This window comes from Psychrobacter proteolyticus, from assembly GCF_003350005.1.
GTDB classification, from domain to species: Bacteria; Pseudomonadota; Gammaproteobacteria; order Pseudomonadales; family Moraxellaceae; genus Psychrobacter; species Psychrobacter proteolyticus.
The window spans coordinates 518303-633645 of record NZ_QLKS01000001.1 but is presented as its reverse complement, the minus strand read 5'-3'; the positions used below and the strand labels follow the sequence as shown (position 1 = coordinate 633645).

Below are 115343 nucleotides of genomic sequence, written 5' to 3'. Positions count from 1 at the left end.
CACATTATCCAAACTTCGCCACATAGCATCCACACTATCAGCTGATGTCTCTATACACAATACTATCAAATCCCAATTGCTAGGCTCAACGTTATAAGCAAAATTGGTCATGCCAAGCCCATAATTGTCGCTAAAGCTCAGCATCGTGGTAATCGCTCCACCAAGCGCAATTGGTGAACGGGTTAATGCGCTAAAACTAACAGTCGAATCTATATTGCCATTGAGCTTGTTAGACTCCGCTTCAAGCCATTCAGCCAATAGAAATGGCAACCAAACAAATTCATTGCTACCCAGTACTAGTATTCTTTTTGGTAGCAGAGTGAGATCAAAGATTTCGTTACCATTGGAGCGTGTAAATGCAGCTTGAAAACTCGAAAGATAGTTAGCAAACCCCTCTGTACTGTCTAGCGTTGGAAATCTGCCCCAATTGCCAGTATCGCCAAGCGTTTGACTACCAGCAGCAGTAGTATCAACTGATGGCATCGTGATGGGTTCAGGATTGGGTGCATCTGTCCATTGCCATGCGCCAGACAGTAAATGATGACGATGAAACTCAATACCAGAGAGACGATCCGCCATACGTGCAGGCTTAGCATCTGACTGTGGATGATGTTCTTCTTGATCTAATGACCAATCGACCAATGTCGTCAGATGCACTTGTTCTAACTGGGTCAGTCCTGCTTCACGTAAGGCAGTGACGACATTCACACAGGTATTGCCCGTTGAGGCTTCATCATCGACCATAATCAGCGTTTTGCTAGTCAGTAACTGTTCTTGCGTAACGCTATCTTTGCTTTGATAAATCAAATGGTGGCTGGCATGACTGTGGTCCTCACAAAATGTCGTCAGCAAAGAGTCGGTACCATTTGCATCACTACTTTCATCGTGCTGTGCATGACGAGTAGAATTTAATAGCAGAGCTTGAGGATAGCGCGTTTGTAGCGCTTGATGAACGCCAGCAGATAGACCAACAGCGGTCTCTGCCATGCCAATGACTAGGATAGGTTGAGGCAAGTGATTAGGCACTAAATCAGCCAAATTAGTAAATGCCTCTCGCATGGTGCTTGGCGCAACGGGAATATGACGACCTAGCACTTTTGAGACAAACAAAAACGCACGCTTTGGATTAATGCGCTGTGCAAATCCAAGCAGATCTTCTAGCTGATAGTGATCGCTTTTTCCCGAGTCGTTTTTATTGGTGGCTGAGTTGGTTTGATACGTCAGATCTAGCGTACCACGAGGTAGGGTAATGGTCGTACTGTGTTGCTCATTTAACATTCATATTCCTTGGCGCTTTTGTTTATATGTCGGTATATGTTTTTTAACCCTGATAGCCAATAGGCATAAGACACTGCGACTTTGCTTGCTTAGCTGAGATGTTGTGAGAGGCTTAGCGCTTGTCAAATCAGTCGTGTTCTTCAAACTGACGGCAGCGCTCGCGAGTAAGGCAGATAATAACTGAAATTTCACCGCATAGTTCACGTTTTATAAATATTCATGCATAGAATTAGGTAGGGACCATGCTGGTAGATTGTCCAGTAGTTATCAATAAAATCTGTAGTATGGAACCGTTATTTATCTGGCTTGATTTTGTAACTAGATATATTTAGATTATAAAACAATTAAAGCTAATTCATTAACTATAATTTTCTAGGTTAATATGGGTATTGAAATAGAATGGTCGTCGAAAATGAGATAAGACATTGGGTGGATGCTGTAAAGAAAGTAAGTCTAAAGTAACTAACGTCACTTTAATATTTAGTTCTCGCGCTTTATGGTTTTCTAAATATTTGTTAAATAATAATGCTAATTTTTTAATAAAAAACCTTGTGATATTAATGATTTTAACTTAGAAGGCGTAAGGTAATAAATAATAAATAAACAATTAAGAGCAATTTAATAGAGTGAACTAAAAGTTACATGGTTTAAAACAAAATATACTTCATAAAGTCATCCGATATTATCAATACAATAATAAATTTTTAGTATTCAGCCATTTATCGGGGAATGTAGCCATTTATCGGATGGCATCATATAACTTCTTGCTAGAATATAATATTCCGATGATAATATGTTTAGAATCCATTGCTGTTTAATAATGTTGATGTAAAAAGTGTTAGCAAGCAAATAAGAAGTTAAAAAGATAATTGAAGCTGGTTATTTTACCTCTTTTTTTAATGTGATGATCATTCTTAGCTATTTAAGTGTAGTCGACTAACTATAGAGTAAAAAAATAATTTTTGGCTTCATAGAAAGCTAACTGAAACCTAACTAGGCCTCTTGGTCACTAAAAAATAGTCCATTTCTTACAATATAGAAGGTATCCGAAATGTGCATGCTAAGGTTTTAAGTATCTTTTATACCATGGCAAAGTTAGTGAGCTGAAATTGCAAATTTACTGGCTTCGATCACCTTATATTAGACTACTGGATATAAGAAAGCGTATTATTATTTTAAGAAAAGGAGTGTTTTTTGAAATTCACTTGTACATTAGAAACGTCTTCTGAACGTATCCGCTTGGTTAATGTTATTTCGCCGCTTATCAAAGCAGGTTATCAGCTTGTTTCCCAAAAGCAAGAACCTTCAGAAAATGGTGGTAACATCATTCATGTGATCGCTAGAAGCTTAGGCTCTAAAACTAAGGAAGATTTAATAGATGACTTATCTTCAATTGAAGGGTGCACGCTCTTTAACCTAGAGATAGACGAAGAGGGCGGCTTGTCAGCCGCTCCTGTCAAAAAAGTTTTAGATGAGAAGAGTGTTTTATCAGCTATCGGTGCTTACTACCCTAAAATAGCAGGTATTGTCAGTCAGTATGAAGATAGTTTGCCTAGTGACCAACGCATGACGGCGTTGCACGAGTTAGGCCGTAAGGTTGGTGGCGGCATTTACCAACGTGATTATTCACTTGGTAGTCCATTAAAGATGCCTACTACGATTACTCGTGAACTTGTACCCGCACTCAAAGGACTTTCTAAAGTCAAAGCAAAGAATGATGTAATTTATTTAATCAAATGTCCATTTTGTAAATCGTCAGACCATAATCACTCAGGATGCCATTTTATTGTAGGTTATATAGAAGGTTTTTTAGCAAGTAATCCTGCCGTAGATAACGTTGAAGTCGAAGAGACTAATTGTGGCGCTGGTAGTACCAATATTTGTGAGTTTACCATTAGGTAGAGGATCATCAGGTATAGATAAATTAATGTTTATACAGAAATTAGCGAGCTCCTGACGTACTGTGACCTGCTTAAAATAACGTTATGACGCTCAGTTTTTATTATATTAAAAGGCAAGAAAATGATTGAAATTGAATATAACCTACTTTTGGTGTTGGTCTCATACGCCATTGCAGTGTTTGGTTCTTATGTTGGCCTAAACCTAGCCATCAGAGTGCCTTCTGCCAAGCCAGGAAAGGATCTATATTTTTGGGTGGCGTTATCTTCGATTGCCATCGGTGGTGCGATTTGGTCTATGCACTATATTGGTATGATGGCAGTTGATATGAAAATGCCGGTTACCTACGATCTAGGGCTAACGATTGTCTCAATGCTACTCGCAGTTTGTTTCGTAGCTGTTGGGATCCTTATCGTCGGTCGCGGGGACTCAAGTATTGGAAAATTGATCGGTGGTGGTGTGCTTACTGGACTTGGTGTCGCAGCTATGCATTATACAGGTATGGCCTCTATGCAAATGGAAGCTTCTATGTCATACAATATACCGTTATTAATTGTCTCAATTGTGATTGCTATTGCAGCCGCTATCTCTGCACTGTGGTTGGCATTTAATTTGCGTGGTTCATTACAGCGTTTTGGTAGTGCGTTTATCATGGGTCTTGCCGTTTGCGGTATGCATTACACTGGTATAGCAGCCATGGAGATGACAATGACTGATCATGTGATGCCTATAGACTATACACATGCAGGTGCTATTTCTTCAGCAATTATGATTTTTATCGGTTCAGCCGTTGTATTGAGCTTGCTATGGTTCATTGCTTCTAAAAACGCACCTAAGCAAACAACACTAGCGTTTGGTGAATAATTTTAAACGCTCATTTTTAATTCTCATTAGAAACGAAAACAAAAAAAGGTTTTTAGATTAATATCTAAAAACCTTTTTTTGTGTCTGATAAAAGTTAGTAATATTGTTTGCGAATTAGGTGTGCTCTTATTTAATTATCTACTCAGCAACGTTTTCAATTTTGACACTCATCATAATAGAGCGTACTTGGCATGGTTCAATATGCTGAATATTGGTCTCTAAGTTAGGTTTCTCTGACAAGCCCAACCAATAAGAAAATCCGACTTGCGTCAAGTCGATCCCACTATGAGAGGTATACCCAATACCACCTGATGGGCGGCTATTAATCTCAAGAACACGGTGCTGACCGCCATCATCAGCTTTAGTTTGTACGCTCACGATGCCATCACAGCCAAAAGCCCTAATCAGTGGGATTACGACATCCATGACAGACTGCTCATAACCAACATGTTGTATTTTTCCTGTTTTATGACGAGTGACAGCAGCTAGGACTTCGCCATATTCACAAACTACATCGATAGAGTACTCTTGCCCTGATAGATAAGGCATTAGTAGCATTGGAATAGGGCGCTCGTGTACCATTTGACTGTTGGTATAGGCATTCACAAATTGTGCAGTGTTGATTTTTTTCTCTTCAGTGAAATATAAGTGCTCAAAGCTATCGTATTGCTCGCCATATTCTTTACCAGAGTCTAGTCGCCAAAACCCTTGGGCAAAAATACCGACAACAGGTTTCACACATAGAGGCTGGTCACCATGCTCGGCGAGTAAAGCCTCGAGCTCCGCCGTATTGTCAAAACGCCATGCGTCTGCCACTGGAATATTATAAGTGTGACAATGCTGCATAAAGGCAAATTTATCATCGATTGATTCTAGTGCCGCCACGCTGGTTGCGCCCGTCAATAATCGAATACCCGCAGCGACAAATTTCTCACGATGCGCTTCATAATCAATACCGTTGCGCCCAGTCAATAGTACTTTTACGTTATGCTTTTGAGCTTGCTCCAATACGAACTGCCAGCGTGGTATGGCAGGGTCGCTAGTCGTCTGGGCATCAGTATCTACGATCGAGTCAGATGGCTCGCGATAAATCATATCGGCGAATTCGAAAATCTCAGGCCTATCATGACGGTGTGAGGCAATAACTTGAAAAGGGTTGTTTGAAGGACTGCTTGACTTTCTCTTTAGACTTTGTAAGCTCTCTAACATATCACGCTGGCTAGACTGACCTTCAGCTAACCACGCTGCTACTGGTATTGAAGGGTTACTATTGTCAGCAAGATTATTCATAATTCTCTCAGCGTTATCATTAGGTGTAGGGGAATGGGCAAGTCAATACTGCTACTGCAAATCTAGTAGTAATATTAGCAAAGGTATACGGTTTAATAGGACGTATTATATACAAATGATATGCGTTATAAACGCCTCTAATAAAATAGTCATAGGGATTTGTAAGGATAACTTTATCGCTTATATCGCGATTGTCTGATTCAAAACTTTCATAATATCCATGCTACTATATGATGATAGTCGGCATGACAATGACAACAGCATAATAAATAATCTAAAGGACGTATGATGAGTCAAAACCAACCTCAAAAACTAATTGCAGGTGCCAATGCGCCACTACCAACTGACAATATTAGCATTCGTATTTTAAGCCAAAACGCCATTGATTGTGCCGCTTATCGTCTGACTAATGACGGCAAAGTACGCGGTGATGGTGACATGATATTTTATGGTCAGACACGTAGTGATGATGGTAGCGTTAGCTTTCGCGGTCATGATAGTGATGGGTTTTTTGATGTTAATTTGTCCGCACAGCCTGCGAGCATTGAGAAAATTGCCCTAGCTTTCTCTAGTGCGCAAACATTGTCGCAAGTTGGTGATGTGGACATTCAAGTCTTACAGGGTAGTCAGGTGCTGATGACCTGTCAACTGAGTAGTGCTGGACGTAACGAAAAAGCCATTATATTGGCTGAATGCTATCGCAGACAAGGAAGCTGGAAATTTCGTTTTATCGCCCAAGGTTTTGAGGGAGGGTTAAAACCTTTATCTGAGCATTTTGGTGTGGAAATCTCTGATGAAGCGCCTGCCCAAAATCATAACCCTGCACAAAGCCAACCTCAACCTATCAACACTCAGCGACCAATCAATACGCAAAAAGCAAGCAGCACGTCTCAAGCCAACAACCCGCCACCGATTCCTGCTAACCCTTCGATTAACTTAAGTAAGATAACGTTAACTAAAAACCAATCTAGCATCAATCTTAAAAAACGTGATGATTTTGGAAAAATTTCAGTCAATTTAGATTGGAATCAACACCCCCAAAGTGATAAAGCAGCACCCAAAAAAGGTATATTGGGTGATCTGTTTAAGCAGCATCAATCAAGCGGTATAGATCTGGATGTCGGCGCTATGATTCATCTAAAAAACGGCGAAAAAACCCTGATTCAAGCACTGGGCAATCGCTTTGGTAGCTTGCAATCAGCGCCTTATGTTTGCCTGCGTGCGGATGATAGAACGGGGCAGGTAAGTGGCGGTGAATGGCTAGATATCAATGGTCAGCAATGGTCACAGATTGAAGAGGTGTTTATCTTTGCGTTTATTTACGAAGGCGCACCCAACTGGGAAAAAACCGATGGGGTCGTGACTATTCATGTCCCAGAGCAATCACCGATTGAGACACGTTTGACCGAAGGTGCTGGTAACTTACCGATGTGTGCCATTGCTCGTTTGGTTAATCAACAAGGCAGTATCAATGTTGAGCGTATCAACCAATACTTCAAAGGTCATCAAGAAATGGACAAAGCGTTTAATTGGGGATTTAGCTGGAAGCGTGGACGTAAATAGTGTTTTTTAGTATATAAGTAATAAACATAAAAGAGCAGCCCAGCTATTGATAGACGGGCCGCTCTCTTTTGAAATAAACTACTCAACTAGATTGATAGTAATCCAGTTAAAGTCTCAAGTCCATTATGCATGTGGTGTGATAGCAGGCATTAAGTCGTGGAAGGTGCGGCCAGAAGCTGTCTCGCCAATCGCATGCATTTTCCATTCATTGTTATGACGATAAACTTTTGCCATTACCATCGCTGTATGTCCACCTTGGGCAGACAAGTTATAACGTGCTACTTCGCTATTGTTATTGGCATTAACGATACGGCAAAACGCATTTTCTACGGTCTCAAACGTTTGACCAGTAAAGCTATTGACCGTAAATACCAATGAGACCACATTAGCAGGTACTCTTGAGAGATCGACATTGATGACTTCATCATCGCCATCACCATCGCCAGTACGGTTGTCACCAGTATGCACGATACTGCCGTCTTTCGATTTTAGCTGACTGAACCAAATAGCATCGACTGCTTGCTTGTTAGCGTCGAACATAATGCATGAAGCATCTAAGTCGATAGAGTCGCCGCCAGAACCGCCACCGAATAATTTTCCTAAGAAACCACCTTTTTTATCTTGTGGCCCTTGAGCAACATCCCAGCCTAGGCCTAGTTTAACTTGAGTCAGCTCGCCACCAGCTTCTTTGCTTAGGGAGATTTTTTGACCTTTTTGAAGACTAACTGCCATGTGAGTATCCTTATAATAATTGTGAGTAAAACCGTTTAAAAATAACGCTAAAGAGTGTTATAAATTGCGAAATGCACTATAAGATATTGTCTAAAAAGCCACCACCGCCGCCACGTCCACCTGAGCTACTACCTAGGACGCTTTGTATCCAACCTTGATAACTGTCACGATTGCGCGAGCAAATAATGACTTTGCCACTTCCTGAGAAGTTCAGAACCATCCCTTCGCCACTAGTAACAGAGTTGATAATATTGCTCATGATGCCTTTTTTCTTACTGGTCGAAACTGACAGTTTGTATTCAAGATTTGAGTCCCAGCAGACTACATGACCATTATCAATGATGACGTCTTTGTCTGGTGTGACATCAATTTCAAACAACGAGCCAAAACCAGATACTACGACTTGACCTTGGCCTTGGGTCTGCATCACCATAAAGCCGCCTGTATCACCAAACACTGCACCGCCTAAATTGCGCTGAATATTGGCTCTGATATCGACGCCAGTTTGGGCCGCGACAAAAGCACCATCACTCAATGTATACTGCTGCTTGCCAACTTCTATTATTTGCATATCACCATCAAGCGTGGGCGCAAGCAAACAGTCGCCCTCACCATTAACCGCCTCAATCTGCTGTTGAAACAACGATTCATCGTTTGCAAAGCGGCGCATCAGTGACTGCATCAGGCCACCTTGTAACTTACCTTTCAGTTCAAGATTGGACTCCATCATTACCATCGCGTTGGCTTCACAATAAATTGAATCGCCTTTTTTAAGATTACAATGCAAAAAAGGTTCAATAGTACCGATTAAACTGAATGTTGCGGCCATGGCTTGCAAATCCTTATTCTAATATCTTTGTTAAATACTCTTAATATGTGCGTATGCTTTTATGTGCGATATAGCTTTTAGTGGTAAGCCAATTAAATTTAAAGCCATCAAATGCGTTAAAGGGGCACACTTGATGGCTCATTAGATCATAACCAGACATCTGATTATGATAATTGGCTTCCTAAACGTTTACGTTGGTTTTAACGTTACACATTTACGCCATAAGAGGCTGCTAATGGTCCAAGACCACCGCTGAAGCCTTGACCAACCGCGCGGAATTTCCAATCACCGCTGTGACGATATAATTCACCGAAAATCATCGCTGTTTCAGTGCTGCCGTCTTCTGATAGGTCGTAACGAGCGATTTCAGACTCACCATTGTCGTTTACAACGCGGATATAAGCATCACCAACTTGACCGAAGTTTTGGTTACGTGCTTGGCCTTCATAAATGATGGCACAGATAGCTACTTTGTTGACGTCAGCTGGAATGCTCGCAAGATTGATTTTGATTTTCTCATCATCGCCATCGCCTTCGCCAGTACGGTTATCGCCAGTATGCTCAACAGCGCCGTTGTCTGATTTTAGATTATTGAAAAAGATAAAATCTTGGTCGTTACGGACTTTGCCTGCTTCGTTAATCAAGAAACCGATTGCATCTAAGTCAAACTCTTGGCCGTCAGTGGCACGTGGATCCCAGCCTAGACCGACTGTAATGTTAGTTAAACCTGGCGCTTCTTTTGATAAGTTTACGTTGCCGCCTTTTGTTAAGCTAATAGCCATACAAATATCCTTTGGATTAATAGTTAAGTGGATTGATTGATAAAAAATAAACTAAAAGTTGTGCAGTGACTGATATCTCAGAGCAAATAATAAAAACTTACCTGTATCCTATGCCCTGCATATCATTACGTTTTACTATACTAAGCGTTTGCTCACTAAGCAAGGCGTATTTTGTGCACTTACTATATGCTTACTAAGGGACATAATACTTCTGTATCTTTGATAATTTCTAATCAACTTAGCAATAGTTGTTAAGATATTGTTATGAAAAGTAATGTTTCATACAAAAGGGATTTAGCACAAAGGTAGCTTAGATAAAACAATCGCTTTAAAGAACACCGACTGACTATATGGGCTTAGAATAAACCAACTCATGGCTTAGGTATGCTTCGCAGCTAGTATGAGAGCATGGCATTATATAAAAAACCTATTTAGACAAATATACATGTATCTCTTATTCTGCAAAAACCGACCAGCCAGTTTTTTGTACGAAGCGCTCTAGTGCTTTTAGTCCAAGCTTAGAGTTACCTACATGATCAAGCCCTGGTGACCAGACAGCGATAGAACCTTTACCAGGTGCTATCGTCAAAATACCGCCACCAACACCACTTTTGCCTGGTAAGCCCACGCGGTAAGCAAATTCGCCAGAACCATCATAATGACCACACATCATCATCAATGAGTTAATACGGCGTGCTCGTTTTTCATTGATTACACGTACTCCTGAGTGCTTATCAACTCCGTTAGACACTAAATAAAGACCAGCACTGGCCAACTGTTGGCAGTTCATTGCAATTGAGCACTGATGAAAATACGTACCTAATACATTATCCACATCGTGTCTTAAACGACCAAAGGCTTTCATAAAGTGCGCCAGAGAGGCATTCCGGTCCTTGTGCGCCATCTCAGAAGCCGCTACTTTGTGATCAAAGCGAATTGACTCATCATCTGCAATGAGGTGAACAAACTGCAGGATTTCACCCAGTGTTTCTTTGGGTTTATGCCCCATCATAATAGCATCCACCACGGCAATGGCACCAGCATTGATAAATGGGTTGCGCGGTCGGCCCATCTCATGCTCGAGCATCACAATTGAATTAAATGGATCGCCAGATGGTTCACGCCCGACATGTGTCCAAAGTGTATCGCCTAGCTTGCCAAGACCAATGGTTAAGGTAAATACCTTAGAGATACTTTGGATGGAAAACAGAGTGCTTGCATCACCTGCTGCATACATTTGCCCATCAGGAGTCGCTACAGCTATACCGAACTGATTAGGATCAATATGGGCCAATTGCGGAATATAATCTGCCACTTTGCCGCGGTCAGTTTCACTTGCCATCTCTGCGGCAATATCATCAAGAATCTGTTGTATATCGAGCATATTGTGTTATATCTGTTTTTTATTGATGGGAAGGATTTTAACCGAAGACAAGGAAATAGTAACGAGGTAAGTGTATTTTTAGCTTCGTTTTTAATAATTGGATATTCTTATAACCAAGAATATAACATAACCTCATCACACTACAAAAAAGCAGGCCACACCTAATGATATGACCTGCTCGAATAATAACTAAATACAAAGCGTACTGCGCCTACAAAGGGCTTTAGTTCAGAGTGGCTCTTTCAGCCTTACGATGCTGAAGTGACGCTATCAGCGCCCAACCAATAAAGGCGATACCAATCAGACCAGTAATAACTTCTGGCACATGGAATTTCACTGACAATAACATGATGATGGCCAATGCGCCGATTGCATAATGTGCGCCATGCTCAAGATAGATGAACTCGTCAAGCGTGCCTTTGTCTACCAAGAAGATAGTCATAGAACGTACGAACATCGCACCAATTGCAAGTCCTAACATGATAACAATCACGTCATTGGTAATTGCAAATGCGCCAATCACACCATCGAAACTGAATGAAGCATCTAGGACTTCTAAATATAGGAAGCCAATAATACCACCTTTCATAATGGCACTAGTTGCTGCAGCACCCGAACCACTTTCTTCGTTTTCTAGGTCTTCTTCAAGGTCACCCTCAAGCATACCCGATACAACCTGTACGCCCAGATAAACCAAGATACCCCAAACACCTGCGATTAGGACAGCGCTTGACTGCTCTGCATTGGCCCACGATACCGCAATCATCAAGACGATAAGCGCTACAAATACGCTCATGGCATCGACTTTACCTAGCTTGGCTAAACGGCTCTCAAGCCAGTCAAACCAATGTACTTCTTTGTCATCAAAAATAAAGTTTAAGAATACCAATAGTAAGAAGATACCACCAAATGCTGAGATCTCTGCATGGTGTGCCATCAATCTTGCTGAGTACTCTTCAGGGCTATATAAAGCCAAGTTGATGACTTCCATCATACCAAGGTCGGCAGTAACCGCGACAATGACAATAGGAAAGACCAATCGCATACCGAAGACTGCGATTAAAATACCAACGGTTAAAAATATTTTTTTCCAAAATTCGTCCCAGCCCTTAAGGACTGAAGCATTGACCACCGCATTATCAAACGATAATGAAATCTCCATGACGGCCAAAATAGCGGTAATAGATAGCGTGGTTATCATCCCACCCATACCACCATGTGAATATCCCCACCATGCCGCTATCGCTAAGGCAATAATCGTGAAGATAAAGTCTAAATAAAAATGTCTCATGACACATCCTGTCTGGTTGCGTAAAGCTAAGGTCTACCTAGTATAGGCATGAACCGCAAAAAAGCGATTATTGCTAACCACTTTTTATGCATAATTTTAAACGAAACGTAAAGCATTACTAGTCATTTGGTCATTAAAAATTGTGACTATTTGCAACGATGGCAGTTTGCTATTTTGGACGTGATTACGGTGACTAATAACAGACTAAATACCAGTAAATAATGGTTTTAGATATCAACACCGTATTGCTGACACATCGCTTGCAAGCCGCCAGAATAGCCTTGACCAACAGCGCGGAATTTCCATTCGCCGTTGTGACGATATACTTCGCCAAACACCATCGCTGTCTCAACAGAGTAATCTTCTGCTAGATCAAAACGTACCACTTCAGTGCCTGTTTCTTCATTAACAACACGGATAAAAGCGTTGGCTACCTGACCAAAGTTCTGGCTGCGAGCAGCAGCGTCATGGATAGTCACTGTCACGACTACTTTATCTACGTCTGCAGGTACTTGAGTCAAGTTTACTTTGATAACTTCATCATCACCGTCGCCTTCGCCAGTACGATTGTCACCAGTATGCTCGACAGCGCCATTATCAGACTTTAGCTGATTATAAAAGATGAAGTCGTGATCGCCGCGCACTTTACCTGCGCCATTTAGCAAAAATACGCTAGCATCAAGATCGAACTCAGCACCAGAAGTGGCGCGCTCATCCCAGCCAAGGCCGATAAGTAGCTTGGTTAAATTTGGGTCGGTTTTCGTTAGCGATAAATTACCGCCTTTATTAAGTGATAAAGCCATAGTGTTATCCTTTTTATTAGACGTTAGTAGTTTTATAAGGTCATCGAAAAAAGGCGATGCTTACGCAATAACTGCGCAAATCCATCACCTAGTAACGCTCTATCATAGCAACAAAAAATGACCCAATCAAAGCTGATTGGGTCATTGTTATATTTCATATACATTCGGCAAAAAACAGAAGTTTCAGGTACTTATATTGCCCTTATAAATCTATAGTTTTATTTATCAAAATCCTGTTTACGGACTTTACATTCTAAACTTTAAATTTAAAACTTCGAATTATAGACTTTGGCGATGACGAATCTCAAAGCTTTGATGAATCGGTTTTTTGATATTGAAATCAAAGCCAATGGTTTTTTGCGTGATATCAATGATGTCATAACGCTGAGTCAACTGCTCATCTAGCTCAAAACGCGTAAAGTTGTTAGAGAAGTACAAGACGCCATCAGAGGTTAGACGGTTCATCGCACGATTAATCAGTGCAGCATGGTCACGTTGCACATCAAAAGTACCTTGAAACTTCTTAGAGTTTGAAAAGGTCGGTGGATCAATAAAGATAACATCGAACTGTTCGGTATTGTCTTTAATCCACTCAAAGATATCGGCAGCAACGAACTGGTACTTATTGCGGCTAACGTCCAAACCGTTCAAGACAAAGTTTTGTTTGCCCCAATCTAGATAGTTCTGTGACAAGTCAACGCTAGTGACTTTTTTCGCACCAGCAAGCGCTGCATGCACACTTGCGGTACAAGTATAAGCAAACAGGTTAAGTACTGCTTTACCGCGACTGTTATCTTTGATACGAGCACGCATATTACGGTGATCGATAAACAGACCAGTATCTAAGTAATCTGTAAAGTTGACATACAGATAGGCACCATCTTCGCGCGCAACGTGAAACTTGCCACGTTTTTCTGTGGTGTTCTGCTTGCTGTATTGGTCGTTACCAGACTGACGGGCACGCGTTTTGATAAAGATCTGTTCACGGTTAATATCAAAGACTTCACGGATACCCATCAATGCCAAGTTAAAGCGTTTCTTTGCAGTCTCAGGTGGAATGGTCTTTGGCGGCGCATATTCTTGCACATGCGCATAATCACCGTATAAATCGATTGCGACTTTGAAATCAGGTAAATCAGCATCGTAAACACGAATGTTGCTTACGTTGTCTTTTTTGGCCAGTTTCTTGAGCTTAGCAAGGTTTTTTTGCAGACGGTTAATGAAGTCTTGACCATCTTCTACTTCAATCTCGCGTTTCTCAAAACGACTAACAAGATTGCCCGTTTGCCCAGCAATAAGCGTTCCGTAGCGGAAATAGACGGTGATAGCACCATTATGACAGCGTAAGGTTTTTGGTTCTTTAATCGGTAGAATATCTACTTGTTCGACATGAGAGGCCAATATGCCAAGCATCGGGTCAATGCCACTACCGGCAAAGCTGTCTTGCAATATCAGCCCAATCGCTTGGTACAACGGCTTAATCATTTCTTCATCACCCAAACGCTCACCATAGGGTGGGTTGGTAATGACCAAAGGATTGCTCAATCGACCATCATTGACTAATGGCTTGAGCACGTTACTAAGTTGGTCAAGCGCACGATGCTCGATATCGAGTAACGGTAAAAGGTCTTGTAAACCTGCGGCAATTAAGTTTTTTTCTGTGGCGAGGATCGCACCACTATCAGCATCAAAGCCTAGCATAAGTGGCAACGTATCAGGCTGCTCATTGGCAATCTCTAATGCTTCGCGGAAACGCGTTTGTGCATCATCGATCATGTCTTGCCATAGCGTCTCATCATGATGCTGCCACTGATAAAAGCCAAATTGATTGGCAGCTTTGTCGATACCCACGGCATAGTCGCAATGCATCAATAGCGCTTCAATAAGGAACGTTCCAGAGCCGCACATTGGATCGATTAACGCATTATAGAAAGGTGCGTCGCCAGCTTCGTTTTTCTTGTGCCAACCAGCGCTATAGAGCAGGGCGGCTGCCAAGTTTTCTTTTAGTGGTGCTTCTGTCATGGCCACACGGTAACCGCGGCGATGCAAACTGGTACCAGATAAATCTAGATATAGCTCGGCTTGCTTATCATTGATAGTGGCAAAAACCGAGAAGTCTGGGTTTTTGCTATCGACGTTAGGACGGCTGTCGTAAACTTCGTTAAACGTATCGGCAATTGCATCTTTAATACGTAGCATGGCAAACTGCTGACTGACAGCGACACGCTTATCGACAGACAGACGGATAGCAAAGGTTTGCTCTAGGCTAAACTGCTCAGTCCAATTGACCGATTTTGCCAAACCGTATAGCTGCTCTGCAACGTCGTATTCTGCATTGATATTTTTACGTTTAATCAGCATCAGTACCCGCGAGGCCACGCGTGACCAAAGGCAGATAGTATATAGTTCACGTAAGCCGCCGGTTACGGCTAGACGGCCGGTACTTTTGATTTCGCTATCAATGCCAAAACTGGTTAGCTCAGTCTGCAGTGGTGCCTCAAGCCCATCGGCACAGGTAATAATAAGATCAAGCGACAACTCTGGTGAAGCTGCTGTTAGAGATGCGGGCGCGGTTTGTTCGGTCATACGGGTACCTGTGGGCTAAATTGACAAAAAAGCAAATAATAAGATAATCGGTGTAACCGGCAATTTTACCATAATTCACAGTAGGATGGTTCAAAGTAGCCGTGTTTAAGATTTTAAGATGTGATAGCTAAATACGTGAAAATAAATTCTCTACTCACCTTTCGTTAAGGATAATTCCTCTGGGACGATTTGAGTGGTGGTTGCAAAGGGCTTGGTTGCGATAGGGTAGTCAACATCCTTTGGCATCAGCAATCGCATATGCGGATAGGGCGTAGAGATATTAGCCGCATCAAATGCAATTTTAATCTCTTCTTGTAGCACTTCTTTGATTTTGGGGATGCGGGCAACGGCTGCTGGTTTAACCCAAAAGCGTACGATAAAAAATACGCCATACTCGCCAATTTCTGCCACGGTCGCTGAAGTCTCAGGACGATTAAGCACCGCATCGGTATCGCTGAGTACTTGCAAAATTTCCTTGCGAGCTGTTTCTATATCATCTTCAAACGCGATACGTACGCGAATATCAAAACGGATAAAGTTTTTGGAAGTCAGGTTGATGACTTCTGATGAGGCAACGTTAGAGTTTGGGATAATGACAGTAATATTGTCTCGAGTGAGGATATGAGTGGTGCGTAAAGCAATAAGTACCACACGCCCTTCATTGTCATTGATATGAATCCAATCACCAACTTGAAAAGATTGCTCAAGTAAAATCGTGATACCAGCGATAAAATTAGCAAGGGTAGACTGAGCGGCGAAACCTACTGCCAAACCAACAATACCCAAACCCGCCACTAACGATACAATGTCGAAGCCAAATTGCGCCATGACGCTGGCAAGCCCTAGTACCAATAGTAGTACAGATAAAATATTTTTAAGTAGCTGCTCTATGGAAGCATTGAGACCATAATGCTGTAGGACTCTGTGAATGATTTGTCCTGATGATGCCCAAAGTACGTAATAGATACCAGCCCACGTACTTGCTTTTGCTGTCGCCTTGATGGTTTCTGGTTCAAAATTTATCTGACTCATAATCGCTATCAGACTGGCGACAATCCAAACGTAACGTAGCGTTGAACGGACAATCTTGGTCCGGCGCTCATTTAGTCTAATTTTGGCTCGGCTTTGTCTAAGGATATAATTGGCCAACCAATAAAAAAATCCCAATACCGCAAGCAGTATTAGGATTTTGATGCCAGTGCTCGCCAGTTCTACTGCTTGAGAGGACCAATTAAGTGACTCTTCATCTATAGAGCCGCCGAGAGCAAGATATAGGCTAGTATGTAAGTCGCGAATGATCTCTTGAAAAAAGTCGGTAACACTAGCGATTGGCATTTTTTCGTCCATGCAGGGTATGTTTGTACAAAAATTTATAAACGAATATCTATTTATAAATTACATCAAGTCGACAAAGCAATCAAATAGGAGCAAGGCTTCAAACTCATTAGTGCCAGTTTGAAATTATTACTGACCTGAGGAACTAACCAATTAGTAGATTAAAAATTGTTTTCTTGAGCATCTTGAGATTGAAAAGGTATTTCCATCTTATATTGAACGTCACGTAGCGCTGTACGTAGCCCCTCTAGTATCGTTGGGTGATAAAAAGGGGTATCGAGCATGTCTTTGATACTTAGATCATTGGTAATTGCTGTAGCAAGTATATGACCGATATATTCAGCGTCAGGGCCGACCATACTGGCGCCTAAAATTCTGTCTGTCTTTTTGCAGCCATAGATATGTAGCAATCCGCAATTGACGCCCATCACACGGCTGCGTCCTTGATTATCAAAGCTTACGCTACCGATAACGAATTCGAGTTCTGAATCTTTTTGGATTTCTGGTAAAGACATACCAACATTGACGATTTGCGGTGAGCAAAATACGATAGAAAAAGGTGTCGCAGGTGGGCGAATATAAGCCGCTTCTGTATTTTCGCAGACCATACTGCCTGCACTATAGCCTTCATCGCTAGCCACATGCAGTAACGGAATATTAGCATTGGCATCACCAACGATATAGACGTTTAAGTCGCCAATCTGACCTGTTTTTTTACTCAAGTTTTTTGGGCGGTTCTTATCGTCTAGCTTAACGCCTAAGTTTTCGACACCTAGCTGCTTAATATTATTTCGACGACCAGTAGCAACTAAGACGTACTCACCTTGCCATTGCTGAGACTCACCAGCGCTGTCTTCATATTTGATAAACGCACTTTTATTACCTTCATCTGCTTGTGTACCTACATCGGTAATTTCGCTGCCTAGATGCATGGTCAATTCATGACTTAAGCAATCCATGGCTTTATTATTAATATCATCATCTTTTAGACCAGCCACTTGTTTGGCACGGTTTAGCAGCGTGACTTTTACACCTAAACGTGTAAACGCTTGTGCAAGCTCTAGACCGATGGCACCAGCACCGACGACAGCCATCGTTTTTGGTAAGTCTTCAAGCTCAAAGACACTATCAGAAGTGAGCATGGTATCACCAAGCTTCTCCGCCCATCCATCAGGAATAAACGGCGAGCTACCGGTGGCGACAATGATTTGTTCAGCAGCAATTAGCTCATCATTGACCTCAATTAGTCCTTGCTCATTAATACGAGCACGACCGTCGATTTTCTTATGGTCGGGCCAACTGTCTACTTGTTTTTTAATGTAGCCGGCAAAATGACTACGCTCATCACGTACACGCTCCATGACTCGTTTACCATCTATTTGCGCGGTTGCATGAATACCAAATTCAGCAGAATGGTTGGCATCATGTGCGCGATCAGCAGCTGCAATTAGCAGCTTACTAGGCATACAGCCGACCGCAATACAGGTCGTGGTCCAAAACCCTTCATTAATAATGACCACATCATCTTTGATCTTACTTGCTTGGCGAAAAGCATTTTGACCTGCGGTACCAGCACCAATAATAGCGACAGATACTTTGCGCGTGACTTCTCTCGGCGTATCGTCAGTGGTAGTGCCAGATTGTTTATTCATATTATTCTCTAATAGGGTAAGGATTATATTCAGTAATAAACTAAATTCTCGGCTTATATTTTTTATTTGGTTTTTATGGTTCTTATGATGAATATTGACTTAATTATAGTGCCAATAATACTGATTTGATCACAGAACCAGTAATTATGGCGCCAATATAGTCAGTAAACGACTGGTATAGTCTTTGGCACGTAGGTTACGCTGAGCATGAGTCAGCTCACTGTTTTTATCGAATACAAATGCCGAACGTACAAGGCCTAACGTAACTTTGCCATACATATTCTTCTCTTTGATAACGTCAAAATACTGGCATAGCTTTTCATCAGTATCACTGATGAGTGGAATCTGTAAGTCATATTTATCGATAAATTTTTCATGAGATTCAACACTATCACGAGAGACGCCAATAATGTCGTAGCCCAATTCATCAAAGTCATGAAGGTGCGAGGTAAACTCTGTTGCCTGTGTGGTGCAGCCTGGCGTGTTGTCTTTGGGATAAAAATACAGAATAAGGCCTTTATCGGTATTGGCGACCATTTCTTTTAAATTAATTTCATCATGGATAAAATTACCAGCAAGCTTGCGTACTATGGTTACTGGAAAATCAGGTAGGTGAATGGTTTCTGTCGTTGGCTTGGCCATTGTAAAATCCTTATTAATTTTAGTTATGTGTATTGGCTTAATGATGGTTCTATTTATAGTGTTCTTATTATAGGCAGATTAGTAGAAATAAATAATCAGTTTTACACTTTGCCCATTCATTGGCAACAAAAAAGACTGGCAATGGCCAGTCTTTTGTATATCAAACGATTAGAGGTTACGCAGGTTTTTGCGGCTTCTTCAAATCTAAGCCAACGGTGCACTGCTGCAAATCTTTTTGCATCGCTTTCACATATGGCAGATTAGAAGGGTCTTTCTTATCTTGTGCGTAGCTTTCGATCTCCCACATTTGACCGATAGTCATATTGCTGCGCACGCCAATAGTACAGTTACATAGTTTGGTTGCGTTGCTTTTGTCAGCGACTTTGTATTTGACTGCGCCATTAACACATGAATTAATATTGTCTTGCTTAATGTCAACAGCGTTGGCTTGTGGCATGGCAAACAGAGCCGCTAAGGCTAGGGGTAGTACTGGCAACAACTTCATAAATTTCCTCTTACGGGTAGCGTCAATTTTTTATCTTTTGCTCAATGCAAAGTCAACTCATCAATATATGAGTGACCGATATCGTCATGTACATCTTTCGATAAATATAATCGTTCATACGATAGCAAGTATGTCGATTAAAATACAAGAACGACGTGCTGTGTTAATGCAAGCGAATGTTGCGCGAATGTTGATGGATATCATCATGTCACGCAACATTTAGCGTTAATACATAGTTGGCTTTATATGATTTGGGTACAAGATAGGCGAATAGACGTAATAAAAGTAGTAGACTAAGCTTGCCTGATACCGTATCCAACTTATATAGGACCGACTAAAATTAATTAAGACTGATAATGAGTAGGGTCAGTTACGCCAGCTTGGGCGAAGCCTTGACGACGTAATGCGCAGCTATCACAAACGCCGCAAGCAAGCCCATTGGCATCTGCGCGATAACAAGAAATCGTTTGTCCGTAATCGACACCTAATGACAGACCAAGCTCAATGGTTTGGGCTTTTGACAGTTGCTGCAATGGCGTTTGAATCGATAAGCGATGACCAGTAACGCCCGCTTTTGTCGCAAGGTTGGCCATATGTTCAAAGGCAGCTATATACTCTGGGCGACAATCAGGATAGCCCGAGTAGTCAACTGAGCTGACACCGATGACGATATGATTGGCATCAGCGACTTCGGCGACTGCTAACGCGTATGATAAGAAGATAGTGTTGCGCGCAGGCACGTAGGTGTTTGGGATAGCGTCGTTATCGATTTCATCGCGCTTTTTACTAGGGAATTTGTCTGAATCACCGTCTGGCACGATCATGCTGTGATCTGTTAGTGATGAACCACCCAGTTGTGCGATATCAATATCAATAATTCTATGATTGACGCCTGCTGTCTCAGCGATGGTCTTTGCGGCGACAAGTTCACTATTATGGCGTTGACCATAGTTAAAGCTGACAGCTGTCACTGATGCATAGCGCGCTTTTGCCCAATATAAGCAAGTCACCGAATCGAGACCGCCTGATAAAAGGACAACCGCATTTTGGCTTTTGGTAAGAGCCGCTAGGTCAGCATCGGATGCTTGATTAGAAGTGTTTTGCAAAGTAACGTTAGTCATAGTGATATCTATTATTGGTTTACGAAAACGGCTATTTTAGCAAAAATACGTCTACTACAGAACCACGAAGCGACCAATCACCCGTCACTAAGCTGACAAAGCAAATTTAAACAGCATCGTAATAAAACAAAGTCGGTATTACTGTCATCTTTTCAATCTGTTAGCAATATTTGTTATAATCGCAGCTTTTAAAGTATCAGTCACATGACATCGGTGATAATGCTTTAAAAGCCTTATCGCAAATCGCTTTATAGTAAAATCACCCTTATAAAGATATTGAGTAACTTATGACCGCAGCAACCTTATTTACGCCAAATATTCCTTCTCAAGCTGATGATGTATCTGATGCAATAAGCTTTGATAGTCAGGCTTTAGACACCAATACTGATAGCAGAGAGTACGATGACGTCTCTGAAGATGGCAATGATGAGGACATGATTGACGAGCAGTTTGCCGATGCGCAAGCACCTACCGAGTCAGCGTACTTTCGTAAACTACAAAAGAAGCTGCGTCGCCAAGTCTCTTGGGCAATCCGCGATTTTAATATGATCGAAGATGGCGATGTGGTAATGGTCTGTGTTTCGGGTGGTAAAGACAGCTATACCTTACTCGATATTTTATTGCTGCTAAAACGCATTGCACCGATTCATTTTGATATCGTCGCGGTGAATCTCGACCAGAAGCAGCCAGGCTATCCAGAAGACATTTTACCTGCGTATCTAAACGAGCAGGGCATCGCCCACTATATTTTAGAAAAAGACACCTATAGTATCGTCAAAAGCGTGGTGCCAGAAGGTAAGACTTACTGTTCGGCGTGCTCACGTCTGCGCCGCGGCTCATTATATGGCTTTGCCAAACAAATTGGCGCGACCAAAATTGCCCTTGGCCATCATCGTGATGATATGCTGGCGACCTTCTTTTTGAACTTATTCCATGGTGGTGCGCTCAAATCAATGCCGCCCAAGCTACTGAGTGATGACAAGCAAAATATGCTGATTCGCCCATTGGCCTATGTCGAAGAAAAAGACATCATTGAGTACGCCAAATTAAAGGAATTTCCCATCATCCCTTGTAATTTGTGTGGCAGCCAGACCAACCTACAACGTGCTATTATCAACGATATGTTACGTGAATGGGATGACGCTCACCCGCAGCGTTTGGCTTCAATCTTTAAGGCAATGCAAAACGTCGCGCCATCACAGTTAGCTGATCGTGAGTTATTTGACTTTGAAACACTCAGTCTTGACCGTGATAACGATGAGCGTTTATTTGAAGGCGACAATATTCAAGCCGGGCAGACGGATAGTTTGGCTGAGATTGGTTTACCTATATCGCCAAGGACGCAAACGTTCAATCCTAAGTTTGCTAGTGACAAGCCTTATTCCACAGAGACGGACAAAGCCGCGCAAAACGAGCGTAAAGCACAGAAAATCCCAACGATTAACCCTGTGATTTAGTAGTTATGAATCAGGGTCATATTAAATAGTACCTATTCATTAGTAGAATACTAAATAGCTCAAAAAAAACCAGCCGATCTCTGACGAGTGGCTGGTTTTTTCACGTCTAAGTGCTACTAACAGTATTAACTCTTAGCAAAAACTGGTAGTGGGTCAAAGCTGACCTTTGAACGAGGCAGTTTTGCGACATCTTGCATACGCCAATCATCTTTACCGTCGTTGCTAACCTGTAGGTAATACTTGGCTTTTACAGGATCAATATCGACTTGTGTACTGTATTTATTGCCCTCAACATGCTTAAGGACAACATCGCGGTCTTTTTTGATATCCGTTGCATGAGAAATAGAAAGCTCTAACGTATCAGGATAAGTAAGTGGCGTACCATTTAACAGCTTGCCTGACTGGACGCTTTGTTCAGGGTAGTTAAGATAAAACACAATATCGCCATTTTCTGCAAACTGCATTTGTCCATGCAAGTCTAAATCATACGTGAGCTTGTCACGAGACACATCATGATAGAGCGTTTTGCCATCCATATACCAGTCGTCACGTACCACGCTATCACGGATCTGGTAAGAGTAATAAACAAACCAAATACAAGCGATCACGACCGCAGCAGGCATGCCAATCACAAAGATAACGACCATGTAATTTTTATACCATGGCTGTTTATCTTGATGTTTAAAGTTCGGTGCTGGAGTAGACATAAAATACCTATGCATCAGATACGCAATCAATAGATAGCTGTTCATTAGACATCTACAAATGGTATCAACGGATAATTTGGCGGCTAAGCGCTACCAGTTTAATGGTAAAACATTTATTCGATAGTCTTTAGCTAGAATAGTTATTTAACTACTTGCCCTAACTACAGACGACCGAATGATATACATGAAATTAAACAATAGGTCTGCTAATCATTTACTGACCTTGGGTTGTAAAGATATTTTGCTTACTTACCTTGTACTTACCATTTTCGCTGCTCACGTTTAGAGTCACAGGTGTTTGGCCAAACTCTATCACATCAGGATCGCCATAAATACTGACTGGCATATCAAAGCTTTCGCCCGCTTCTAATGGTACATCATTAAAGCGCAGCTCTAAGCTCAGCCCTTCTTGCGGTGCCAATGTTATCGTGTAGGTATGAGCATCCTGCGTCTTGTTGGTTAGCTTGACGATATAGCTGTTTTCGATCATGCCTTGATTGTTGATAGATGACAACTGATTACGGTCACGGCGGATATCAATTTCCAATGGCACGCGATCAGTCAGCGCATATATAACACCGCCACATAGTACGGCTAACAATGTCAAATAAGCAAATAATCGTGGGCGCAGTACACGGCTTGGCTCTTTTTCTGCCAGCTGACGTTCGGTCGTATAACGAATCAGACCACGCGGATAACCGACCTTATCCATCACCTCATTACAGGCATCAATACAAGCTGCACACTGGATACAGGCAACTTGTAAACCATCACGAATATCGATACCAGTAGGGCAGACCTGCACACACATGGTACATTCAACGCAGTCGCCTAAATGCTCTGGGTTTGTGCCTTTTTTACGGGCACCGCGCGGCTCACCGCGTTCATAATCATAAGATACGATCAATGTGTCTTTATCAAACATCACACTTTGAAAGCGGCCATAAGGACAAATCTGTACACACATTTGCTCACGCATGTAGCCTGCATTGGCATAAGTGGCAAAGGTAAAAATAAACATTGAGACCCATACCCATGTTGGCCAATCAGGGAACGGAATCACTCCTATTGACTGCCAGCTGTGATATAGAGAATCTGTCCCCGCCACATAACTAACAAAGGTCGCCGCTGTAATCACTGAAAGCAAAAACCAAATTGAATAGACAACCGTGCGCTTGAATACTTTACTCGCACTTAATGGTGCTTTATCAAACTTGATACGCTTATTACGATCGCCAATCACCCATTTTTCAACATATTGGTATAGATGCGTCCATATCGTTTGAGGACAGGCGTAGCCACACCAAACGCGTCCTGCATATACCGTCACCATAAACAGCGTAAACGCGGCAATAATGGCAAATGCAGCAATAAAATAAAAATCTTGCGTCAAAAACGTCATGCCAAAAATATAGTAATGCTGCGATGGCACATCAAACCATATTGCTTGTCTATCATTATAGCGCAGCCATGGCAAAAGTAAAAAAGCCGCCAAAAGAGCATACATCGTGATGACACGAATATTTTGATAAAAACCTGTGACAAACCTCGGGTGCACACGATGCTTGGTTGCATCAAGGTCGACTTGTTGTACAGGGATTTTATTGGATTGTTGTGCTGACATAAACGTGCCTCTTTAAAAAAAGAATCAGTCTGCTGGCATGATGAACAAACACCTCTAGCGTCGAGGTATATGAGTGGATGATGTTATCAATGTCAGTAAATAGCGGATAGAAAATTTGATAAAAAACCCTCTAATCTGCTTACCAAATGATCGATTGTAAATATAGTCGGTTCAACATAATTTTGATACAAACAAAGGGGAGTAAAGGTACTACAAGTAGTAGGCTAAACGAGCCTGTATCTAATTATATGAAGTTGACTATCGTGTTATGTGATTGAGTCAGAGCGATATAAAGCCATGACCAATAGACTATTTTAAAAAATAGCTATTCTAACATTCTCCCTACTAATAATGGGGTGATAATCGTAAAAAGCAACGAATATATGAGAACGATTTTTAATGTTTGTAGCCGCTCATCATTGTCACTCCTAAATGAAAATCAATACCGTTATACGCAAAAGGGAGAACTGCAATAACAGTTCTCCCTTCATTAAATTTCGTCCATATATAGTACAGTAACAGCGTCTTAGTTAGCAGTTGCTTCTTCAGTTGCTACAGGTTGAGTAGCTGCAGCAGTAACAGGTGCTGCTGCTTCAGGTGATTTGCCTGTTTTATCTGATAGTGAGTAGATGTAAGCAGCAAGTAGCATGATACGCTCATTACCTAGCTTAGTTTCCCACTGAGGCATAACGCCAGCACGGCCATAACGTAATGTATTACGTACAGTCTCACGCTCACCGCCATATAACCAGATATTGTCAGTCAAGTTTGGTGCACCTGCTGAAATCATACCTTTACCGCTTTCAGAGTGACATAGTGCACACTGCTGCTTAAAGATAGCTTCACCTTGATTAATCAAAGTTTGATCAAGTTCACCGTTACTCTTACTACCGTTGTTTGGAGATAGTGACAATACATACTCAGCAGCTGCACGTACACCGTCTTCACCAATCTGATCGCGCCAAGCAGGCATACCGCCGATACGACCATTGTGTAACGTGGTCAGAATGTTACTAGCTTCGCCGCCATATAACCAATCATTATCAGTTAGGTTAGGGTAACCTGTTGCACCTTTAGCGTTAGAGCCATGACATACAGAACAGTTCTGTAAGAACAAACGGCTACCAACTTTTAATGCATTTGGATTTTCAGACAGTTTTTCGACGTAAGGAGCAAGTTCTGCAACTTTTTCGTCAATTTTAGTCTGTAGATCTGCTGGTGGGTTTTCGCTACGACGCATGGTCGCTTGTAACTCGTTTAGCGTACCAAGTGTCGCAGTCGCGCCTGCAGCGTCTGCTTTTACCAAAATGCTTTTTTCAAAGTTATCAGTAAATACTTTGTTGTTGCTTTCAAGCTCACTGAACAACTCGTTTTTAGAGGTCCACGGTACAGTCTCACCGTCAACTTCTACGGTGGCGATACCTTTCCAATGTGCTGGGAACATAGCTGGAAAGAATACCCAGTACGCCACACCCCAAACGATTGAACCAAAAAATATCACCAACCACCATTTAGGAAGTGCTTTGTCGTATTCTCGGATACCATCGTATTCATGACCAGTGGTACCGTCGTCCTCAACGTCTGGTTTGTATTTTAGTACAAACAGCAGAACGCCAAGAATAAAAAGCCAGCAACCGAAACTGATTAGCGTGATCCAAGAACTCCAAAAAAATGTCATCATTTATCCTTATTGCGCTGCTCTTCAGACAGAGACTTTATATCCTCGTCATCAAGCGCAAGTTGTGCATCTTCTTCGAAGCGTTTTTTGTTTTTTGGCGAATACGCCCACCATGCAACGCCTACGAAGGCAATAAAGGCAGAAACGGTCGCAATTGTTTGTAATTCACCAATACCCATTAGCGCTGTCCTTCCATTGCGGTACCTAACTGCTGTAGATAGGCGACCAAAGCGTCAAGCTCAGTAGCGCCAAGCACTGCATCAGGAGCGCCTTCAATGTCTTCTTCAGTATAAGGAACACCGAAGCGGTCGCGAAATAGACGCATTTTAGCTTGAATATTTTCGCCATCTACTTCGTTAGTCGCTAACCAAGGAAAACCTGGCATAACTGACTCAGGCACGAGCGAACGTGGATTGATCAAATGTTGTTTTTGCCAATCTTCAGAATAACGGCCACCGACACGCGCTAAATCTGGTCCCGTACGTTTAGATCCCCATAAAAATGGATGATCCCACGTCGACTCAGCGGCACGTGAATATGGTCCATAACGTTCAACTTCTGCACGTAGTGGGCGAACCATTTGAGTATGACAAACGTGACATCCTTCACGGATATAAATATCACGACCCTCAAATTCAAGCGCTGTCCAAGGCTCCATAGCAGGAAGGGGAGCATTCACCCCACCATCTTCAGGACCCTTATTGTCATAGATCAATGGCACGATTTCAACTAGCGTTGCAAAACTAATAGCAATCACGATACCAATGACTAACAAGCCTGTATTTTTTTCAATAATTTCATGCGGTGTACCAGCCATGATCGCTCCTTATACGTTAGCTGTCGAAGGTTTTTCGACACTAGGTTCATGATCCGTTGGATCAGCGACATCTACAGGCTTACCTTCTGGCATCTTGAGTGTTTTATAGCAGTTATAAGCCATAACAAACATACCCGATACATATAAGAAGCCACCAAACGCACGGCCAATATATGGGAAATGCGAGAATTCAACAGTATCAACGAAGCTATATACCAAAGTACCGTCTGGGTTAGTAGCAAGCCACATCATGCCTTGGCCAATACCTGAGATCCACATAGACACGATATAAAAAATCGTCCCTGCAGTCGCTAGCCAGAAATGCGTGGTGATTAGGCTGATAGAATACATCTTTGGTTTGTTATAGATACGTGGTAACAGTACATATAGCGAACCAATCGTAATCATGCCAACCCAGCCAAGCGCACCTGAGTGTACATGACCAATTGTCCAATCAGTGTTATGCGACAATGCATTCACTGTTTTAATCGACATCATTGGGCCTTCGAACGTCGACATCGCATAGAACGATAGTGCCACAATCATAAAGCGAATGATCGGATCGGTACGTAACTTATCCCAACTACCTGATAGCGTGAGTACACCGTTAATCATACCACCCCAAGATGGTGCGAATAGGATGATTGAGAAGACCATAGCAAGAGACTGCGTCCAATCAGGAAGCGCTGAATAATGCAAATGGTGACCACCGGCCCACATATATGAAGCAATTAATGCCCAAAAGTGAACGATAGACAAACGATAAGAATAGATAGGACGACCAATCTGTACAGGAACGAAGTAATACATCATTCCAAGGAAAGCGGCCGTTAAGTAAAAACCTACTGCGTTATGACCGTACCACCACTGCACCATTGCATCAGTTGCACCGCCAAATAGCGAATAGGATTTGAACGCACTAACAGGAATTGCCATGCTATTTACGATGTGTAGTAATGCAATCGTAATGATGAAGGCGGCAAAGAACCAGTTAGCCACATAAATATGTGAGGTTTTACGTTTAATGAGCGTACCAAAAAATACGATGGCATAAGAGATCCATACCAAGGCAATTAAGATATCGATAGGCCACTCAAGCTCAGCGTATTCTTTACTGGTGGTCAAACCTAGAGGAAGCGTGATGATGGCAGAAACAATCACTGCCTGCCAACCCCAAAAGGTGAACCAAGCCAAGTATGGCGCAAATAAGCGCGTTTTACAGGTACGCTGAACGATGTAGTAAGACGTTGCGAACAGGGCAGAACCACCGAACGCAAAAATCACTGCATTGGTATGCAGTGGTCTTAAATGACTAAAGGTCAGCCATGGAATGTCAAAGTTGAGTGCTGGCCATGCTAACTGTGAAGCAATGAACACACCAAGACTCATGCCGACGATGCCCCAAACGACAGCCATGATCGTAAAAAATCTTACGACAGTAATTTCATACTCACGGTCAACTGGGGCGACTGCTGTGTTTTGTAAACTCATTGGATGATTCCTTTACAGCCCGAATTATCAACAGAATTAACCAACAATCTATGCTGTCTGCACTATAAATACTTTCAAATTCATATTTATACTAGCGCCAACACATGTTGTTTTTTGACTTATTTTAGCGCAATGATGTCATTAACTATCGATTTAAGCCCTTGCTGTCTATCAGTTAATACTAATAAATAGAAATAGGCACTTCATGCACCTTGCTCAAGGTCAATCGATAGTAGGATTGTTAATAGATCATCAAGGTAAATAAGAAGACGCGCCGTTTTGAGCATCAAACATCTCATAAGGCTAAATATGTATCTTAATTATTACGAAAAAATCTGTACTAATGAAGATAGATACCCATATCTATAGGGCTATTAAAATGCATTGACCATAGATGTATGCTAGCGACGGCTGACAAAAAACATGATTATGTAATGTTTGGTTAAAACTCCCGACTCTGTTTAAGGGTATTGTAACGCAATCCTAATTAAATATCATCAGAACTATGCGCCAAAATACAAACTCTTTGGTATAAATGTTAGCAAGCAACTTATTATTGCTGTGCTACTCCTCTATTTTATACACAATTTTGTCACTATTCTAGATGCTCATTTTGATTGGATAGGGAAAGAAGTCGCTAGACATAAGCGTAGGCCTGCAAAGAAGTTTTGTAACAATAACATTGCTGAGCCGATAAATAGGTTTTACTTCTTATCAAGTCGCCCTTTATAATGAGGCTGAACGTCATTAATGGCTATGTATTGCATAGGTCTATTGATAGCAATCATTTTAATAATTCTAATAGTTAGGCCAACAGCGCCTCAAATGGTATTGGTCTGACAGAATATCAATTAAGGATAATATAATATGGCAGTTTTTTTGACAGATGAATGGTTTGAGCAAGTAGAAAAAATGGGCAACGAAGCAGGTGAGTTAAATTTACCGCCAGTACTTGCCAATATGGTCGTCAATCTAAAAGTGGCTGAAGCTGATAAAACTATCGAAGCCAATTTTGCAAATGGTTTGCTGCATCGCGGTTTGAACGATAATGCAACGACGACACTGCTATTAGATCGCGATATCCTACAGTCTATCATCACTGATTTTGATACCAATCAAATCATGGGTGCGTTTATGAGTGGCAAAATCCGTGTCGAAGGCGATATGTCACAGTTGATGGCAGTACAGACTGCACGTCCAAGTGCAGAGCAAAAGGAACTATATACTCGTATCAAATCAATGACGACGATGGCTTAATCGCATATTTATACGACTTTTACGCTATGTTTTTAACTGTAAAATTTCATAAGACACAAAAAAGCCCCTAATTCATATTAGGGGCTTTTTTATTGCGTAATCAAATAGTCATAAAAAGCTGTGGAAAGCTTCTCAAACAAGTTAGCTAGCTTTTGATTGGTTTTCTTTGTATATCGCTGCTTGTAGCCATACGTTTGCTTGGACGTAGTCATGTACTTTAATGCTATTAGTCTCAGCAGTATTAAGCGCACCGACACGCACTACAAAAGGATCTGCATCCTGCTCACGTAATGTCACCACATCAAACAATATAATAGATTTACCATTAAATACGGTTTCTTGCTTGCCAAGTACTTGACCCTGACACCAAGCTTCGTCTTCTTGTCCTAGCGTATCACCGAACAAGTAAGCGCACATATGACCCAAGTTAATCTCGACGGGTGCCATTTGTTCTTTGGTTTCAGGCTTCCATTCACTGATTTGCTCTTGTAGGTCATCAGGGATTTTTCCGTCATGTGCCGCCACGATATCGTTAAAGGCACGATGATAGCGGATAGACTCTTGGTCTTCGACCATGATGACTTCGTTTTGCTCGCTTAGCTTAATTTCGTGCGCCCAAGCACTAAAGTTCACATAGTAAGAGGTGTCGCGCTGATATAGGTGACGGTTGGTCGTATAGAGTTGATCAAATGCATAAATAATGCTGCCATCAGCAGTACGTAAGCGCAACACTGCATCGTGCGAGTTGTCATTGGCGATGACACGCTCAATTTTACAGTTCAATCCATAAGGACTATCGACACAAGGATAAGCATTGATAAAGCATTCTGGCTTACCATCCTTCATCGCGAGCACTTGATTAATATGGCATGGCTGATCTTCTGATAGAAGCAGGCAGCTGTCTTTTGCACTAACGTTGTTGTTCAGGCCTTTAGGCATCGCTGCGACTTCGATCATTTTTTGTAGCCATTCAGGCACATCATGACTCATATCATCGGTCAGAATACGCCAGTGATCGGCGTGACCTGCAGACTGTTCATCGGTCAACGTGATCTTGGTAGGAGATTGAATGTTTTTGTATTGATAATTTATGGTCATGAAAATACTCAAAATTAAGTCAGCGTGAGGTTGGTATCTAATACTGTGTTTGCCTATGTACCATCCAACATTTTAAATGATTGATTTATGATGGTCAGCGATATTATCAGTAAATAGCGAGTAAACCTCAATGAGGGGTTAATGACAATTGTCTTTAGCCTATAATATATAGGTATTGGTACAGCTAATAGCAAGCCCCCTATAAAAAATAATAACAAAACTCAGTTTTTTGGTAAAAAATACTCTCAGTTGTTGCTAATGACTGGCACATATAAGCTAGTTTGTGTCAAACTAGCTCCCTTTTGACAGCTGTTATTGGCTCGTCTGACACCCTGTTTTTGTGTTTGATTTATATGTGAGTAGTAGCAGCTGTATGATGCATTTACTACTGCTCGTTATGCCACCTATATAAAGTCGCACGTAGATAAGATAAAGAGTTTGAATATGTTTCGTCCTTTAGCGTTATTTATCGGCTTACGATATACCCGAGCAGAACGTAGTAATGGCTTTATCTCCTTTATATCACTCATCTCGATGATTGGTCTGACGCTTGGGGTTGCCGTATTGATTACGGTGCTATCAGTGATGAACGGCTTTGACCGTGAACTGAAAACCCGTATTTTGGGGATGGTACCGCAGGCTACTGTGGTTTCATCAGAAATTATTGGCGACTGGGAACAGCTAGCCGATAAAATCAAAGAAGACCCAGAAGTAGCAGCTGTGGCACCATTCATTCAACTGCAAGGAATGCTGACATCAAACGGTCAGGTCGCAGGTATTATGGTGACAGGCGTCGAGCCTGAATACGAAAAAAACGTCTCCATTATCAATGAGCATATGATTGAAGGTAGTATTGACACCTTGCAAAGCGGTGACTTTAGCATTGTGTTAGGCGAGGAGATGGTACAGTCCTTAGGCTTGCAGATAGGGGACAAAGTGACTTTGGTGTTGCCAGAAGCATCACCATCACCAGCAGGCGTGATACCGCGATTTAAGCGTTTTACTCTGACAGGCATCTTTACGATCAGCCCAGAGGTCGACAGTCTCATGGCTTTTATCCCGATGGGTGATGCGGCAAAATTACTGCGTTTACCAGAAGGCGCGCAAGGCGTACGCATGAAGCTTAACGATATCTTTACGGCGCCGATAGCTGCGGAAAAAGCGGCTGCTATCGCACCTGAGAAGCTATATCCAAATGACTGGACACAGACTCATGGCAATCTGTTTGGAGCAATTCAAATGGAGAAAGCCATGGTCGGCCTATTGCTATTTTTGATTATCTTAGTTGCCGCTTTCAACATTGTCTCAAGTCTGGTCATGCTAGTGACCGATAAAAAAGCAGATATCGCAATCCTAAAAACCTTTGGTGCCTCTCCTCGTTTGATCACCCAAGTCTTTATGGTTCAAGGTGTAGTCATTGGTGTAATTGGTACCGTTGCTGGTACGATACTGGGTGTAATATTTGCACTCACAGTCAGTGACATTTTAGGCTTTATTAATCAAGCCTTTGGTCTGAACTTATTTGATGCGTATTTTGTCAATTACTTGCCATCGCAGTTGCGTTTGTTAGACGTGGTATTAATCACAGGTGCATCGTTTATACTGAGCTTTTTGGCTACGATTTACCCAGCACGCCGAGCAGCTAAGATTCAGCCTGCTCAAACGCTACGCTATGAGTAATTCCAAACGCCTAAATATCGAAATAAATAAAATAAAGGAAGCGCTATGTCTGCCATTTTAGAGGCGACCAATATCAATAAGATATATGATGAAGGTGCGGTCAGTACACAAGTATTGACTGGTCTTGATCTGACTGTTCATGCGGGTGAGCGTATCGCTATTGTTGGAACCAGTGGTTCAGGTAAAAGTACGCTGCTACATTTGCTTGGTGGCCTAGATACGCCAACCAGTGGTGAGGTTTGGTTGCATGGTCAGTTATTAAATAACATGAATGAAACTGAGCGCGGTGCAATGCGCAACAAGCATTTGGGCTTTATTTATCAGTTTCACCACCTGTTGGCAGAATTTACAGCAATTGAAAATGTAGCCATGCCGTTACTGTTGCGTCCAGAAGTATCAACGACCGATGCTCGTAAGCAAGCAGTTGAAATTTTGGAAAATGTTGGTCTTGAGCATCGCTTAATGCATAGACCAGGCGAGCTATCAGGTGGCGAGCGTCAACGTGTAGCGATTGCACGCGCACTGGTTACCAAGCCATCGCTTATTTTGGCGGATGAGCCAACAGGTAACTTGGATTATGACAACGCACAGAGCGTTTTTGGCTTGCTGTCAGAGCTACAAAGCACCATGCAAACGGCGCTACTTATGGTGACGCATGATCGCAACTTGGCAGCGCTTGCTGACCGTCAGTTGTTGCTACGCAATGGACATTGGGAACAGTATTAACGCTTTTTTGTACAAAGAATATAAGGCTGACATAGAGGCTGTTTATTAGCGCTTATGATGTCTTTTCTGATGAAATGTATTGTTGTATGATTAAGCAAATATTCCATAGCAACAGATATAGAGGCGGCTATCAATTAGCCGCCATGTCCATTTTATAGGAACACGTATAATGAATACAGATGACAATCCAATCGCTGCTTTTGGTAGTGCCGAAGAAGGTGACGAGCCGTTAAACCCCTATATCGATCAGACACTGTTCGATAGTATTGATAGCCGGGCACAAAAAGATTTACTAAGGCCAGTATTTGACGCTATTACTTTGGCTGGGGTTGATTACGACCTAAAAGTCCAAGATAGCGCGACAGGTAAACGTTATACGCTCTGCAAAAATGATGAAGTCATTGAGATTGTACCGATGGATAGTAGTTTCACTGACAAAGTCCTAAATGCTATAGAGAACAGTAAAGAAGAATAAACTCTGCTAGCTTACTTAGCTAGGGCGTAAGCATTATAGCCGTGTAATAAAGTTAGATTACTTATCGCTTATCAGATTTATCAGAAGGTTTTTGCTGACGTTTCTGCCAGCTTGAGACTGTTTTATAGCGCCAGATAGCCTTGAATGCTAATCCGCAAACGATGCTAGTCACTACCGCCAAAATTGTTAGTCCTATACAAAACGCCGCGAGCGATACGGTGCCGCGATACGTAATAAATGGATTGGCACCGTTTGATAACGCCCATAAGCTAAAATCAGCAATCATTCTACCGATAAAACGCAAGCTAATCACAGGTGCATCAATAATCTTGGCACCGATATAGTATCCAGCATAAAAGATGGGCAAGCTAGTGACTGGGTTGGTAATCCATGTCAAACCAAGCGCCATAGGAACATTGGCACGAAAAATAAGCGAGCCAATAAGTGCCAGTAACATCTGTCCTGGCAGCGGAAAAAATGCACTTAGTACACCGATATAGACGGCCTTATTTAGGCTGTGTCGATTGAAATGCCATAGCCTTGGATCAGCTAAGTGAGGTGCAAACAGCTTTAAAGTGCGACTCTCTAAGATTTTCTCTGGTGTAGGAAGTAGGTCTTTTAGACGTTTTTGGGGCACAGGATCGCCTTTAATCATTAACTACAGTCTACTCAATGGTATTGAGAAGCTGGTATAAAGTAATATATTGTGAGTAGGGTAAAGATTAGAGCACACAGAATGGTAGTGTCAGATAGCTACCACCTAATACGTTGCCTCAGTATAGGGTAATATAAATATAAATGCTATTGCATCACGTGTCATTTGCTATAGTAAGTAACCATATTTGGCCGAATAATATTTAAGTCATCAAGCAAGGAGTGCTGGTGTACTGGTTGATTGGTAGCCTAATAATTATACTTATGATGGGTGTTTTGGCAGTCGCAGACGATGTGGTGTTGCCAGCTGACTTGTCCTTGCTAGATATAGTTGGCACCTCCAACCTGTCTTTGGCGCTTATTATATTTGCCACGATTCTACTTGTGTCTGCTCAATTCAACATACCTTCGATAGATCGTCACAACGTTAATAAAAATACCTCGAACAGTATATATCGTCATACTAATTTTCCTTTGCGAATTATTAGATACTTAGTCTTAGCTCTGCTAGCGACTGCTTTAGTGATTGGCAGTGCACTGCAAGCTTTGGTTATTCATCAACAAGCAGAAAACACTGAAATAACTGCTCCAATACGAGTACAAGCGCTCGTGCGTATCGAAGGGTTGAGCGACAGTGTTTATAATGTCACTACAGACAGCGGTTATCGCCAAGTAGCAGTGATAACGGATATCACTCCATTAGTCGCTGAGCTGACACCGACAGAATTAGCAGCTAAAACATCCGACTACTTAAATGTTAATAAAAATAGCCTAAGCAATAATTACGATGTTAATTCCAACGAAGTTAATATCAAAGTCAGCGAACACCGCATCTTACTTAACGCTTATCCAAGAAAGTCTGCAAATGATAATCAACTTTCATCCTTAAACGATTTGCAGCCCGGTGATGAAATATTTATGAGCCTAGCACTGGCGCCGTTGGCTACTTCTGAGCAAGCAGTTAATAACCCTACTGGTTTTGACAGTTATCGCTGGTTACGAGGTCGGCATATTGATGGCGTTGCAAATATTTTGGCCGTTAGTCCTACATTGGTAAACAATAACGAAATCAATGATGGAAAATATTCCAAGCAGTCGCTAGATTCTGACTCGTATCTTCAGCGCTTTCGTACCCGTATCGATCAAGGGCGTTGGCGATTACGACAGCATTTCTATCAAGACTGGTCAGCACAAACGACAGCAGAGCAACAAGCAAAAGCCGTCACATTAAGTCTGCTTACGGGTGATCGTAGCTTGATTAATCGTGATACTAAGGACTTATATCAACTGGCGGGCATTTCACATCTGCTTGCTATTTCAGGTACGCACGTACTGTTTTTAGCTATTGTGCTAGCAGGTATAGCCGTACTGCTGTTTGATCGTAATTGTTCGGCTATTTATCGTCGCATACCGCGTTGGCAAGTGCGCTGGTGGGTAATGATTGGTGCTGCTTTTATTTATGCGCTATTTACTGGTTTTGACGTGCCTGCTGCCCGTACGGCTTGGATGTTATTAGCGATTGGATTCGTCAGATTAACATTACTTCCTATCAGTACGATGCACGTGCTATTAGCGCTGGCTGTATTGATGGCCTGGCATGACCCTTACGTATTATGGCAGGCAGGGTATTGGCTGTCTTTTATCGCAGTGGCGTTATTGCTCAAGTATGACGATACGTCGTATGAGCACCAGACTACTGCTACGACTTTATACGATGATAAACAGCGTACTCGTATCAGCAACGCACTATCTAGCCATGTTTGGCAAGTGTTTAAGCATGTATTTAAACTACAGTTTTGGCTGTTTCTTACTTTATTACCCGTGACGTTGCTTTTATTTGGTAAGGCGTCGTTATGGGGTCTTTTTATTAATTTATTTGCCATTGGACTATTTGGTTGGGTAATTGTACCACTCAATCTATTAGCCGGGCTGTGTTACCTTTTAGTGCCGAGTATCGCTGATATTCTTTGGATGGTTATTAGTACGATAGTCGGTCATCTACACGATCTGATGAGTTGGCTCACGTCATTGCCAGCGCTCTCGGATGCGTGGCTCTATACACCAGTTAATATAGCAATACTATCGATGGCTTTGCTAAGCGCATTGCCTTGGCTGTTGCAACGAGGTTTGCTCAGTCGTTGGTTGACGTTGCCACCATTAACGTTACTGATGATGACGGTGTATGCCAATCAGCAGTCATTCATCACGGTACCGACACTATATATTTTACCAACAGGTGATTCGTATATAACGGCAGCATTGCTACAATATCCTACTGTCAATGAAGACAGTACCAATTGGTTGTTCTTAGCTGATCATAGACCAGCCTCTACACGAACGATGCCAAGCAGCCTGACAGCAGATAAATTATCTGAAAATTTAAAGCAGCAATTGGGCAGTTTATCTGTCGATAAGTTAGAGAGTATTGTCGTACAAAGCAGCAGTATTGGCCTGACTGATACGTTAACTCCTGGCAATAAGAATACTGCTAATACTAAAAATTCTGAATTACTACCGATGACCGTTGCGCAATTAAATGACCGTTTACCTATCAGCCAATATTGGCAAGCAGGGCGATCTGATCGCTGGTCTACATTTCAGCAAGCCTATAAAACAATCAGGCAATCTGAAGATACGCCCACTCTTAGTACCCAGCGTTGTGAGCAAGGCAAAATATGGGAGTCGGCCAACGATGAGTTGTCAGTACAAGCCATCACTGGTTGGGCCGAGATAGGTGATACTAGCGTTTGGGATTGTACGATTGCTCTTGATACCAACCTGCCTATACGCGTTCTAAGATACAATGCAGCAGATCCACTCAACTCATTACCTGTTAACTCTCATGCGCAAATAGCTACCAGTCAGTTAACTAGCAAGCAGTCAGCGTCTTCCCAGTCGCGTTTGATTCTAAATGCTGATACCCATCAACGCGCTTGGCAAATGTGGTCATTACTATGTACAGCTGACATGCTTAATGATGACATGCTATTCAAAAATAGAAGGTGGCTTGGTCATAGTGCCTCGCAGATTACAGCTGATGTCATAAATTATCAGAGAATCGATGAAGTTATAACCTATGATAATAAGCCTTTAGACGCGGCATTATCGCTAAACAACTAAATCGCTAAATAACATTGATAGTATTCCCAATGTTGAAACTACTAACCCCCAAAAATAAGGCTTATATTATCAGCGTTACAATATAGTGATATTTCACAGTTATACTATTGAACCATTATCGAAATACCACCATACTTAGCAGCCTATCAATATAGGTGACTGACTATTAACACAGCTCACAGATACTGTGAGACAGTATCAGGTATATACCACTGTTTTAACCGTATTTCTCGACAACCTCATTTCATTGTTTTAGATTGTTTCTAACTTAGGAAGTTATATGCCCAACTGGCCACCAGACCCTAACAAACGTCCTGATAACTCGGCAAATCAGCCAACGCAACTGCAGCAACCAAGCCCGCCAAGTGGACAAGAATGGAAGGTGCTGGAAAACACGTTATTAGCGAGTGTGGTTGAGCAGCGCCGCGCTCGTCGTTGGAGTATCTTTTTTAAACTACTGACCTTTGGTTATATCTTATTGATATTTTTGACTCTTGGTCGTGGTTGCAGCAGTGCGCCAACAGGCATGGACGCAGTCGATACTAGTGATCCACATTTGGCAGTGGTTGAGCTGCAAGGCGTCATCAGTAATGATGATGTGGCGAATGCGTATGATGTCAATGAAGCCTTGAGAGATGCTTTTGCAAACAGTAACGCAAAAGCAGTAGCATTGGATATCAACTCACCTGGCGGTTCACCGGTACAGTCTGATGAAATTTGGCAGACTATGATGGACCTACGCCAAGAGTACCCAGACAAAAAGCTTTATGCGGTGATTGGTGATATTGGTGCTTCAGGTGCTTATTATATTGCGTCTGCCGCCGATGAGATTTATGTCAATCCATCAAGTTTGGTCGGCTCTATCGGTGTCATTATGCCAAGCTACAACGTTAAAGGCTTGATGGATAAGGTTGGCGTAAAAGATCGTACGATTACGGCTGGTGAGTATAAAGATATCTTAAGCTTATCTCGCCCATTGACTGATTACGAAGAAAAACATGTTGAAGGTGTGCTTGCCAATACGCACAAGCATTTCATCAACGCTGTCAAAGAAGGTCGCGGCGATCGTCTGAAGAATCCTGAACAAAACAAACTGTTCTCAGGGTTATTTTGGACAGGTGAGCAGTCTATTGAGTTAGGTTTGGCAGACAAAACAGGTAGTATCACAAGTCTAAGTAAACAACTAGATCTTGATACTATCATTAGCTACAGCCCAACCGATCCGTTCCAAATGTTTATGGACCGTTTTGCAGTAAAATTAGGTGCAGGTATCGGCTCTAGCGTTAGTCTTGATGTATTACCACAAGAAAGCAATACTGGGCAGATGCGTTAAGCGTTTTATGTTTTAGATATAATGTGTATGATTGTTGAGGCTGAGCATATAATTGTGCTCAGCCTTAAAATTGTATGTAGTACCAAATAAAATACCTTGGTCTGAGTGATAGCCTGATTAGAATAGCTATACAACCATAACCATCAAATACAGGCGTCAAACTTTCTATATCAACATTGTTGGTTTTGATGGAGCTAGTTTTGATGCTGTTTTTTTAATAATGGTACAAGGTTCAATCATTAAAAATAATATATAACATAAACGATCCCACGAGATTCTGTCATGAGTGATGAAATAAATTTGCTGTCCTTTGCTGCATTACCTGTCTCTAAAATAACCAATAAACCTGTGCTGCATTTTGCTCATGCTAATGGAATGCCAAGCGCTGTATATGAGCCGTTTTTTGAAGGTTTATCAGAATTTTTTACGATTGAGTATATTGCGATGTTGGGTGATACGCCCGATTATCCAGTAGATGATCATTGGCGCAGTCTGACGCAGCAAATTATTGATAGTGTAAACAGTGCCTGTGAAAAGCATGGCGTTGCACAGGTAGTAGGAGTGGGGCATTCGCTTGGGGCCATGTGTACGTTGCAGGCCACGTATCGTCAGCCTGAACTGTTTGCACAAGCAGTACTTATGGATCCGCCTTGGATTTATGGCAAGGTCAGCTTGTTGTGGCATTTGGCAAAGACAGCAGACAGATTACCGTTTATGAATAACCGTCTGATGGACAAACTATCACCAGCTGGCGTGTCCAAACATCGCCGTGATGTGTGGGATAGCCGAGACGACGCGTATGAGAAAATGCGACATAAAGGCTTTTTTAAGAATTTTGATGAGCGTAGCTTTCAAGGATATATCGATCATGGCTTACATGAGCGTGCGGATGGCAAAGTGACATTGGCTATCCCTAAAGCCAGCGAAGTCGCTGTGTTCCGTACCAATCCATCTTGGTATTGGCTGGCACCGAATCGTGGCCCCAAAGTGCCTGTGACTTTAATCATTGGTCAAGACAGTGTCTTTTTGAAACGTCGCTTTCCGCAGCAGATAAAATCGCGCTTGGGCATTCCTTATGAGACTCACGAAGGAGGGCATATGTTCCCACTTGAGCATCCAGAGTCTGTCTCAACGCAGGTGCTAGGATTGATCAAGCAGCAATTGTCAAAATAAACGCAACATATCATCAGTCATGCTTGTAATAGATACGAGCGACCAGAGTATTCTTAAGTGATACCTTTATGCCAAAGAACCTAACTGTACCATCTAGTACGACTGCCTCACCTAAGTCTCTGCCACTATTTTCGCGCGTGGGTATATTCGTGCTAACAGTGGGAATGGTGCTTGCGTTTTTTATCAGTCAGTTGGTAGGTGTCTATATCGCTGGCAAGCTGGTATTACCTACTGATGAAAAGACATCGATAGGGCGGATATTCTATTTTGGTAGTAATGATGGAACGGTTGTGAGCCTGTCTATACTTATCGGCTGTATATTGCTAGTGGCAATTAGCGTGCTTGTCATTCGTTTAAAAGGTGGTAGTCTGCGTCAATATCTAGCGCTAAAGCCGTTCTCACTGTCGGCAGGTTTAGGCATGCTTGGGTTACTACTGATATTTATGATTGCCAGTCAGGCACTGACGTATGTACTCGATATGGCGCCGTTGGTGTTTGTTGATCCACTCTATCAGTCTGTCATTTCGGTTTGGCTATTGGTCTTTGCTATGGTGGTCGTCGCACCAATTTATGAAGAAGTTATCTTTCGCGGTATATTGTGGTCAGCTATCGCAGAACAGTTTACGGCATCATCATATTCAGCGAATCATGGGGCGATTGTCGCTAGCATTGTAACAAGTTTGATATTTGCTGTGATCCATGTGCAGTATGGTTTCTATGAGATTAGTACCATCGTAGTGTTGGCATTGATATTTTGCTATGCACGGATTAAGTCAGGCTCGCTATTACTACCAATCGTACTACACATTGTCAATAATGGTGCAGCGATGTGGCAGTATATTGCGCAAGCGGCGTAGATCAAGTACTGATCACAACGACGACGGTTGGCATGTAAATTCTATCGAGCCAGTTAGATATTTAAATTTAGCTACGCGTTAGGATTATGCATCAGGATTTAATAGTAGCACTTCATCGGCCGCTCGCTTAATATCATCAATCGTCAGCTGAGGCTTTCCGCTCAAGGCTTGGCGCCATTTACGCGCGCCCATCAGACCTTGGAAGAGTCCTAAATAATGTCGTGTCATCGTTGGCAACGCTTCGCCTTTTGCGAGTTGTTCTTCGAGATATGGATAAAGCTGTTCTAAAATTTCCGAGCGCTTAGGTATTGTCTCAGGAGTTGCCTCGTCCCATAAGCTATTGGCTTCTGCTAATAGATACGGGTTGTGATAAAAAGCCCGACCAATCATCACGCCATCGATATGCTGTAGGTGCGTTCGGATGTCCTCAATTGTATCGATGCCGCCATTGATTTCAATATCCAGCTCAGGAAAATCCTGCTTTAGACGGTACACATCATCGTAACGCAGCGGTGGTATCTCGCGGTTTTGCTTAGGACTGAGCCCCTGCAGCCATGCCGTACGTGCATGTACGATAAAGCGTGTACAACCTGCTGCTGCGACTGTCTGTACAAAGTCCACCATGAACTCATAACTATCAAAGTCATCGATGCCAATACGATGTTTGACCGTCACTGGAATATCGACTGCAGCTTGCATATGCTTGACCAAATCAGCAACGGTCTGAGGTTCTGCCATCAAACAGGCACCTATCTTATTGTGCTGTACGCGATCTGAAGGACAGCCAACATTGATATTGACTTCATCATAGCCATACTGCTGAGCAAATTCTGCGCACTGAGTCATCTCACCGATATCTGCACCGCCGAGCTGCAATACTAGAGGGTGCTCAAGTGTATCGAAGCGCAAGTGGCGTGCTCGATTGCCATGTATCAATGCACCAGTACTGATCATCTCGGTATATAGATAAGTATGCGGATTAAACAGTCGTGCAAAATAACGATAATCTGTCGTAGTCCAGTCGATCATTGGCGCAACTGAGAGGCGTTTGTTGGTCATATCAACCATGGTCATCAAGCCTTAATATTTGTGTCTTAAATAAATGGATAAGGTGCAATGGATGAGACAACCCATTGCACCTTATTTTCAAGAGTTTCCAGAGCTTCAAGCGTCATGCGAAACAGTGATTGACCAATTACTTATAAAATAACATGGTCAATTTTTTTAAATTCAGGCAAATTATAAAAATACAGCCCCATGATAATACCGATAAAGCCAATAAAGGCAATGTATAGTGCTGGTGAAAAGCTTACTAAAGTTGTGGCATAACCAAGACCAAAAGGTATCAGTACACCAACGATACCGTAGGTCACATTATAACAAAAAGAGATACCTGTGAGACGCACGTTGGTTGGAAACAATTGCACCAAGATAGCAGGAACCATACCGACAATACCAGCACAGAATCCCAAAAGCGCGTACATAATTAAAATGTAATCGCCACCTGCTTGTAGATGATAAAAGAAGGCTAGTATTTGAGCAATGAGGAGTATCGAACCAATTACTAGAACCTTACCAAAATTCTCATGATTAGAAATTATCCCATAGAATATACAGCCAAAAATCATAAATACGATGCCCAAGCTATGGGAGAATCCAAACAAATCGCTGTCTAACGTAAAGTTTATCTCTATCAAGTCTGGCAATAGTAGAACAACCACAGAGGTAATGCTAGAAATCACTAACGTCAGCACCATGCCGACAAACACAGAGTGTTTGCAGTGTTTAAAGAGTATGGTAAGCGGCTTGCCTGAGTTTTTGCCGGCATTTAATTTTGTAAGTGCCAGAAAAAAGGGTGTTTCTCCGATGAATCGCCAAAATAAGAGTGGTAAGAAACTAAGAGCCGCCGCTACTAAAAATGGTAAACGCCAACCATAATCAGTTAGCTCAGTCGTCGTCATAAAGCTAGATAACCACATAAAAAAGGCATTTGAAAACAGCACACCTACAAAGAAGCTAGCGGTCGCATAGCTACAGGCAACTGACAGATATTGTCTGGGCACATGCTCTGCTACAAATACCCAAGATAGCGGTACATAAAGACCAAACGCCATACCCTGTATGATTCTTAACAATATAAATAAGGCAGGCGCAGCAGCCCCCCATTGTGCATAAGTCGGCAAGCATGCCATCGCTAATAAGCTACAGGCAGTTACAAGAATACTCATTAGTAAAATAGGTTTTCGACCCTTGATATCACCATAACGCCCAAAGATAATACCACCAAATGGTCGAGCTAAATAACCGATGACAAAAAGCCCAAGCCCTTGCAGTTTAGCAACTTTAGGATCTGTGCCAGTAGGAAAAAATGCAGCTGATACAATGTCTGCAATGTATAAATAAATCAAGAAGTCGAAAAATATTATCGCACTGATAAAGCTAATGAACAGCACTACATTTTTGTCTTTAGTAGACATCAAGGCATATTGGGAACGAGATGGCATAATAAATCACATATCCACGGAGTAAAATGGTCATTAAGACAATCATTATTTTAATGATCGACCATGATAAAAACTGGCAAATCGATATATAAATGACGATTTGCCGAAATAATAAGTTGGTTTTTGAGTAATGGATGGTTTACAAGTTAGCTCAAACAGATTTACAAGACGCCAAAGCCTAACTAACTGCTATTTCTTATAATAGCCAGTCAATGGGCAACCAAGACATAATGGTTAACCAAACATGGTCAGCCATGTCCACTCGTGGCTCTGAGTCATAAATGACTTTTTCGCCGTCTTTCATGGTATGCCATTGTAAGTTACCATTTTCTAGTAGTTTGACTTCATACGCTTGATTTAACAAATCATCGCTCAAAGCGCCATGCAGCTGCCTTGCTAGCTCATCATCATTAATAATCACACCCATTTCGGTATTGATATTGGCAGAGCGTGGGTCAACGTTGTATGAACCGATAAAGACTTGATAGTCATCTACTGCAAACGTTTTTGCATGCAAGCTAGTCGAAGATTGGCTACGCGCCCGCCATAGTTTGTTATCACGTTTTTCTTCAGCAGCGGTTGATTTAAGCTCATATATTTTTACACCTGAACGAAGCAGGCGAGGTCGCCACTGGCTATAACCAGAATGAACAGCAGTCACATCAGTCGCATCGAATGAGTTGGTTAATATTTTGATATCGACACCAGCTTCAGCTAACTTAACCAATGTCTCGACGCCATCTTTGGTCGGTACAAAATAAGAAGAAATAATCGTTAATTTCTTGGTTGGGCTGCCAAGCAAGTTACGCAACTGATGAACTAAGTTGGTATCAGCAGGAACCGTTTTGCTTAGTTTGCCGACATCATCACTCAAGAATTGCATGTCTGTCCAACGAAAAGGCACACGTTTATTGAGTAAATCGCTATCGATCGTAGAGTCTTTGATGGCAGCTTTATAGACTGTCAAGCTGCTGCCTTCGTTGTTTTCTTCATCTAGACCAAGTTTATCTAATGCCTTTGTAAAATCAGGCGTAACGTCATTATCAAATTTCGCTAAGGTCTCGATATCAAATGATAAAGGCGATGACCAATAGTCATAAAAACTATTATCAATATCTGCGACGACTTTACCAATAAGCAAGACATCCAAATCTGCAAATTGGCTACTTTGGTCATTACTAAGATATTCGTTACCGATATTACGCCCACCGATGACGGTAATCTGTTTATCAAAAGTCATGCTCTTATTGTGCATACGGCGATTGATACGTGGTAGCCCAGTTACATAGTTCAATGTCGGGACTTTACGATGCATTAAAGGATTGATAATACGCACCGCAATATTGGGATGACTGGCAAAGCGTAATAAATGCTGATCAAACTTTGCACTGTTATTAAAATCATCTAACAGCAAGCGCACAATAACACCGCGCTCCGCAGCGTCCCACAAGTCTTTTAATAAAAGCTGACCAGCTTGATCATTGTGCCAAATATAGTATTGGGCGTCGATATTGCGCGTCGCCATACCCGTCAATATACTACGCGCCGCGAAAGCATTTGCCCCAGTCACGATTGGATGGTAGCCAGACAAATCAGGGTGAATGTCATTCTGTGCACTAATAGCAGATACTAGATCAATATTATCAGTTTGAATGTTTTTAGCCTGTGGATCTTGCTCTTTTGAATATAAGGCATCTACTCGTGCTGATAGTGCTTGGCTCTCAGGTAAGTGTGGTTGCTTTGGCAAACTCTGGCAAGCACTAAGACCTAAGGTGAGACCAAGTGTTAGACTCAACGATAAGCTGCTCGGTTCTATATTGAACATCGACATAACGAATTTACCTTCATGAACCTAAATGTACTAATAAAGAATTACTTTGAATGTTTACAGTGTTTTTAAATTTTTTAGTCGACAGTTGCCGGATGGTATTAGCCAAAAATTGAATCGACGCTAAGCTTAGCAGCTGTTGTGATGTCTGCCTATTATAAATACGTTATTTTTGTTAGATTTGACTCACGAAATCATTGTTTTTTAACTAGTGTTTAAATATATCTGTGGCAGATTTTAAGCATTAGAATTGATATATCTTTAGTATTCAAAAATAGTATTTAGTCGCCATTTGAAACCAGCTGTGCGGAATAAGTCGACATGATATGATAACGCTGATGAATACGGTCGATAATCAGAAGAATAAGCAGTCATTTTATTTCAATTAAAAGACCAACCAATAAAATACCAACCAAAGTAACGGAACGTTTATGAGTCAGTCGCAAAACCATGATGAGAGCAGTTTGAACAAGTTAGACCCAAACTGGCGCAACGATGCCTTAGATTTAGGGCTTGATTATGGCATGCAGACCATCGCAGTGCGGGCAGGTCAACACCGTACAGACGAAGGCGAGCATTCAGAACCTATTTTTACCACCAGCTCTTATGTTTATCGTTCAGCCGCTGATGCCGCTGCTCATTTTGACGGTACAAAAACAGGCAACGTCTACTCTCGTCATACCAATCCAAGCGTACGTACTTTTGAGCGTCGCTTAGCCGCACTAGAAAACGGTGAACGTGCGGTTGCAACGGCCTCTGGTATGGGCGCTATTTTGACCATGTGCTTGGCATACCTAAAAGCGGGCGACCACTTGCTAGCGGCTAACCAGTTATTTGGCTCATCTATCGGTCTATTTAATAACTATATGGCCAAGTTTGGTGTTGAAGTCAGCTACGTGGATTGCTTCGATAATGAGGCATGGGGCAATGCGGTTCAACCAAATACCAAGGTGATCTATTGCGAAAGCCCAAGTAATCCATTGGCGCAGATTTGCGATATTGGTTATCTGAGTCAGCTATGTAAAGCCAATGACATATTACTCGTCGTTGATAACTGCTTCGCAACGCCAGCATTGCAGCGCCCGTTAGATTTGGGTGCGGATGTGGTTATTCACTCTGCGACCAAATATTTGGATGGTCAGGGTCGCGTATTAGGCGGTGCATTAGTCGGTAGTGATAAACTGATGCAAGAAGCGTTTACCGTAGTGCGCTCAGGCGGTATTAGCATGAGTCCTTTCAATGCTTGGGTATTTACCAAGGGGCTCGAAACGCTAAAATTACGTATGCAAGCGCATTGCCAAAATGCCAATCAAGTGGCAGAATTTTTGGTCAATCATCCTAATGTCAGTACCGTACATTTCTCAGGCTTGAGTGACCATCCTGCGCACGAGCTTGCTACACGTCAGCATCATATGAAAGATGGCTACGGTGCTATCATGGGCTTCGAAGTCAAGGCATCTGATAGCCGTGATACAAAAGAAGCGGCATGGCATGTGATTGATTCAACACAAATGGTCTCTATCACCAATAACTTGGGCGATGCCAAAACCACGATTACTCATCCTGCAACCACCACGCATTTCCGTCTAACTGCTGAGGCTCGTGCCGAAGCTGGCGTTAAAGATGGTCTGATTCGTCTATCGGTAGGTCTGGAAGATGTAGAAGATATTATCAAAGACTTGGCACGTGGTTTAGACAGTTTGTAAAGATAACGGTATAATCTGCACTAGCGCATTGCATTAACTTTACGTTGTTAATTATTCATTACTATACGCACTAGCATAAAATACAAACCATAAATAACAAAAGAGGCAACTATGAACATTCAAGCATTGATGCAACAAGCACAAACGATGCAAAAGAAAGTAGAAGCAAACGTTGAAAACGCTAAAAAAGAGCTTGCTAACAAAGAAGTGCAAGCAGAAGCGGGCAGTGGCTTAGTTAAAGTAACAATGACTGGTCGTCATGTGGTTAAGCGTTTGACTATTGATCCAAGTCTGTTAGAAGATGAGCCAGATATGATCGAAGATCTTATCGCTGCGGCTATCAATGATGCGGTTCGTCAAGCAGATGCACTTTACGAAGAAACAATGGCTGGCGCGACTTCAGGCATGGGTCTGCCACCAGGTATGCAAGGCATGTTTTAAGTATTAAATACTTCATACTGAAGACAAAAATGGGGTTGTTATCGACACGATACGACCCCATTTTTATAGCTACGATTTATAAATTCAGTTAGATAAAGTCAATTAAAGGAAGCTACTTTGCTTACAGCCAAATTTGATCAGCTGGTCAAGCAGCTGCGTATATTGCCAGGCGTCGGTCAAAAAAGTGCCCAACGAATGGCGCTACATCTACTTAGTAAAAAACGCCCACAAGGCATGGCACTCGCCCAAGCACTAGATGAAGCCATGCGTGATATTGTTGAATGTCAGCGTTGCCATAGCTTTAGTGATGAGGCTGTATGTCCGCTATGCCAAGATGTTAGACGTGATGACAGTCTGCTATGCGTGGTCGAGACAGCAGCAGATGTGATGGCGATTGAACAGACAGCTGGTTACCGTGGTCGTTATTTTGTGTTGGGCGGGCATCTATCGCCTATTGATGGTGTCAGCGCCGATGACCTAAATATTGATCAGCTCGTATGGCGAGTGAAGCAAGAATCTGTCGAAGAGCTGATACTGGCAACGGGTACGACAGTTGAGGGGCAGACTACTGCGCACTTTATCAGTGAAGCTGTCAGTCGTCATGTCAATAAAGTGACGCGCTTAGCCCAAGGCGTACCGATGGGCGGCGAGCTTGAGTATCTGGATAGTATGACGCTTGGTCAAGCCATGCAAAATCGTTCTTTTTTATAACGTTTTGATTACTTCAAAGTCTTACCCAATTCATTTCGTGAAATTGTTATAATTACTTTATTATTGTTTATCTTTTAATTTTATTAAGGCGCGGTTTAGCGTTTTATTTTCTCCTATTAATGCAGGTATCTGCCCGTGTCCAACAACGTTTCAAACGCCTTATCTCAATCAAATGCTGCTGATATCAATGATAGCTCATTACAGGAAGCCGCTAATACTGAGCCAATGTCAGCAGCCACGTCATCTGAGTCAGCTGCTAATAATCCAGATGTTGAAGTACCTGATATTGAGGTGCTAGATATTGATGCACTGTTGGATATTGCCGATGACGTTGCTATTACTTGGGTACGTAAGCAAGGCGATTTAGATGAAGTTATTGATGCCTTAGCAACTTGTGGACGCGTGGCCTTAGACACTGAGTTTATCAAGCGCGATACTTATTATCCGCGCTTGGCACTTGTACAATTAAATACTGGCAATCATGTTTATTTGCTGGATGCACCGCAGTTACAACTGGCTGATCTTTGGGAAGCGCTACGCAAAGTAGATGTGGCTATCTGGCATGCTTGCGGCGAAGATTTGGGCATTTTTTATCTGTTGTCTGGCTGCCCACCGTTGACCAATATATTTGATACGCAAATAGCGTTGTCTTATCTAACGGGTCAATTGCAAATGGGGTATCAGCAGGCACTGGCCGATCAGCTAGATATGCATATTGATAAAGAACACAGCCAGTCTGATTGGCTCCAGCGTCCGTTGACAGATGAGCAAGAGCAATATGCCATCGATGATGTGCGTTATTTGCCAGCGCTATATCTCAGTATCGAACATGCGCTTAAGGCGCAAGGTTTATATGATTATGTTTGGGCTGACTGTCAGCTTTATGCCAGTGATTTATATGACTCGCAGCACGTCGAAGATGAAGCGATGTATCTAACGATAGCAGATTACCGCTATAACTCACAGCAAATGGCGATACTCAAAGGTGTGGCTACGTGGCGAGAAGAGTTGGCACGCGCGACCAATCAACCGCGTACCTTTGTGATAAAAAAACAAGCAGTACGAGAGATAGTCACTGAAAAGCCAAACAGCATGCGCGAGCTGGCACATAAAACAACCATGCACCGTAGTATGCTACGACTATATGGCGAAGAGCTGCTGAAAGTAATCAGAGATGCCAAGAGTCTACCGCCTACAGAGCATCCAGACTGTCTAGTGCCACCATATCGCTCAAAAAATAAAGTACTCTCAAAAGGAGTGCAGCAAGCGATTGATGAGCATGCGCGCGAAATCGGTATACCTGCCAGTGTATTGATGCGTAAAAAATGGCTAGGACAATTATATGAAGTGGTTGCTCTTGATAAAGATGTGAGCGAACTGCCACAAGGGCTAAAAGGTTGGCGTAACGATTGGGTTGTTAAAACCTTAATTCCAGTCATCAAAAAGCATAAAACCGAACTGCAGCAAGGCATGGGTATTCGTGTTCAATAAAACAGCGTTCGATAATGCGCCGTTTAATAAGGAAGCGTTCGATAAGGCGACGTTCGACAAGACTGTAAACTGATACTCAAGTGCTCATATAATTTCTAGCGTTTAAATTGCCCATGCTCTAAAAAGTATCGAGTCTGCTCGGCGACCTCTGGGTTCACTAGCATGCCAGTATGTGAGACTGGCATGATGATATGATCAGCTGCAGACTCTATTTTCGTCTCTTCTATATATACTGTCCCGTCATGTGCAAGTTGCTCGTTAAGGGGTGGCTTGTCAGATTTGCGCAGTTTGCGATTGTGATATTGCAAAAACAGCTGACCTAGACCATAAGGTCGGTTGCCAGCGATGACGCCTAGCGTCACATGTTTGGGCAATGGTGCGACTGTACCGTCCAGTGCGTCGACATACGAGCGACCTACGACAACAGGAGTCAGTCGCCAGATATAATCTGCACAAACACTTCCTATATGCGGTGTCCCTAGAGTCACGCAACGTCCAATTTTCCATTTTGGATACTGAGCGACAAAATCACGAATGATTAAGCCACCTAAACTATGCCCGACCAAATCTATAGGATGATCTGGGTGATGGTTTGTTTCTAGCCAGCTATTTAGGCGGGCGCTATTGGTTTTGATACCATCACGCATACTACGGTAGCCATACTGATGGGTATCAAATCCTGCTGCTTGCAGGCGCTTGGCTAATGGCCGCATGATCCATGGGGTTTGGTGTAGCCCATGAATTAGAATAACGCGAGTTTTTTGTTTAGGCGCTTTAGGTTGCATAGCAGTGTCCAAATGATTGCTTCAGAAATTTAAGATAAATAGCTTATTATCAATATAAGCTTTTACTGCATTGAGTTCTTATCGTTTATTTTATTGATAATATTACCTGCTAACGTAGTAGATAAAAAGTTAGCAAAATAAAAACCTCCAAGTCAGCAGCTGACTTGGAGGTTTTTTACTACAGAGAATAACTATCGAAAATAATAATTACATATAGTTTTCGATACTTGGGCAAGAGCACATTAGGTTCTTATCACCATAAGCATCATCGACACGCGCGACACTTGGCCAGAACTTGTTTGCACGGATGTACGGCAGTGGGAATGCAGCAGTCTCACGGCTGTATGGATGCGTCCACTCTTCGCTAGTAATCATAGCAGCCGTATGCGGTGCATTGACCAATGGGTTATCTTCTAGCGTCCAGTTATCTTCACCAGCTTTGGCTTTCATGGCTTCAGCTTTGATAGATTTTAGCGCACTGATAAAGCGATCCAACTCTTCTTTTGACTCAGACTCAGTTGGCTCAATCATAAGCGTGCCAGCGACTGGGAAGCTCATCGTTGGCGAATGGAAACCATAATCCATCAAGCGCTTAGCGATATCGCTTTCCGTGATGCCAGTCTCTTCTTTTAACGGACGAATATCGATGATACATTCGTGAGCTACACGGCCGTTTTTGCCTGTATACAAGACAGGGTAGTGACCTTTTAATTCGGCTGCCACATAGTTGGCGTTAAGTAATGCCAACTCCGTTGCTTTTAATAGACCATCACGGCCCATCATAGCAATATACATCCATGAGATAGGCAGAATGCTCGCTGAACCGTAAGGTGCTGCTGATACGGCTGAGCAGTCTTTTTGTGCATTGTGTACAGGGCTTAACGTATGGTTGGCCATAAACGTTGCCAAATGCGCTTTCATACCGATAGGACCCATGCCTGGACCACCGCCGCCATGCGGGATACAGAAGGTTTTGTGCAGGTTCATGTGCAATACATCAGCACCAACGTCTGCAGGCTGCATCATGCCTACCTGAGCATTCATGTTCGCGCCGTCCATATAGACCTGACCACCATGCTTGTGAGTCAAATCACAGATATGACGGATGCCTTCTTCGAACACACCATGCGTCGATGGATAAGTGATCATTAGCGCACCTAGGCGATCGCTATATTCTTCACATTTGGCAGTTAGATCATCGATATCAACATTACCATTTTCATCAGTTTTGACCACGATCACTTGCATACCCATCATCATAGCGGTAGCAGGGTTGGTACCGTGCGCTGACATCGGAATCAAGCAAACATCACGATTGGTTTCACCCAATGACTCATGATAACGGCGAATCGCTAACAGACCAGCATATTCACCAGAGGCACCAGAGTTTGGCTGCATAGAGACATCATCAAAACCAGTAATGGCTTTTAATTGATCTTGCAAGCTATCGATCATCGCGATATAGCCAGTAACTTGATCACGCGGTGCAAAAGGATGCACGTTGGCAAACTCAGGCCAAGTAATCGGTAGCATCTCACTGGTGGCGTTTAGCTTCATGGTACAGCTACCCAGTGAAATCATGCTGCGGTTCATCGCTAGATCTTTATCTTCAAGCGACTTTAGGTAGCGTAGCATTTCATGCTCGGTGTGATGCGAGTTAAATACTGGATGAGTCAAGATGTCATCAGTACGCAGGTGTGCGCTATCTAGAGAGACGCGAGCTGTTTCAGGTAGATCGTGTGACTTATTGACGAACAATTGAGTCAAGGTGTTGAAGTCTTGCTGATCGCTGGTTTCACTAAAGGCAACGCTCAATTTGGTGTCGCTTAGACGCCATAAGTTATAGCCAACGTTGTCTGCATTTTTGAAAATTTGAGTAGCAAGCTTCTCGGAACCACAATCAACCACGACTGTATCGAAGAATTGATCATGTACCACACTCAAGCTGCTGTCGTTAGATTCTGTGATAGCGTCGGCAAACGCAGTGGCAAATGCATGAATACGAGTAGCAATACGCTTCACGCCGCCTGGACCATGATATACTGCGTACATACCAGCGAGGTTGGCCAGCAATACTTGTGAGGTACAGATGTTTGAGTTGGCTTTTTCGCGGCGGATATGCTGCTCACGCGTTTGCAGAGCCATACGTAGAGCTGTGTTGCCTTGTGCGTCTTTTGATACGCCAATGATACGACCAGGCGCTGAACGCTTGGCTTTATCAGAGAACGCAAAGTAAGCGGCATGTGGACCACCGAAGCCCATTGGAATACCAAAACGCTGCGTACTACCTAGCGCTACGTCGGCACCCATATCGGCTGGTGATTTTAATAACACCAAGCTCATGATGTCACTGACGACACTGACGTAAGTCTTGTTTTCTTTTACGGCCGCGATGACGTCTGTTAAGTCTTTAACGTCACCTTCAGCACCGACATACTGGAACAGCGCACCGAAATAGTCGCCAGATTTAGCGGTTTCAAAATCACCAACGACCACTTCCCAACCGAAGTATTTCGCACGAGTATTGATAACATCTAGTGTTTGTGGATAGGCGCGCTCATCGACGAAATACTGCGTTGATTTGCTTTTGCTCACACGCTTTGACATCGCCATCGCTTCTGCCGCTGCTGTTGCTTCATCAAGCAATGATGCACCAGCTAACTCAAGACCAGTCAAATCGATACATACTTGTTGGAAGTTCAGCAATGCTTCTAGACGACCTTGAGCGATTTCCGCTTGGTAAGGCGTATAAGCGGTATACCAGCCTGGATTTTCAAGAACGTTGCGCTGAATGACAGCTGGCATACGAACAGGAGAGTAGCCTTGACCGATATAGCTTTTGTTAACAGTGATGTCGTCTGCCATCGTGCGCAGTTTGGCAAGTGCAGCGTGCTCACTCATCGCCACTGGCAAATCCAACTCTTTGTGCAAACGTACTGGCTCAGGCACGGTGTCATTGATAAAGCTTTGCATATCTTTATAACCAACAGCGCTGAGTAGGTCAGCTTGCTTGGTCTCATTTGAACCTAAGTGGCGATAGACAAATTCAGCTTCGTTGAACAATCCTTGAAAGGTATCAAACGATGGGTTTTGAGAGATAGTCATGACAATCCTTGGTTAAGGGAGTAATAAACAAAATAGCAATTAAGGGAATAATGTGAGCGGTACGTTATACGTAATGCACAAACTGTTTTTGATCAAAACGGAACTGGGTGTTGTAAACGCCATTGTCAGCACGTTCACCTGCGCCAATCATCATAATGATATGCTGATCGTCGCCCAGACCTAGTAATTGCTTCATAGCAGGCTCATCGAAGCCGCCCATAGCACAGCTATCAAACCCGTGAGCACGTAATGCTAGCATGAGGTTTTCGGCGGCAAGTGCGGTGTTATTGGTTGCCCAGTTTTTGGTATCTTCAAACGTATAGTAAGGCGATTTGATCGGGCCCTTTACGCGTCTGACCACTTGCGTAGCACCCCATTTCGCAGCCGAAACTACGTTGGCTGGGCCGCGCAAAAAGTCCATCGTGACGACTTTGTTGTAGTAGTCTTTCACTTTTTTAGGTACTGGTTGATCAGGGTATTCGCGCAATACTTGCTTAGCGTGATCGTGCCAAACATCAGTACGAGCAACGATAGCAATTAAACGGGCCGATGTTTTTGCTGCGTTTTGATTCATGCAGTTTCTGACGGCGCGTTTGCGATTGTCAGCATCATCGATAACATAAAATTCCCACGGCTGTAGGTTGCTAGAGTTTGGCGCTAGCATGGCCAAACGCAGACAGTCTGCCAATACGTCGTCAGGGATAGGTGTGTCAGTAAAACGACGCACGGAACGGCGTGATTCTACGATATCGCGGAAGGCTTGTAGCTGCGGCGTATGATTTGGTGTGGCAATGCGGTCTTTATTATCGGTGTTGGCATTCATATTAGGATCCATGCTGAGAATTGGGTTATCAGTTTGCGTCGTTATTGATAGCACGTATTCATTGGGATTCGAATAGGTGATCAATACGAGTCAATGAGATAACGCTTGGTAGCAATAACATCGGACGATAATGATTGTTGGAGATCTACATATAAAGCTGCTTTCAAATAACAAGCATGGTCAATGAGCCAATACTTTTCATTAGAAAGGTTTTTAAATCGTTTAAATAGAGAGTATAGATACCAGCTGCTGCCAGTATCTATGATGTTTAGTCGGGGCTAGTGCTTTGTATAAGCTAACGTCTTACAAATACTAATGTCTTGTGAGAGCATGCTTAGCTTACGTGCTTAGCTTATAAGTCGCTTTCGTATTCGTCAGCAGTCATTAGTGCTTCGTAATCAGCGATATTGTCAGGCTTCATTCTGAAGAACCAACCTTCGCCGTATGGGTCAGAGTTGATGATTTCAGGATCATCTTCTAGTGCTTCGTTGATAGCGATGACTTCACCTGAAATAGGCGCATAAACGTCAGAAGCCGCTTTTACTGATTCAACAACTGAGATTTCATCATCAACAGCGATGATATCGCCCACATCTGGTAGCTCAACGAATACCACATCACCCAATAGATCTTGAGCATGGTCAGTGATACCAACAGTGATCGTACCGTCGTCTTCTAGGCGTAGCCACTCGTGACTCGCAATATATTTTAGCTCTGCTGGGATGTTGCTCATGGTCTCTCTCCTAAGTGATAGAGGTTAATTAACAAAAATAATGGAGGCTAGGCGTGTCGTCATTTTTATACTCGTGTGCAAAATGACAACGCGCTCTAATGATAGAATTTATAAGACCTAAGAGTCAAACTGTTGCTTGCCGTTACGGACAAAAGGTACCTTCAATACGCGTACATCGACGAACTTACCTTTGCCGCGTAGATCGACTTGTACGCTGTCATCTTCTGATAAGCTGGCAGGCACACGGGCAATCGCGATTGAATTTTTCAGGCTAGGGGAGAATGTGCCACTGGTGATAATGCCAGTTTGCTCGTTATCAGTGCCTTGATTGATAGTCACTGTCATGCTTTCACGCAATACGCCGCGCGTGGTCAATAGCAAGCCCACTTGCTTCATAGCGGTGTTGTCTTCTTTTGACTGCTTACGTTTACTGACCAATGCTTCACGGCCGACAAAGGCACGATCGTCTTTTAGTGCAAGCGTCCAGCCCATGTTGCACTCGTAAGGACTGATGGTTTCGTCCATGTCATGACCATAAAGGTTCATGCCCGCTTCCATACGCAAGGTATCACGTGCGCCAAGACCGGCAGGTTTGATGCCATTTGTTTTTAATTGCTCAAAGAAAGCAGGGGCGTCATCGGCATGCATAATGACTTCGACGCCATCTTCACCAGTATAGCCAGTACGAGCCACAAACCAATCAGTGCCTTCGATATCGGTCAAGTCAGCACCAACGAAAGGTTTTAGTCCTGCTAAGGTATCTGCCCAACTTGGTTTGGCTTGAGCCAGTTTTGCAATAGCATTTGGACCTTGCACGGCGAGCATCGCAAGCTCAGGACGCTCGGTAATCTCAATATTGAAACCTTCGGCGACTTTATTAAACTGCGCTAAGTCCTTGTCACGAGTGGCTGCGTTAGAGACGATACGGTACTCAGTTTCCTCTGCATTCATCAGGTAGACGATCAAATCATCGATGACGCCGCCTTGCTCGTTGAGCATGCCAGAGTACAGCGCTTTACCAGCGGTAGTGAGTTTGTTGACATCGTTTGCGAGCAGCTTTTGTAGCCAAGCTTTAGTATCAGCGCCTTTGATATCAGTCACAACCATATGTGAGACATCAAACATACCGGCATCTGTACGTACCGCTTCGTGCTCTTCGATTTGTGAACCGTAATGAATGGGCAATTCCCAACCAGAAAAATCGACCAGTTTGCCTTCACTGTCAACGTGAGACTGGTAAAAAGGGGTACGCTGAGGGGCTTGGGTGCTGCTAGAGTCTGGAGAATGGGTATCAGTCATAACAAATCCTTATGTGTACATCAGTCAAGCTCAGCAGAGCCGGGCGTGATGCGCAACGTAAAAGTAGCGAGAAGCAATATCGCAAGGTGCAAATATTACATCAAAGGGTGACACAGAAAGCAAAGATGAAGACGTAAGCCAAACAGACGCTATACGTCGGTTTGAGCTAAAGCCCTATCTGTCCTGTGACCTGAGATTTTCAACACGAACCATCATTTTTGGGCAGTTATATGAGCCCTATCATCGATGATAGCGTATTTTCTCCCCTTCGGTGGGTAAGACGTCGTCCGTTCTTACCACTCTCCAGATTTGTTATGCCTTATGTTTGATAAAAAAGTAGTGCGCTATTAGCGTCATACTACTAAATACTATCAAACAACAGTGACATGCGTTTTTCAGTCCTTTTACCTGAGCGATTGGCAGGGTGGATGCGCCTTCGGTGGTTATCTAGCAATTGCGATAGTTGTATAACCAATAGGGTTCAATACAAAATCTATGCTGATAAACTCTCTCCTGAAAAACGCTTTTATTATGAAAGGTTCAAAGCGCTTTTACAAGTCATCAAAGCCATTAAAATAAATAAATTTGGCAAAAATAATGTTTTGATAGGGCAGTCTGTTAAATAGGTTATGTTTTACAACGATATTTTTATCGCTCATATCAGCGTTTTATCTGTGTGTTTTGACAAAAATTACGATAGCAAAACGCAAAGCGACTACTGGTATTTGCCTGAAATATGCTAACCTACGCCCATAGTTTCTGATAGGTGGTTTTTATGCATTGCGATATTTATAAATTTCCCAAACATGACGACATGTATATCTACATTGCGCGTCCTGATTATCCTGACGATACTGATGAAATCAAAGACTGGCTTGGCGTATTACCAAAGGATTTCCGTGCAGGTTTAGGTCGTAGTAAGTTCGTCATGCATTTGGATTTGGCGACTAAGGATAAGCTCGCTCGTGTCGACAAAGAAGAAGTACTGGCAAAACTGCAGTCTCAAGGCTACTTTGTGCAGTTGCCGCCGCAAGACGTGATGCGTCGCCAAGCAGAACTGCGTGCTCGTGAATCGCAGGACAGCATCTATAATTAATGGATTTGTCAGCAAGTAATTGTGGTAGGACATATCAATACGCTACCTTAAAAATAGCGTCGATAAAAACCTACGACACACTTGCTCACATGCATTTGAGTAGAGAGTCGTGATAAACTGACACCCTACGCAATGCAGATATAAGCCTACATAATGCATAAACTCATTATGTAGTTGGCCTCATTCTGGTTCTACAGAACGCACATATACCGCTAGACACAGATTGTGTCACCGGCGATAAACGCAGGTAAATAAACACGCATGGACTGGTTAAAAAATATCTTACATAGCTTACCGCTAGAGTCTATCAGTGACATTCTCGGTGAGATTGCCATTTGGTGGGGCCAAATGGTAAAGGATGTCCCGCCCGCTGATTTGCCGATGTATGCTTATCTGGGCGGTGCTGTTTTGGTACTAGTGCTATGGATACTCGTTGCTCGTGTACTGCCAAAACCATTGGGCGGTATGAGCTGGATGGTTCTGTTTGCAGTATTACTAGCACCAGGTACTGCACTTGGCGATCCGAGCGAGCTTGCACCAGCCAGTATCAGCGTCGTCTATGCTGTGATGATGAAAGATTACGCAGGCGCGGTTGCCAACATGTTGCCAATATTAGTTATACTGGTCGCAGGGTTGTTTGTTGGTTTTGTATGGCAGTTGATACGCAGCGCATTTGCATCAAGCTTGGACAAAGCCCGTAGCCGCAGCGCAGAAGATACACAGGCCACATTGCAAATGACCACAGGCAGCTATTTGCCAGAAGGCGCTACCGTAACCGACCAGCCTGACACTAATGTAAGCTTAAAAAAAGACAGTACATTGGCTAAGAAAACGGATAGCGATACATCTGACAAGTAATAAAAATAAGCTAGGCGTTGAGACAAAATTACTGTCTTAAAAGTTATTTGATACCTGAATAAAAAGACACCGCTGCGTGTCTTTTTTTGTGCTCGACTGTTTATTAGGCATATAAATAATTGCTCACTATACATTGCACATAACAATTGTTAATAAATGCGAACGCATGAGTATTTTGGCAATGCATCAGGCTGTGCTAATCTAATTTATTCTTTACTAACTTATCCTTTATTAGTCATTCATGTTTTAGACCTATCTATTTATAACAACTTATCTATAACAACAATCGAGATCTGATTATGACCACAGCTGACAATACTAAGAAAAACTTTACTGGTACCAGTAGTTATATTGCTACCGACGATTTGCAACTGGCCGTAAATGCCGCTATGACCTTACAAAAGCCATTGCTGATCAAAGGCGAGCCTGGCACAGGTAAGACATTGCTTGCCGAAGAAGTTGCTGAAAGTTTGGGCATGCCATTGATTACTTGGCACGTCAAATCGACGACTAAGGCTGAGCAAGGACTGTACGAGTATGATGCAGTATCGCGCCTGCGCGATTCGCAATTAGGTGATGATAAGGTCTATGACATTGCCAACTATATCAAGCCGGGCAAGCTGTGGGACGCTTTTACCAGTACAGAGCGTAGCGTACTGCTGATTGATGAGATCGATAAAGCCGATATCGAGTTCCCAAATGACTTGCTACATGAGCTTGATAAGATGTCTTTTTATGTTTATGAGACGGGCGAAACTATTACAGCGGCGCAGCGTCCAGTGGTTATTATTACTTCAAACAATGAAAAAGAGCTACCAGATGCGTTTCTGCGTCGTTGTTTCTTCCATTATATCGACTTCCCAGAAGAAGAAACCATGCGCCAAATCATCGAAGTGCATTTTCCAGACATTCAGGAAAAGCTGGTCAATGATGCATTGGATATATTCTATAAGCTGCGTGGTATTCAAGGTCTTAAAAAGCCGCCATCAACGTCTGAGTTGGTCGATTGGTTAACTTTGTTACTTGCTGATGATATGGCTCAGGACGAGCTAGAAGAAAATCTGCGCGGCGAGAAATCTATCCCGCCTCTATACGGTGCGTTGCTCAAAAACGAGGCAGATGTGAGTTTATTACAGCGTTTTGCCAATATGATGCGTCGTTAATGTTTGCCGCTTGCGTTGATTTTAACGTCTTATGTCCGATATCGGATGTCTGATGTGAAAGTCAATGCAAACGCTCAATCTGTAACTGTACCAATTAATGATATCAGCAATATCATCAGATAATAATATCAGCCAATAAGTGATACGACTCTTATGTTTATCAAACTATTCTATACCTTGCGTACTTATGGCGTGCCAGTCAGTACGCGCGAGCTGCTCGATCTCAATGCCGCGTTGGACAAAGGGCTGATGATGCAGTCGCATCCTGAAGATCCAGCACTGACTACTTTTGCCAGCCGCGAAGATATGTATCGGCTGATTCGGCTATGCATGGTCAAAGACGAGCGCCATTTTGATAAGTTCGATCGAGCCATGGCGGATTATTTTGAAGGTGTCGATAGTCTCGATATGGATGAGCTATTAGCCAAGCTAACGGACGTGCCCAAAGAATGGCTGGATCTAAAGCTCGACCCAAAGAATCTGACTGAAGAGCAAAGACGATTACTGAAAAAGTACGGCTCGCTTGAAGAGCTGATGAAGGCGCTAGAGGAACGATTAAAAGAGCAAAAAGAACGTCATCAAGGTGGTAGTAAATGGGTAGGGACGGGCGGCACTTCGCCATTTGGTGCCTATGGCGATCATCCAGAAGGCGTGCGTGTCGGCGGTGAGTCTCGCAAACGCAGTGCGGCAAAAGTCTGGGAGCAGCGTAAATATCGCAATCTCGATGACGATAATCAGCTCGGTACTCGCCAAATTCAAATGGCGCTACGCAATCTGCGTCAGTTTGCGCGGACAGGTAGTGCTGATGAGCTCGATATTCATGAGACGATTAAACGCACGGCAAAAAAGGGTGTGCTCGATATACATATGCAGGCGGAGCGCCGTAACCGTGTCAAAGTGCTGATGTTGTTTGATGTGGGTGGCAGTATGGATATCCATGTCGAAGCGCTCGAAAAACTATTTTCTGCGGCAAAAAATGAATTTAAAACCTTAGAGTTCTTTTATTTTCATAACTGCTTGTATGACTATGTGTGGAAGGACAACAATCGTCGCCATAGTGCACCGATGCCAACGTTTGAGCTGCTCAATAAATATGGCCGTGAGTATCGCGTTATCTTCGTCGGTGATGCATCGATGTCGCCTTATGAGCTCATGACAGTAGGCGGCAGCGTAGAGTATATGAATAATGAAGCGGGCATCGTATGGCTGAAGCGAGTACTTGAGCATTTCGATAAAGTAACTTGGCTCAATCCTGAAAACCCATCGTATTGGCAATATACGCAGACCATCGTTGAGATCAAAAAGCTGTTTGAAAATAAAATGTATCCGATGACGCTACATGGTGTTGAAGAAATGACTCAATATATGGCACGATAATACTATTTAAAAACTTACTTTAAAACTCATGTTAAGGATATAAAAAAACCACTCAAGGAGACGCTATCATATTAAGTGGTTTTTTATTTGAGTGAGCAAAAAATGCAACGAGAAACACGAAAAATAGTCTCTAGGGAAAGACTGTTACTGATTTTGCTTTTCAATTAAGCCAATCATCACACCCATCTCTTTTTTATCTTGTTTATCGATACTGGGCGCATATAATGCTGAGGCAATACCACCATCAAAAAATAGTGCATTTGGACAACCTAGATCATCCTTGAATAGTTCTGCAAACTGATAGAAGGTAACAGGCTTATTGCTATTAATGAATTGTATACTGCCGTCACGGCAAACGCCTGCACCATTACGCAGTTTGATGGAGCTGCTATCAGGATTGAACTGAGAATGTATTTCGTCATTAATGACCAACATAGGGCCTGATTGCGTCGCATACCAAGGCTGCACATCACCATTATGTATCTGTTCATTCAGCACATTACTTTCGGTGATTTGCACGTTGCCAGCTTTGTCCCACCACATAACCCCATTAGGTAGTAGATGAAAATTACCGCCACCTTCTCTTACATTTAGCGATTTCACTTCTTTGCCTTCGATAACGGTATAACCAATCGGCGCATAGTGTGCATTGTACATGCCTGCATTCATTGCAAAGTTAAGTGTCTTGTCTCTTGGTAATGTGGCCAATAACGCATCAAAGGTTAGCAGAGGCTCGTTGTTATCAGAGGATTGCCAAAACAGTTGTAATGAATAACGCTCGCTCGCTAACGCGGTAGCATCGACACGGCAAACACTGTAAGCAAAAGGCGTGTCTTCAGTGTGGCATGACCAGCTAGTCGTATCATCATCGCCAGTAGCCGCTCCCACATCTGTCTGCTGGCAAGCGCTCAGACTCAGCGCAAGCACTATCGTTGATAGGGAAAAGTTAAAAATAGAACTTGGCATCAATCACACGTCTTTTAATGTACAAATTATTTAAGTTTGGTTGCTATCTACTGCTTAATTATACTTACATCCCTACTTTTCAAGTACAACGATTTAGGCGCTGATTCAGTCGCTAGTAGGTGGGAAGTCGCGGATTGTGTTATTCACATTACCAATTAATCGCCCACCATCGGTAAGGTTGGTCAAATGCTCAGAATTATATCCAGCGCTGTGTTCTGTTGGCGCGCCAGTTTCTTTGCCCTTATCACGCGAGTCTTTGTTGTAAGCAATGAGTGCGTCATTATTGGCTAAAAAGCTATCAGGGTTTGCCATGACCCACATCTGGTTAAATACATCGGCACGAGCGCTATGATCGAGCAGTGCGCCTTTATCAGCAAAGTAGAAGAATTTGGATAACAGCTTAATCTGCCCATCGTCTAAGCGGCGTGCGATATGATACGGCTGTAATTGGCTAGGATGCTGTAAACCGACCGCACCTACGATACTGGCAAGCGATTTTAGCGTGTTTTTGTGGAAACTTGCAACACGCTCAGCCTTACTAGGGACGTCGAGCGCCTTTTGACGATAAGGGTCTTGAGTTGCCACACCTGTCGGGCAAGTGTTGGTATGACAAGAGCGCGACTGAATACAGCCGACTGCAAACATAAAGCCACGTGCCGAGTTACACCAATCTGCACCTAGCGCAATCATGCGAGCGATATCAAAGCCTGATACGATTTTTCCACTAACACCAAGCTTAATTTTGTCACGAATACCTGCACCGACCAAGGTATTGTGTACCAGCAAAAACCCTTCGACCATTGGCATGCCGACATTGTCCATAAACTCGACGGGCGCTGCACCTGTGCCGCCTTCAGCACCATCGATAACGATAAAATCAGGATAGTTATCCTTCTCTATCATCGCTTTAACAATCGCCATAAACTGCCATGGCTGACCAATACATAGCTTAAAGCCAACTGGCTTACCGCCTGATAAATCACGTAGCTGTTGCCAAAAGGCGACCAGCTCGCGCGGGGTGCTAAATGCGCTATGCGAAGAGGGCGAAATGCAGTCTTGACCCGTAGGCACTTGGCGCGTGTCGGCAATCTCTTGCGTGATCTTGCTAGAGGGTAGGACGCCACCTTTACCAGGCTTGGCACCTTGTGAAAGCTTAATTTCAATCATCTTAACTTGCGGATCGACGGCTTTTTCAGCAAAAGACTGTGGATCAAAGTTACCATCATTATCGCGGCAACCAAAATAACCCGTACCCAACTCCCAAATCAAATCACCACCGAACTTGCGATGATAAGGGCTGATAGCACCTTCGCCCGTGTCATGAGTAAAGCCGCCGAGTTTTGCGCCTTGATTGAGTGCCATGATAGCGTTGGCTGACAGACTGCCAAAGCTCATCGCGGAGATATTGAATACCGACATATCGTGTGGCTGCTGACAACGCTCACCGCCTACCATAATACGAAAATCTTTGTTCTCTAGTGGTGCACTGATGGTAGATTGCAAAAACCACTCTTTACCATGAGTATATAGATTGTCCAACGTACCAAAGGCATTGGTGTCACTGACGTTCTTAGCACGTTGATAGACTAGTGCGCGCTGCTGACGTGAAAACGGCACTTGTTCTTTATCGTCCTCAAGTAGGTACTGACGAATCTCAGGGCGAAAATCCTCTAATACATAGCGAATATGTCCAGCGACAGGGTAGTTGCTCAGTATCGCATGCTTAGACTGAATCAAGTCATAGATACCAAGTGCCACAGCCAAACCACCGATCACAATCAGCCACCAACTTACCAGTAATAAGCCCGCCAATAGAATTAAAATCGCCGCGCCAAACGTACTATAGCGAAGTAATAATCCGATAAAATACGGCGAGCTGGTTTTGGGTTCAGGGTTCAGATTGGTACGAGATTCAGGCATAGCGAGGCTCAATAGTAATGATTGATATAGATAAGATGCTTACATTTGTCGCGTACATCATACACGCATGACGTCATTACGTCGGTATCAATGGGTAACAGTTTCATAGATGGTGTCTTAATTGATCTAGCCTAAATCTTGATTGTATTAGTTTTAATATGCTTTATGTACCACCACCAATCCGATCCGCCAACGCCTGCAATTTCGGCACTATCATCGCCGCATAGTCGTCCGCTTTCCAGTTGGCACTTGGCACACTGGCATTAAGCGAATACGCGTATTGTCCTGTTGCGACATCATATACACCAACCGCGACTGCCAATATGTCGGTAGAAAACTCCCCATCAGACACGGTATAGCCGTATTTTTCATAATGCTCTGCCGCGCTGGCTAGGGCGGTTTGCGCATGGTTATAATCCTCAGTAGATAAATTTTCTAGTAGATTACTAATGATGACAGCCTGTCTTGCTTGTGTGCTTACTGCATAAAAAGCCCGTCCAATCGCAGTACGTGCCACGGGCACCGCTGAGCCAAACTGTAAGTTGACCGATAGGCGAGCAGGACTACGGCAGCAGGCGTGATAGCGCATTTCTCCTTCGACTTCGGTTGCCAAATTCACCGATACTTCGTTTTCACTAGCGAACTGACGTAATAGTGGTTCAGCTGCTGCCACCATATCGTGACGACTCCATGCGGTCGCACTTAGACGTACAGCGCTACTGCCCAATTGATACTGACCATAATCATTCGTTCGTAAAAAACCGATCATGGTCAAAGTATGGATAAGACGGGTAATGGTTGCTTTCGGTAGTTCGGTCATCTGACATAGCTGTTGATGGGTGAGCCGCTCATGGTGCTCAAAAGCCGCCAGTATGATTAGTCCCCGTCCCAATGCCGTCACAAACTGTCGGTCATGCTCTTCCTTGTTTTGACTCATTGTTGCATGCATGCGTTCGAGTAGCGGAGTAGCTTTTGATAAGGGTTTCGTCATTTTATACTCATATTTTTTTGATAAAGGTTTACAGCGTGGCTAAAGTTTGGTTAAATGGTTTTAAATTATGAAACTAAGTTTCGCACAGCGGAATAAAGAAGTCAATGACTTGTTAGACCAAATGATGTATCAAACACTATTCGTCAGTCAGGATGACTGATACCAAGGAGATCCACATGGCAACATCTACTAGCCCACGTTTTGATTGGGAAGATCCTTTTTTACTACGTGACCAGCTCACTGAAGAAGAACGCATGGTCACCGACAGCGCTCGTCAATTTTTTCAAAAAGAGCTGATGCCTGGCATTATCGAGGCAAATCGTAACGAGAGTTTCGATCGTAATATTATGCGTCAAATGGGTGAGATGGGTCTGCTGGGTGTCACGATTGAAGGTTATGGCTGTGCTGGTTTATCGAGTGTTGCTTATGGTCTGATTGCCAAGGAAGTGGAAGCCGTTGACTCGGGTTATCGTTCAGCGATGAGCGTGCAATCAAGCTTGGTTATGCATCCTATTTGGGCGTATGGCACAGAAGAGCAAAGAGAGCGTTATTTGCCTAAGCTTGCTTCGGGTGAGTATGTTGGCTGCTTTGGTCTGACGGAGCCTGATTCAGGATCTGATCCTTCATCGATGTCGACTCGTGCATGCGCTGTAGATGGCGGTTATGAGCTGACGGGTAATAAAATGTGGATCACCAATAGTCCGATCGCTGACGTGTTTGTCGTGTGGGCAAAAGATGATGCCGGCGAGATTCGTGGTTTTGTTTTAGACAAAGGTATGAAAGGATTATCTGCGCCGAAAATCGAAGGCAAATTCTCATTACGTGCGTCAGTCACAGGTGAGATTGTCATGGACAAAGTATTCGTCCCTGAAGCCAATGCTTTCCCAGATATCCGTGGTCTAAAAGGGCCATTTGGTTGCTTAAATAAAGCCCGTTATGGCATCGCTTGGGGTTCGATGGGAGCAGCTGAATTCTGCTGGAAAGCCGCCCGTCAGTACACGCTCGATCGTAAACAGTTTGGTCGTCCGCTAGCGGCAACGCAGCTGGTACAGCTAAAGCTTGCCAATATGCAGACAGAAATCACCTTAGGTCTACAAGCGGCACTACGTGTCGGTCGTCTCATGGATGAAGACAACGCAGCGCCTGAGATGATTTCACTCATCAAGCGTAACAACTGCGGCAAGGCACTTGATATCGCTCGTATCGCTCGTGATATGCATGGCGGTAACGGTATCTCTGATGAATTCCATATCATTCGTCACGTGATGAACTTGGAAGCCGTCAATACTTACGAGGGTACACATGATATTCATGCGCTTATCCTAGGCCGTGCACAGACAGGCATTCAAGCGTTCTTTTAAGCGTTTTTAGCTAATAATTTTTGATACAACTGTATTTTATGACGTACGTTACTGCTTGGCTTTTTATCAAAAGAGCATTAACAGTAGCGTACGTTTTTCAGTTGTTATTCAGGATGTAATTACTTAGCAATTACATCCTGAATAACAATTTTATGATTAAAAAGTCAAAAAATACGCGACAGAGTAAGGGAATCTCATGACAGATATGATTGATATGGCTAATATGCCAAAGGGCGCATTGCATGGTATCAAGGTGCTCGATTTATCGAGAGTGCTGGCTGGCCCTTCTTGTACACAAGTACTTGCTGATCTTGGTGCCGAAGTCATCAAGGTTGAGCGTCCTCATATCGGTGATGAAACGCGTCATTGGGCACCGCCAACATTCAGCGATGACACCTCCGCTTATTACGCTACGATTAACCGCAATAAAAAATCGCTGACGGTTGATATCACTACACCGACAGGGCAAACCATCATTAAGCAGCTGATCGCTGAGAGTGATATTTTGGTCGAAAACTTCAAAGTCGGTGGTCTGAAAAAATACGGCTTGGATTATGACAGCTTAAAACAAGACAATCCGCGGCTGATTTATGCGTCATTGACAGGCTTTGGGCAGACAGGTCCCGATGCCAAACGCCCCGGCTATGATTATATTATCCAAGGATTGTCAGGGCTGATGAGTATCACGGGTCCAAGCGATGGCGAGCCGCACAAAGTTGGCGTGGCAGTGGTTGATTTGTTTGCAGGTTTACAGTTGACGATTGGTATTCAAGCGGCACTGCTGGCGCGTCAAAATACTGGACTTGGACAACACGTCGATGTGGCATTACTTGATAGCGCGCTCGCCATGCTAGCCAATGTCGGTATGAATCATTTGGCATCCGATAAGATACCGCCAAGGTTGGGCAATCAGCATCCTAATATCGTGCCGTATCAAGTATTTGCTGGCGAGGGTGAGCAGCACTTTATTTTAGCCTGTGGTAACGACAGTCAATTTGCCAAACTGTGTGAGGTGCTTGCAGTTGATTGGCATACCGATGAGCGCTTTGCGACCAATCCACAACGCGTTGCCAACCGCGAACTGCTGTGCGGTGAGCTGACTAAGCAATTTGCCAAGCAGCCACGTACCTATTGGCTAGAGGTTTTAGATCAAGCAGGTATTCCATGCGGCGCGATTCATAATGTGGCTGAAGCCTTGGCTATGCCGCAAGCGCAAGCAAGGAATATGATTGTTAATTTCACCGAGCAAGGCAGTCCAGTACGCGCACTTGGTAACCCTATCAAGTTATCCGCATCACCAATTAGCTATCGTACGCCGCCACCGCAGTTAAGCGAGCATACTGATAGCATACTGGCTGATTTGGGTTATGACAGTGAGATGATTGCTAAGCTAAAAGCCGATGGGATTATTTAAAGTAGCGTCAATAGCCTTATATTTACAGTGATAGAAACTAAACAAAAAAGCTAGGAAATGGAATTTCTTTAATAAAATAATGTAAAACCAAGTAGTGTCAAACAAGGAATGTGATGCATGAAAATATACAGCCATGAAAACCTAAGTCTGCATAGACCATTACCTTATTTTTCTTATGGAAAGATGCATGAGCCGTTAGAAATACCAGAACGTATGGTCGAGTTTTCAAAAGCGCCAGCGGCTTTAGGCTTAGAAGTGACTACTGCCACCGATATCGGCATCGCACCAATATTGGCGGTTCATGACTTCGGTTATGTTGAATTTCTTAAGCATGGCTATGATGAATGGATGGCAGTAGAGGAAGATTTGGGCGCGCAGGTGCAGACAGGAATTTTTATGCCGTATGATAATCCCGGTATAGGCATCATGGCAAAAGCGGCGAAGTATCAAGCGGATGACAGTGCGCCCATCAGCGAACATTCTTGGACATCTATTTATTGGTCGGCGCAAACAGCACTTAACGCAGCCGAAGCACTGCTAAATGATAAGCCAACAGACGCTGAGCGTGCTGACAATCATATTCAGCTTTGCTTTTCACGGCCGCCGGGTCATCATGCGCGCAAGAGTACTGCGGGCGGATTTTGCTATCTTAATAATGCTGCCATCATCGCCGAACATCTACGGCAGAAATACGCAAAAATCGCCATTATAGATACGGACATGCATCACGGACAAGGTATCCAAGAAATATTCTACGACCGTAAAGACGTGCTCTATACCTCGGTACACGGCGATCCTGTTAACTTTTATCCAGCAGTGACTGGTCATGCGTTTGAAAAGGGAATTGGGAAAGGCGAAGGTTACAACATCAATTTCCCGATGCCACATGGTACTGATGAAGCAGGTTTCTTTGACTATGTTGATAAATCTATTGAGGTGGTGGCGTTATTTGATCCTGATGTGATAGTTCACGTACTGGGCTTTGATGTCTACGAAAACGATCCAGAAGCAAGATGTGCCGTCAGTACAGAAGGGTTTAAAATATTGGCACAAAAAATGAAAGCGCTAAACAAGCCATTGATCGTCTTAGTGGAAGGTGGTTATTACATTCAAAAGCTCAATGATAATCTACAAGCATTCCTATTAGGACTGATGGACGAGAACAGCAATAACGGCAGTAGTATTTAAATAAAACTAAAAACATCCAAAATAGGTCACAGAGTTTACCGTCACACTCTGCGACCTATTTTCTACAAACTTCTATCATTTATCAATTCGCAGTAAAGCCTAAATGCTGCTCAATTTGCTCGGCCAATTCAATCAATACCGCACTGACCTCAGCCCGTTTAGACTCATACTCTCCTTGCAAAAAACTCACCGCCATACCAGCGACCGCATTGCCTGATGCATTACGGATATAAGTGCCCAAGCAGTACATCCCATCGCGCAGTTGTCCATCATCGAGCGATACTCGGCTTTCTTGTATCGCTGCAAGCTCAGTTTTCAAATCGGTAAAATTATTGACCCCATGCTGGGTCATAGGCGTCGGAAACGCATCTTTATACAATGATTTGATACTGTCCATCGACAACGTCGATAGCATGGCTTTGCCTGTCGCCGAAAATACTGCAGGTACACGAACGCCTGCTCGAAAAGTAAAGCCAAGCGGCGCAGGGGACTCATGACAAGCCAAAAATACCACTTCTCCCAAGTCCAGTTTTGACAAGGTCACTGTGTGCTGAAGAAGTACCGGATACTGCACAATCAAATCTTTAAACAACTGTACCACGCCTTGCTGCTGCTCGTACTTGCCTGCCCAATACATCAAATATGAACCCAAATAAAAACGGCTTTCAGGGTCTTTATAAATGACATGTTTGGTTAATAGACTTTGCAAAATATTGTGAGTGGAGCTACGCGGTAGCCCCAGTTCCTTGGCGATATGAGCCGCTGTCAAAGGCTGTGAGCTATCGGTAATCAAGTCCAAAATCTGAAACGTTTTGTCTAGCGCAGGCACGGCAGTCGAGCTCATAAGTAACCTATAGAAATGAAGTAAAAATGAAATAAAAGAAAGAAGTACAAGATAATTTTTAAAATAATGAGATTAAGGGTTGCAAATCGCGTCATATCGTTCTTATAATGACGTCTCGTATATAGAATACGTGTTCAGTATATTGAACAAATAATAAATTATCAATAATTATTTACGACTTACTAATGTATCCATTCTTATAAATACATCCTATATGACAAGGAGCGTCAACATGTCACACGCGCTGCAGTTATCAAATCCAGATTTACTCAAACAATCTTGCTTCATCAAAGACGGCTGGCATGCTGCTAGTGATGAAGCTGTGCTTGATGTCAACAACCCTTTTAATGGTGAGCTCATTGGTACTGTACCAAGCCTCACCACAGAAGATGTCAATGAAGCCGTTGCTTATGCTCATGACGTTCAAGCAGACTGGGCAGCAAAAACAGCCAAAGAGCGTGCAGAGTTATTGCAAAAGTGGGCTGATCTAATCGATGCCAATAAAGAAGATTTGGCCATCATTATGACCGCTGAGCAAGGCAAGCCGCTGACTGAATCACGTGGTGAAGTGGGTTATGCCAACAGTTTTATCCGCTGGTTTGCCGAAGAAGGCAAGCGCGTCTATGGTGATGTGATTCCTGCTAATAGCACACAGCTACGTCATGTCGTTCTCAAGCAGCCAGTCGGTGTTTGTGCCGCTATCACGCCTTGGAACTTTCCAGCCGCGATGATCACGCGCAAAGTTGCTCCTGCACTAGCAGCAGGCTGTACGATTATCGTCAAACCTGCTACTGAGACACCTTACTCTGCATTGGCACTTGGTGTGTTGGCAGAGCAAGCGGGCATTCCAGCTGGCGTCATTCAGGTCGTAACCGGTAAGTCTTCTGTCATCGGCGACATCCTAACGGGTGATGCTCGCATTCATAAATTGTCATTCACAGGCTCTACAGAAGTAGGCCGTACGTTGATGGCACAGTGTGCACCGACTATTAAGAAGCTATCGTTAGAGCTGGGTGGCAATGCGCCATTTATCGTCTTTGATGATGCTGATCTAGAAAAAGCCGCTGCTGGTTTAATCGCTTCTAAATATCGTAACGCTGGTCAGACTTGTGTCTGCGCCAACCGCGTATACGTTCAAGACAGCATCAAAGATAAATTCTTAGACGTATTTGTCAAAAAAGTCGCTGAATTAAAAGTAGGTAACGGCCTAGAAGAGGGCGTCGATATTGGTCCTCTTATCAACAAAAAAGCGTTAGATAAAGTCCAAGCCTTGCTAAAAGACGCGCTAGATAAAGGCGCAAAGCTGGTCACTGGCGGTAGTATCAATGATGCTTCAGAACTGACTTATAACCCAACGGTTATCACCGATATTAGTAGCGATATGGACATCGCCTCTGAAGAAATTTTTGGACCAATTGCAACCATCTTTACCTTCAAAGACGAAGCAGAAGTTATCCGTGCTGCTAACGATACTATCTATGGCTTGGCCGCTTACTTCTATAGTAGCGACTATGCCCGCTCATGGCGCGTTACCGAAGGTCTTGAGTACGGCATCATCGGTCATAATACTGGTCTAATTTCTACCGAAGTTGCCCCATTTGGCGGTGTGAAGCAGTCTGGCTTTGGCCGTGAAGGTTCAAAATATGGTATCGAAGACTATATCACGACCAAATACTGGTGCTCTGATATCACCTAATAGCCATAACGTAATGAGTTGGATTAATGGTTAGCAAAGTAACAATTAATAAAGTATCAATTAGCAAGAATTTTTGGATATCTGTGGTGTTTTGGGTCAAATAAACACCATTTGATATCTACTGAGTACAAAGATAAACATCAAATAAACCGCCAATCTCTAGATGGCACTTATGTTACGAACAAAGAAAAGGACATTCCCATGACGACTACCAATCAATCATTACTTGAGCGCCGCAAAGCTGTTTTACCAACAGGACTTGGGGTTGCCTTTCCTATCTTTGCAGAAAAAGCAAAGAACTCAGAAATCTGGGACATCGAAGGCAAGCGTTATATCGACTTTGTCGGTGGTATCTCAGTATTGAACACGGGTCATAGCCATCCAAAAATTACCCAACGTGTCCATGAGCAGCTAGACAAATTTACACACACTGCGGCGCAAATGATTAACTACGAATGCTATGTGGATTTGGCTGAAAAGCTATGCGAAAAAGCGCCTATCAGCGGCGATACTAAAGCATTCTTTTTGACCACTGGCGCAGAAGCCGTTGAAAACTGTATCAAGATTGCTCGTGCTAAAACCCGTCGTCCAGGCGTGATCTCTTTTGTTGGTGGTTGGCATGGTCGTACCATGATGTGTATGAGCCTGACAGGCAAAGTATTGCCATACAAAAAGAACTTTGGCCCGATGCCAGGACCTGTATTCCATGCGTTGTTCCCTGCAGAAGAGTTGAACGTAACAGAAGCGCAAGCATTACACAGCCTTGACATGATCTTCCAAGCAGATATCGATCCTAGTGAGGTGGCTGCAATGATCATTGAGCCAGTCCAAGGCGAGGGTGGTTTCCATCAGGTAACGCCTTCATTCGCCAAAGCATTGCGCGAGATTTGTGATGAGCATGGCATCGTGCTTATTTTTGACGAAGTACAGTGTGGTTTCGCGAGAACCGGTACCTTGTTTGCAGGTGAGCAATTAGGTGTCGAGCCTGATTTGATGACAACTGCTAAGAGCTTAGCTGGCGGCTATCCTATCTCTGCGGTCATTGGCCGTGCTGACATTATGGATGCGCCGCAAGTAGGCGGCTTGGGCGGTACTTATTCTGGTAACCCACTTGCTTGTGTGGCGGCGCTTGCTGTTATGGAAGTTATTGAAGAAGAGAACTTACTTGAGCGTAGTGTGGTGATTGGTGATACCATCGCCGCGTTCTTAAAAGGCTTAAACCTAAGCAGTATCGGTCATATCCGTTATAAAGGCGCTATGCTAGCGTTTGAATTGATTGATAGCGAAGGCAAACCTGATGCCGCCGCCGCAGCCAATCTAAAAGCAAAATCATTTGAGCAAGGTTTGCTACTAGCGTCTTGTGGCATGTATGGCAATGCTATCCGTGTGATGGTGCCATTGACGGTTGAAGATGAAGTGCTACAAGAAGGCCTTGATATTATCAAAGGTATTCTAACGGCATAAGCAATACTGAGTGTTATTTACTTTAGCGATGGATCGCTTTTAACCAAGTACAGCTAGTTCAAGTACCGATATTGGTTAAAAGATTGTATGAAAGATAACGGCAAGGTTGCCCTTATAACACTCGCTTTGAGTGAGTTTTTTAACGGCGCCTTGCAAGTCAAGACGCCGTTTTTGTTTTTGCTGTTTAAATACTATACCGACGGCAAATACAAGTTTTTCGGCGACGCGACAGACACAACAAACATGATGGGTATGATCCCATTAAACAAAAATAGTGTAACTGTAACAGGTTCACACGGATGAAACACAGACAAGGAGTAGGTTATGTCTGAATTAAAAAAGTCGCTAGGGGTGTTCGATATCATTGCACTGGCATTCGGTGCAATGGTCGGTTGGGGCTGGGTTGTACTGGCAGGTAGTTGGATAATCTCGGCAGGTATATGGGGCGCAATTAGCGCCTTTTTGATAGGCGGTCTGGTAGTTGTATTGATTGGTGTGACGTATGCTGAACTTGCGGCCTCTATGCCAATTACTGGCGGTGAGCATACTTATACTCACCGAGCACTAGGGGTGAATGTCTCCTTTATTTGCTCATGGAGTATTTTGTTTGGTTACTTCTCAGTCGTTGCGTTCGAAGCCGTGGCACTGCCCACCGTCGTCGAATACATTATTCCCAATTATAGCCAAGGGTATCTTTGGAATGTTGCTGGCTGGGATGTTTACGCCACTTGGGTAGGCGTCGGGATGCTCGGCTCAGTGATCGTCACATGGCTAAATATACGCGGTATGGAAGTGAGTGCTTGGTTTCAAAAGCTGGCAGTCGTGGGTATTTTCTGTGTAGGTATATTACTGTTCGTGGGTGCATTACTGTTTAGTCCTGAGACCTCTAATACCGTACAAGCGCCTAACTTTATTGGCGGTATGGGTGGCATCATGACGGTGATGGTGATGGTACCGTTCTTGTTCGTTGGCTTCGATGTTATTCCGCAAGCTGCAGAAGAAATCAATCTATCTCGTCCGAACATCGGTAAGTTTTTGATCGTCTCTATTATTATTGCGGTGCTTTGGTATGTAGCAGTCGCTTGGAGTGTAGGTAAGACTTTACCGCTATTACAAGCGCAAGACTCAACATTGGCTACTGCTGATGCGATGACCAATGCTTGGAATGGTAAATGGGCAGGCACCTTGCTAGTTATTGGCGGTGTGCTAGGTATTTTATCGAGCTGGAATGCGTTTCTTATCGGTGGTAGTCGTCTGCTATATGCTATGGGAAAAACGCACATGTTGCCACAGTTTCTATGCAAACTGCATCCGAAATATAATACGCCCGTCAATGCGATTTTATTGATCGGTGGTCTCGCGACACTTGCTCCATTATTTGGTCGCAAAATGCTGGTATGGATTGTGGATGCTGGCGGGTTCGGTATCGTCATTGCTTATACTTGTGTGGCTCTTTCATTCTTAGTGCTGCGCTACCGTGAGCCCGATATGGTACGTCCGTTTAGAGTACCAGCAGGTAAATTGGTTGGTATTATCACTATTATCCTCAGTCTTGGTATGTTGGCGCTATATCTACCAGGTATGCCATCAGCACTGGTCGCTATTGAGTGGTGGATTTTCCTTGGCTGGATCGTACTTGGTGGCGTATTGTACGGTTATGCTACGATGAAAAATCCTGGTAAGAGTAAAGAGATTATGGATCATGAGCTGCATGAGCTTAAAATCGTTAACCAGCAATGGTTAAAAGAAAATCCATATAAAAAGTAGAAGTACTTTAATTAGCTTTCATAAAAAAGCCTAACGTCAAACGTTAAGCTTTTTTCATTCAACTAAGGTTTTAATCTATTAAGACTTATCACGGATAAGTTTATAATTTAAGAACTCGGTGATACCAAGGGTGCCAAGCTCACGGCCAAAGCCTGAACGTTTCACACCGCCAAATGGCGTATTGGCCTCAGAACCAGAAGGCGCATTGATAGTGACCATACCCACTTCTAGTTTGTCTGCGATTTCAGCAGCCAGTGCCGCATCTTGCGTTTGGATAGACGCACCCAAACCGAAAGGCACATCGTTGGCAATCTTGATAGCATGTTCGATATCATTTGCTTTGTAGACGACTGCTACAGGACCAAACAGCTCTTCACGATACACCTTCATTGATTCAGTCACATCTGTCAGTACCGCAGGCTTAAACCAAGCACCAGGCTTGTCTTTGTCCATACCGCCTTCTACCAATACTGTCGCCCCTGCTTGGATAGCGCTGTCTAACTGCGCTTGCAAGTTGACCGCCGCGGCTTTTGATGACATTGGGCCAATGAACGTATCTTCTTTAAGTGGGTCGGCCAAAGTCATGTTGCTGACTGCATTAGTAAAGCCTTCGACAAATTTGTCATAGACTGATTCAATAACGATCAAACGCTTGGCGGCGTTACAGGCTTGTCCAGTATTACCAAAACGACCAGAGATAGCGCCTTGTATCGCTTGCTCGATATCGGCATCGGCTGCGACGATAAAGGCATCTGAACCGCCCAATTCTAAAACGACTTTTTTGAGTGCGCCGCCAGCTTCTTTTGCAACGGCTTGTCCTGCGCGTTCAGAACCTGTTAGCGAGACACCTTGTACGCGTGTGTCATTGATAATGGTCGCTGATTGCTCATTGGTTGCAAAGATATTGTTATAAACGCCTTCAGGCACGCCTGCATCTTTAAAGATATCGACGATAACTTCTGCGGTGTTTGGACACTGCGGTGCGTGCTTTAGAATAATTGTATTACCTGCCATAAAGTTCGGCGCGACAAAACGGGCTACTTGGTAATGCGGATAGTTCCACGGCATGATACCTAATAGCGCGCCTACAGGGTGTTTTTCTACCGACGCTGACCCTGAGTCTACATCAATAGTGTTTGGCGCTAGTAGCTGCTCAGCGTTGTCTGCATAGTAGCGGTAGATATCAGCAACCAGACCGATCTCGCCTTTTGCTTGGGCAACAGGTTTACCCATCTCGTTGGCAACGATACGTGATAGCTCGTCTTGACGCTCAAGATAGATATCAGCGATTTTATGCAGTAGTGCACTGCGCTCATTTAATGGCACTTTACGCCAGTCTTGATAAGCGGTATCTGCTTGCTCAATGACTTGTTGGATGTCTTGTTCAGTGGCGGTAGGGTAAGTGGCTTCTATTTCGCCAGTGGCTGGGTTATTAACTTGATAATCGCTCATATTATGTCCTTTATTTTGAAATATTATTGGGTTCAAAATCCATTTGGGTCTATATTTTTATGCGGGTGCTTTTAATTAAAGCTTTTGATTAATGCTTTTAGTTATTGCTTTTGATCGATGGTTTTGGTTGCTGCTGCGTAATACAGTGAATATTACCGCCACCAAAAACAATCTCTCTTGTTCGTACTCCCACTACCTGATGCTGAGGAAAGACTTTTTCAAGCTGCTCGATGGCGAGTGCATCATTTATATCATCATATTGCGGTACGATGACCGCATCATTACAAATCAAAAAGTTGGCATATGAGGCGATACAAACATCACCCGTTAGGCGAGGTTTGGCGTCATCAGACTGTACAATGTCATAATCATCAGGCAAGGTCACTGGCTGCTGGGTACAGCACAGCTTATGGACTGTTAGACGTCTGCCTTTTGCGTCAATCATATTTGAGAGCTGCTTATAGGCTTTTTGCGTTGCTTCATAGAATGGATTTTCAGGATCATCAGTGAATAAGCAAACCACTTCACCAGGGCGCGCAAAGCAAGCGATATCATCGATATGACCTGTAGTCTCATCAGGATCGATACCATCATCAATCCAAAGCACTTTTTGGACATTGAGATAGGCTTTTAGCTTGTCCTCGATTTGCTGCTCGCTCAGATGAGGATTGCGCCCCGGGCTTAGCAGGCACATACGCGTGGTCAAAACCGTGCCCTCACCATCGACATGAAACGCGCCGCCTTCCATGACAAAATCATCCGTTCGATAACGTGGAATATCTAACTGCTCACACAAGCGTTCTGCGAGCTTATCATCGTCATCCCATGGTGAGTAAAGGCCATCATAGTCTCCGCCCCACGCATTGAATGTCCAATCACAAGCGCGTAGCTCGCCTGCGTCATTGATTAAAAATGTCGGCACGGTATCACGTGCCCACGCATCGTTGCTAGGCATAGAGATAACGTCGATATCATCAAGTAAGCTATCGCGGCACTGCTGATAATCGTCAGGATTAACCAGTACGCCAACTTCACAAAACTTGTTAATTGCCAGTGCAACATCAGCATAAGCCTTCTTGGCAGGGACAGCTTGTTGTCGCCAGTTATCAGCACGGTATGGCCAGACCATCCATACTTTTTGTATTGGCTCAAACTCTGCTGGCATGTAAAAGCCATCTTGCTGCGGGGTTGAGTCTGTCAGTAATATAGACATAAAATTACCTTATCGTACACGAGCGACTATAAAAATAGTGAGAGTAAACTAAAGAGACGGATAGTAGGTTAACCGTGAGTGAGCAGCGTGCCATACATCGATGGACGACGGTCACGGAACACTCCCCATTGCTGGCGATCGATAGCCAGTTGATCTAAATCAAAGGTAGTACTAATCACTTCGCTAGTATCTGCTGACGCTTCTTTTATGATGTCGCCGCGGCCGTCGGTAATGAACGAGCTACCATAAAACTGCATCGTGCTGTCATTGCCATTTTGGCTGATGGTTTCTGTGCCAATGCGATTGGCTGCGATAACTGGCATCAGGCTGGCGGCGGAATGGCCTTGCATACAGCGCTGCCAATGACTTTTTGAGTCGATACCAAGTGTTGGCTCATCACCAATGGCAGTTGGGTAAAACAGCAACTCGGCACCCATCAATGCCATACTACGGGCGCATTCAGGGAACCACTGATCCCAGCAGATACCGACACCAATCTTAGCGTATTTGGTTTGCCAAACCTTAAACCCTGTATCACCAGGGGTAAAGTAGAACTTTTCGGCATAAGGAATGCCATCTGGTATGTGCGTTTTGCGATAAGTGCCCAGTATCTCGCCATCAGCATCGATCACAGTGATGCTATTAAAGAATGTATTGCCTGATTTTTCATAAAAGCTAATCGGCAGTACCACTTCTAACTCTTTTGCCAGTTTTTTGAAGTGATTGATAGCTGCATTATCTTCGACTGAAGTTGCAAGCTTAAAATAATCAAAGTCATGAACTTGGCAGAAGTAGGGTGTCTCAAACAATTCTTGTAGCAAGATAATATTGGCACCATCATTAGCCGCTTTTTTGACCAAGTCAGTCGCGGTCGCAATGTTTTGCTGGATATCCCAACCACATTTCATTTGCGTGGTCGCCACAGTAACGTTTCGCATACTCTAAATCCTCATCATATTTATTAGGAAGTACCCTATACAAGGGTGTTTCGTATTGGCTAACGAATTATTTCTCATCATTCGTTAGTGTATAGCGACAATAGTTTAGCTCATGTTTTATTGGCTTAAGCCATCATATAGCCCAATCCTAAGAAGGTCACGACGGACAGTCCTGCACCTAACATCGCATACGGGAACTGGGTAAAGGCATGCTGCATGGGTGAGCAGCCAGCACCTTGCGCGGCAAGTAATGATGAATCACTAAAGAAACACGCATGACTACCGAATGATGAGGCTGATAACAATGCGCCAATCATAAGTGGTGTGCTCACGCCAAGGGCGAGCGATATTGGGAACACGATAGGCATCGCCAACACGTATAGACCCCAGCTTGATGAAGTAGCAAAGGTTAAGAATGCCATGACCGCGAAGATAACCGCAGGGAAGATAATAATGGTCATATAAGGCGTGATAGCTTCAATCACATACATGGTCATACCAAGCTCATCGTTGATTGCTTTTAAGAAAAAGCCACCAATAACGGTCGAGAGTGGATAGAGCATGACTTTAAAGCCTTTAAAGATAGACTCTACTTGCGTCTCAAAGCTCAAAATACCCTGCATCCAATAGACAACGACAGTCACAAAACAGGTTAATAATGCCCCGCGTAACAGATCGACTTCAAAGTAAATGGTTGAGACAATGAGTAAGATCATTGGGAAGGCAAAGTTGGCGATATTGGCTTTGAACGATAATTTACGTTTGGCTTGGACATTTGAGACCAGCTGCTCTTCTACAAACGCTTCAGGGACAGGTTTGCCAGCCTTAGCGCGTTTCTCGGCTCTTTTCATCGGTCCCCAGTCACCTAATATGCCGTAAGCAACCAAGAATACGATTAGGAGAGCGAACCAAGCATACGCCATATAGGGAATAGCGCTGATATAAAGGCCAAGACCTTCACCTTCTGTGGCCACGCCATTTTCTTCTAATAGGCCTGCAAAGTAGACGGCCCAAGTAGAGATAGGAACGATCACACACATAGGGGCAGCGGTGGAGTCGACGATATAGGCCAGTTTCTCCCGAGAGACGCCATACACATCTGTGAGTTTTTTGACGGAGGTGGATACGGCCAAGCAGTTCAAGTAATCATCGATAAAGACCACGACACCCAAAGCAAAAGTGGCCAATAACGACTGACGACGCGACTTGATGATTTTTTGTAGCCATTCACTAAAACCGTCGAGGCAGCCACTGATTTCAAGGAGCTGAATTAACCCGCCCATCAGACCACAGACGAGGACAATCCAGATAATGGTCTCGTTGCCCAAGACCATCGACATATTGTCTGCAAAGGGGGAAACCAGATCAAAGGGGTTGAGCATCACAAGGCCAGCGACGCAGCCTGCAATCATGGATTCAAATGGTCGCCTAGAGACAATGGCGGTGACTAATACTAATAATGTGGGTAATAAAGATAAAGCACCCCAAGATTCATCTGGACCACGGCTCATGGATAGCCAAGCAAAGGCCAGATAGATGACGACGGCTACTATTACGGTGAGAAAGACTCGCTTGTTATGATAGTGCCCTTCGACAGCATCATTGAGTTTCATGTTCATACTTGCGCTCCCTGTAGAACCTCATTTTTTAAAACAAACTCTATTCGGTGGTTGATGCTCGATAGACAGTAGCGAATCAACTTTCTATCGAGCTTCCTATCACAGCAATCCATTACTGTGATAGGTCAAGGCAACAGTAGTTTTCATGATAAAAGCGTTGTCTATGTCGACCGCTTTTATGCAAGGTTGGTCATGTATTTACATGCCGGTGGTGTCTTTTAGTGCATACCACCACGAACCCATGACAGAGTAAGGCACGCGTAGAGCCCTGCCACCTGGGAATGGAATCCAAGGAATCTGTGCAAAGGTGTCAAACTCTTTGGTTTTTCCATTGATGGCATCAGCCAAGATTTGCCCGAACAGATGAGAGCCTGTTACGCCGTGTCCACTATAGCCATGGGCGAAATATACGCGCTCATGTAGTTTGCCCATTTGTGGTACACGAGAGAAAGACAGGGCAAAGTTACCACTCCACGCGTAGTCGATTTTTACATCACGCAGCTCTGGGAAAATTTTATTCATATTGGGTCTGATTTTGGCGGTGATATCAGCAGGATCTTGACCGCCGTAGACCGTCCCGCCGCCAAACAACATACGTTTGTCTGCTGAGAGACGATAATAATCAAGAATGTAGCGCACGTCTTCGACACAGACATCAGTAGGGAGTAGTTGATCGGCCAAATCACCCAATGGCTCGGTCGCGATAATCTGCGTCGATACTGGCATCACGCGATCAGTCAGTTTAGGAATGACTTTGTTGAGATAAGCGTTACCGCATAGAACGGCTTGCTTACAGGTTACCGTGCCGAACTCAGTAATGACTTTGATAGAGTCGTCAGCGTACTCAATATCTACGACTAAGGTGTTTTCATAAATCGTGCCGCCATTTTTTTCGATAGCCGCCGCTTCACCCAATGAAAGGTTCAATGGATGAAAATGTCCACCCGAATGGTCGATGACGCCTCCCACATAAGCATCTGACTTGATATGCTCTTGAATGCCATTTTTGTCTAGCATTTCTCGGTCGTGCATACCGTGGCTTTCCCACAATGCATGCGTCTCTTGTAAGTCTTTTAGTTGTCCGTTATTCAATGCTGCAAAGATGTTTTTTTCTTTCAGATCGCAGCTGATATCGTAGTCGCTAATAAGACGACGAATGATTTTGCCACCGCGAGTCACTAGCTGACCGACGAAGTCTGCACTTTGTTGACCATAAGATTTTTTAATTTTTTGCAGGCTGGCATTTAGTCCATTGACGATTTGACCGCCGTTACGACCTGATGCGCCCCAACCAATCTGTGCGCCTTCAAGCACGACGACTTCATGATCTGTCTCGATAAGGTGCAGGGCAGTCGATAGGCCGCTATAACCGCCACCGACCACGCAGATTTCTACCTGAATATCATTTTTAAGCGTTGGTCTGTCAGGCTTAGGGTTGCGACTGGCTGCATAATAGCTATCAGGGTATTGACCCTTATCCGAGTAATGCGGGATATTGCGCGTGTTGTTAGAAGGTGGGTTTTGGTTCGTTGCCATATTGCTACTTTGATTGCTATTTGGGCTACTATTTGACATATCAAACATCCTGTAAATAGGTGAGGTATTCAAGGTTGGTCACTTGCTGAGCAAAGCGTTTGGCCTCTTGCTTTTTGACCGCAATCAATAGCTCAATCATCTCGCTTGGAAATAGTGAGTCAACCACATCGCTGCTCTCAAATTGACGAATGGCTGAGAGCCAGTCCAACGGTAGTGTTTTTAGTTCTGCTGCGTCATAAGTAATGCTGTTAATCGGCTCAGGTGCTTCAAGCTTGTTTTCGATACCATACAGCATACCCGCCAGTACTGCGCTACAAACTAGATAAGGATTAGCATCTGCGCCAGACACCCGATGTTCGATACGGCGTGCTCTGGTGTCACCGCCAGGGATACGTACAGCTGCGGTGCGGTTCTCATAACCCCACGACACGTTGTTTGGGGCTAATGTACCAGGGGTAAAGCGGCGGTAAGAATTGACATGCGGTGCAAATAATAAGGTGCAATCTGACATGGTCTTAAGTAGGCCAGCCACTGCATGACGCAACATATCTGACCCATCATCTGACCCATCATCGAATACGTTGTTGCCATCTTTATCTAATAAGCTGCAATGCACATGAAAGCCATTGCCAGACTGTAGGCCAAAAGGTTTTGCCATAAAGGTCGCGGTAAGCTTGCGACGAGCTGCCACGGCTTTGACCACTTGTTTAAACAAAATCGCGTCGTCAGCAGCTTTTAATGGGTCGTCGACGTGTAATAGATTGATTTCAAACTGACCACAACCATTTTCCGCCAGTGCCGCATCAACAGGGATATCGAGCTTTTCACACTGCTCGTAGACTTCATCTAAAAATTCATCGAATTGTAATAGGTCATTGATACTTAAGATGGATGTCTTGTTTAGTCTTAGGCCGCTCTTGGGACGGATAGGTGGCTTGGGTGTTTCCCCCTCGGTATAGTCAACCAAATAAAACTCTAGTTCGGTTGCCATCACTGGTGTCAGTCCCAGTGCTTTGAACTTTTTGCTGATGTAGTCCAAAACATGGCGGGCATCACCGTAGTAAGGCTCATTGTCTTCGGTATATAACCATATAGGTAGTAGTGATGAAGGGGCACTGGTATTGAGAAGTGGATAAGCAGCGCGACCAGTTGGACGGGCAATGGCGTCGATATCGCCATTGCACTGCGAAGACTCGATGACATCAGCGCCCCATATATCGACACCTAAGATTGACAGAGGTAATCGGATTGCGCCGTTTTCTGCTTTTTCCATTTGATCAAAAGGGATGCGCTTACCACGAAGTAAGCCATTGATATCTCCTGCGGCAACATAGACGTACTCTGTGCTGTTTGCAGATTTGACCATTCCATTGGTTGTCATCATGTCTGTTCTTCCTATGAATTTGTAGAATTACTGGGTTTGTTACTGCTACTACGTTTTGGCTGCGGTGTCTAAATTCTCTGCTAGTGGCATTTATAACGAACACTTAATAAATAAGTATTTGATGAATGACGGGTTGAATCTGAGGTGTTTGTACTACGGCTAAATTTTTATCAATGATATTAGTGACTTATAGACTGTGCTCTTAGGCGTTTTTATTCAGTCTAAAAGTTAAACTATGTTGGTTATCGTTGCTGCTGACTTTTAATATATGGATGAAAACTATAATTGTCAATTTTTATTTAAAATTATCTTAAAATAACTCAAATACGGGTTTTTAGTACAAATACCGATATTAATGAAGTTTATAGTTTACATTTCACGAGGCGTTGTGTTAAATTTTAGCTAAATAAGGGATTAGACAACATAGACAGCTTAGGTCTAGTTGTTATAACGAGGGAAAATGATATGAAAAATTCCAGACCTATTATTGCTATTGTGTCTTGTCATAAGATGGTTGACGGACAGCCAGCACAGGCGGTATATCAAAAATATATCGATGCAGTAAACTTTTATGGTGGTAATCCTATACTGCTGCCAAATACAGCTGCTGACAGTGAAAACTTCGATGCGCTGCTCGAAATAGCAGATGGAATTTTATTGACCGGTAGTTATAGCAATGTCGCCCCAACTCGTTATGGCGCAACGCATACCGAAGCCAAACAAGACCTAGGCCGTGATGAGCTGAGCTTCAAGTTATTGGCTTATGCAGACGAAAAAAACATTCCGCTGTTTGCTGTGTGCCGAGGTTTGCAAGAGATGAATGTTCATTTTGGTGGCACGCTATATCCTGACTGGCGTGATATCGATGGGTTTTATGAGCAGCATTTAGAAGACAATACCCAGCCGCTTGAGGTGCAGTATCAGCCAATACATGACGTCATCATTCAACCTCAAGGAAGGCTGGCAGCATTTGGTGAAAAGTGGCACGTCAACTCATTGCACAAACAAGCCATCAGTAAGGTAGGCGAGCGTTTATTCGTAGAAGCGTTAGCGCCTGATGGTCTGGTAGAGGCTATCAGCTTGTTACAACATCCATTTATGATTGGTGTACAATGGCATCCTGAGTTAAATTATGCGCAAGATAGCTTGTCCAAATTTCTATTCACGGAATTTATTCACCATGCCAGAGAACCACAAACCGAATAGCAAGACTAAAAGTAAGGCAGAAACTGCTGTCACTGATAGTGATAACATTGAAAACGATGTTGATATTGAAATAGATGATATCGATGATGATGAATTGAATGCTTCTGAAGCAGCGTCGACTTCTGAGACAGATGAATCGTTGAAAGAAAATATTGGCAAAAAGATTAACCAGCTGCGTCTAGCAAAAGGTTACTCGCAACGTAAATTGGCAAAGCTGTCAGGGTTGACGAACACGTCTATCAGCTCGATTGAGCGCAATAAGGTCAGTCCAGCGGTCAATACGTTAAAGGCGATTTTGACAGTATTGGGTTCTGATCTGACCACGTTTTTTAGTGACGAGTGGAAAGAGCCGAAGGCTAGAGTGATCGTAACGCCAAAGGATCTATTAGAGCTTAATGAACCCAATAGCAAAGTGTCGCTAAAGCAGGTCTATAACTGCAGCAGGACAAGAAACTTAGGGTTCTTGATCGAGACCTATCAGCCAAATAGCTCAACAGAAGAAAAAATCGCTCACGAAGGTGAGGAGATTGGCACGGTCATCGAGGGTAAAATTATTATCCGTATCGAAGACAGCACCTATTTACTAAATCAAGGTGATAGCTATGTGATTGATACCATTCAACCACATACTTTTATTAATCCTACCGATAGCATCACTCGTATTGTAAGTGCCCATACACCGACGACTTATTAAACCTAAGCTAAATTTCGTTAGGTTTAATATTGCCCAGTGATGATTGAACAAAAAAGGCTACTTCCATTTTAGAAGTAGCCTTTTTTTGATTAGAAAATTACCTATCGAATGAAACGCTTAGCTTATGGTTATTGATTGTCTTCAGTTGTTTCTACCGTATCGACATTATCTGCTGTCTTAGATTTTTCTTTAGTCAGCTTTATTTTTGGATTCTTAACAACAGGTTCAATATATTTCACGGCGACATTCAGGGCAGGTTTAGATGCTTTTTTTAGACTGCGTTTGATGCGTCGAACTGCGATAGCATCTGCTTCTGCTTGTTCTTCGGCAAGCGCCGCATCATGTAAGCTTTGATATACTTCAAGCGTCTTTTCAATCATCTCACGCATGGTGAATTTGTTGGTCATTTCAGGGCGCGTCACACTTTCTAGCTGATTTCTAACCGCTTTACAAAGCGCATTGGCATTGTACTTTTTTACCAGTCCTTGCGGGTAGAGTGGTTGTAAAATCTCGCTAAAGGCAGCTTGATCCCAGCCAATGACTGGCGTACCTAGATGTATGGCTTGTAGGGCATTGATACCGATTGACTCGGGCTCATTAGCAAGTGCCATGACAATATTGGCCGCCGATAGCCATTCTCGCATATCATTACGCTTGCTGCCCACATAGGTAATGCGCTCTGCCAGTCCTAAGCTGTTGGTACGTTGGCGAAAATCTTCATGAGCGACATCGCCGTCTTTATAGTCTTCATCCATAATAATGACGTGAATATTGGGGAATTGCTCTTGCAGGTTACCCAAGATATCTATTAGCCACTCTTGCCCATACTCGTTACCGATTACGGTTGGGAATACGAGCCATTTTTTGTGCTCAAGCTCAGGGTATTCAGCGAAGGTATGACGTAACCAATAAACCGAAGGATTATGACGATAAGGGTAGCGCCGAGTGTCGATACCACGATAGATACGCGTGATGACTTTGGGATCTACGTCTTCGATGCGCAGTCCTTTTTTTAAATATTGAGTGACACTATCAGATACGGTGATTATCGTATCAACATTGAGTAGAGCCTGAGAGTATTTATTGATTGGATAAAAACCATACATGGTCGAGACCAGTTTGGGAAAACGCCTGACACGTGCGCGGCGCAGTGCCAAATGCAATATCCATGCAGGGGTACGAGAATGTACATGAATGACATCAGGTTCGTACTTTTCTATCAAATGCCGCAGTGCAGAGACTTGCAATAGCGATAGCCAAGACTTTTTATTCACATGTAGCTGATGGTAAATATTGCCATCACGTTTGAGACGTCTAACCAAGTCGTTGTCTTCATCGGCACTGGAGACAATGATAGAGGTATGCTCATTTTTGACCAATGCTCGTCCAAGATGAAAAATGCCGCGCTCGGATTCATCATGCTTTAGAGACGACAGTAAGCGCATAACTTTCATAATAGCGTTGGTCACCGGTTAGTAATATCAATTTGCTATTGTCAGTTAAAAGCGATTAAAACTCAACCATCAAGATAAAAAGATGAGGTAAGATGTGGATTAATAAATACCAAAAGCCGTTAGCGTCGTTTTTGTAAGTGCTGAGCATTGGGTAGTACTTGTTTTTCACTCAAGTATTTCCAGTAGCGCTGCGGGAGATATTGTTTATGCAGCTTAGGGTTCTCGCGCTCTTTGATATTGACGTTGGTAAAGTAACCTTGCCAGAATTTTTGATAGCGCTGCTCATCAGGACTATGGATGCTGGCAGGATTGCGTAGTACCGCATCATCAAGATCAGTGATGGTTTGTAGCTTTGCTGGACGTGATGGCGTGCTATTACTTTTATCATAATAGATGCCATAGCCCCGAGTCAGATCATAGATCGCCCAGTGCTGATCCTGATAGCGCTGACGAAAGTGCTCTCCGATTAATGGCAATACGTTAAAATCAGGCTCTACACGTGCAAAATAAATATCATCAGTCGTATGCTCAAAACGTACAAATGCCTCCATACGATGTTTTTCACGGCCAACCGATTTGACTGTCTGCACTAGTTCAAGCACGTCCAAATTACCCAAATCTTGCATGATCTGACGACTAGGGTAGTCGATGGCGTATTTGACCACACGAAACAATGTCGTACCGATATCGTCCTTCTCTGATAAAAAACCCCATAAGATATTTCGCATGCCTGAGCGACCTAATAAGGTATTTAATTTGACTAACACCCGCTCGGCTTTATCCTCATCAGTTGCCACGCTAGTCGCCTGAGCGATGAGTGATGGCACATAGCAATCTTGCGCGGTTAGTTTCAGTGACATATCGTTTTGTAGACGATTGGCATAGACATAAAACACCGCACTCAGCCAACCTTCAAAGCTAGGCTCATATAGTACAATGCTAGGCGTCAATTGACCGACAGTGTAAGAGTCATTTTGCATAAGTGCTGACATGTTTTATCCTACATTTCTATCATGAATACACTAGCGAGATAGCAGGTTTTTTAACACATGCTATCTAGAGCCATTCTAAAATAAAGCCAACTGCCCAGTACGTTGATCGTTAAACTTGGTCTGCGTTTGAGCCAATACATACTGACGGAAATTATCGCGCGTTAGATGTGCAAGGTGTTCGTTTTTGCCAGTGGTTGCGATGAAGTATTTAGCACGGTTGACCGCAGCCCCCATCTTTTTTAGATGGTAGAGCGTCAGTTGATTGAACTTACGTGCTTTGACGATTTTTTTAGCAGTTTTTGTACCGATACCTGGGATACGTACAATCATCTCATAAGTCGCTGTCTGAATATTGACTGGGAAATGCTCGCGATGGCGTATTGCCCAAGCAAGCTTAGGGTCGCAGTCTAAATCTAAAAACGGTGACTCCGGCTCCACAATCTCATGCGCGCCAAAACCATAAAAGCGCATTAACCAATCTGCCTGATACAGACGATTCTCTCGTACCATCGGCACAGGCGTTCCAATCGCAGGCAAACGATTGTCAGAGAGCATAGGTACATAACCTGAGTAATAGACCCGCTTGAGATCGTACGTTTTGTAGAAGTGACTCGATAGTTGAATCACCTGCAAGTCAGTCTCGTTACTCGCACCAACGATCATTTGGCTGGTCTGACCTGCTGGCGTGAACTTAGGCGCTTTTTTGTGAGTTTTACGGCTTTCACGAATAGTAATGATTTCTTCTTTTACCGTTTCCATCGGTGCTTTTAATTGGTCATGCGATTTTTCTGGCGCAAGCAAAGCCAATCCTGATTTGGTCGGAATCTCGATATTGACGCTCAAACGATCCGCATATAATCCTGCTTCTAGCAGCAGCTCTTTTGACGCACCTGGGATGGTCTTTAGATGGATGTAACCATTAAAGCGTTCACGCGTACGCAAGAGTTTGGCGACTTCGACCAGTCGCTCCATCGTATAGTCACCACTTTTAAAAATGCCCGAGCTGAGAAATAACCCTTCGATATAGTTACGGCGGTAAAACTGCATGGTCAAGTCGACGACTTCTTCGACACTGAACGCGGCGCGCGGCGTGTCATTGCTTTTACGTGAGGTGCAATAAGCACAGTCGTAAATGCAGTGATTGGTCAAAAGAATCTTTAATAGGCTGACGCAGCGACCATCTTCTGTATAGCTGTGACAGATACCCGTTGCTGAGGCATCGCCTAGACCACCGCCTTGGTTTTTGCGAGTACCAGCGGAGGATGAGCAGGAGACATCATACTTAGCAGCATCAGCTAAAATATTGAGTTTGCCCTGTAACCTCTCATAATTGATGTTTGCCATAAGTCGCGTTTTACCAATTAATTGATGAAGGGCTATTTTACCAAAAATGTTGCTAAGTCATTGTATTTGTAGGTGAAGTTAGAATAATATGCGACAGGTAGTGTCGTGTGTATCAAAGTATGTTGGGCGGGTATGAATGCATTTGGTATAGATGGAAAATAAGAATAACGATGATGAAAATCGAATTGAAAATGCTAATTATGAAAGATTCATGCATTAAAAAAGACCTTTAACATTCAAGGCCTTTTGCAAAGTAAGAATGTTAAAGGCGCATATTTTGTAGGGAGCTGGTTATCTACTGAACTTTAGCTCGTATTACGACGGTTTTGGCCGCATTGGCGTCAAAGTTCACCAAGTTCCATTTCAGACCAGAGTAGTTTTCTTGGACAACCACCGTATTGCCCACTTGTTGAATGGTTTGATAGCTATCGCCACCCGTTGTCGCAAGCGTCGGCAGAGGACTATTCAACGAGACTAACTGGACGCCACTTGGTAATGAGATCATGGCGTTGATGTCATTGACAGGCTGTGCTGAGGTGTTGGTATAAGTGGTGTGATACTCAATCACATCGCCAGGGGCAATATGATTGGCAGGAACAGCAACTTCACGTCCATCAGCATTTTTTAAAATTTTCATGACTTTGGTGTTGGCATTGACCAGGCCAGGCGTACTAAAGGTAGGAGTCAGTTGCAACGTATCCAAAGTCGTCGTTGTCGTTACTTGATTGGTCACTGGCTGCTGCATAATCACTGGCGGGGTGACATTGGTTACGACAGGTAGTACTTGCGTCACGCTGCTGGCAGGCGTGGTAATCACATCTACTTTAGTGACGCTATTAGTCATTCGATTGGTCACTGGTACGCTAGTAACGGTTGTCGTACCTTGGACAACAGGAGACTGACGCACGACGTAGCGTGGCACAGTGGTCACCTGAGTCACCGCGTACGGCATGCCGTCTTGCATGGTGATACCGTTTGGCGTTGCCGTAATAGTAGCAGTTTTGCCATCAGAGTATTGCTCGATCACCGTGGTGCTACCGCTCGCAGATGAGCTAATAGCAATCTCAGGGGCAGCGTTGGCCGATGAAGCGGCCAATACAATACCTGCTAGCAATGCAGACATAGCTGCATTTTGTGCCATAGTCGTTTTAGTAGTTGACGCTTGAAAACCATCGTTCGTAATCATAAAAGACTCCTCAAAAATAATAGTAAGTAATACAACAATAGATAATGCTTAGATAAACAAAACCCCCGCTAAATGACACCGAAAAATATGCCAAATAACGAGGGTAGTAGTGCTGATATTAGCCTATGTGTGCGATCAGACCATCATTATTTTTAGTAAAAGCGCCGCAATACTAACTTGTATAAAAGCTATTCAATCTTAACTATTTCTTATTGAATAAACTTAATATTGAAGCTGTTGTGCACTGAAACTCAAATAATTATGCGCCAAAACAAATCATAGATAAAAGCAGCATTGTGTAACCGAAATGGTATAAATGCTATTTATGTGTAGTACAGCTTTCATCTATGGAATTGCATAACTAAGTAGCCAGTCACAATGATTGTCATAAAAACTATTATCTAAAAGTCATTTCTCAAACTGTCTACAATTGAGAGCATCAAGTTTCTAGATTAGAACGCAGTGTAGCTATTAGTCGTAGATAACTTTCATGACTTCATATTCAACCACGCCCTTTGGCGTTTCGATGCGTACTTCGTCGCCTTCGAACTTACCAATCAAACCACGAGCGATTGGTGAGTTGACTGAGATTTTGCCAGCTTTAAAGTCAGCTTCATCATCGCCAACGATTTTGTATTGTTTTTCTTCTTCGGTATCCATGTTTTCGATCACGACGCTAACACCAAACACGATACGGCCTTCTTTTGGCAGTGTCGAAGGATCGATGACTTGAGCGCCACCAAGTTTGGCTTCGATATCACGAATACGTGCTTCACAAAAACCTTGTTGCTCGCGGGCAGCATGGTATTCAGCATTTTCTTTCAAATCGCCGTGTTCGCGTGCTTCAGCAATTGATGCTGTGATGCGTGGACGGTCGACACTTTTTAGCTGTTTTAATTCGGCTTCTAAAGCCGCGTGTCCTTGCGGAGTCATTGGGTAACGTTGCATGTTTTTTCCTTAAACCAATAACACCACACCACCTCATAATGAGATGGTGTCAGTGTTGTTGCAATGGATATAAAATATAAAAGAGTGATAATTAAGACGATGTAATGAATAAGTTGGCTATCATTTATGAGTGTATCTCACCTCAATTCAAGCATAGGCGCACTTAAGCTTACGTAATAAAAAGCATAGTCGCAATTTAGCCACTATGCTTTTTAGGTCTATCACAGTAAAGGTATCGTTCCTCAAGCATGGTTGGCTATATTTAAAGCAAACAACGATACTTGAGTGAGCTTTTAGGCAAGCCTAACGGTTATGCTTAATCTACTGAAATTATTCAGCCACGTCAATAGACTTTGCTTGCTCATGCAAATCTTGTAACTTATAGACATCAAACGGTAAGTCAATCGCATAAGATTTGCAGACAGCATCAGCAGCACCTAACGTGGTGACGTAGAATACTTTGCCCTGTAGCGCACTACGGCGAATAGAGAACGAATCCTCTTGTGCTTGCTTACCTTCAGTGGTATTGATGATAAGGTCGATTTTGCCGTTTTTCAAGGCATCAACGATATGCGGGCGACCTTCAGTGACCTTGTTGATTTGCTGACTTTCGATACCAGCGTCGCTCAATACTTTTTGCGTACCAGTGGTCGAGACAATCTTAAAGCCAAAGTCGGCAAGGTGACGAGCAATCGGAGCGATTTGAGCTTTGTCGCTGTCACGAACTGAGATAAAGACGGTTTTTGTCTCGCCTTCAGTCGGTAGACCTGGCAGACGCTCGTTACTACCGATAATGGCTTTGTAAAATGCTTCGCCAAAGGTTTTGCCCACGCCCATGACTTCGCCCGTTGATTTCATCTCAGGACTCAAGATTGGGTCAACACCTGGGAATTTAGCGAATGGAAATACCGCTTCTTTGACCGCATAGAATGCTGGGACAATCTCAGTGGTAAAGCCTTGATCTTTAAGCGAAGTACCAGCCATACAGCGAGCAGCAACCTGTGCTAACGAAGTACCGATACACTTAGAAACGAACGGTACTGTACGTGCAGCACGTGGGTTCACTTCTAGGATATATACGGTTTCGCCTTTTACCGCGAACTGTACGTTCATTAGACCGATAACACCTAGCTCTTTTGCCATAGCGACCGTTTGCGCGCGCATCACATCACATAACTCTTTAGACAGTGAGTATGGTGGCAGTGAGCATGCTGAGTCACCTGAGTGGACACCAGCCTGTTCGATATGTTGCATGATACCGCCGATGACGACATCAGTGCCATCGCATACACAGTCTACGTCAACTTCGATAGCATCATCTAAGAAGCGATCTAGTAGGACAGGCGCTTCGTTTGACGCTTGTACCGCAGTACGTAGGTAATGTCTTAGCTCGTCTTCGTTGTAGACGATTTCCATCGCGCGGCCACCTAATACATAAGATGGACGTACAACCAATGGATAGCCTACATCTTTTGCTTTAACCAAGCCGTCTTCTAAGCTGGTCGCTAGAGCGTTTGATGGCTGTACTAGGTTTAGCTGCTGAATCATGTGCTGGAAGCGTTCACGATCTTCGGCACGGTCGATTGCATCTGGGCTAGTACCGATGATTTTAACGCCTGCTGACTCTAGTGCACGAGCAAGTTTCAATGGCGTTTGACCACCGAACTGCACAATCACGCCATCAGGGTTTTCGATACGAACAATCTCTAGCACGTCCTCTAACGTGATTGGCTCGAAGTATAGACGGTCAGAAGTGTCATAATCGGTTGAAACCGTTTCAGGGTTACAGTTGACCATGATGGTCTCGTAACCATCTTCACGCATGGCAAGCGCTGCATGCACACAGCAGTAATCAAACTCAATACCTTGGCCGATACGATTAGGACCGCCACCGATAACCATGATTTTCTTTTTGTCTGTTGGGTTTGCTTCACATTCGCTATCGTATGTCGAGTACATATAGGCCGTGCTAGTAGCAAACTCTGCTGCACAGGTATCGACACGCTTATAGACTGGATAGACGTTTAGATCCCAACGCTTTTTGCGTAGCTGCTTTTGTGAGATACCAAGCAGTTTAGCCAAGCGCAAATCTGATAAACCTTTACGTTTAAAGCTACGTAAGTTTTTCTCGTTCAATCCACCAAAGCCAAGTGATTTTACGGTAGCTTCTGTTTTAACGATATCTTCGATCTGTACCAGGAACCATGGGTCAATCTTGGTAAAGTTAAACACTTCATCGACACTCATACCAACGCGGAATGCATCAGCAACGTAGTAGATACGCTCAGGTGTTGGAATGGTTAGGCGGTTGATGATTTCGCTACGTGCTTTTTCAGCGCTTACTTTTGATAAGTCAATTTGCTCGTCAAAACCATCCGCACCTGTTTCCATCCCGCGCAATGCTTTTTGCATAGACTCTTGGAAGTTACGACCGATTGCCATCACTTCACCGACCGATTTCATCTGAGTCGATAAGATATTGTCTGCTTGTGGGAATTTTTCGAAGTTAAAACGAGGTATCTTGGTCACGACATAATCAAGCGCAGGCTCAAAGCTGGCTGGCGTTTTGCCACCAGTGATGTCATTTTGCAATTCGTCTAGCGTATAACCAATCGCCAGTTTTGCTGCGATTTTAGCAATCGGGAAACCAGTGGCTTTTGAGGCTAGGGCAGACGAGCGTGATACACGTGGGTTCATCTCGATGACGACCATACGACCGGTATCAGGGTTGATACCGAACTGTACGTTTGAGCCACCTGTTTCAACACCGATCTCACGCAGTACTGCTAATGACGCATTACGCATGATTTGGTATTCTTTGTCGGTCAAAGTCTGTGCTGGTGCGACGGTGATTGAGTCACCGGTATGCACGCCCATTGGGTCAAAGTTTTCGATGGCACAGATGATGATGCAGTTGTCGTTTTTGTCACGAACCACTTCCATCTCGTATTCTTTCCAACCAATCAATGACTCATCGATAAGCAATTGATGGTTTGGAGACAAATCAAAACCGCGCTCGCAGATTTCAATGAACTCATCACGGTTATAGGCAATACCGCCACCTGAACCACCCATCGTGAATGATGGACGAATGATACACGGATAGCCCATTTTTTCTTGAGTAGCAAAGGCTTCTTCCATGGTTTCAGCCGTTTCAGCGCGAGGGCACTCAAGGCCGATACGCTTCATGGCTTTATCAAACAAGTTGCGGTCTTCTGCCATCTCAATTGAGTCTTTGGTCGCGCCAATCAATTCACAGTTATACTTGGTCAATACACCGTGCTTGTCTAGCTCTAGCGCACAGTTTAGTGCTGTCTGTCCGCCCATCGTTGGCAAGATTGCATCTGGACGCTCTTTGGCAATTATTTGCTCAACGGTTTGCCAAGTAATCGGCTCGATATAGGTCGCGTCAGCCATGACAGGGTCAGTCATGATGGTCGCAGGGTTTGAGTTGACCAAGATGACGCGGTAGCCTTCTTCTTTTAGTGCTTTACACGCCTGTGCGCCTGAATAGTCAAACTCACATGCTTGGCCGATGACGATAGGGCCTGCGCCAATGATAAGAATGCTTTTTATGTCGGTACGTTTTGGCATAGTTAGAGCTACCTTCGTTTGGGTGATAATTTGAGTAATCTTTATTTTTGATAACGCTCATGGCGTTTTATACTTGCAGTGCTTTATTTAGTGCCGCTTGAACCGCTATGGACGATTCAAGCGTTTACTTATTATGTAGTTATGATCAACCGTTTACGCTTGGGCAGTTTTAGACGCTTCCATCATATCCGCAAACTTATCAAACAATGGTGCGCAGTCATGTGGACCAGGGCTGGCTTCTGGGTGACCTTGAAAGCTAAAGACTGGCTTATTTGTCAGTTCGATACCTTGGTTAGTACCATCAAACAGTGAACGGTGAGTAGATTTAACGTTGTCAGGTAGCGTGTCTTCATCGACTGCAAAACCATGGTTCTGACTGGTAATCATAACCGTGCCAGTCGCCAAATCTTGTACTGGATGGTTGGCACCATGATGGCCAGTTTTCATTTTGATAGTATTTGCACCGCTAGCCAAACCAATCAGCTGATGACCTAAGCAGATGCCAAACGTTGGCACGTCAGTTTGCTCAATGATGTGACGTACCGCATCGATAGCGTAATCACAAGCTGCAGGATCACCAGGGCCGTTTGATAAGAAGATGCCGTCTGGGTTCATTGCTAGCACGTCTGCGATAGGAGTCTGTGCTGGTACAACCGTCACGTGACAACCGCGGTCGACGAGCATGCGTAGGATGTTTGTTTTGCTACCGAAGTCATAAGCGACGACGTTGTATTTAGAATCGATATGAGTGCCGAGTTGCTTGAAGAAGCCGCCAGTACCGCTATCATGACTACCAGGAATATCACGGTTGAGTAGGGTGTCTGACAGATCCCAAGTGCCCGCTGTCCACTCGAAGTTCTCTTTAGTACAGCATTCTTTTGCCAAGTCCATGCCCTTTAGACCTGCAAAGCCTTTCGCTAACTCAATCGCTTTTTGCTCATCGTCGCTGCTGATAGTTTCACCGTTTGAGGCAGTCATGATACAGCCGTTCTGTGCCCCTTTATCACGTAATAGACGTGTTAGCTGACGCGTATCAATTTCAGCGATAGCCACTGTCTCATTACGCTGTAAATAGTCGCTGAGTGACTCTGAGTTACGGAAGTTAGAAGTTGCCATGGTGGCATCACGGATGATAAGACCGTCTGCCCATACTTTATGGCCATTGCCGGATTCTGTATCTTCAGCGTTGGTGCCTGTATTACCGATGTGAGGGTAAGTCAAAGTCACCAGCTGGCGGGCATAACTTGGATCGGTTAGGATTTCTTGATACCCTGTCATGGCTGTGTTAAATACCACTTCACCAATACGATGACCTAGGCTGCCGATACTGACACCGCGAAAGATTGTACCGTCTGCTAGTGCCAAAATTGCTTGTATTTCTGCCGATGAATTCAAGGATTGCCTCCGCTGTTATTGGTGAGTGCCATCATGTTTTGTTGGTCTAAAATTGCTCCGTATCCTTTTATTTACGGCACTTGACTGTTGTCATATAAAAGTAAAAAAAGGGCGATACACAAAAATTTTCCACAAAAAAGCGAGAAGACATTATTGATGAAAACTACAAAACCCACTAGATAGTGAATAGGTAACTTGCATCATGTCCGCTCGCTTAGGCACAGATTTTGCGTATTATATACAAAATAGGTTGGTATGGCTAGTATTAAGGGTAAACCGAGTGATTAAAATTGATAATGGACAGACAGTCCGTAAGAGTCAGGTGCAAGATTGGTTGTGATGATAAGTTGATCGTTATAGCTTTTGGTCAAGTACATGCTGCTGGCAACCCCTAGTGCTGCACCAGCAAGCACATCAGCCATATCATGTTTGTCCGCTTTAACACGGCTATAACCCACAAAAGTTGCGCCAACATAAGCAGGAATACTATGTTCTAGTCCATAGCGTTTATGAATGAAGCTTGCGCCTTGAAATGCCAAAGAAGTATGTCCTGAGGGAAAGGAATCATTATCGCTACCATCAGGGCGATCTTTATTAACGGTTGACTTTACGGCGTAAGTCACAGCAAGATTGGCAGCAAATGATTGATAAAATTGCTGACGACCCTCTCTATCATTCATGTAATAAGTGCTACCGTAGGCAAGGGCAGGTATGGTGAGAGCAACAATATCACCGGCTCTCTCTATACTGGAGGTATTTTCCGCATAACTGGGTGCAGCGATGACCAAGCTACTTGCCAATAATAGGGCTGGAACGTACTTTTTGTGCTGCATTGTTTGATTCCTTGGCATGATTTTGATAATAAGTGTCTGTCACTTTGCCATAGCTCTCAATAAGTACTAGAAGGCAGGTGCTTTAGCTGATTGTACTATAAAGTGTGTACGCGATAAGATATTAAATGGGACTGTGTTGCTATAAAATATATTCCTTATGACAGTTGTCAAAAGTCAGATGGCTCTTTGATATACCAATCAAATAAACATAAAAATGAGTATGGTATAACCAATTATTTAACCCAAAAGCGCATTATCCCTACTAAGGAAAGACGATGATATTTAAATATTTAGACAAAACCCCTGAGTTTGCTGCACCGTTCAATGGCTGGGTAGCAGATTCAGCGCAAGTGATGGGCGATGTATATTTAGGCCATCAAGCCAATGTGTGGTTCGGTGCAGTGATACGCGGTGACAACGATCGTATCCATATCGGTGACTATAGTAATGTGCAAGAAAACAGTGTGATTCATACTGATGCAGGTATTGAGGTGAAAATCGGTAATTACGTGACTATCGGTCATTTGGCTATGTTACATGGCTGTGAAGTCGGTGATAATAGCCTGATTGGTATTGGTGCTGTGGTACTTAATAATGTCAAAATTGGTAAAAACTGCCTGATAGGGGCGAAAGCCTTGATTACTGAAGGTCAGGTTATTCCTGATAACTCGCTAGTGATGGGCGCGCCTGCAAAAGTAGTCAAGACGCTGACAGATGAGCAAGCAGCGATGCTAAAAATGTCAGCGCTACATTATGCTGAGCGTTGCCAGAAATTTAAAACAGGCTTGACAGAAATCGCAATGCCTGATTAAAGGTAAATAGTCTAAGCAGTTCTAAAGGGATAGATTACAAGGTATAAGCTTATTTCATTTACATGCTATTTATGTGACGTGATCATCCTTATTAGATGACTGTACCCAATTTTATTAAACGATTCATATTTTTTCGCAACCAACGATAAGGTCTCACCATGCAGGCAAATCAAGCACACACACAACAAAAACAACTGGCATTATTTGATTTAGATCATACATTACTTGATGTCGATAGCGATTATCTCTGGGGCGAGTATATCGTAAAGCATGACCTTGTCGATGAGGCGCAGTACCGCACTGCCAATCAGAAATTTTATAATGACTATATTGAAGGTACGCTAGACGCGACAGAGTACAATGAATTCGTCGCGCAGTTTTTAAGCAGTCTGCCGCTTGACAGACTTGATGAGCTAAGAGAAGACTATATCAAAAGCGAAATCGAGCCACATATTCGCCCAAAAGCGATGGAAGCGTTGTGCCAGCACATTGAGCAAGGGCACGATGTGGTGATTATTTCTGCGACCAATGATTTTGTAGTATCCGCCATTGCCAAGCGGTTTGGTATTGAAGCTGCCAATGTATTGGCAACGCCATTAGAGATCAAAAACAATCGCTATACAGGTAAGCTAATTGACAGACCAAACTTCCAAGCGGGCAAGATATACCATTTGGATAAATGGCTAAATAAACAGCAAGCCTCTGGCATCACCTTTGAAAAGACGTACGCGTATTCAGATTCCAAAAATGATATTCCGTTACTTGAATGGGCTGATGTGGCCGTTTGTGTGTCACCTGATGACGCGTTACATGCGCATGCTTTGGCACATCGCTGGGCAGTAGAAGATTGGTCGATCTAGTTTATTTAAGCTAGTAATAGTAGCAACATTGGCATCAGCGATAATTAGCGAACCATTTAGTATCAATCTCATTTAAAATAGCGCCACATTCGTTATTTATTTTTATTAGAAAACAGGAATATTTATGGAAATCAATCCGTATCAAGAGCAAATTAAAGACTTATCAGAGCGTGGGCAGGATTTGCGGAGGTATCTTTGACTTCGATGGTAAGCAAGAACGCTTAGAAGAAGTAAATTTAGAGTTAGAAAACCCTGAGTTATGGAACGATCCAGAGCGCGCGACCAAAATTAACAAAGAAAAAAGTCACCTTGACGGTGTCATCGATGTGGTGGTCTCTCTTGAAACCACACTAGAAGACGCGTCTGCCATGCTAGAGTTGGCAGTCGAAGCAGAAGATGAGTCATTGCTAGCCGACGTGCAGAGCGAGCTAGATAGCGCTGAGAAACGTGTTGCTGATTTGGAATTCCGCCGAATGTTTAGCGGTGAGATGGATCCAAATAACTGCTACTTGGATATTCAGTCAGGCAGTGGCGGTACTGAAGCGCAAGATTGGGCTGAAATGCTACTGCGCATGTATACGCGCTGGGCAGAAGCACATGGCTTCAAAGTAGATGTGATTGAAGTGTCATCAGGTAGCGTGGCTGGTATTAAGTCGGCAACGATTGAGATTAAAGGCGATTATGCTTTTGGTTGGCTGCGCACCGAGATTGGTGTCCACCGTTTGGTACGTAAATCTCCATTTGATAGTAATAATGGTCGACATACCTCGTTTGCTGCGGTGTTTGTGTCGCCTGAAATCGATGATAATGTCGAGATTGATATCAATCCAGCGGATTTGCGTATCGATACCTATCGCTCATCTGGCGCGGGTGGTCAGCACGTAAACACGACAGATTCTGCGGTACGTATTACCCATGAGCCGTCGGGCGTGGTAGTGACCTGTCAGAATGAGCGTAGTCAACATGGTAACAAAGCCACCGCGATGAAGATGCTGCGTGCTAAGCTGTATGAGCTTGAAATGCAAAAACGTATGGAATCACAGCAAGCAGTCGAAGATGGCAAGTCTGACGTCGGTTGGGGCAGTCAAATTCGCTCGTATGTGCTCGATGACTCACGTATCAAGGATTTGCGTACGGGTGTTGAAACCTTTAACACTGGTGCCGTGCTAGATGGTGACCTCGATCAGTTCATCGAAGCGAGTCTAAAAGCAGGATTGTAAACAGCCGTTTTAAACAAGCAACCGTTTTAAAATAGTAACTAATTAAAATAGTAACTAATTAAAATAGCAACTAACATTTAATTAAGGAAAATTATGCCAAGCGTTAATAATTATTTTGATGATAAAGTGACTTCTATTGCTTTTCAAACGGCTACCAAGCCTGCGACTGTCGGCGTCATGGAAATTGGTGAGTATGAGTTTGGCACTAGTGAATTCGAAACCATGAGTGTGGTGAGCGGTGCATTGACTGTTAAGCTACCAGAAAGTGACGAGTGGAAAACGTTTAACGCTGGCGAGCAGTTTACCGTTGAAGCCAATCAGAAGTTCCAAGTAAAAGTAGACGTCGAAACCGCTTATCTATGTGTATACGGCAAATAACGACTTCTAAGTTATAGCAGTATCAAAACGAAAAACGCCAAGTATTCTATGCTTGGCGTTTTTTTGTGTCATATTTCAAATGAGTTTTAAGCTACTATCCTGAAAACTATGTTTTACACAGCATTACACTTTGTCTGTGCCAAATAAACAGCAAAAACTACCGTCATTAATTATGCTAAAACCATGAATTCTCAAAGGTATATAGGTTTATGACAAAGGCAAAATTACAGACTAGCCAGCAGATAATGACCAAAGACGTGCGTCATGATTACGAGCATCTCGCACGCCGTGCCAATTTGCGTTATGTGAGTGACGACGAACCAGGCTACGAGCGTAGACGTTGGGGTCGCGGCTTTACTTATCGTGATGCAACAGGCAACACGGTCAAAGACAAAGCATTGCGTCAGCGTTTTGATGCATTGGTGATACCGCCCATGTGGTCAGAGGTATGGATATGCCAAGATGAACGAGGACATCTGCAATCAACAGGGCGAGACGAAAAATCTCGCAAACAGTACCTGTATCATCCGTCATGGAACAATATCCGTGACCAAGCAAAATTTGATGCGATGATAGGGTTTGCAGAGGCACTGCCCAATCTACGCGCGCAGGTGGAGGCAGATTTGGAAGCAGAGTCGTTGTCACGCACCAATGTGCTTGCTGCCGTCGTTAAATTGCTAGAAACAACATTGATTCGTATTGGCAACAGCCGCTACGCCAAGCAAAATAAAAGCTATGGTCTAAGTACGTTACGTAGTAAGCATGTTAGTGAAACTGACAATGGACTGGCGTTTGATTTCGTCGGAAAAAGCGCGAAAGAGCATCATATCGAGCTACAAGATGAGCGATTGATTGATATCGTGCAAGCCTGTTCTGAGCTGCCAGGTTATCAGATATTCAAATATCTAGATGACAATGGTCATAAGCAAGTCGTTGACAGTAGTGATATCAATGACTACTTACGGATGCATACGTGCGGCATGGACTGTGAAAGTAAGCTGTACAGTGCAAAGGATTTTCGTACATGGATGGCTAGTGTACTCGCAGCAAACTATCTTTATGACGAACTACAAACGACTGCAGGCGCCAGCATACTAGCCAGTGCGCCAGAAAGCGCTGAGCGACAGCAATTAGTCACTGATATGGTAAAAAGTGTGGCAGCAGAGCTAGGCAACACGCCGACCGTCTGCCGTGCCTCTTATATTTATCCCATTGTTATTGAGCGTTTTTTGGCAGGACAGTTTTTCGAGACTTACAAACAAGCGCGCCGTGGACGAACCAAAAAATACCAAAGCTGTGAAGAGAAAGCGTTATTAGGCTTTTTAAGGGCTGATGTTTAAGTGTGAGGTCTTAGATAGCAATGGTAGAGTGCTATTTCTTTAATAGAAAATCGAAAACTCGCTATAACGCATTGACCGTTGTAGATGTTCGTATTGGTTTGTAGTGAATTAATGATAATTATTTATAAATTATCTCTATTTCTATAAAATAAAAATGATACGTTATGTATTGAAATAAACGTGAAAATGCGTTACTAATAGAGCATAATAAATACGAACCTATGAAACGGTCTATAGGATATGGCCGTTTTACAATCATAAATACCATTTTACCATTTTACCATTTTACCATTTTACCATTTTACCATTTTACCAGTTACCAGTTACCAGTTACCAGTTACCAGTTACCAGTTACCAGTTACCTGCTATTGCTAAAGGATTAGCTTATGAACACCGCCTCTCAAACCCCGACGAATATTAATACAGACACTACCGTCGCACCAAAAAACTACACCGATTATTATAATAATTTTGATATGGATACACTGCTGTCAGAAATATTTGGCGAGCAGGTGGACGATCGTCTAAATGCTTATATGGCTTGCTGTGGTCGTCATGTACGTGATGGCCGCGCTGATAATGCTGCGCTAGTACATGAAGATACGGCAGGAAATATAACGCGCATGAGCTTTGGTGAGCTTGACAAAGCGAGTGCTCAAATCGCTAACTTGCTACAGTCGTATGGGGTAAAAGCGGGCGACAAGGTAGCGACGATGCTACCGCGTACGCCAGAGCTTCTTACTGTTGTATTGGCAACATGGCGTATCGGAGCCGTATATCAGCCGCTATTTACTGCTTTTGGTTATGACTCAATCAAATACCGCATGGACAAAGCCGATACCAAAGTCGTTTTTACTAATTTAGAAAATCGTGGCAAGTTTGAAGATTTGGCTGAGCAAACTAAAATGGTATTGGTCGGAAGTACTGAGGATGCTCAGACGTGGGATGACGATCACTATATCCAGTCTATGGCAGCACAGTCGCAAACGTTCGAACCCGTGGTGCTCGATACTGATGCGCCATTCTTGCAAATGTTTACCTCAGGTACGGTTGGTAAATCAAAAGGGGTCAGCGTTCCATTGGCTGCGTTACCTGCTTTTTACCTATATATGCGTTATGCCATTGACCTACGCGAAGATGATCAGTACTGGAACATGGCAGATCCAGGCTGGGCGTATGGCTTGTACTATGCCATCACAGGGCCTCTGCTACTGGGCATCACCACTTATTTTAATGAAGCAGGATTTGACGCGACTAATACCCGTGACTTTATGGTGCGTCATAAGATTACCAATTTAGCCTCTTCACCAACCGCATTTCGAATGATGAAATCCAGTGGCGTTTTCGAAGGCGCTCATAACGATATCAATGCCAAGCTGTCTTTACGCTGTGCCAACTCGGCAGGAGAGACACTGAACACCGAAGTGGTAAATTGGGTCGAAACCTATCTGGCGTGCCAAGTCAAAGACCAATATGGGCAAACAGAAACTGGCATGACTTGCTGTGCACATCATGCACTGGCGCATGAATGTCCAGTTGGCTCGATGGGTATGGCGCTACCAGGTCATACGCTAGTCGTATTAGGTGATGATATGAATGTACTGCCGGATGGCGAACAAGGGCAGCTGGCAGTCGTCGTCAGTCAGTCACCTGCGTTTTATTTCCGTGGTTATAGTTGGAATGAAAAACAAGCCTTTGTAGATGATTACTATCTGACAGGCGACGTGGTCGAGCGTCATAGTGACGGCAGCTACTGGTTCTCAGGCCGTGATGATGACATTATTATTACCGCAGGTTACCGTGTAGGGCCTACTGATGTCGAAAACACTGTATTAGAGCATGAAGCAGTAGCAGAATCTGCGGCGGTAGGCGTGCCAGATGAAGTGCGCGGTCATACCATCAAGTCTTATGTGGTGCTAAAAGATGGCATCGAAGGCAGTGAGCAAATCGCCAAAGAAATCCAAGAGCTGGTACGCAAACGCCTATCCACTCATGCTTATCCGCGTGAGGTTGAGTTTGTGACCGAGTTACCGAAAACGCCAAGTGGCAAGATACAACGCTTTTTGCTGCGTAGTCTGTCTGCTGCATAAATGAGTTGGTAACGCGTCTATAAATTCAGTAGAAAAATATCTAATAAGAAGCAAAAATTTAAAGGAATAATCATGCAAGTTAAAGAAAACAGCTTTTTGGTCACAGGCGGTGCATCAGGTTTGGGAGAGTCAGTGGCTCGGGCGATTGTAGGTCAAGGTGGTAACGTCGTCATCGCTGATTTAAATGAATCAGCAGGACAAGCTCTGGTCGCCGAGTTAGGTGATAGTGCGCGCTTTGTACGCTGTGATATCACTAACGGCGATGAAGTGCAATCAGCGGTCGAAATGGCAGAATCAGCTTTCGGTGGCCTACAAGGTTCAATCAACTGCGCTGGTATCGTAGTGGTACAAAAATTGCTAGATCGTGATAACAATCCGGCAGACCTTGAGGCATTTAGCCGCGGAGTCAATATCAATCTGGTCGGTTCATTTAATGTTGCCCGTTTGGTCGCTGCTAGCATTGCCAAGCGCATAGCGAGTGATGGCAGTGCAGGCGACCATGTAGAAAAGAATATAGATCAAGGCATTATCATTAATACAGCGTCTATCGCTGCCTTTGACGGTCAAGTAGGTCAAGCCAGCTATTCCTCGTCTAAAGCAGGCGTGGTTGGTTTGACTTTGCCACTTGCTCGCGAGCTGGCACGTCATGGCATCCGCGTGATGACTATCGCACCGGGTGTCTTTGCTACGCCTATGATGGAGAGTATTCCTGAAAAGGCACGCGAGCAGCTAGAGGCAGGTGTGCCATATCCTAAACGTTTAGGCGCTCCCAGTGAGTTTGCCAAATTGGTGACTCATATCATCGCTAATGCTTACCTCAATGGTGAAGTCATTCGCTTAGATGGTGCGATTCGCATGGTGTAACAGTCTAGTGAGTGATTCATCACTTTTGCACAAAACGTATCTACAGAATCTGGCATAGTGCTTTGATACATATGATTAATGACAAAAAATTAATTATGGGAATCAGAGTCTATGCCATTTTTTTATAAAAAATCTTATCCATCAAATGAGCAGCGTACGCCTTGGCTGCCTATCATCATTGGTCTTAGTCTTACTGCTATTGTCAGCACTAGCGCCATTGCTTATGTCAAAAGCACCTCAAAGTTCAAGAATCCCATTCCTCCTTTTACAGTCATTGATAGAGTCTTTGTCGATAAATCAGATCGTGTCTTAAAACTGATGAGCGATGGTAAAGCCATTAGGTCGTATCGTATTGCGCTAGGGGACAGTCCATCAGGTCATAAGCAGCAAGAAGGCGACCAGCGTACGCCAGTTGGGGTTTATACATTAGACTATAAAAATGAGAACTCTATTGCGCATCGCTCTATTCATATTAGCTATCCCAATGATGAGGACAAGGCACGAGCAAAGTCATTGGGGGTCAATCCAGGTGGCGATATCATGATTCATGGGCAAATGAATGGCTTTGGGTATTTGGCATTGTTTAATCAACGACATGATTGGACAGATGGTTGTATCGCTGTTGCCAATGATGAGATGGATGAAATTATGGCAGCGGTGACACTTGGTACGCCTATCGAAATCGTGGAGTAGCATAGTCGGATTATGATTGGGTCTAGATTAAGTAAGAGTATTACTTATTACCATATTCAATGGAGATTTCTCTTTAACTTATATCAATAAGATGGCGTTTCCTATCTACCAAATTTATTTAACTTCTATTAAAAATCTATTTAAATACTATTAATAATAAATATCATTGCTTTAAGTAAGGTTTTATTTAGTAGTCGTCTTGAAATAGGTGTATATATACCTTATATAAGTGACAGATAACAGTGGGCACTAGACTAAGATAATCCTTAGAGGTGCTACTGAGAATACCAATTATAAAAGGATATAGACATGAGATTTGAGAAGTTTACTCAAAAACTGCAGTCCGCCATTCAAGAAGCTCAGAGCCTAGCATTAGGTCGCGATCATACGGGTATTGATCCTGTGCATTTGCTTGCGGTCTTACTACAAGATGAGTCTAATTTATCTATCTGCCAACAAGCAAGTGCTTCTATTCCAGCGCTAAAAAATGGCGTTGCTAAAGCACTAGATAATCAAGCGACCATTTCGGAGCCGACAGGTGACGTCAATCTAAACCCAAACTCGGTCAAAATCTTGAACTTGGCCGATCGTCAGGCGCAAAAAGAAGGCGATGATTTTATCGCGACGGAATGGGTGATGTTAGCACTCGCTGAGCAGGGTGAAACCAAAAAAATATTTGAAAGTGCAGGCGTAACGGCAAGCAAGCTAAAAGCTGTGATTGAGCAATTGCGCGGTGATGATACAGTGAATAACCAAAATGCAGAAGATCAGCGTGATGCACTTAACAAGTACACGATCAACCTGACTGAACAAGCAGAGCTTGGCAAGCTAGATCCAGTGATTGGCCGTGACGAAGAGATCCGCCGTACCATTCAAGTGCTATCACGCCGTACCAAGAATAACCCTGTACTTATCGGTGAACCGGGCGTTGGTAAAACAGCTATCGTCGAAGGCTTGGCACAAAAAATTATCAATGGTGACGTACCAGAAGGACTACGCCGCAAAGAAGTGCTGTCATTGGATTTAGGTGCGCTCATTGCGGGCGCAAAATTCCGCGGTGAGTTTGAAGAGCGCCTCAAGAGCGTATTGAGCGACTTGGCCAAACAAGAAGGCAACGTCATCTTGTTTATCGATGAGCTGCATACTATGGTTGGTGCGGGTAAATCTGAAGGTGCGATGGATGCAGGCAATATGTTAAAACCCGCACTAGCTCGCGGTGAGCTGCATTGTGTTGGGGCGACAACGCTGGATGAATACCGCAAGTACATCGAAAAAGATGCCGCGCTTGAGCGTCGTTTCCAAAAAGTGTTGGTCGATGAGCCAACGGTCGAAGATACCATTGCGATATTACGGGGTCTAAAAGAGCGTTACGAGCTGCATCACGGCGTCGATATTCAAGACAGTGCCATTATCGCTGCTGCGCGCATGAGTCATCGCTATATTACCGATCGTAAGCTACCAGATAAGGCGATTGATTTAATTGATGAAGCGGCCAGTCGTTTGCGGATGGAGATGGACAGCAAGCCTGAATCATTAGGTAAGCTCGATAGTCGCTTGATTCAGCTAAAAATGCAGCGTGAAGTGCTCAAAAATGAAGAAGATGCTGGAGCGCAAGCAGAACGAAAAGTGCTCGATGCGCAAATAGCAGAATTGGAAAAAGAGTATGCTGATCTCAACGAGGTTTGGCAGGCAGAGAAGGCGCTGGTCAAAGGCAGTCAACAGCTAAAAGATGAGCTAGATAAAGCCCGTATCGCGTATGACAAGGCCAGCCGCGAAGGCGATTATGAGACCATGAGTAAGCTGCAATACGAAACCATTCCGCAGTTAGAACGTCGTATTCATGAGTCTGACTTGGCTGAGCAAAAAGAGCAGACAGGTGAAGGTAGCGGTGTGAAATTGCTACGTAACAAGGTGACAGACAATGAAATCGCCGAAGTGGTGGCGGCCGCGACTGGTATTCCAGTCAGCAAAATGATGCAAGGTGAGCGTGATAAGATGATAGCAATGGAAGAAAAGCTCCATGAGCGTGTCATTGGTCAAAACGAAGCGGTCGAATCGGTGGCCAATGCGGTACGTCGTAGCCGTGCAGGCTTGTCTGATCCCAACCGTCCTTCTGGTTCGTTTTTATTCTTAGGACCTACTGGTGTTGGTAAAACTGAGCTGACCAAATCACTAGCAAACTTTTTGTTTGACTCTGAAGATGCAATTGTACGTATCGACATGAGTGAGTATATGGAAAAGCACAGTGTCAGCCGCTTAGTGGGTGCGCCTCCAGGCTATGTCGGTTATGAAGAAGGCGGTACGTTGACTGAAGCGGTACGCCGTAAGCCATATAGCGTCATATTGTTCGATGAAGTAGAAAAGGCGCACCCTGATGTGTTCAATATCTTACTACAAGTATTGGACGATGGTCGCTTAACCGATTCGCAAGGTCGTGTGGTAGATTTCAAAAATACCGTGATTATCATGACCAGCAACTTGGGTTCGCATAAGATTCAAGAGATGGTTGGTGAGAGCTACGAGGATATCAAAGCGGAAGTAATGGACTCTGTTGGGCAGCATTTCCGTCCAGAGTTCGTCAACCGTATTGACGAAATCGTAGTCTTCCATCCGCTTGGTATGTCGCAGATGGCAGGTATTGCAGATATTCAATTGGATCGATTACGTCAGCGTATCCAAGAGCGTGAGATGGATATTGAGCTGTCAGCAGATGCGATGAATAAATTGGTTGCCGTGGGTTATGACCCTGTTTATGGCGCTCGTCCTTTGAAGCGTGCCATTCAACAAGAGATCGAAAACCCATTGTCATTGAAACTATTAGCAGGTGATTTTGTCGCTGGTGATATTATCAAAGTCGATGTGGGTGCCGATGACAAGCTAACTTTTGATAAGCTTAGAATGAGCTAATCAATTTATCCTTGACGTCTTTATGACTCCACTTTACGCTTAAAACAAACCCCTTATCTACAATCGTAGGTAAGGGGTTTTTATTTATAAGGCGCGTTTTACGTTACTGTTCCTTTACCATTCCAATATCTCTTAAGTATCAGGACTATGATATAACTAAATCAAAGACTAATAGTATAAGTATCAACTGAGTGGAGAAACAGACCGATGACAGCCCATATTGAACGTATAAATATACCTTTAGCCTCGCCGCTAATCATTGCAGCCTTGCTGTTTAGCACTGCCGCGTGCTCCAACCCTTCAGCAGTAAGTCCCAGCAATAACAAAAGCACTGCAACAGAGTATAAAGAAGTTTCCAGTTCAGATAACGATACTCAAACCGCCACACAAACAAAGACTAGCAAGCCTGACTTTACCACCAAAGCAATCGCAACTTTTGATGAGCCTTGGGCTATGACGGCAATACCCAGTACCGATGGCAAAGCTCCCAAACTACTAGTAACGCAAAAAACAGGGGAGCTATTTACCGTAGATACAGCGACGGGTAATAAGACCAAAATCGAAGGCGTTCCTACAGTCGCTTACGGTGGTCAAGGCGGTTTGGGAGACATTATCGTGGCTCCAGATTTTGTGACGTCTAATACCGTCTATCTTAGCTACGCGGAAGCAGGAACAGGAAGTGATAGCAATAAATTTGGTGCTAAAGTTATCAAAGCGACACTTTCAGGATTAGAGACAGCCACACCTACGTTGCAAGATATCACGCCTATCTGGCAACAGTCTCCGAAAGTCACAGGGCAGGGGCATTATAGTCATCGTTTGCTGTTTTCGCCTGATGGGCGCTATCTATATATCAGCTCAGGCGAGCGTCAAGACAAAGACCCAGCACAAGACATGAATGGCAATTTGGGTAAGATAATACGGTTAAGTCCTGATGGTAACACCCCGACAGACAATCCGTTTACTGATAATGAGTTGGCCAAACAGTTTTGGACCATCGGACATCGCAATGTGCTTGGTATGGCATTTGATGATAGTGGACAGCTTTGGGCGCACGAAATGGGACCAAAAGGCGGGGATGAATTTAATATTATTGAAAAGGGTAATAATTATGGCTGGCCAATGGTATCCAATGGACGCAATTATTCAGGTTTAGATATTCCTGACCATGATACAAAGCCAGAGTTTGTGGCACCCAAAATTACTTGGACACCCGTCATATCACCATCTGCTATGAGCATCTATGCGGCTGGTATTCATAATGACTTTCCTAGCTGGCAGGGCAATGCGCTTATCAGTGGCTTATCGTCTAAAGCGCTTATCGTAGTTGGTATAAGCGAAGACAATACCGCGGCTGAGCGTTACCGTTATAACATGGGTGAGCGTGTACGCAGTGTGCTAGCAGTAGACGGGAAAGTGTGGACACTTGAAGACGGTAATGAGGCACAATTACTCAGATTATTGCCCAAATAACATCGAAATAACATCAAATTAACGACGTGTTTACCCACCTGTATATTTAATTATTTTAGTAAAACTATTAAATTCTTTTAGAGTAAATTAACAGTTTTATCAAGTTTTATTTTGTAATAGATTGATAGTTAAGACCTATTTTGTTAAGGTAATGTTCCTTGAATTTTGAGACTTGCACATGGAAGAAGTAAAAGTAGGCAGATTAGGACCTTTTCCACGGGTGAGTAAACCTGTGTTTATTACATCGTCACTGCTGATTATTGGCTTTATTATTTTCGGTGCGCTTTTCACCGAAACGGCAGGGGCTGTTTTTAGTTTTTTACAGAATTTTATTACCGATAAGTTTGGTTGGCTATTCATTATTTTAGTCAATACCGCGCTCGCGCTTTGTATTTACTTAGCCATGAGTCGCTACGGTGACATTCGACTAGGTAATCAAACAGAGCGACCGCAGTACAATCTATTTTCATGGATTGGTATGCTATTCTCTGCAGGTATTGGTATTGGTCTGGTTTATTGGGGTACAGCGGAGCCGCTGTATCACTTTATGGCACCACCAATGGGCGATGCTGAAACAGTAGAAGCCGCCAAACAAGCGATGAACATCTCATTTATGCATTGGGGTCTACATGCTTGGGCGATTTATACAGTCGTGGCGCTGTCATTGGCATATTTTCATTTCCGTCGTGGCCTACCATTATCGATTCGTTCAACCTTGTATCCTTTACTTGGCAAAAGAATCTATGGTCGTTGGGGTCACACAGTCGATATCTTGGCTGTATTCGGTACGATGTTTGGTGTGGTTACCTCGCTTGGGCTTGGGGTTATGCAGATCAACTCTGGACTCGAAAAATTGTTTGGTACGCCTAATAGCCTTACCGTACAGTTTGGGCTGATCGCTTTCATCACGGCCCTAGCAGCCGCTTCGGTTATGATGGGTCTGGATAAAGGTATTAAGCGTCTTAGTGATATCAATATTGGTTTTACGGTCGTCTTATTGGCATTTATGGTTGTTTTAGGACCAACGCTCTTTATCTTTGATAGCTTTATTGAAAACGTAGGCAACTATCTGACGGTGATTGTACCTTTGGGCACATGGGGTGAGGCTTATAGCGGAACGGATTGGCAGAGTGGGTGGACGATATTTTATTGGGCGTGGTGGGTGAGCTGGGCACCATTCGTTGGTATCTTTATCGCTCGTATCTCTCGTGGCCGTACTATTCGTGAGTTTACGCTTGGTGTATTACTGATTCCAATGCTGATTTTGTTCTTCTGGTTTACTACCTTTGGCGGCGTTGCTATTCACATGGAACTTGCTTCTGCTGTGTCAGGTGTTAGCCCGGGATTGGTTGAAGCGGTGCAAGCGGATACTGGTAGTGCCATCTTTAAACTGGTTGAGTACTATCCATTTGCAAAACCAATCACGCTAATGATTGTCGTCATGATTATGCTATGGTTTGTGACTTCGTCAGACTCGGCTAGCTTCGTTATCGATATGCTAACTGCTGGTGGCGACACCAACCCACCGAAAATCCAGCGCTTATTTTGGGCGACGACAGAAGGTGTTATCGCTGCTATCTTGCTAGCGGCTGGTGGTTTGTCTGCCCTACAGGCGGCAGCTATCGTAGCGGGACTACCGTTTGCCTTAGTCGTTTTTGTCATGATGTATGCGTTGTTACGTGGTTTGAGTCGAGATCGTCTGATTCTATACAGAGCGCAGCAAGGCTTTATTACGGATGAATCAGCAGACCATAACTCAGCGAATGAATTCGTCGATGAACATCTGCTAAAAGGACCACCTAAGATTGTTAAAGGTGACTAAAAAGTAGGTAAAATCAAGACAGCTACCTAGGTTTTTGATAGAAGAAGCCCCAATTTGTTTTTAAATTGGGGCTTCTTTATTGGGTAAAGATATTTAAATTTATTCAGGTCAAATTAGGATTGTTGAAAATTATTACTGAAATGTTACTACCATTTCTATACATTTGGCAGTATTTACAAGGTGTTATATTTGATAATTCGTTCATACCTTGGTATGGTTACGCACTTTTTTGGGGATATACCTATGGATCATGTAAAAGTTGGCCGATTGGGCCCTTTTCCGCGGGTAAGTAAACCTGTATTTTTGACTTCAGCAATCTTGATACTGGCGTTCATTATTTTTGGCGCACTATTCAACGAACAAGCAGAAGTCGTGTTCAATCAAGCAAAAGCATTTGTCTCTTTACGCTTTGGCTGGTTTTTTATCGTTGTGGTCAATTTAACATTGGTTATGAGTATTTATATGATATTTAGCCGTTATGGCGATATCAGGCTCGGTCACCAGAATGAAAGGCCAGAGTACAATCTAGTCTCTTGGATTGGTATGCTGTTTTCAGCAGGTATCGGTATTGGGCTGCTTTATTGGGGCACCGCTGAGCCGTTGTATCACTTCATGGCACCACCATTAGGTGAGGCGGAGACAGTCGCCGCTGCTAAGCAAGCGATGAATATATCGTTCCTACATTATGGTCTACATGTATGGGCGCTATATGGCATGGTTGCGCTATCGCTTGCTTATTTTCATTATCGAGTAGGTTTACCACTGGCTATCCGTTCGACACTTTATCCAATATTGGGTAAAAAGATCTACGGCGGTTGGGGACATACGGTAGATACGCTCGCCGTATTTGGCACGATGTTTGGGGTAGTGACCACGTTAGGTCTTGGCGTCTTGCAGATCAACTCAGGCCTTGAGACGTTATTTGGTATACCCAATAATATTACGGTGCAGATTATTTTGATTGGCCTTATCACCATGCTAGCAGGGTTATCTCTGTTTATGGGATTGGATAAAGGCATCAAGCGTCTAAGTGATACCAATATATTGTTCACTGTGATATTGCTAAGTTTTGTGATTATCTTTGGACCTACGCAGTTTATTTTTAATAGCTTTGTAGAAAATATCGGCAACTATTTGCATGAAATCGTGCCATTAGGTCTTTGGACTGAGTCTTATAGAGGCGAAGAAAATTGGCAAGCTTCTTGGACTATTTTTTATTGGGCATGGTGGATTAGTTGGTCACCATTCGTTGGAGTGTTTGTTGCACGTATCTCTCGTGGCCGTACTATTCGTGAGTTCATATTAGGGGTGCTCTTAATTCCTATCACGATCTTGTTTTTATGGTTTACTGCCTTTGGTGGTTCTGCGGTAAATATGGAGCTGATGGCAGCAGCAGACCCTAACATAGTTAGTCCAGGTCTGATCGAAGCCGTCAAAGCAGATACAGGCAGTGCTATCTTTAAGCTCATGGAGTCTTATCCACTGACAGATGCGGTCAACTTACTCATCGTGGTGATGATTGTCCTATGGTTTGTTACCTCGTCAGATTCAGCCAGTTTTGTCATCGATATGCTGACATCAGGTGGTGATACCAATCCACCAAAGATTCAGCGCTTATTTTGGGCAGGTTCTGAAGGTGTTATCGCTGCTGTATTATTGGCAGCAGGTGGTTTAAGTGCATTACAAGCGGCATCGATTGTCTCAGGCTTTCCTTTTGCTATTGTGATCGTCGTGATGATGTATTCTCTACTGCGTGGTCTCAGTCGAGATCGTTTGATACTGTATCGTAATCAGCAATGGTTCACCACAGAAGAGTCAGCAGAGCACAACTCGGCCAATGAATTCCGTGATGAAGAGCTACTAAAAGGCCCGCCAGCACTTGAGAAAGATGCTTAAGCTTTAGAGTTTATTGCTTAGCTACAAAAATACCCAGCTTATATAGGCTGGGTATTTTTATGGATGTTCAATATTTTTAATAAAAAACCTTTTAATACAGCAGCTTTCAGTACAGCAGATCTCGATACAACCGCTTTATAGATTAGCTACATTCGCCTTTTGCATAACCAATTGCGTCAGGAATGTTACAAGCTGAGCAAGCATTACCAGCAGTATGGTAGCTAACAACTGATCCAACTTTTGTTTTTACACAGACAGGGTCATATTGCATGGTACACATGGTGCTCTCAGAGTGAGAGGTTGGACATTGGGTCAGCGTGTTTTCAAGCATTTGGCTATTGCTATTCGTGCTTGATTGAGTATGCACAGTAGTGGACGTAGCTGTATTAAGTGTAGAGCTACAAGCTGTCAATGCAAGTACCAATGATAATATAAGTGATGATGGTTTCAGTACCGAGAGTCGTTTGGATAGATTTTTCTGCATGATTATATTTCCTTATTAATAATATTTGATAGCGTCCTGTTATCGCTGATAAATTTGCCTATTGAGGCTAAATGCTTAGTTATTTATGGTAGCTCATTTATCAGTAGCTATCCACTTAAACACCGTACAAAAACCCCCAAGCTCAATTAAGCTTGGGGGTTTATTTTCTGCCATCAAATAATGATTTTACGACAGTATGTCTAAATCAAAGACATCTAGACTGACGACATTCGATTATTCAGTTGGTTTGTCATCTTGATTTAGCTGTACGTACTTGTCAAAGTTTTGAGCATAATCAGTTAAATTGTCGCTTAGCATTTGGCGATACTGTTTAACATAAAACTCGACGATATCGTCTTTTTCTTTGGCGAAATCATCACCTTTGACGAAACCGATAGAGGCAACTGACGCGCTATAGCGTGCTGCAGCATACAATAAAGAAGCACCTACTTGACCTGAATGCGCCTCAGGGCCTAGCTGACTGTTGGCGATACCAATGATAGCGTCAGCACGTTGATAAAATGCCTGCATTTCAGGGGTGATTTCGATGTTAGCATCAGCGTTTTGGTCTTGAATATTGTCTTGAGACATAAGCAACTCCTAATAATAAGTGTCAGTAGTTTTTAGTATAAAAATGGTTGGTAAACGTTTTAAAGTAGTGACTCTTATAAACCAGCGTCTGCTTTTAAGATATCAGCTTTGTCTGTTTTTTCCCACGTAAAGGCAGTCTCTGAGCCTGGACGACCAAAGTGTCCAAAGGTAGCAGTCTGCTGATACATTGGTTGTAGTAAATTCAACATACGGGTAATGCCGTAAGGACGTAGGTCAAAGTGAGTACGAATCAAGCGAATGATCTCATCGTTACTTATCTTGCTAGTACCAAAAGTATTAACAGAGATAGAAGTAGGCTCAGCGACACCAATTGCATAGCTGACCTGTACTTCGCAGCGCTCAGCAAGACCTGCTGCTACGATGTTTTTGGCAACATAACGTACCGCGTAAGCAGCACTGCGATCCACTTTTGAAGGATCTTTACCACTGAACGCACCGCCACCATGACGTGCCATGCCGCCGTAAGTATCAACGATAATTTTACGACCAGTCAAACCAGCATCACCGACAGGACCACCAATCACAAACTTACCAGTTGGATTGATATGATAGCGTGTGCCAGCGTGCAATAAGTCAGCTGGTAGCACTTGCTTGATGATAGATTCCATCACGGCTTCTTGCAGATCTGACTGCGAGATGCTCGGATCATGCTGTGTTGATAATACAACAGCATCGATGGCGACAGGACGATTGCCGTCATACTTCAAGGTCACCTGCGCTTTGGCATCTGGACGCAACCAAGGTAGCTCACCTGCACGGCGCAGCTCCGACTGACGCTCCATCAAACGATGGGCATACTCGATAGGCGCTGGCATCAATACTTCTGTCTCATTACTGGCATAACCAAACATTAAGCCTTGGTCACCTGCACCTTGCTCTTCAGGGTCGCTACGATCGACACCTTGCGCGATTTCAGGAGATTGCTTACCTAGCATGTTGATGACTGCACAAGTCTCGCCATCAAAGCCTAGGTCTGAATGGTGATAGCCAATGCCATTTACGGTGTCACGAACAAGACGCTCTAAATCGATATTTGCCGTTGTAGTGATTTCACCTGCAAGTATGACTGCGCCTGTTTTTACTAAGGTTTCGCATGCCACACGTGCGTGCAGGTCTTCACGTAAGATAGCGTCAAGGATAGCATCTGAGATTTGGTCAGCCATTTTGTCAGGATGGCCTTCGCTCACAGATTCTGAGGTAAATAAGTTGTATTCACGCATAATGGGATCGCTTAATTGAATCAATAAGGGTAGGAAAAGCAGCACATCTGGGTGCTGCTCTAATTAATTTTGACCACGCATTTACGCGGCAGATAATCGGTATTTCTCAATTTAAAATCGGTTTTGACTAAAATCTTTGCTAATAAATATGACCAAAGGGTGAGCGGACTATCATTTAATCAATATATAAAATGATACTGCCTCGCTCTAATATGGTCTTGGCAGTAACGAGTTGGGTCATTACTTGCCTTAATAGACAACGCTAATGTGCAGATTGCCTTATCAGAAGCAGGGTAATGGCCAAAATCTCTTAACGCAAAATAGGGTTATTCTACCTTGAAACGTTATAAAACTCTAGTGAGCAACACTTGCTCTACTATAAGAAATGCTCAACAAGCAGTTCACTGCAATCAAAGGTGGTTACTGGATAGCGGTTTATCTAGCTAGGTCGCTAGCTAGCAGTATCCTCTGCTTGAAATAAACAATACGTTACAACTCTAAAAATGCAGCTTTATCTTTAAACATACATTCTTCATAGACAGGACAAGCGCCGCATTTGGGTGTACGAGCCTGACAGGTATAGCGGCCGTGTAAGATAAGATAATGATGGGCGTCTACGATGAAGTCTGCTGGGATGCGCTCGACCAGCT

Annotated in this window: 93 protein-coding genes and 2 riboswitches (2 of these 95 running past the window's edge); of the genes, 41 read left to right on the top strand and 52 right to left on the bottom strand. The window is 43.5% G+C overall.

What is annotated here, in order from left to right; all coding sequences use genetic code 11:
• Window positions 1-1278, bottom strand: the 5' portion of a protein-coding gene (locus tag DXK30_RS02500) for a phosphoribosyltransferase domain-containing protein (protein WP_114700315.1). It extends 33 nt beyond the left edge of the window; the window shows 1278 of its 1311 coding nt (coding positions 1-1278); its start codon is at window positions 1276-1278; its stop codon lies off the left edge, out of view.
• A 1194-nt stretch (window positions 1279-2472) separates the two neighbouring features.
• On the opposite strand from DXK30_RS02500, the gene DXK30_RS02495 reads away from it, so the two are divergent.
• The gene (locus DXK30_RS02495; protein WP_114700314.1) at window positions 2473-3180 is read left to right on the top strand and encodes a hypothetical protein; all 708 of its coding nucleotides are present in this window, start codon (window positions 2473-2475) and stop codon (window positions 3178-3180) included.
• 120 nt (window positions 3181-3300) lie between these two features.
• Entirely contained in the window at window positions 3301-4041 is a 741-nt protein-coding gene (locus DXK30_RS02490) for an MHYT domain-containing protein (RefSeq protein WP_114700313.1), read from the top strand.
• A gap of 138 nt (window positions 4042-4179) precedes the next feature.
• Here the strand turns inward: DXK30_RS02490 and DXK30_RS02485 are convergent, their stop codons facing one another.
• A complete protein-coding gene (locus DXK30_RS02485; RefSeq protein ID WP_114700312.1) occupies window positions 4180-5331 on the bottom strand; it encodes an ATP-grasp domain-containing protein in 1152 nt (383 codons plus the stop codon).
• Window positions 5332-5619: 288 nt separating this feature from the next.
• Between DXK30_RS02485 and DXK30_RS02480 the strand changes: the two genes are divergently transcribed.
• A complete protein-coding gene (locus DXK30_RS02480) occupies window positions 5620-6894 on the top strand; it encodes a TerD family protein (RefSeq protein ID WP_114700311.1) in 1275 nt (424 codons plus the stop codon).
• Window positions 6895-7017: 123 nt separating this feature from the next.
• Here DXK30_RS02480 and DXK30_RS02475 read toward each other — a convergent pair whose 3' ends face one another.
• From DXK30_RS02475 to queC, 12 genes are all read right to left on the bottom strand, one after another.
• A complete protein-coding gene (locus tag DXK30_RS02475; RefSeq protein WP_057760836.1) occupies window positions 7018-7626 on the bottom strand; it encodes a TerD family protein in 609 nt (202 codons plus the stop codon).
• A 76-nt stretch (window positions 7627-7702) separates the two neighbouring features.
• Window positions 7703-8455 (bottom strand): TIGR00266 family protein, encoded by a 753-nt coding sequence (locus tag DXK30_RS02470; RefSeq protein WP_057760834.1) that lies wholly within the window; start codon window positions 8453-8455, stop codon window positions 7703-7705.
• 206 nt (window positions 8456-8661) lie between these two features.
• Window positions 8662-9237, bottom strand: a complete 576-nt coding sequence (locus DXK30_RS02465) for a TerD family protein (protein ID WP_057760832.1) — start codon at window positions 9235-9237, stop codon at window positions 8662-8664.
• Between the two features lie 454 nt (window positions 9238-9691).
• Window positions 9692-10621 (bottom strand): glutaminase, encoded by a 930-nt coding sequence (locus tag DXK30_RS02460; RefSeq protein ID WP_240314051.1) that lies wholly within the window; start codon window positions 10619-10621, stop codon window positions 9692-9694.
• Window positions 10622-10844: 223 nt separating this feature from the next.
• Window positions 10845-11912 (bottom strand): DUF475 domain-containing protein, encoded by a 1068-nt coding sequence (locus DXK30_RS02455; protein WP_114700310.1) that lies wholly within the window; start codon window positions 11910-11912, stop codon window positions 10845-10847.
• Window positions 11913-12139: 227 nt separating this feature from the next.
• Window positions 12140-12715: a TerD family protein gene (locus DXK30_RS02450; RefSeq protein ID WP_057760825.1), complete on the bottom strand. Its 576-nt coding sequence runs from the start codon at window positions 12713-12715 to the stop codon at window positions 12140-12142.
• A gap of 279 nt (window positions 12716-12994) precedes the next feature.
• On the bottom strand, window positions 12995-15301 hold the full coding sequence (gene rlmKL / locus DXK30_RS02445) for a bifunctional 23S rRNA (guanine(2069)-N(7))-methyltransferase RlmK/23S rRNA (guanine(2445)-N(2))-methyltransferase RlmL (RefSeq protein WP_114700309.1): 2307 nt from the start codon (window positions 15299-15301) through the stop codon (window positions 12995-12997).
• A gap of 150 nt (window positions 15302-15451) precedes the next feature.
• On the bottom strand, window positions 15452-16636 hold the full coding sequence (locus DXK30_RS02440) for a mechanosensitive ion channel family protein (protein ID WP_227670655.1): 1185 nt from the start codon (window positions 16634-16636) through the stop codon (window positions 15452-15454).
• A 161-nt stretch (window positions 16637-16797) separates the two neighbouring features.
• Window positions 16798-18288, bottom strand: coding sequence for a dihydrolipoyl dehydrogenase (locus tag DXK30_RS02435; protein WP_114700307.1), 1491 nt, complete (start codon window positions 18286-18288; stop codon window positions 16798-16800).
• A 144-nt stretch (window positions 18289-18432) separates the two neighbouring features.
• The gene (locus tag DXK30_RS02430) at window positions 18433-18930 is read right to left on the bottom strand and encodes a peroxiredoxin (RefSeq protein WP_114700306.1); all 498 of its coding nucleotides are present in this window, start codon (window positions 18928-18930) and stop codon (window positions 18433-18435) included.
• A gap of 175 nt (window positions 18931-19105) precedes the next feature.
• The gene (locus DXK30_RS02425) at window positions 19106-19435 is read right to left on the bottom strand and encodes a hypothetical protein (protein ID WP_114700305.1); all 330 of its coding nucleotides are present in this window, start codon (window positions 19433-19435) and stop codon (window positions 19106-19108) included.
• 344 nt (window positions 19436-19779) lie between these two features.
• Window positions 19780-20556 carry a 7-cyano-7-deazaguanine synthase QueC gene (gene queC / locus DXK30_RS02420; protein WP_114700304.1) on the bottom strand — a complete coding sequence of 259 codons (777 nt, stop codon included), beginning with the start codon at window positions 20554-20556 and terminating at the stop codon, window positions 19780-19782.
• 434 nt (window positions 20557-20990) lie between these two features.
• Here queC and ttcA point away from each other — a divergent pair, with 434 nt between their 5' ends.
• Window positions 20991-22013, top strand: coding sequence for a tRNA 2-thiocytidine(32) synthetase TtcA (gene ttcA / locus DXK30_RS02415; RefSeq protein WP_114700668.1), 1023 nt, complete (start codon window positions 20991-20993; stop codon window positions 22011-22013).
• Window positions 22014-22138: 125 nt separating this feature from the next.
• On the opposite strand, the gene DXK30_RS02410 is transcribed toward ttcA, so the two are convergent.
• The 6 genes from DXK30_RS02410 to ccoN all read right to left on the bottom strand — a co-directional run bounded on the left by DXK30_RS02410 (window position 22139) and on the right by ccoN (window position 28330).
• The gene (locus DXK30_RS02410; protein ID WP_114700303.1) at window positions 22139-22720 is read right to left on the bottom strand and encodes a FixH family protein; all 582 of its coding nucleotides are present in this window, start codon (window positions 22718-22720) and stop codon (window positions 22139-22141) included.
• A gap of 214 nt (window positions 22721-22934) precedes the next feature.
• A complete protein-coding gene (gene ccoG / locus DXK30_RS02405; protein ID WP_114700302.1) occupies window positions 22935-24344 on the bottom strand; it encodes a cytochrome c oxidase accessory protein CcoG in 1410 nt (469 codons plus the stop codon).
• A 526-nt stretch (window positions 24345-24870) separates the two neighbouring features.
• Entirely contained in the window at window positions 24871-26022 is a 1152-nt protein-coding gene (gene ccoP / locus DXK30_RS02400; protein WP_114700301.1) for a cytochrome-c oxidase, cbb3-type subunit III, read from the bottom strand.
• On the bottom strand, window positions 26022-26201 hold the full coding sequence (locus DXK30_RS02395) for a CcoQ/FixQ family Cbb3-type cytochrome c oxidase assembly chaperone (RefSeq protein ID WP_057760804.1): 180 nt from the start codon (window positions 26199-26201) through the stop codon (window positions 26022-26024). The genes ccoP and DXK30_RS02395 overlap by 1 nt, the downstream gene beginning before the upstream one ends.
• A complete protein-coding gene (ccoO, locus tag DXK30_RS02390; protein ID WP_114700300.1) occupies window positions 26201-26839 on the bottom strand; it encodes a cytochrome-c oxidase, cbb3-type subunit II in 639 nt (212 codons plus the stop codon). Before ccoO ends, DXK30_RS02395 begins: the two co-directional genes overlap by 1 nt.
• Before the next feature lie 9 nt (window positions 26840-26848).
• The gene (ccoN, locus tag DXK30_RS02385; protein WP_114700299.1) at window positions 26849-28330 is read right to left on the bottom strand and encodes a cytochrome-c oxidase, cbb3-type subunit I; all 1482 of its coding nucleotides are present in this window, start codon (window positions 28328-28330) and stop codon (window positions 26849-26851) included.
• A gap of 867 nt (window positions 28331-29197) precedes the next feature.
• Between ccoN and DXK30_RS02380 the strand changes: the two genes are divergently transcribed.
• The gene (locus DXK30_RS02380) at window positions 29198-29587 is read left to right on the top strand and encodes an SCP2 sterol-binding domain-containing protein (RefSeq protein WP_057760797.1); all 390 of its coding nucleotides are present in this window, start codon (window positions 29198-29200) and stop codon (window positions 29585-29587) included.
• A 141-nt stretch (window positions 29588-29728) separates the two neighbouring features.
• Here the strand turns inward: DXK30_RS02380 and DXK30_RS02375 are convergent, their stop codons facing one another.
• Window positions 29729-30685, bottom strand: coding sequence for a hypothetical protein (locus DXK30_RS02375; RefSeq protein WP_114700298.1), 957 nt, complete (start codon window positions 30683-30685; stop codon window positions 29729-29731).
• 444 nt (window positions 30686-31129) lie between these two features.
• Between DXK30_RS02375 and DXK30_RS02370 the strand changes: the two genes are divergently transcribed.
• The 3 genes from DXK30_RS02370 (at window position 31130) to DXK30_RS02360 (ending at window position 33566) form a co-directional block, all read left to right on the top strand.
• The gene (locus tag DXK30_RS02370) at window positions 31130-32365 is read left to right on the top strand and encodes a lipoprotein-releasing ABC transporter permease subunit (RefSeq protein WP_114700297.1); all 1236 of its coding nucleotides are present in this window, start codon (window positions 31130-31132) and stop codon (window positions 32363-32365) included.
• 45 nt (window positions 32366-32410) lie between these two features.
• Window positions 32411-33091: a lipoprotein-releasing ABC transporter ATP-binding protein LolD gene (gene lolD / locus DXK30_RS02365; protein WP_114700296.1), complete on the top strand. Its 681-nt coding sequence runs from the start codon at window positions 32411-32413 to the stop codon at window positions 33089-33091.
• 169 nt (window positions 33092-33260) lie between these two features.
• A complete protein-coding gene (locus DXK30_RS02360; RefSeq protein ID WP_114700295.1) occupies window positions 33261-33566 on the top strand; it encodes a hypothetical protein in 306 nt (101 codons plus the stop codon).
• Between the two features lie 61 nt (window positions 33567-33627).
• On the opposite strand, the gene DXK30_RS02355 is transcribed toward DXK30_RS02360, so the two are convergent.
• Window positions 33628-34203 (bottom strand): DUF2062 domain-containing protein, encoded by a 576-nt coding sequence (locus DXK30_RS02355; protein WP_227670657.1) that lies wholly within the window; start codon window positions 34201-34203, stop codon window positions 33628-33630.
• A 245-nt stretch (window positions 34204-34448) separates the two neighbouring features.
• On the opposite strand from DXK30_RS02355, the gene DXK30_RS02350 reads away from it, so the two are divergent.
• The 4 genes from DXK30_RS02350 (at window position 34449) to DXK30_RS02335 (ending at window position 40703) form a co-directional block, all read left to right on the top strand.
• Entirely contained in the window at window positions 34449-37340 is a 2892-nt protein-coding gene (locus DXK30_RS02350) for a ComEC/Rec2 family competence protein (protein WP_227670658.1), read from the top strand.
• Between the two features lie 280 nt (window positions 37341-37620).
• Window positions 37621-38673, top strand: a complete 1053-nt coding sequence (sppA, locus tag DXK30_RS02345) for a signal peptide peptidase SppA (protein ID WP_114700293.1) — start codon at window positions 37621-37623, stop codon at window positions 38671-38673.
• Window positions 38674-38955: 282 nt separating this feature from the next.
• Window positions 38956-39846: an alpha/beta fold hydrolase gene (locus DXK30_RS02340; protein WP_114700292.1), complete on the top strand. Its 891-nt coding sequence runs from the start codon at window positions 38956-38958 to the stop codon at window positions 39844-39846.
• 68 nt (window positions 39847-39914) lie between these two features.
• Window positions 39915-40703: a CPBP family intramembrane glutamic endopeptidase gene (locus DXK30_RS02335; RefSeq protein ID WP_227670659.1), complete on the top strand. Its 789-nt coding sequence runs from the start codon at window positions 39915-39917 to the stop codon at window positions 40701-40703.
• 84 nt (window positions 40704-40787) lie between these two features.
• Here DXK30_RS02335 and dusA read toward each other — a convergent pair whose 3' ends face one another.
• The 3 genes from dusA to DXK30_RS02320 all read right to left on the bottom strand — a co-directional run bounded on the left by dusA (window position 40788) and on the right by DXK30_RS02320 (window position 45038).
• Entirely contained in the window at window positions 40788-41771 is a 984-nt protein-coding gene (gene dusA, locus DXK30_RS02330) for a tRNA dihydrouridine(20/20a) synthase DusA (RefSeq protein ID WP_114700291.1), read from the bottom strand.
• A gap of 131 nt (window positions 41772-41902) precedes the next feature.
• Window positions 41903-43207, bottom strand: coding sequence for an MFS transporter (locus DXK30_RS02325; protein ID WP_114700290.1), 1305 nt, complete (start codon window positions 43205-43207; stop codon window positions 41903-41905).
• 196 nt (window positions 43208-43403) lie between these two features.
• The gene (locus DXK30_RS02320) at window positions 43404-45038 is read right to left on the bottom strand and encodes a phospholipase D family protein (protein ID WP_114700289.1); all 1635 of its coding nucleotides are present in this window, start codon (window positions 45036-45038) and stop codon (window positions 43404-43406) included.
• Between the two features lie 428 nt (window positions 45039-45466).
• Between DXK30_RS02320 and DXK30_RS02315 the strand changes: the two genes are divergently transcribed.
• From DXK30_RS02315 to DXK30_RS02300, 4 genes are all read left to right on the top strand, one after another.
• Window positions 45467-46741: an O-succinylhomoserine sulfhydrylase gene (locus tag DXK30_RS02315; RefSeq protein WP_114700288.1), complete on the top strand. Its 1275-nt coding sequence runs from the start codon at window positions 45467-45469 to the stop codon at window positions 46739-46741.
• A gap of 111 nt (window positions 46742-46852) precedes the next feature.
• Complete coding sequence (locus DXK30_RS02310) at window positions 46853-47182, top strand: YbaB/EbfC family nucleoid-associated protein (protein ID WP_045445429.1); 330 nt, start codon at window positions 46853-46855, stop codon at window positions 47180-47182.
• A 117-nt stretch (window positions 47183-47299) separates the two neighbouring features.
• Window positions 47300-47893, top strand: a complete 594-nt coding sequence (recR, locus tag DXK30_RS02305) for a recombination mediator RecR (protein WP_114700287.1) — start codon at window positions 47300-47302, stop codon at window positions 47891-47893.
• Between the two features lie 135 nt (window positions 47894-48028).
• Window positions 48029-49384, top strand: coding sequence for a ribonuclease D (locus tag DXK30_RS02300; protein ID WP_227670662.1), 1356 nt, complete (start codon window positions 48029-48031; stop codon window positions 49382-49384).
• Window positions 49385-49479: 95 nt separating this feature from the next.
• Here the strand turns inward: DXK30_RS02300 and DXK30_RS02295 are convergent, their stop codons facing one another.
• From DXK30_RS02295 to gcvT, 5 genes are all read right to left on the bottom strand, one after another.
• Window positions 49480-50169: an esterase/lipase family protein gene (locus tag DXK30_RS02295; RefSeq protein ID WP_114700286.1), complete on the bottom strand. Its 690-nt coding sequence runs from the start codon at window positions 50167-50169 to the stop codon at window positions 49480-49482.
• A gap of 207 nt (window positions 50170-50376) precedes the next feature.
• Window positions 50377-53274 (bottom strand): aminomethyl-transferring glycine dehydrogenase, encoded by a 2898-nt coding sequence (gcvP, locus tag DXK30_RS02290; RefSeq protein WP_114700285.1) that lies wholly within the window; start codon window positions 53272-53274, stop codon window positions 50377-50379.
• 64 nt (window positions 53275-53338) lie between these two features.
• Window positions 53339-54097, bottom strand: coding sequence for a nitroreductase family protein (locus DXK30_RS02285; RefSeq protein ID WP_114700284.1), 759 nt, complete (start codon window positions 54095-54097; stop codon window positions 53339-53341).
• 352 nt (window positions 54098-54449) lie between these two features.
• Window positions 54450-54830 (bottom strand): glycine cleavage system protein GcvH, encoded by a 381-nt coding sequence (gene gcvH, locus DXK30_RS02280; protein ID WP_057760766.1) that lies wholly within the window; start codon window positions 54828-54830, stop codon window positions 54450-54452.
• Window positions 54831-54947: 117 nt separating this feature from the next.
• Entirely contained in the window at window positions 54948-56129 is a 1182-nt protein-coding gene (gene gcvT / locus DXK30_RS02275; RefSeq protein WP_114700283.1) for a glycine cleavage system aminomethyltransferase GcvT, read from the bottom strand.
• A gap of 168 nt (window positions 56130-56297) precedes the next feature.
• Window positions 56298-56446, bottom strand: a riboswitch (glycine riboswitch).
• Window positions 56447-56515: 69 nt separating this feature from the next.
• Window positions 56516-56655: riboswitch (glycine riboswitch) on the bottom strand.
• Between the two features lie 249 nt (window positions 56656-56904).
• On the opposite strand from gcvT, the gene DXK30_RS02270 reads away from it, so the two are divergent.
• The 4 genes from DXK30_RS02270 to DXK30_RS02255 all read left to right on the top strand — a co-directional run bounded on the left by DXK30_RS02270 (window position 56905) and on the right by DXK30_RS02255 (window position 60623).
• Window positions 56905-57225 carry a YcgL domain-containing protein gene (locus tag DXK30_RS02270; RefSeq protein WP_102092317.1) on the top strand — a complete coding sequence of 107 codons (321 nt, stop codon included), beginning with the start codon at window positions 56905-56907 and terminating at the stop codon, window positions 57223-57225.
• 261 nt (window positions 57226-57486) lie between these two features.
• Complete coding sequence (locus DXK30_RS02265; protein ID WP_102092316.1) at window positions 57487-58083, top strand: hypothetical protein; 597 nt, start codon at window positions 57487-57489, stop codon at window positions 58081-58083.
• Window positions 58084-58382: 299 nt separating this feature from the next.
• Entirely contained in the window at window positions 58383-59246 is an 864-nt protein-coding gene (locus tag DXK30_RS02260) for an AAA family ATPase (protein WP_101205695.1), read from the top strand.
• 153 nt (window positions 59247-59399) lie between these two features.
• The gene (locus DXK30_RS02255; protein WP_101205694.1) at window positions 59400-60623 is read left to right on the top strand and encodes a vWA domain-containing protein; all 1224 of its coding nucleotides are present in this window, start codon (window positions 59400-59402) and stop codon (window positions 60621-60623) included.
• 144 nt (window positions 60624-60767) lie between these two features.
• On the opposite strand, the gene DXK30_RS02250 is transcribed toward DXK30_RS02255, so the two are convergent.
• From DXK30_RS02250 to DXK30_RS02240, 3 genes are all read right to left on the bottom strand, one after another.
• Window positions 60768-61589 carry a phosphodiester glycosidase family protein gene (locus DXK30_RS02250; RefSeq protein WP_114700282.1) on the bottom strand — a complete coding sequence of 274 codons (822 nt, stop codon included), beginning with the start codon at window positions 61587-61589 and terminating at the stop codon, window positions 60768-60770.
• 105 nt (window positions 61590-61694) lie between these two features.
• A complete protein-coding gene (locus DXK30_RS02245) occupies window positions 61695-63509 on the bottom strand; it encodes an FMN-binding glutamate synthase family protein (RefSeq protein WP_114700281.1) in 1815 nt (604 codons plus the stop codon).
• A 163-nt stretch (window positions 63510-63672) separates the two neighbouring features.
• A complete protein-coding gene (locus tag DXK30_RS02240; RefSeq protein ID WP_114700280.1) occupies window positions 63673-64500 on the bottom strand; it encodes an IclR family transcriptional regulator in 828 nt (275 codons plus the stop codon).
• Window positions 64501-64676: 176 nt separating this feature from the next.
• On the opposite strand from DXK30_RS02240, the gene DXK30_RS02235 reads away from it, so the two are divergent.
• The 3 genes from DXK30_RS02235 to DXK30_RS02225 all read left to right on the top strand — a co-directional run bounded on the left by DXK30_RS02235 (window position 64677) and on the right by DXK30_RS02225 (window position 68463).
• The gene (locus DXK30_RS02235) at window positions 64677-65861 is read left to right on the top strand and encodes an acyl-CoA dehydrogenase (RefSeq protein WP_114700279.1); all 1185 of its coding nucleotides are present in this window, start codon (window positions 64677-64679) and stop codon (window positions 65859-65861) included.
• Window positions 65862-66066: 205 nt separating this feature from the next.
• Window positions 66067-67275, top strand: coding sequence for a CaiB/BaiF CoA transferase family protein (locus tag DXK30_RS02230; RefSeq protein ID WP_114700664.1), 1209 nt, complete (start codon window positions 66067-66069; stop codon window positions 67273-67275).
• 117 nt (window positions 67276-67392) lie between these two features.
• Entirely contained in the window at window positions 67393-68463 is a 1071-nt protein-coding gene (locus tag DXK30_RS02225) for a histone deacetylase family protein (protein ID WP_114700278.1), read from the top strand.
• A gap of 82 nt (window positions 68464-68545) precedes the next feature.
• On the opposite strand, the gene DXK30_RS02220 is transcribed toward DXK30_RS02225, so the two are convergent.
• Complete coding sequence (locus DXK30_RS02220) at window positions 68546-69307, bottom strand: IclR family transcriptional regulator (RefSeq protein WP_114700277.1); 762 nt, start codon at window positions 69305-69307, stop codon at window positions 68546-68548.
• Between the two features lie 232 nt (window positions 69308-69539).
• Here DXK30_RS02220 and DXK30_RS02215 point away from each other — a divergent pair, with 232 nt between their 5' ends.
• The 4 genes from DXK30_RS02215 to DXK30_RS02200 all read left to right on the top strand — a co-directional run bounded on the left by DXK30_RS02215 (window position 69540) and on the right by DXK30_RS02200 (window position 74234).
• Complete coding sequence (locus DXK30_RS02215) at window positions 69540-71003, top strand: NAD-dependent succinate-semialdehyde dehydrogenase (RefSeq protein WP_114700276.1); 1464 nt, start codon at window positions 69540-69542, stop codon at window positions 71001-71003.
• Between the two features lie 201 nt (window positions 71004-71204).
• Window positions 71205-72467, top strand: coding sequence for a 4-aminobutyrate--2-oxoglutarate transaminase (gene gabT, locus DXK30_RS02210; protein ID WP_114700275.1), 1263 nt, complete (start codon window positions 71205-71207; stop codon window positions 72465-72467).
• A gap of 87 nt (window positions 72468-72554) precedes the next feature.
• Complete coding sequence (locus DXK30_RS02205) at window positions 72555-72770, top strand: hypothetical protein (protein WP_114700274.1); 216 nt, start codon at window positions 72555-72557, stop codon at window positions 72768-72770.
• A gap of 21 nt (window positions 72771-72791) precedes the next feature.
• A complete protein-coding gene (locus DXK30_RS02200) occupies window positions 72792-74234 on the top strand; it encodes an APC family permease (protein ID WP_114700273.1) in 1443 nt (480 codons plus the stop codon).
• A 78-nt stretch (window positions 74235-74312) separates the two neighbouring features.
• On the opposite strand, the gene DXK30_RS02195 is transcribed toward DXK30_RS02200, so the two are convergent.
• The 6 genes from DXK30_RS02195 to DXK30_RS02170 all read right to left on the bottom strand — a co-directional run bounded on the left by DXK30_RS02195 (window position 74313) and on the right by DXK30_RS02170 (window position 82376).
• Window positions 74313-75686: an NAD-dependent succinate-semialdehyde dehydrogenase gene (locus DXK30_RS02195; RefSeq protein ID WP_114700272.1), complete on the bottom strand. Its 1374-nt coding sequence runs from the start codon at window positions 75684-75686 to the stop codon at window positions 74313-74315.
• Window positions 75687-75783: 97 nt separating this feature from the next.
• A complete protein-coding gene (gene aguA / locus DXK30_RS02190; RefSeq protein ID WP_114700271.1) occupies window positions 75784-76899 on the bottom strand; it encodes an agmatine deiminase in 1116 nt (371 codons plus the stop codon).
• A gap of 68 nt (window positions 76900-76967) precedes the next feature.
• A complete protein-coding gene (aguB, locus tag DXK30_RS02185; protein ID WP_114700270.1) occupies window positions 76968-77837 on the bottom strand; it encodes an N-carbamoylputrescine amidase in 870 nt (289 codons plus the stop codon).
• A 125-nt stretch (window positions 77838-77962) separates the two neighbouring features.
• The gene (locus DXK30_RS02180) at window positions 77963-79456 is read right to left on the bottom strand and encodes a Na+/H+ antiporter NhaC family protein (protein WP_114700269.1); all 1494 of its coding nucleotides are present in this window, start codon (window positions 79454-79456) and stop codon (window positions 77963-77965) included.
• Between the two features lie 198 nt (window positions 79457-79654).
• Window positions 79655-81031, bottom strand: coding sequence for an NAD(P)/FAD-dependent oxidoreductase (locus tag DXK30_RS02175; RefSeq protein ID WP_227670664.1), 1377 nt, complete (start codon window positions 81029-81031; stop codon window positions 79655-79657).
• 1 nt (window position 81032) lies between these two features.
• Entirely contained in the window at window positions 81033-82376 is a 1344-nt protein-coding gene (locus DXK30_RS02170; protein ID WP_114700268.1) for a glutamine synthetase family protein, read from the bottom strand.
• A 465-nt stretch (window positions 82377-82841) separates the two neighbouring features.
• Between DXK30_RS02170 and DXK30_RS02165 the strand changes: the two genes are divergently transcribed.
• Both DXK30_RS02165 and DXK30_RS02160 read left to right on the top strand, forming a co-directional pair.
• Window positions 82842-83582, top strand: coding sequence for a gamma-glutamyl-gamma-aminobutyrate hydrolase family protein (locus DXK30_RS02165; protein WP_114700267.1), 741 nt, complete (start codon window positions 82842-82844; stop codon window positions 83580-83582).
• Window positions 83557-84276 (top strand): cupin domain-containing protein, encoded by a 720-nt coding sequence (locus DXK30_RS02160; protein WP_114700266.1) that lies wholly within the window; start codon window positions 83557-83559, stop codon window positions 84274-84276. Before DXK30_RS02165 ends, DXK30_RS02160 begins: the two co-directional genes overlap by 26 nt.
• Before the next feature lie 128 nt (window positions 84277-84404).
• On the opposite strand, the gene DXK30_RS02155 is transcribed toward DXK30_RS02160, so the two are convergent.
• From DXK30_RS02155 to DXK30_RS02120, 8 genes are all read right to left on the bottom strand, one after another.
• Complete coding sequence (locus DXK30_RS02155) at window positions 84405-85730, bottom strand: glycosyltransferase family 4 protein (protein ID WP_114700265.1); 1326 nt, start codon at window positions 85728-85730, stop codon at window positions 84405-84407.
• 119 nt (window positions 85731-85849) lie between these two features.
• Window positions 85850-86722, bottom strand: coding sequence for a TIGR03915 family putative DNA repair protein (locus DXK30_RS02150; protein WP_114700264.1), 873 nt, complete (start codon window positions 86720-86722; stop codon window positions 85850-85852).
• A gap of 75 nt (window positions 86723-86797) precedes the next feature.
• The gene (locus DXK30_RS02145) at window positions 86798-88066 is read right to left on the bottom strand and encodes a putative DNA modification/repair radical SAM protein (RefSeq protein WP_057760729.1); all 1269 of its coding nucleotides are present in this window, start codon (window positions 88064-88066) and stop codon (window positions 86798-86800) included.
• A 295-nt stretch (window positions 88067-88361) separates the two neighbouring features.
• On the bottom strand, window positions 88362-89252 hold the full coding sequence (locus DXK30_RS02140; protein WP_227670666.1) for a hypothetical protein: 891 nt from the start codon (window positions 89250-89252) through the stop codon (window positions 88362-88364).
• A 471-nt stretch (window positions 89253-89723) separates the two neighbouring features.
• Window positions 89724-90200 (bottom strand): transcription elongation factor GreA, encoded by a 477-nt coding sequence (gene greA / locus DXK30_RS02135; protein ID WP_057760725.1) that lies wholly within the window; start codon window positions 90198-90200, stop codon window positions 89724-89726.
• A 330-nt stretch (window positions 90201-90530) separates the two neighbouring features.
• Window positions 90531-93794, bottom strand: coding sequence for a carbamoyl-phosphate synthase large subunit (gene carB / locus DXK30_RS02130; protein WP_114700263.1), 3264 nt, complete (start codon window positions 93792-93794; stop codon window positions 90531-90533).
• A 153-nt stretch (window positions 93795-93947) separates the two neighbouring features.
• Complete coding sequence (carA, locus tag DXK30_RS02125) at window positions 93948-95189, bottom strand: glutamine-hydrolyzing carbamoyl-phosphate synthase small subunit (RefSeq protein WP_114700262.1); 1242 nt, start codon at window positions 95187-95189, stop codon at window positions 93948-93950.
• A gap of 284 nt (window positions 95190-95473) precedes the next feature.
• Complete coding sequence (locus DXK30_RS02120; protein WP_227670668.1) at window positions 95474-96022, bottom strand: phosphatase PAP2 family protein; 549 nt, start codon at window positions 96020-96022, stop codon at window positions 95474-95476.
• 275 nt (window positions 96023-96297) lie between these two features.
• Between DXK30_RS02120 and DXK30_RS02115 the strand changes: the two genes are divergently transcribed.
• From DXK30_RS02115 to DXK30_RS02060, 12 genes are all read left to right on the top strand, one after another.
• The gene (locus tag DXK30_RS02115; RefSeq protein WP_114700260.1) at window positions 96298-96834 is read left to right on the top strand and encodes a gamma carbonic anhydrase family protein; all 537 of its coding nucleotides are present in this window, start codon (window positions 96298-96300) and stop codon (window positions 96832-96834) included.
• Between the two features lie 158 nt (window positions 96835-96992).
• Window positions 96993-97694, top strand: coding sequence for an HAD family hydrolase (locus tag DXK30_RS02110; protein WP_114700259.1), 702 nt, complete (start codon window positions 96993-96995; stop codon window positions 97692-97694).
• 124 nt (window positions 97695-97818) lie between these two features.
• A protein-coding gene (gene prfB / locus DXK30_RS02105; protein WP_102078362.1) for a peptide chain release factor 2 occupies window positions 97819-98914 on the top strand; the annotation gives its coding sequence in 2 pieces (ribosomal slippage) (window positions 97819-97890 and window positions 97892-98914; 1095 coding nt in all).
• 93 nt (window positions 98915-99007) lie between these two features.
• Window positions 99008-99292, top strand: a complete 285-nt coding sequence (gene ppnP, locus DXK30_RS02100) for a pyrimidine/purine nucleoside phosphorylase (RefSeq protein WP_102091166.1) — start codon at window positions 99008-99010, stop codon at window positions 99290-99292.
• 209 nt (window positions 99293-99501) lie between these two features.
• Window positions 99502-100632, top strand: a complete 1131-nt coding sequence (locus tag DXK30_RS02095; RefSeq protein ID WP_114700257.1) for a DNA topoisomerase IB — start codon at window positions 99502-99504, stop codon at window positions 100630-100632.
• Between the two features lie 386 nt (window positions 100633-101018).
• On the top strand, window positions 101019-102722 hold the full coding sequence (locus tag DXK30_RS02090; RefSeq protein WP_114700256.1) for an AMP-binding protein: 1704 nt from the start codon (window positions 101019-101021) through the stop codon (window positions 102720-102722).
• Window positions 102723-102794: 72 nt separating this feature from the next.
• A complete protein-coding gene (locus DXK30_RS02085) occupies window positions 102795-103586 on the top strand; it encodes an SDR family NAD(P)-dependent oxidoreductase (protein ID WP_114700255.1) in 792 nt (263 codons plus the stop codon).
• Between the two features lie 111 nt (window positions 103587-103697).
• Window positions 103698-104279, top strand: a complete 582-nt coding sequence (locus DXK30_RS02080; protein ID WP_114700254.1) for a L,D-transpeptidase family protein — start codon at window positions 103698-103700, stop codon at window positions 104277-104279.
• Window positions 104280-104588: 309 nt separating this feature from the next.
• Window positions 104589-107186, top strand: coding sequence for an ATP-dependent chaperone ClpB (gene clpB, locus DXK30_RS02075; RefSeq protein WP_114700253.1), 2598 nt, complete (start codon window positions 104589-104591; stop codon window positions 107184-107186).
• A gap of 207 nt (window positions 107187-107393) precedes the next feature.
• Window positions 107394-108659: a PQQ-dependent sugar dehydrogenase gene (locus DXK30_RS02070; protein ID WP_114700252.1), complete on the top strand. Its 1266-nt coding sequence runs from the start codon at window positions 107394-107396 to the stop codon at window positions 108657-108659.
• A gap of 178 nt (window positions 108660-108837) precedes the next feature.
• Window positions 108838-110481: a BCCT family transporter gene (locus tag DXK30_RS02065; RefSeq protein ID WP_114700251.1), complete on the top strand. Its 1644-nt coding sequence runs from the start codon at window positions 108838-108840 to the stop codon at window positions 110479-110481.
• A 243-nt stretch (window positions 110482-110724) separates the two neighbouring features.
• The gene (locus DXK30_RS02060) at window positions 110725-112377 is read left to right on the top strand and encodes a BCCT family transporter (protein ID WP_114700250.1); all 1653 of its coding nucleotides are present in this window, start codon (window positions 110725-110727) and stop codon (window positions 112375-112377) included.
• 142 nt (window positions 112378-112519) lie between these two features.
• Here DXK30_RS02060 and DXK30_RS02055 read toward each other — a convergent pair whose 3' ends face one another.
• From DXK30_RS02055 to nth, 4 genes are all read right to left on the bottom strand, one after another.
• Complete coding sequence (locus DXK30_RS02055) at window positions 112520-112861, bottom strand: hypothetical protein (protein ID WP_114700249.1); 342 nt, start codon at window positions 112859-112861, stop codon at window positions 112520-112522.
• 234 nt (window positions 112862-113095) lie between these two features.
• A complete protein-coding gene (locus tag DXK30_RS02050) occupies window positions 113096-113452 on the bottom strand; it encodes a DUF3144 domain-containing protein (protein ID WP_114700248.1) in 357 nt (118 codons plus the stop codon).
• A 74-nt stretch (window positions 113453-113526) separates the two neighbouring features.
• Window positions 113527-114693, bottom strand: coding sequence for a methionine adenosyltransferase (gene metK, locus DXK30_RS02045; protein ID WP_057760687.1), 1167 nt, complete (start codon window positions 114691-114693; stop codon window positions 113527-113529).
• A gap of 489 nt (window positions 114694-115182) precedes the next feature.
• A protein-coding gene (gene nth / locus DXK30_RS02040) for an endonuclease III (protein WP_114700247.1) crosses the window boundary here: on the bottom strand, window positions 115183-115343 show its end. Its footprint extends 535 nt past the window's final position; the window shows 161 of its 696 coding nt (coding positions 536-696); its start codon lies off the right edge, out of view — the gene reads right to left on this strand; the stop codon is at window positions 115183-115185.

Bases quoted from the DNA above. Each gene is read 5' to 3' on its own strand.
- DXK30_RS02240 (WP_114700280.1), bottom strand. From the start codon at position 64,500: ATGACGAAACCCTTATCAAAAGCTACTCCGCTACTCGAACGCATGCAT.
- queC (WP_114700304.1), bottom strand. From the start codon at position 20,556: ATGACTAACGTTACTTTGCAAAACACTTCTAATCAAGCATCCGATGCT.
- DXK30_RS02460 (WP_240314051.1), bottom strand. From the start codon at position 10,621: ATGCTCGATATACAACAGATTCTTGATGATATTGCCGCAGAGATGGCA.
- carB (WP_114700263.1), bottom strand. From the start codon at position 93,794: ATGCCAAAACGTACCGACATAAAAAGCATTCTTATCATTGGCGCAGGC.
- ppnP (WP_102091166.1), top strand. From the start codon at position 99,008: ATGCCAAGCGTTAATAATTATTTTGATGATAAAGTGACTTCTATTGCT.
- DXK30_RS02430 (WP_114700306.1), bottom strand. From the start codon at position 18,930: ATGGCCAAGCCAACGACAGAAACCATTCACCTACCTGATTTTCCAGTA.
- DXK30_RS02230 (WP_114700664.1), top strand. From the start codon at position 66,067: ATGATTGATATGGCTAATATGCCAAAGGGCGCATTGCATGGTATCAAG.
- DXK30_RS02340 (WP_114700292.1), top strand. From the start codon at position 38,956: ATGAGTGATGAAATAAATTTGCTGTCCTTTGCTGCATTACCTGTCTCT.
- DXK30_RS02485 (WP_114700312.1), bottom strand. From the start codon at position 5,331: ATGAATAATCTTGCTGACAATAGTAACCCTTCAATACCAGTAGCAGCG.
- ttcA (WP_114700668.1), top strand. From the start codon at position 20,991: ATGATTGACGAGCAGTTTGCCGATGCGCAAGCACCTACCGAGTCAGCG.
- DXK30_RS02450 (WP_057760825.1), bottom strand. From the start codon at position 12,715: ATGGCTTTATCACTTAATAAAGGCGGTAATTTATCGCTAACGAAAACC.
- DXK30_RS02395 (WP_057760804.1), bottom strand. From the start codon at position 26,201: ATGGGTATTGGTGAATTACAAACAATTGCGACCGTTTCTGCCTTTATT.
- DXK30_RS02115 (WP_114700260.1), top strand. From the start codon at position 96,298: ATGATATTTAAATATTTAGACAAAACCCCTGAGTTTGCTGCACCGTTC.
- DXK30_RS02150 (WP_114700264.1), bottom strand. From the start codon at position 86,722: ATGTCAGCACTTATGCAAAATGACTCTTACACTGTCGGTCAATTGACG.
- DXK30_RS02055 (WP_114700249.1), bottom strand. From the start codon at position 112,861: ATGCAGAAAAATCTATCCAAACGACTCTCGGTACTGAAACCATCATCA.
- greA (WP_057760725.1), bottom strand. From the start codon at position 90,200: ATGCAACGTTACCCAATGACTCCGCAAGGACACGCGGCTTTAGAAGCC.
- DXK30_RS02110 (WP_114700259.1), top strand. From the start codon at position 96,993: ATGCAGGCAAATCAAGCACACACACAACAAAAACAACTGGCATTATTT.
- DXK30_RS02285 (WP_114700284.1), bottom strand. From the start codon at position 54,097: ATGAATGCCAACACCGATAATAAAGACCGCATTGCCACACCAAATCAT.
- DXK30_RS02410 (WP_114700303.1), bottom strand. From the start codon at position 22,720: ATGTCTACTCCAGCACCGAACTTTAAACATCAAGATAAACAGCCATGG.
- DXK30_RS02225 (WP_114700278.1), top strand. From the start codon at position 67,393: ATGAAAATATACAGCCATGAAAACCTAAGTCTGCATAGACCATTACCT.
- DXK30_RS02325 (WP_114700290.1), bottom strand. From the start codon at position 43,207: ATGCCATCTCGTTCCCAATATGCCTTGATGTCTACTAAAGACAAAAAT.
- DXK30_RS02315 (WP_114700288.1), top strand. From the start codon at position 45,467: ATGAGTCAGTCGCAAAACCATGATGAGAGCAGTTTGAACAAGTTAGAC.
- gabT (WP_114700275.1), top strand. From the start codon at position 71,205: ATGACGACTACCAATCAATCATTACTTGAGCGCCGCAAAGCTGTTTTA.
- DXK30_RS02220 (WP_114700277.1), bottom strand. From the start codon at position 69,307: ATGAGCTCGACTGCCGTGCCTGCGCTAGACAAAACGTTTCAGATTTTG.
- DXK30_RS02165 (WP_114700267.1), top strand. From the start codon at position 82,842: ATGAAAAATTCCAGACCTATTATTGCTATTGTGTCTTGTCATAAGATG.
- DXK30_RS02090 (WP_114700256.1), top strand. From the start codon at position 101,019: ATGAACACCGCCTCTCAAACCCCGACGAATATTAATACAGACACTACC.
- DXK30_RS02205 (WP_114700274.1), top strand. From the start codon at position 72,555: ATGAAAGATAACGGCAAGGTTGCCCTTATAACACTCGCTTTGAGTGAG.
- DXK30_RS02435 (WP_114700307.1), bottom strand. From the start codon at position 18,288: ATGAATAAACAATCTGGCACTACCACTGACGATACGCCGAGAGAAGTC.
- DXK30_RS02160 (WP_114700266.1), top strand. From the start codon at position 83,557: ATGCCAGAGAACCACAAACCGAATAGCAAGACTAAAAGTAAGGCAGAA.
- DXK30_RS02490 (WP_114700313.1), top strand. From the start codon at position 3,301: ATGATTGAAATTGAATATAACCTACTTTTGGTGTTGGTCTCATACGCC.
- gcvH (WP_057760766.1), bottom strand. From the start codon at position 54,830: ATGAGCAACATCCCAGCAGAGCTAAAATATATTGCGAGTCACGAGTGG.
- DXK30_RS02335 (WP_227670659.1), top strand. From the start codon at position 39,915: ATGCCAAAGAACCTAACTGTACCATCTAGTACGACTGCCTCACCTAAG.
- DXK30_RS02050 (WP_114700248.1), bottom strand. From the start codon at position 113,452: ATGTCTCAAGACAATATTCAAGACCAAAACGCTGATGCTAACATCGAA.
- DXK30_RS02195 (WP_114700272.1), bottom strand. From the start codon at position 75,686: ATGAGCGATTATCAAGTTAATAACCCAGCCACTGGCGAAATAGAAGCC.
- rlmKL (WP_114700309.1), bottom strand. From the start codon at position 15,301: ATGACCGAACAAACCGCGCCCGCATCTCTAACAGCAGCTTCACCAGAG.
- DXK30_RS02455 (WP_114700310.1), bottom strand. From the start codon at position 11,912: ATGAGACATTTTTATTTAGACTTTATCTTCACGATTATTGCCTTAGCG.
- DXK30_RS02320 (WP_114700289.1), bottom strand. From the start codon at position 45,038: ATGTCGATGTTCAATATAGAACCGAGCAGCTTATCGTTGAGTCTAACA.
- DXK30_RS02145 (WP_057760729.1), bottom strand. From the start codon at position 88,066: ATGGCAAACATCAATTATGAGAGGTTACAGGGCAAACTCAATATTTTA.
- DXK30_RS02070 (WP_114700252.1), top strand. From the start codon at position 107,394: ATGACAGCCCATATTGAACGTATAAATATACCTTTAGCCTCGCCGCTA.
- DXK30_RS02265 (WP_102092316.1), top strand. From the start codon at position 57,487: ATGGACTGGTTAAAAAATATCTTACATAGCTTACCGCTAGAGTCTATC.
- dusA (WP_114700291.1), bottom strand. From the start codon at position 41,771: ATGGTTGATATGACCAACAAACGCCTCTCAGTTGCGCCAATGATCGAC.
- DXK30_RS02360 (WP_114700295.1), top strand. From the start codon at position 33,261: ATGAATACAGATGACAATCCAATCGCTGCTTTTGGTAGTGCCGAAGAA.
- DXK30_RS02260 (WP_101205695.1), top strand. From the start codon at position 58,383: ATGACCACAGCTGACAATACTAAGAAAAACTTTACTGGTACCAGTAGT.
- DXK30_RS02475 (WP_057760836.1), bottom strand. From the start codon at position 7,626: ATGGCAGTTAGTCTTCAAAAAGGTCAAAAAATCTCCCTAAGCAAAGAA.
- ccoN (WP_114700299.1), bottom strand. From the start codon at position 28,330: ATGAGTTTACAAAACACAGCAGTCGCCCCAGTTGACCGTGAGTATGAA.
- DXK30_RS02255 (WP_101205694.1), top strand. From the start codon at position 59,400: ATGTTTATCAAACTATTCTATACCTTGCGTACTTATGGCGTGCCAGTC.
- gcvT (WP_114700283.1), bottom strand. From the start codon at position 56,129: ATGACTGATACCCATTCTCCAGACTCTAGCAGCACCCAAGCCCCTCAG.
- gcvP (WP_114700285.1), bottom strand. From the start codon at position 53,274: ATGACTATCTCTCAAAACCCATCGTTTGATACCTTTCAAGGATTGTTC.
- DXK30_RS02095 (WP_114700257.1), top strand. From the start codon at position 99,502: ATGACAAAGGCAAAATTACAGACTAGCCAGCAGATAATGACCAAAGAC.
- ccoO (WP_114700300.1), bottom strand. From the start codon at position 26,839: ATGGCTGGTACACCGCATGAAATTATTGAAAAAAATACAGGCTTGTTA.
- DXK30_RS02080 (WP_114700254.1), top strand. From the start codon at position 103,698: ATGCCATTTTTTTATAAAAAATCTTATCCATCAAATGAGCAGCGTACG.
- DXK30_RS02480 (WP_114700311.1), top strand. From the start codon at position 5,620: ATGAGTCAAAACCAACCTCAAAAACTAATTGCAGGTGCCAATGCGCCA.
- DXK30_RS02245 (WP_114700281.1), bottom strand. From the start codon at position 63,509: ATGCCTGAATCTCGTACCAATCTGAACCCTGAACCCAAAACCAGCTCG.
- DXK30_RS02060 (WP_114700250.1), top strand. From the start codon at position 110,725: ATGGATCATGTAAAAGTTGGCCGATTGGGCCCTTTTCCGCGGGTAAGT.
- DXK30_RS02470 (WP_057760834.1), bottom strand. From the start codon at position 8,455: ATGGCCGCAACATTCAGTTTAATCGGTACTATTGAACCTTTTTTGCAT.
- DXK30_RS02465 (WP_057760832.1), bottom strand. From the start codon at position 9,237: ATGGCTATTAGCTTAACAAAAGGCGGCAACGTAAACTTATCAAAAGAA.
- DXK30_RS02155 (WP_114700265.1), bottom strand. From the start codon at position 85,730: ATGAAAGTTATGCGCTTACTGTCGTCTCTAAAGCATGATGAATCCGAG.
- DXK30_RS02085 (WP_114700255.1), top strand. From the start codon at position 102,795: ATGCAAGTTAAAGAAAACAGCTTTTTGGTCACAGGCGGTGCATCAGGT.
- aguB (WP_114700270.1), bottom strand. From the start codon at position 77,837: ATGCGAAACGTTACTGTGGCGACCACGCAAATGAAATGTGGTTGGGAT.
- DXK30_RS02380 (WP_057760797.1), top strand. From the start codon at position 29,198: ATGGCAGTTTTTTTGACAGATGAATGGTTTGAGCAAGTAGAAAAAATG.
- DXK30_RS02235 (WP_114700279.1), top strand. From the start codon at position 64,677: ATGGCAACATCTACTAGCCCACGTTTTGATTGGGAAGATCCTTTTTTA.
- sppA (WP_114700293.1), top strand. From the start codon at position 37,621: ATGCCCAACTGGCCACCAGACCCTAACAAACGTCCTGATAACTCGGCA.
- DXK30_RS02065 (WP_114700251.1), top strand. From the start codon at position 108,838: ATGGAAGAAGTAAAAGTAGGCAGATTAGGACCTTTTCCACGGGTGAGT.
- DXK30_RS02295 (WP_114700286.1), bottom strand. From the start codon at position 50,169: ATGCAACCTAAAGCGCCTAAACAAAAAACTCGCGTTATTCTAATTCAT.
- lolD (WP_114700296.1), top strand. From the start codon at position 32,411: ATGTCTGCCATTTTAGAGGCGACCAATATCAATAAGATATATGATGAA.
- clpB (WP_114700253.1), top strand. From the start codon at position 104,589: ATGAGATTTGAGAAGTTTACTCAAAAACTGCAGTCCGCCATTCAAGAA.
- DXK30_RS02140 (WP_227670666.1), bottom strand. From the start codon at position 89,252: ATGATTACGAACGATGGTTTTCAAGCGTCAACTACTAAAACGACTATG.
- aguA (WP_114700271.1), bottom strand. From the start codon at position 76,899: ATGTCTATATTACTGACAGACTCAACCCCGCAGCAAGATGGCTTTTAC.
- DXK30_RS02200 (WP_114700273.1), top strand. From the start codon at position 72,792: ATGTCTGAATTAAAAAAGTCGCTAGGGGTGTTCGATATCATTGCACTG.
- DXK30_RS02120 (WP_227670668.1), bottom strand. From the start codon at position 96,022: ATGCAGCACAAAAAGTACGTTCCAGCCCTATTATTGGCAAGTAGCTTG.
- DXK30_RS02175 (WP_227670664.1), bottom strand. From the start codon at position 81,031: ATGTCAAATAGTAGCCCAAATAGCAATCAAAGTAGCAATATGGCAACG.
- DXK30_RS02425 (WP_114700305.1), bottom strand. From the start codon at position 19,435: ATGAAGTTGTTGCCAGTACTACCCCTAGCCTTAGCGGCTCTGTTTGCC.
- DXK30_RS02440 (WP_227670655.1), bottom strand. From the start codon at position 16,636: ATGCCAATCGCTAGTGTTACCGACTTTTTTCAAGAGATCATTCGCGAC.
- DXK30_RS02375 (WP_114700298.1), bottom strand. From the start codon at position 30,685: ATGACCATAAATTATCAATACAAAAACATTCAATCTCCTACCAAGATC.
- DXK30_RS02170 (WP_114700268.1), bottom strand. From the start codon at position 82,376: ATGATGACAACCAATGGAATGGTCAAATCTGCAAACAGCACAGAGTAC.
- metK (WP_057760687.1), bottom strand. From the start codon at position 114,693: ATGCGTGAATACAACTTATTTACCTCAGAATCTGTGAGCGAAGGCCAT.
- DXK30_RS02370 (WP_114700297.1), top strand. From the start codon at position 31,130: ATGTTTCGTCCTTTAGCGTTATTTATCGGCTTACGATATACCCGAGCA.
- DXK30_RS02310 (WP_045445429.1), top strand. From the start codon at position 46,853: ATGAACATTCAAGCATTGATGCAACAAGCACAAACGATGCAAAAGAAA.
- DXK30_RS02270 (WP_102092317.1), top strand. From the start codon at position 56,905: ATGCATTGCGATATTTATAAATTTCCCAAACATGACGACATGTATATC.
- DXK30_RS02215 (WP_114700276.1), top strand. From the start codon at position 69,540: ATGTCACACGCGCTGCAGTTATCAAATCCAGATTTACTCAAACAATCT.
- DXK30_RS02180 (WP_114700269.1), bottom strand. From the start codon at position 79,456: ATGAACATGAAACTCAATGATGCTGTCGAAGGGCACTATCATAACAAG.
- DXK30_RS02250 (WP_114700282.1), bottom strand. From the start codon at position 61,589: ATGCCAAGTTCTATTTTTAACTTTTCCCTATCAACGATAGTGCTTGCG.
- ccoG (WP_114700302.1), bottom strand. From the start codon at position 24,344: ATGTCAGCACAACAATCCAATAAAATCCCTGTACAACAAGTCGACCTT.
- ccoP (WP_114700301.1), bottom strand. From the start codon at position 26,022: ATGACATTTTTTTGGAGTTCTTGGATCACGCTAATCAGTTTCGGTTGC.